This window comes from Streptomyces sp. TRD_SC_5 (assembly GCF_056836825.1).
In genome coordinates, this window is sequence record NZ_JBWZZS010000001.1 from 2,663,413 (window position 1) to 2,775,083 (window position 111,671).

Below are 111,671 nucleotides of genomic sequence, written 5' to 3' on the forward strand. Positions count from 1 at the left end.
GCTGACGGTGACCTTGGTTCCGCGGTTGATGCTGACGTTGTCGGCGCCGCCCTTGGGCGTGATCGCTATTCGGGCCTTGGAGGTGTCCTTGGCCGCCGCCTCGTCCACCTCGGCCTGCGACTTCTTCGAGCTCTGGGCGCTGTTGCCGCCCTTGTCGCCGCCGTCGCTGCAGCCCGAAAGGACCAGAACGCCGCCGAGCAGTGCGGACGCGGCCATAAGACCCTTGCGCCGCTTGCTGTCCGTCATCACACGCTTCTCCATCGTTGCCGATTCCCCACAAAATCCCCGGGCAGAGCCGCTGGGCAGCATCACCCTGCCAATGTCCTAAACACCTGTACCGATTCGTCCGTTCCACATCTGGGGGAAATGTGGGGAACACCACTGATCACAGAGACCGACGCAGCCACGCCGCCGCCGGTTGCGGCAGCGGCGGGCTTTTGTGCGCCGGGTTCACGCAAGAAGCTAGGCCGGGCCCTCCTCGTCGTCCTCATCCAGGTCCCACTCCACGGCGTCGGGGTTGTAGTCGATCCGCTCACTGCTCCACGAGGCCTGCGCGAGCTCCACCCCGGGGACGTCGCTGATCAGATCGAACGGGTCCACAAGGTGAGCGAGGGCCTCCGCGACGTCTTCCCTGACGGCGGCCTGGGCATGCGTGCGTTCGACGTCCGCTGCGTGGGCGTCTTCTGTTACGTGGCTGAGAGCGGCGTCGGTGAGCGTCTCGGGGTCGGAAATCTCCAGCACCAATTCGACCTGGAGCCGGACAAAACGTGACGTGTCAGTTGCGTTCATGCCTCGGAGCGTAGGCCTCCGGGCTCTCACGACTTTCCTGCGACCCGCTGTTTTCATTAGCATCGGCGTACACGGCCCTCGGCCAATTCCCGGTTGTCTCAAGGGGGATCGATTACGTGTCCGCACGCCGACCGCTGTTGACCGCCACCGCTGCGGGCACACTGCTGTGTGCTCTGTGGTTCGTCCCGTCCGCCAACGCCACGGCGGACAAGGAGGCGCAGCCGCAGCCCGCGTCCCAGGCAGAGCATTCGCAGGCCAGGCCCTCGCAAGATCTCGCGCTCGCCGACACGGGCAGCGTGGACACGACCCCGTATCTGATCGGTGGCACGGCGTTTCTCGGCGTGGGCGCCGGTTTCCTGGCGTTCTCGATGAGAAGGGCCGCGCGCCCGGTGATCTGACGCACGGCCCTTGACTCTCACTGCTCTCAGGCGAGCGGCCCGGTCACCGGCTCGACGGCCTCGACCAGCCTGCCCGCCCGTACGAAGGCATCGGCGGCGGCGAGGTCCGGCGCGAGGTAGCGGTCGGGCCCCGGTCCCTCGACTCCCGCTTCCCGCACGGCCTTGATGACCGCCCGGGAGGCGGGCGCGGGCGTGAGGCCGTCGCGCAGCTCGATGCCGCGCGTGGCGGCGTACAGCTCGACGGCGACGATCCGGGTGAGGTTGTCGATCGTGGTCCGCAGCTTGCGCGCCGCCGACCAGCCCATGGAGACGTGGTCCTCCTGCATGGCGGAGGACGGAATCGAGTCGACGGAGGCCGGGACCGCGAGCCGCTTCATCTCACTCACCAGGGCAGCCTGCGTGTACTGGGCGATCATCAGGCCCGAGTCGACGCCGGCGTCGTCGGCGAGGAAGGGCGGCAGCCCGTGCGACCGGTTCTTGTCGAGGAGCCGGTCGGTGCGGCGCTCGCAGATGGAACCGAGGTCGGCGGCGGCGATGGCGAGGAAGTCGAGTACGTACGCGACGGGCGCCCCGTGGAAGTTGCCGTTGGACTCGACGCGGCCGTCGGGCAGGACGACGGGGTTGTCGACGGCGGAGGCCAGCTCCCGCTCGGCGACGGTGAGCGCGTACGCGATGGTGTCGCGCCCGGCGCCGGCGACCTGGGGCGCGCAGCGCACGGAGTAGGCGTCCTGGACGCGCGGGGCGTCGTCCTGGTGGTGCCCGGTGAGGCCGGAGCCGGCGAGGACCCGCAGCATGTTGTCGGCGGATGCACCCTGGCCGGGGTGGGGGCGTATGGCGTGCAGCTCGGGCGCGAGGACCTTGTCGGTGCCGAGGAGGGCTTCGAGGCTGAGGGCGGCGGTGATGTCGGCGGAGGTGTAGAGCCGCTGGAGGTCCCCGATGGCCATGATCAGCATGCCGAGCATGCCGTCGGTGCCGTTGAGGAGGGCCAGGCCTTCCTTCTCGCGCAGCTCGACGGGAACGATGCCGTGCGCGGCGAGCAGTTCACCGGCGGGCCGGACGACCCCGTCGGGCCCTTCCGCGTCGCCTTCGCCCATCAGCGCGAGGGCGCAGTGGCTGAGGGGGGCGAGGTCGCCGGAGCAGCCGAGCGAACCGTACTCGTGGACGACGGGCGTGATCCCGGCGTTGAGGAGGTCCGCCATGGTCTGGGCGACGTGCGGGCGTACGCCGGTGTGGCCGGAGGCGACGGTCTTGAGCCGCAGGAACATCAGCGCGCGTACGACTTCGCGCTCGACGTGCGGGCCCATGCCGGCGGCGTGCGACCGGACGATGTTGCGCTGCAGCTGTGCGCGCAGGTCCTGGCTGATGTGCCGGGAGGCGAGGGCGCCGAATCCGGTCGAGACGCCGTAGACGGGCTCCGGCTTGGCGGCCAGTGCTTCGACGATCTCGCGCGAGGCGGCGAGGGCGGCGACGGCCTCCTGGGAGAGCTCGACCCTGGCGTTGTCCCGGGCGACGGCGATGACGTCCGCTGCGGTCGTCCCGGACGTCCCGAGCACGACTGTGTGCATATCCATATTCAGAACCCTACGGACTGAATCCGCCTCTGTCACTAGTGGAAGGGGTGCGGGCCCCTTACCGGGGCGGGTGGGGCTTGCGGGTGCCGTGCGCCGGTGCGGGGCCCCGGACGCCCTACGGGCGTGTCCTCAAACGCCGGACGGGCTGGATGGTTGCCGCAACGAAGCAGCGCCCCCGGAAGCGCCGCAGGCTCACTCCGGTCGCCGCCCCCGGAAATGCCGCCGGTCGTGCGGTGCGGCCGGCGGTGCGTCGGCCAGGCGGACCACCGCTCCGTCCCGGCCCGCCACCACCGGCTGGGCGGAGCGCGCCGCCTTCGCCCGGTACTGCGCCGCGTCCGCCAGGCGGAAGAGCCGGCGCGCGGTGCGGACCGGCCCGATCGGGTCCCCCGTCGAAGCGACCCCGCACGCGACCCCTTCCCCCAGGTCCATCTCCGCCGCCCGTACGCACAGATCCTCCGCCACCTTCACCACCGCGTCCGACGACGGCCCGACCGCCAACAGGCAGAACTCGTCACCCCCGAGCCGCGCCGCCAGCGCCCCCGGCAGCATCGCGCCGCACACCGACAGCACCGAGCCGAAACGTTCTAGCAGCCGGTCGCCCACCGCATGACCGAGCGAGTCGTTGACCCGCTTCAGACCGTTCAGGTCGCAGACGACCAAACTGACGACCGTCCCCGAACTCCGGTGCCGCTCCACCGCCTCGTCCAGTCCCATGTCGACCGCCCGCCGGTTCGCCAGCCCGGTCAGCGGGTCCGTGAACGCGAGCTTGCGGACCTCCTCCAGCAGCTCCGTCTGGGCGATGCCCGCCGCCACCACCGACGCGAGCACCGTCGCGAAGTCCGCGTCCGGCCGGCCGAAGACCGGAGCCCCGGCCGGCCGCGCCACGTACAGCTCCCCCCATGCCTGCCCTCGCAGCACGATCGGCGCGACCACGCACGACCCGCGCCCGCGCCGCCGCAGCGCCACCACCCGCTGGTGGCAGAATCCGGCGGGACCGGCACCACCAGCAGCACCGGCGGCCCCCTCCGCCGTCTCGACCCACGCGTCGGGCTCGCCCCCGCCCGCCCACTTCTCGTGCAGGAACTCCGCGATCTCCGGAAACTGATGCACGGGATAGGTCTCGCCCTCGGGGAACTCCTCCTCGCCCTCCGCCCGCACCCCGGCGTTCACCAGCACCCGCAGCCGCCCCAGCTCGCGTTCCCACACCGAAACCGCCGCGAAGCTGCCCCCCAGCGCCTCCTTCGCCCCCAGCGCGGCCGCCCGCCAGGACTCGCGCGGGGTGTGCGCCGCCGCCATCGCCTGCGCCAGCGTCACGACGGCCCGCAGCCGCACATCCTCACCCATCTCCCCAGCTTAGGGAGTCTGTGGAGATTTGTGGCGATTTGATACCTACTCGCCCGGCCACTGGGGGGTGCGCTTCTCGTTGAACGCCGCCACGCCCTCCGCCCGGTCGCCCGAGAAGGCCACCGACCGCCACGCCGCGTCCTCGACCTCGAGGCCCGCCCGCAGATCGAGGCCGTGACCGAGCCGCATCGCCCGCTTCGCCGCCCGCAGCCCCACCGGCGAGTTCCCGGCGATCCGCGCCGCCAGCGCCAGTGCTTCCGCCCGGTCCTGCCCCGCGTCCACCAGCTGGTCGACCAGGCCGAGCCCGGCCGCCTCCGCCGCTTCCACCCGCCGCGCCGTGAACACCAGCTCCGCCGCCCGCGCCGCCCCCACCCGCCGGGGCAGCAGCTGCGTACCGCCGCCGCCGGGGATGACGCCCACCGACACCTCGGGCAGCCCGACCACCGCCGTACGGTCGGCCACGATCAGATCGCAGGCCAGCGCCAGCTCGAAGCCGCCGCCCAGCGCGAAGCCGTGCACGGCGGCGATCGTCGGCATGGGCAGTTCCAGTACGCCGGTGTACGCGCCCCGGGCGACCGGCCGCTGACGTACCAGCTCGGCGTCCGTGAAGGAGTTCCGCTCCTTGAGGTCGGCGCCGACGCAGAACGCCCGCTCGTGGCTGGACGTCACCACCGTCACGCGCACCTGCGGATCCGCGCCCAGCGCGTCGCACGCCGCCGCGATGGAGCGGGCCATGTCCGTGGACACCGCGTTCATCGCCTTGGGCCGGTCGAGGACCAGCTCGGCGACGTACCCGTGCCGCTGTACGCCGACGAACTCCCCGAACCGCTGCTGTTCCCCACTCATGCCGCACACCCTCCCGGTTAACGATCGTTACCGGGAGGATCCTAGGTGGGCCGCCTGGTCAGAAGCCATGGCTCGACCGTGCCGAGCCCGCGCACCGGCCGCTGCCACATCGGCTGGAGCGCGAAGCGGTACGAAGGCGGGGCGACGCCCTCCTTCTCCGCCTTCTCCGCCTCGGCCGCCGCCTCCGCCTCGGACACCGGCGCGTCGCCGGTCCGCGACAGCTCCTCGGCGAGCGCCCCGTCCACCAGCAGCGCGTCCTTCGGCGCTATCGAGGTGAGCCTGCTGGCCAGGTTCACGGTCGTACCGAAGACATCGCCCATACGCGTGGTCACCGTGCCGAAGGCGATGCCGACGCGCAGGGCCGGCATCGTCTGGTCGGCGGCCATCGTCTCGATGAGCCGCAGCGCGATCTCCGCCGCCGTGGCCGGTTCGTCCGCCGCGTACAGGACTTCGTCGCCGAGGGTCTTGATGAGCCGGCCGCCGTGGGCCGCGACGAGGTCCGCGCAGGTCGTCTCGAAGGCCTCGACCAGCTCGCCCAGTTCCTCTTCCTCCAGGCGGCGCGTCAGCCGGGTGAACCCGACCAGGTCCGCGAAGCCGACCGCGAGCCGCCGGTCGACCATTTCCTCGTCGTCGGCTGCCTGGACGACCCGGCCGGTGGCGGCGGCGAGCTGGCGCCGCCAGACGTAACGCAGGAATTCCTCCAGCTCGGGGAGGAGCAGCTCGACCAGCGGATACGTGACTTCGGTACGGGTCATGCCGGGCTCGGGCGGCTCGGTCAGCCCCTCCAGGAAAGAATCGATCTGCCATTCCGCCAGCCGGGCGGTGGTCTGCCCGGTGGACCGGGCGACCTGCACCGCCATCGGCTCGCTCAGCAGCCCGGCCTCGACAAGACCGGCGAGCCGCCGCAGGGCGAGGACGTCGGCCTCGGTCAGGGCCTTGGCCTGCCCGATGTCGGCGAAGCCCATGGCCCGCCAGAACCGGGAGGCGAGATCCATGGAGACGCCTGCGGTACGGGCGGCCTGAAAGGGGGTGTAGCGGCGCTCGGCGCCGAGGATCAGCTGCTCGAGGCGGATGGCGAGCGGATCGTCGGTCGGCTCGGCGGTGTGGTCGACGGCGTGGTGCGGTGTGGGGTACGGCGAAGGCTCCACGGCGGCGGGCACCCCGTCCTCGGTCCCGTCCGCCCTCAGCACGCCGTGCCCGGGGCCCGCGCCGGCCTTCGGGCGGGACCGCGCGGCCGCGTCGGTGGGATCGGGGTCCCCGGCCCCGGCGGCGGACGCGTCCGCATCCGCGCCTGACGGCCCTGCCGCATCCACAGAGGACTCCTCACCCGCACCGGAACCGGACGGCGCAGCCGCACCCGGCTCCGGCTCCGGACCCTTACCCGGGTCCCGGCGCGCACCAGCAGAGGACCCCGCGTCGTCGACGGTCACCTACCGCCTCCTGCCCGTTCCCTGCGCACTGCCTTGTGTCCTGCCGATCGTCTGTCCCGCCGATCCGTCGCGGATCGCCTCAACGATACGACAGGTGTGCCCTAGCTCACTCCCCTGTACCGTGCGTCTCCTCTGTACTCACCCCCGGCCTGAGGTGTACGACGTCACCCGCTCCCACCGGCTGCTGAACCCCCTCGGCCGTCGCCAGCACCAGCCGTCCGTGGCCGTCGATCGCCACCGCCTCGCCGGTCACCGACCGCCCGCCGGGCAGCTCCGCCCGCACCGTACGGCCGAGCGTGGCGCATCCCGCGGCGTACGCCTCCTGGAGGCGGCAGGCCGCCGGATCGCCGCCGGCCGCACGCCACTCGCCGTACCACTGGCCGAGCGAACGCAGCACCGATCGCAGCAGCGGATCGCGGTCCGTCGACACGGCTCCCGCGAGCGCCAGCGATCCCGCGCCGGGGATCGGCAGCTCCTTCTCGGTCAGCGTGACGTTGATGCCGATGCCGACGACGACGCCGTCCGCCGCCCGCTCGGCGAGGATGCCGCCGGCCTTGCGTTCCTCGCCTCCGACGGTGACCAGCAGGTCGTTGGGCCACTTGAGTGCCGTGTCGACCCCGGCGGACCGGGACAGCGCGCTCGCCACGGAGACTCCGGCGAGCAGCGGCAGCCAGCCCCACTTGTCGACCGGCACCTCGGTGGGCTTCAGCAGCACGGAGAAGAAGAGCCCGGAGCGCGCGGGCGCCGACCAGCGGCGGTCGAGGCGTCCGCGGCCCTCGGTCTGCTCCTCGGCGACGAGTACCGCGCCCTCCGGCAGGTCTTCCGCGCGCCCGGCGAGGTCGGTATTGGTGGATCCGACCGAGGGCACGACGTCCAGGGACGTCCACAGGCCGCCCTCGCGCACCAGTGCGCGGCGCAGAGCGGTCGCGCTGAGCGGCGGCCGGTCGAGGTCGGACCAGCGGTCGTCTGAAGCATCGGGAGGCGTCATGCAACCCAGCGTAGGTGTGGCAAACGACGCACTGCCGAGCGGCACACGCGCCGCTACGCTACGTGCCAGTAGCCGTCCGCTGACCAGGCAGGGAGCCGCATCCCGATGTCCGAGCCCGAGACAGACATTCACACCACCGCGGGCAAGATCGCGGATTTGCAGCGACGTATCGACGAAGCCACGCACGCGGGCTCCGAGCGCGCGGTCGAAAAGCAGCACGCCAAGGGCAAGCTGACGGCCCGTGAGCGGATCGACCTGCTCATGGACGAGGGGTCGTTCGTCGAGCTCGACGAGTTCGCCCGGCACCGCTCGACGAACTTCGGCATCGAGAAGAACCGCCCGTACGGCGACGGCGTCGTGACGGGGTACGGAACCGTCGACGGGCGCCCCGTCTGCGTGTACTCGCAGGACTTCACCATCTTCGGCGGGTCGCTCGGCGAGGTCTACGGCGAGAAGATCGTCAAGGTCATGGACTTCGCGCTGAAGACCGGCTGCCCGGTCGTCGGCATCAACGACGGCGGCGGCGCGCGCATCCAGGAGGGTGTCGTCGCGCTCGGCCTGTTCGCCGAGATCTTCCGCCGCAACGTCCACGCGTCGGGCGTCGTACCGCAGATCTCGCTGATCGTCGGCCCGTGCGCGGGCGGCGCGGTGTACTCGCCCGCGATCACCGACTTCACGGTGATGGTCGACCAGACCTCGCACATGTTCATCACGGGCCCCGACGTCATCAAGACGGTCACCGGCGAGGACGTCGGCTTCGAGGAGCTCGGCGGCGCGCGCACGCACAACACCACCTCGGGTGTCGCACACCACATGGCGGGCGACGAGAAGGACGCGATCGAGTACGTCAAGTCGCTGCTCTCGTACCTCCCTTCGAACAACCTCAGCGAGCCGCCGGCCTTCCCCGAGGAGGCGGACCTGGAGACGTCCGACGAGGACCGCGAGCTGGACGTCCTGATCCCGGACAGCGCCAATCAGCCGTACGACATGCACACCGCCATCGAGCACGTGCTGGACGACGGCGAGTTCCTGGAGACACAGGCGCTCTTCGCGCCGAACATCGTCACCGGCTTCGGGCGCGTCGAGGGCCACCCGGTCGGCATCGTCGCCAACCAGCCGATGCAGTTCGCGGGCTGTCTGGACATCAACGCCTCCGAGAAGGCGGCGCGTTTCGTCCGCACGTGTGACGCCTTCAACGTGCCGGTGCTGACGTTCGTGGACGTGCCGGGCTTCCTGCCGGGCGTGGACCAGGAGTACGGCGGCATCATCCGGCGCGGCGCCAAGCTGATCTACGCGTACGCGGAGGCGACGGTCCCGCTGATCACCGTCATCACGCGCAAGGCCTTCGGCGGTGCGTACGACGTCATGGGCTCGAAGCACCTGGGCGCGGACCTCAACCTGGCGTGGCCGACCGCGCAGATCGCGGTGATGGGCGCGCAGGGCGCGGTGAACATCCTGCACCGCCGCACGATCGCGGCCGCCGAGGACCCGGAGGCGACCCGCGCCGAGCTGATCGCGGACTATGAGGACGCGCTGCTGAATCCTTACGTCGCCGCCGAGCGCGGGTACGTGGACGCCGTGATCATGCCGTCGGAGACGCGCCGCCACATCGTGCGCGGGCTGCGTCAGCTGCGTACGAAGCGGGAATCTCTCCCCCCGAAGAAGCACGGCAACATCCCGCTCTAGGAAGGCCGCTGACGATGATCAAGGTCGTACGGGGCAACCCGACACCTGAGGAGCTGGCCGCCGCACTCGCGGTGGTCCAGGCACGCGCCGCGGCGGCGGCCGGCTCGCCGTCCGGCGCGGAGGAACCGCCGACCGGCTGGTCGGACCCGGCCAGGGTGGCGCGGCACCGGCTGCCGCGACCGGGGCCGACGGCCTGGGGCCGGACGTACTGGCCCGGCTGACCGGAGAAAAGTGAAGGCCGGACCCGCTCGGGTCCGGCCTTCACTGCTGTCACTCAGAGGACTGCGGCGACGGTCTTCGCCATCAGCCGGTAGCCGGCGTCGTTGGGGTGCAGCGCGTCCCCGTAGTCGTACGCCGGGTTGAGGCGGTCGGCGTCGGTCGGGTCGGCGAGCGCCTTGTCGAAGTCGGCGTACGCGTCGAACTCGCCCGATGTACGGATCCAGTGGTTGACCTCGTCGCTGGCCCGAGCCGCGTGCTCGCCCCAGTGGTCGGAGCCCTTGAGCGGCAGGAGGGTCGAACCGACGATCCGCAGGCCCTTGGCGTGCGCGGTGCGGATCAGCTTGCGGTAGCCGGCGATGAGTTCGGCGGAGGAGACGACGGGGGACGGCTTGTAGGTGGGCTGGTCCTTCGCCTCGCTGAAGCCGATGTCGTTGAGTCCTTCGAGTACGACGACGGTGGAGACGCCGGGCTGGCCGAGGGCGTCGCGGCCGAAGCGGGCGGTGGCGCGTTCCCCGTACCAGGCGGAGTCGTTGAGGACGAGGTTGCCGCCGATGCCCTGGTTGACGACGGGGCGGCCGGTGCGCTCGGCGAGGGCGTCGGAGTAGCGGCGGTCGGCGTTCGGGGTCGAGCCGAAGCTGTCGGTGATGGAGTCGCCGAAGAGGACGATGCCGTCCTTCTTGCGGGGCTTCGCGGGCTCGTCCCCGCCGACCTCGACGCCGGAGAGGTAGTACCAGGACTGGGTCTTGTCGGTGAACGCGGCACCGGACGCGTCGGCGCGGTGGTCGCCGTGGGCGCGGTACGTGTCCGCCCAGGCCTGGGAGTGGAAGGTGGCGGGCCCGGTGGTGCCGGCGAGGTAGAGGGTGACTGTGACGGATTCCAGCCGGTCCAGGGGCAGCGGGGCGGCGTCACTGCGCAGCTCGCCGCGTGCGGGGATCTCGACGGACCGCTTGCCGGAGAAGGTGAGGTGGCGGATGCTGCCGGGCTCGACGGCGGCGCCCTTCCCCTTGGCCGTACGGGCGATCGTGGCGCCTGTGATGCTGAGCGGTGAGGTTCCGTACGCGTTGGAGAGGCGGATACGGGCCTGCTCGCCGGCGCCGGTGACCCGGACCACCTGGCGAACGGTCTGGCGGGAGAAGCCCTCCTGGGACCAGTTGGGAGTGAAGCCGGTGCTGGGGAGCTGCGGGGAGGCGCCCCAGGCGGCGGTCCAGCGGCCGGCGGGCTGCGCCGAGGACGACGGCTGCGCGGCGCCGAGGAGCCCGAGAGCGAGTGCGGAGGCGACGACGGGGGCGGCGATGCGGCGGACGAACTTGAAGTTCATGACACAGCCCTTTCCCTAATGGGAAGTGAGTTCCGTTAAGATGCGAGGACCGTACCAGACTCGGAGCGCCTAATGGAACAGAATTCCCGTTTGGAAGCCGCCTCGCTCACGCCGGGGTCCGTGCGCCCCGGCGGACGGACCGCCAAGGTCCGCGCCGCTGTGCTCGGAGCGACGCAAGAGGCGCTGGTGGAGGGGGGCTTCCACGGGCTGAACATGGACCGGGTCGCGGCGCGCGCGGGCGTCGGCAAGACGACGGTCTACCGCCGCTGGGGCTCGGCGGCCGGTCTCGTCGCCGACCTGCTGCGCGACATGGCCGAGCAGTCGGTGCCCGCCGCGGACACCGGCTCGCTGGAGGAGGACCTGCTGGCCAACGCCCGTCTCGTACGCCAGGCCCTCACCGACCCCCGCATGGGCCCGGTGTTCCAGGCGGTCATCGCGGCGGCGGCGTGCGACGAGGAGTGCGCGACGGCGCTGCACGGCTTCTACGCGACGCGCATCCAGGAGTGGGCGCCGTGCGTGGCGCGGGCGGCGGACCGGGGCGAGGTCCCGGCCGGGACGGACGCGGGTGAGGTGGTCCGGGCGGTGTCCGCCCCGCTCTACTACCGCTTCGCGGTGAGCCGGGAGCCGCTGGGCGAGGCGGACGCGGTGCGGGCGGCGGTGGTGGCGGTGACCGCCGCGAAGGCCGGATCGTTCACCCGGAATTAGTCCATTGGTACTGGCACGCCTGAGTACACGTACTCAGGCGCCGGAGCCATTTCGGTCGCAGGATCGAAGGCATGCTGTGGTCCGACCCGGAGAACGAACCTCCGAAAGAGCTGCGCGAGACGCAGGCGATGCTCCGGCGCATGGGCGTACTGCTCGCGCTCGCGATGGTGCTGGCGATGTTCGTACTGGGCGTCCACTGACCGGCCAGGACGAGCCTCCACCCATGCAGGTGGCACGCTGCGCCCATGAAGAAGACGACGGTGTAACTCCCCGAGGATCTGAAGCTTCGGCTGGACGCAGAATCGGCAACGGTCGGCTGCTCACCCCTGAGGCGATGGACGGCGTTGACCACTGCCACCGATCGCGGCATCAACTGACGAGGCGGGACCACCGAAGCCCCCAACCCGCTCCTCCCGCCAGCGGGGCGGGTGGGTAACCGCGCGCCGCGGCGGGCCCACCGCCCAGGCGAAGCCGGCCCCCGCCGCCTCGTACGATGAACCGCATGACTGATCCGCGCCGCCGCCTCGTCCTCGCCTCCGCCTCGCCCGCCCGCCTCGGGCTCCTGCGCCAGGCCGGGCTCGCTCCCGAGGTGGTCGTCAGTGGCGTCGACGAGGACGCGATCACCGCGCCCACACCGGGCGAGCTGGCGCTCGTACTCGCCGAGGCCAAGGCCGCCTCCGTCGCCGCCCGCCCCGAGGCCGCCGACGCCCTCGTCATCGGCTGCGACTCCGTACTGGAGCTGGACGGCCAGGCGCTCGGCAAGCCCGCCGACGCCGAGGACGCCACCGCCCGCTGGAAGTCCATGCGGGGCCGCTCCGGCATCCTCCAGACCGGGCACTGCGTGATCGACACCGCCACCGGCCGCCGCGCCTCCGCGACCGCGTCCACCACGGTCCGCTTCGGCGAACCGACCGACGCCGAGATCGCCGCGTACGTCGCGACCGGCGAACCCCTCCACGTCGCCGGCGCCTTCACCCTCGACGGCCGCTCGGCCCCGTTCATCGAGGGCATCGACGGCGACCCCGGCAACGTCATCGGCCTCTCGCTGCCGCTGCTGCGCCGCCTCCTCGCCGACCTCGGTACGCCGATCACCGCCCTCTGGGCCTGACCTCCCCCACGACCTCGCCCAGCGCCGCGACGCCCTCGCCGATCCCGCCCGGCGGCGTCGCGGCGTAACCGAGCACAAGACCGGGGCTTCCGGCGCGCTGTCTGTGCCACGACAGCGGCTGTACCTTCACGCCGCGCGCGAGCGCCGCCGCCGCCACGTCGGTGTCGGCGAACCGCGCGCCGGCGAAGGTGATCATCAGGTGCAGCCCCGCCGCCGCACCGTGCACCACCGCTCCCGGCAGATGCTCCCCGATCGCCGCGATCATCGCGTCCCGGCGCCGCCGGTGCCGCCTGCGCAGAAGCCGCAAGTGGCGTTCCATCTCGCCCGATTCCATCAGCCGCGCAAGCACCAGCTGCGACAGCACCGCGTTGCCGAGGTCGGCGAACCGCTTGGCGTCCACCAACGCGTCCCGGTACTTCGGCGGCGCCAGCATCCACCCCACCCTCAGCGCGGGCGCGAGCAGCTTGGACACGCTCCCGGCGTAACAGACGTGTTCCGCGAGCACCGACCGCAGCGCGGGCACCGGAGGCCGGTCGTAGCGGTGCTCGGCGTCGTAGTCGTCCTCGACGATCAGCCCGCCCTCGCCCGCCCACCGCATCAGCTCCCTCCGTCGTACGCCGCCGAGCACCACCCCGGTCGGAAACTGATGCGCCGGGGTGAGCAGAACCGCCCTGGCACCGGTGGCGCGCAGTTCGTCGACCCGTACCCCCTCGGCGTCCACCGCGACCGGTGGCGTCTCCAACTGCCGGTTGTGCAAGTGCTGGCGGGCCCCGAGCGACCCCGGGTCCTCCACCGCGATCGCGGAGATCCCGTCGTCCCGGAGCACCTGCGCCAGCAGCCCGAGTCCCTGGGCAGTGCCCGATGTGATGAGGACCTCGCCCGCGTCCACCCTGATCCCCCGGTTGCGAGCGAGCCAGTTCGCCACCGCGAGACGCAACTCCCGCGCGCCGCGCGGATCTCCGTACCCGAGATCGGACGCCGACAGATCTTTCAGTACGGCGCGCTCCGCGCGCAGCCACGCCGCTCGCGGGAACGCGGCCAGATCGGGCACACCGGGCGACAGATCGATGCGCGCCGGTACCGCACGCAGCGCGTCGAAGACGTCCGCCCCGGGCGGCGTTACGCCGAACACCGCCCCGGCGGGCAAACGCACAGCCGGAACAGGCGCGGGAACAGGCTCGGCGGCGACCGGCGCCGCCACGACCACCGTCCCGCCCCTCCCCCGCCCCGCGACATGCCCGTCCTCGGTCAGGCGCTGGTAGGCCTCCGTCACCACACCACGCGACACCCGCAGTTCGGCCGCGAGCACCCGAGTGGCCGGCAAGCGGCTCCCCACCGGGAGGCTGCCGTCCGATATCGCCGCCCTGAGGCGGCGCGCCAGCCAGTCCGACAGCCCGCCGACCGGCGCCTCGTCCGGGTTCAGCTGAAGGAAGTCCGACCCTGAGGAGACCGTTATGGACCGGTCGCAGGCGCGGTCAATGGACCTGTTCATCAGGCCATTGTGACGCCAGGGTGAGGGCATGAGCACCGAGTTCTTACTGACATCGCTGATTGTCGTCGCCACACCCGGCACCGGCGTGCTTTACACCATGGCGGCCGGCCTTTCGCGCGGCGCCCGCGCGAGTTTCGTCGCCGCCGTCGGATGCACGCTCGGCATCATTCCGCACATGGTGGCGGCGATCACGGGTCTCGCGGCGCTGCTCAACACCAGCGCGACGGCGTTCCAGATTCTCAAGTACCTGGGCGTCGCCTATCTCCTCTATATGGCGTGGAGCACGCTGCGGGACAAGAACGCCCTCATGGCGGAGAAGGACGCCGAACCCCGGTCGGCGACGAAAGTCATCACATCCGGAATCCTCATCAATATCCTCAACCCGAAACTCACGATTTTCTTCTTCGCGTTCCTGCCCCAGTTCGTGAGCGCGGGTGAGCCGAACGCGCTGCTGCACATGGCCGAGTTGAGCGCCGTATTCATGCTGCTCACGTTCCTGGTCTTCGCCGCGTACGGAAGGTTCGCCGCCGCGATGCGGCGTCATGTCCTCTCACGCCCCCGTGTCCTGACCTGGACGCGCAGGGTCTTCGCGGGCGCGTTCGCCACCCTCGGCGCCCGGCTCGCGTTCCTCTGATTCCTGAACCACGAAAGCAGACTTGATGTTTTTCCAGCACGCGAGCGACATCTGGCACGACTTCCCCGAGCTGGTCCCCGGGGTCGTCCGCGCCGAAGGAATCACCAAGGACGCCGTCGTCGACCGTACGCTCGCGAAGTACAACGCGATCGCCGGTTCCCGGCTCGCTCTCGCCACGGAAGGAGAGCTGCCCGAGATCCGGGCATGGCGGCGCGCCTTTTCGAGGATGGGGCACAAGCCGACCCAGTACCGCTGCGCCTCGGAATCGCTCCTGCGGCGGTTCAGGAAGGAGAGTTCGCTCCCCCGCATTCATCCGTTGATCGATGTCTGCAATGCCGTCTCACTCGCGTTCGCGATCCCGGTGGGCGTATTCGACGTTTCCGAGATCTCCGGAGATCTGGAAGTGCGTTACGCGACCGGAGACGAGAAGTACGTGACGTTCTCCGGCGAGACGGAGAATCCCGCCCCCGGTGAGGTGATCTTCGCGGACGTCGCCGGCCAGGCGCACGCCCGGCGCTGGACCAACCGGCAGAGCGGCGCTTCCGCCGTCCGCGACACGACGAGCAGCGTCCTGATCATCGCGGAGGCGATGCACGAGTCCGCTCCGGAAGACATGCGCCGCCTCACCGCCGCACTCGCCGAAGAGCTGAGCGGCCTGTGGTCCGTGACCTCGGCGTCGTCCGCGATCCTGAGCCCGGCCTCACCGCGCTTCGCGTGCTGAAACGACGGCACCCGCCCCGTCAGGCCGGCGCCGGAGTCCCGTTCTCCGGCGGTCCGGCCGGCGGAGCGTCCACGGGGCCGGGAAGGCCGCCCCGCTCTTCCCGCTTCCCGTACGCGATGATCGACAGCACGATCAGGCCGAACGCGGCCATCAGCACCACGAACGCGGCCCAGCCGACCAGCCCGACGCACAGCGCCCCGAGCACCCCGTGCACCACCGCGCACGCGATCAGCAGGATCCGGCCGATGCGGCCCGGCGCCAGGTCCGACAGTGCGGCGCGCAGCAGGATGACGCCGCACACCACCAGGTAGAGACCGAAGCCGCCGCCCATCAGATACGTCGACGTGGACATCAGGCCGGAGTCGAGACCCGCGAGGGACATCGACTGGCTGTTGACGACCTTGCCGAGGATCCAGTGGATGAACACGATCCCGACGGCTTCGACGAACAGCACGGCCGCGGCCGCGGCTGCTATCGGTCTGCGCGCCACGGCGCCCACCCTCTTCCGGCTGTTACCCCTAGTACGTACGCGTCGCCCCAAACGCTACTAACGGGTAATCCTCCGTACAAGGGGTCGGGCGCGGCCGGTCCCAGGGCAAAGAATGATTCGGCCGTTCGTAGGGACTCGACAAAGAAAGCTGCCGCGCGGCTGACCGCCCGGACAGAGACCTGCGCCACACCTGAGGGCTACTGTGCGGTGAGGGAACCCGTCGTACCGTGGTGCGACAAGGGAATTCGCGACTCGCGCGAGCCTCGCATCACGCTCCGTGTGGGCAAGCTCACCATTGGGGATGGGTCGTAGGTCCGTGTCGGCAGTCCCTAAACTCAGCTTGTTTCAAGGAGGGAGCCAATCGTGCGCAAGGTGCTCATCGCCAACCGAGGCGAAATCGCTGTCCGCGTTGCTCGGGCCTGCCGGGATGCCGGAATCGCGAGCGTAGCCGTCTACGCCGATCCGGACCGGGACGCATTGCACGTCCGCGCGGCCGACGAGGCGTTCGCTCTGGGCGGTGACACCCCGGCCGCCAGTTACCTGGACATGGCCAAGGTGCTCCAGGCCGCCAAGGATTCGGGGGCGGATGCCGTTCACCCCGGCTACGGCTTCCTTTCCGAGAACGCCGAGTTCGCCCAGGCCGTACTCGACGCGGACCTGACCTGGATCGGCCCGCCGCCGCAGGCCATCCGTGACCTCGGCGACAAGGTGGCCGCCCGGCACATCGCGCAGCGCGCGGGTGCCCCGCTCGTCGCCGGTACGCCGGACCCGGTCTCGGGCGCCGACGAGGTCGTCGCGTTCGCCGAGCAGAACGGTCTGCCGATCGCCATCAAGGCGGCGTTCGGCGGTGGCGGCCGCGGTCTGAAGGTCGCTCGTACGCTCGAAGAGGTCCCGGAGCTGTACGACTCCGCCGTCCGCGAGGCCGTCGCGGCCTTCGGTCGCGGCGAGTGCTTCGTCGAGCGCTACCTCGACAAGCCGCGTCACGTCGAGACGCAGTGCCTGGCCGACGCCCACGGCAATGTCGTGGTCGTCTCCACTCGTGACTGCTCGCTGCAGCGCCGCCACCAGAAGCTGGTGGAGGAGGCCCCGGCGCCGTTCCTGAGCGAGGCCCAGAACGCGGAGCTGTACCGCGCGTCGAAGGCCATCCTCAAGGAGGCCGGTTACGTCGGTGCCGGCACCGTCGAGTTCCTCGTCGGCGTCGACGGCACGATCTCCTTCCTGGAGGTCAACACCCGTCTCCAGGTCGAGCACCCGGTCTCCGAAGAGGTCACCGGCATCGACCTGGTCCGCGAGATGTTCCGCATCGCCGACGGCGAGGAGCTGGGGTACGACGACCCGGCCGTGCGCGGCCACTCCATCGAGTTCCGCATCAACGGCGAGGACCCGGGCCGCGGCTTCCTCCCGGCCCCCGGCACGGTGACCGCGTTCGCACCGCCGTCCGGCCCCGGTGTCCGCCTCGACGCGGGCGTCGAGACCGGGTCGGTCATCGGCCCGGCGTGGGACTCCCTGCTCGCCAAGCTGATCGTCACGGGCGCCTCGCGTGAGCAGGCGCTGCAGCGTGCCGCGCGTGCGCTCGCGGAGTTCAACGTCGAGGGCATGGCCACGGCCATCCCCTTCCACCGCGCGGTCGTCGCGGACCCGGCGTTCACGTCCGACCCCTTCAGGGTCCACACGCGCTGGATCGAGACGGAATTCGTCAACGAGATCCCGGCCTTCACCGTGCCGGGCGCGGAGGCGGACGAGGACGAGTCCGGTCGGGAGACCATCGTCGTCGAGGTCGGCGGCAAGCGCCTGGAGGTCTCGCTGCCCTCCTCGCTGGGCATGTCCCTGGCCCGCACCGGCCTGGCCGCGGGCGCCAAGCCCAAGCGCCGTGCCGCGAAGAAGTCCGGCCCGGCCGCCTCCGGCGACACTCTGGCCTCGCCCATGCAGGGCACGATCGTCAAGGTCGCGGTCGAGGAGGGCCAGGAGGTCAAGGAGGGCGACCTCGTCGTCGTCCTGGAAGCCATGAAGATGGAGCAGCCGCTGAACGCGCACCGCTCCGGCACCGTCAAGGGCCTGGCCGCCGAAGTCGGCGCGTCCGTCACCTCCGGCGCCGTCATCTGCGAGATCAAGGACTGACGTCCGGCCGCGGACAAGCCGTACCCGAGCTGAGGGGCCCCGCCGAAACCGGCGGGGCCCCTCAGCTCGCAATGGCATCCTGGAGACTGGAGCAGCAGAAGGGCGACCCCATGGCGACGACCGGACCACAGATGCCGAAGGCGTCGGCGGCCGCGTCGGCGGCTGTACGGCCCATGCGTGCCGACGCCCGGCGCAATTACGAGCGCGTGCTGGCCGAGGCCCGTACCGCCTTCGCCCAGCACGGCACCGATGCCTCACTCGAAGACGTCGCGCGCCGCGCCGGGGTGGGCATCGGCACGCTCTACCGGCACTTCCCCACCCGGCACGCCCTGATGAGCGCCGTCTTCGAGGGCGCCGTCGACGAACTCCTCGCGCACTCACGCGAACTGGCCGACAGCGACGCGCCCTGCTCGGCGCTCGTCACCTGGCTGCGCGACATCGTCACTCATGCGGGTGAGTACCGGGGGCTCGCCCGCGAGCTCATGTCGGCCTCGCGCGACAAGAGTTCGGCCCTTGCGCGATGCAGTACGCCGATGAACGCGGCGGGCGAGCTGCTGCTCGTACGGGCTCAGGAGAGCGGTTCCGTCCGGCCGGACGTGTCGATCGGCGACCTGATGCAGCTGACGAACGCCATCGCGCTGGCCGCCGAACAGGCGCCGGACGACCCGGAGTTGGCCGACCGTCTGCTGACGCTGACGCTGAAGGGCCTGCGGGCCGAGACAGCGGCGTAACGGCCGGCCTCAGCGGCGGCGCAGATCGGCGACGCGCGCCCGTTCACGCTCTGCGGGGCCCGACTGCTGTTCCGCCAGAGATCCGGCGCTGCGCAATTGTGCACCGGGTCCGCCCGGGTGCGTACGCCGCTGGCCGGGCAGGGGCATGTCCCGACGGGGCTGGCGCCCCGGCGGGACGCCGTCGCCCCCGGAGCCCGCCGCACCGGGCCCCGCGACGGCGATCTGCACGCCCTGGTCCGCCAGGGCCTGCAGCTCGGTCGCCGCACGGTCGTCGTGCTGCGGCGGCTCGTCGGTGACCAGGCGCGTGATCACGTCCGTCGGCACCGTCTGGAACATGGTGTCGGTGCCGAGCTTGGTGTGGTCCGCGAGGACCACCACCTCGGCGGCGGCCTGCACCAACGCCCTGTCGACGCTCGCCGACAGCATGTTGGACGTGGACAGGCCGCGCTCCGCGGTCAGTCCGCTGCCGGAGAGGAACGCCCGCGAGACCCGCAGCCCTTGGAGCGACTGCTCGGCCCCGCTGCCGACCAGCGCGTAGTTCGACCCACGCAGCGTGCCGCCGGTCATGACGACCTCGACGCGGTTGGCGTGCGCCAACGCCTGGGCCACCAGCAGGGAGTTGGTGACGACGGTCAGCCCGGGCACCCGGGCGAGCCGTCTGGCCAGCTCCTGTGTGGTCGTCCCGGCGCCGACGACGATGGCTTCGCCCTCTTCGACGAGTCCCGCGGCGAGATCGGCGATGGCCGTCTTCTCCGCGGTCGCGAGATGGGATTTCTGCGGAAAGCCGGACTCCCGCGTGAAACCGCCCGGCAGTACCGCACCGCCGTGCCGGCGGTCGAGGAGTCCTTCTGCCTCCAGTGCCCGCACGTCCCGCCGTACGGTCACTTCGGAGGTCTGGACGACGCGGGCGAGCTCACGGAGCGATACAGCCCCGTTGGCGCGCACCATTTCGAGGATCAATTGACGACGTTCTGCAGCGAACACGAAACTGACAGTAACCCCAGCGGCCGATACTTTTCAGCAGTTTGCGCCGAATAAGAGAAGTTGTGCCCAAACTGGGGCGCGGAGTGGTATAGGCCCCGCCAGGCCCCCGCCTACGCCTCGGCGGACGTCTTGCGGGTGTGCAGTTGCCGTGCGACCTCGGCGATCGATCCCGACAGGGACGGGTACACCGTGAAGGCGTTCGCGATCTGTTCCACGGTCAGGTTGTTGTCGACCGCGATCGAGATCGGGTGGATCAGCTCGCTCGCGCGGGGCGCCACAACACAGCCGCCGACCACGATGCCCGTACCGGGACGGCAGAAGATCTTGACGAAACCGTCGCGGATGCCCTGCATCTTGGCGCGCGGGTTGCGCAGCAGCGGCAGCTTCACGGAGCGCGCGTCGATCTTGCCCGCGTCCACGTCCGCCTGGGTGTAACCGACCGTCGCGATCTCGGGGTCGGTGAAGACGTTCGACGAGACGGTCTTGAGGTTCAGCGGGGTCACCGCGTCGCCGAGGAAGTGGTACATCGCGATCCGGCCCTGCATGGCCGCGACCGACGCGAGCGCGAAGACGCCGGTGACGTCACCCGCCGCGTACACGCCGGGAGCGCTCGTACGCGAGACCTTGTCGGTCCAGATGTGGCCCGAGTCCTTCAGCCGGACGCCGGACTCCTCCAGGCCCATGTCGGCGGAGTTCGGGATGGCGCCGACGGCCATCAGGCAGTGCGTACCGCTGATGACACGCCCGTCGGACAGGGTCACTTCCACGCGGTCGCCGACCCGCTTGGCGGACTCGGCGCGCGAGCGCGCCATGACGTTCATGCCGCGCCGGCGGAAGACGTCCTCCAGGACGGCGGCGGCGTCCGGGTCCTCACCCGGCAGCACGCGATCGCGCGACGACACGAGAGTGACGCGCGAGCCGAGTGCCTGGTAGGCGCCGGCGAACTCCGCGCCCGTGACACCGGAGCCGACCACGATGAGCTCTTCCGGGAGCTCGTCCAGGTCGTACACCTGCGTCCAGTTCAGGATCCGCTCGCCGTCGGGGAGCGCGTCGGGGATCTCGCGCGGGTGCCCGCCCGTCGCGATCAGTACGGCGTCGGCGGTGAGGCGCTCCTCGTTGCCGTCGCTGTACGTCACGACGACCGTGCGGGAGCCGTCGGCGTCCTGCTGGCCCTCCAGGCGGCCGCGGCCGCGCACCACGCGCGCGCCCGCACGCGTGACGGAGGCGGTGATGTCGTGGGACTGCGCGAGCGCGAGGCGCTTCACACGGCGGTTGACCTTGCCCAGGTCCACGCCGACCACGCGGGCCGCCTGCTCGATGTGCGGCGTGTCGTCGGCGACGATGATGCCCAACTCCTCGTACGAAGAGTCGAAGGTCGTCATCACCTCGGCCGTGGCGATCAGAGTCTTGGACGGTACGCAGTCGGTGAGCACCGACGCCCCGCCCAGACCGTCGCTGTCGACTACCGTTACCTCCGCGCCGAGCTGGGCGCCCACCAGGGCCGCCTCGTATCCGCCGGGTCCGCCACCGATGATCACGATCCGGGTCACGAAAAAGTCCGCCTCGCATTGTCAATCCCGGCCCGCCTGCCCGCTCGGCCGGGGATCCGGGGATCGCCCGGGGGGAATGCAGTACGTACTCCATTGTCCCGCACGCTTCAAGGTGCTTCGCCCCGGGGCCTCCATCCGGCCGCAGCGCTCGTCGGCCCCCGCCGCTCCACCCCCTCCCGTACCCTCGATCACATGTCGCTCTACGCCGCGTACGCCGGCAACCTCGACGCGCGGCTGATGACGCGCCGCGCACCGCACTCACCGCTGCGCGGGACCGGCTGGCTCAACGGCTGGCGGCTGACCTTCGGCGGGGAGTCGATGGGCTGGGAGGGCGCGCTCGCCACCATCGTGGAGGCCCCGCGCTCACAGGTCTTCGTCGCGCTCTACGACATCGCTCCGATGGACGAGGACTCCATGGACCGCTGGGAAGGTGTCGGACTCGACATCTACCGCCGGATGCGGGTCCGCGTACACACGCTGGAGGGCGAGGAGCCGACCTGGCTGTACGTCCTGAACGGGTATGAGGGCGGCCTCCCCTCCGCCCGCTACCTGGGGGAGCTCGCCGACGCGGCGGAGTCCGCGGGCGCGCCGCACGACTACGTCATGGAGCTGCGCAAGCGCCCCTGCTGAGGGTGTGAGCCTGCCTTCGTCCGATCCGACAAGGCAACGATCGCAACACCGTCGGCAGTGACATCTACGCGCGTAGGGATTCACCGGTTACCCTCGTCGGCGTGAACGCATCTGTTACCCCCGCCCCCACCGACGGCTTCGCCGACCCCCACGCGACAGCCGACGCCGCCGCCGCCCGCCTGCGCGAGCTGACCGGCGCCGAGACCCACGACGTCGCCCTCGTGATGGGGTCTGGCTGGGTGCCGGCCGCCGAAGCGCTGGGCGCGCCCGAGCACGAGTTCGCCGTCACCGAGCTGCCCGGCTTCCCGCCGCCGGCCGTCGCCGGACACGCGGGCACGGTCCGCTCGTACAAGATCGGCGACAAGCGCGCGCTGGTCTTCCTCGGCCGTACGCACTACTACGAGGGCCGCGGTGTCGCCGCCGTCTCGCACGGTGTGCGTACCGCCGTCGCCGCCGGCTGCAAGACCATCGTCCTGACGAACGGCTGCGGCGGCCTGCGCCCCGGCATGCGCCCCGGCCAGCCGGTGCTGATCAGCGACCACATCAACCTGACGGCCACCTCGCCGATCATCGGGGCGAACTTCGTGGACCTGACGGACCTGTACTCGCCTCGGCTGCGCGCGCTGTGCAAGGAGGTGGACGCGACGCTCGAGGAGGGCGTGTACGTCCAGTTCCCCGGCCCGCACTACGAGACGCCGGCCGAGATCAACATGGTCCGTGTGATGGGCGGCGACCTCGTCGGCATGTCCACGGTGCTGGAGGCCATCGCCGCGCGTGAGGCGGGTGCGGAGGTGCTCGGCATCTCGCTGGTCACCAACCTGGCCGCGGGTCTGACGGGCGAGCCCCTGAACCACGAGGAAGTGCTCCAGGCCGGCCGCGACTCGGCCACCCGCATGGGCGCACTCCTGGCCCAGGTCCTCGAGCGCATCTGACCGCGCCCCTTCCCGCTCTGGGGCGCTGCCCCGGACCCCGGTGGTCCTCAACGCCGGACGGGCTCAAGAGAGCCGGGGGGCTGGAGTGTGCCGGGAGTGGACGGCTGAGCGCGCAAGCTCAGGCCCGTCCGCGAGAGGTGCGGCACGCGAAATGCCCGTGCGGCGACTTTCGGCCCGTCCGCCGAAGGTCGCCGCACGCGGCAGAACGATCCGCGCCAGAATCCAGCCCGTCCGGCGTTTGAGGACACGCCCGTAGGGCGTACGGGGCCTGGGGCGGAGCCCCGGTTCGGGAAAGGGCGGGCCGGGGAACAAGCTCGCCGCAGGCGAATCGTCATGCACCACACACGAGAGGTGGACCACACCGTGCAGCAGGAGCAGGAGCAGGCGCTCATCGCCCGGGCGCAGGCCTGGCTGGCCGAGGACCCGGACAGCGAGACCCGCGACGAGCTCGGCAAGCTCATCGACGCCGAGGCCCTGGACGAGCTCGCCGCGCGCTTCGCCGGCACCCTCCAGTTCGGCACGGCGGGACTGCGCGGAGAACTCGGCGCAGGCCCCATGCGCATGAACCGCGCCGTCGTCATCCGCGCCGCCGCCGGCCTCGCCGCGTACCTGAAGGCCAAGGGCCAGACCGACGGCCTCGTCGTCATCGGCTACGACGCCCGCCACAAGAGCGCCGACTTCGCCCGCGACACCGCCGCCGTGATGACCGGCGCCGGACTGCGCGCGGCCCTCCTGCCCCGCCCGCTGCCCACCCCCGTCCTGGCCTTCGCCATAAGGCACCTGGGCGCCGTCGCCGGCGTCGAGGTCACCGCGAGCCACAACCCGCCCCGCGACAACGGCTACAAGGTCTACCTCGGCGACGGCTCGCAGATCGTGCCGCCCGCCGACGCCGAAATCGCCGCCGAGATCCAGGCGGTACACGCACTCGCAGACGTACCGCGCCCCGACACCGGCTGGTTCACCCTCAACGAGGAGGTCCTGGAGGCCTATCTCGCCCGTACGGACGAGGTCCTCACCGCCGGGTCGCCCCGCACCGCCCGCGTCGTCTACACCGCCATGCACGGCGTCGGCAAGGAGGTCCTGACGGCCGCGTTCGCCCGCGCCGGGTTCCCCGAGCCGGTGCTCGTCGCCGAGCAGGCCGAGCCCGACCCGGACTTCCCCACGGTCGCCTTCCCCAACCCGGAGGAGCCGGGGGCCATGGACCTGGCCTTCGCCACCGCCCGCCGCGCGCAGCCCGACCTGATCGTCGCGAACGACCCGGACGCGGACCGCTGCGCCGTCGCCGTGCCCGGGCCCGGTACGGACGAGTGGCGGATGCTGCGCGGCGACGAGGTCGGCGCGCTGCTCGCCGCGCACCTGGTCCGCAACGGCGCGCGCGGCACGTTCGCCGAGTCCATCGTGTCGTCGTCCCTCCTCGGCCGGATCGCCGCCGCCGCCGGTCTGCCGTACGAGGAGACCCTGACCGGCTTCAAGTGGATCGCCCGCGTCGACGGCCTGCGCTACGGCTACGAAGAGGCTCTCGGCTACTGCGTGGACCCCGAGGGCGTACGCGACAAGGACGGCATCACGGCGGCGCTCCTCATCACCGAGCTCGCCTCCGTCCTGAAGTCCGAGAACCGCACCCTCCTCGACCTCCTCGACGACCTCGCCGTCGAGCACGGCCTGCACGCCACCGACCAGCTGTCGGTCCGCGTCGAGGACCTGACAGTGATCGCCGACGCGATGGCCCGGCTGCGAGCCCAGCCGCCCGCCTCCCTCGCGGGACTGACCGTCACCAGCGCCGAGGACCTGACGCGCGGCACCGACAAGCTGCCGCCGACCGACGGCCTGCGCTACTACCTGGAGGGTGAGGTGAAGGCCCGCGTGATCGTCCGGCCGAGCGGCACCGAGCCGAAGCTCAAGTGCTACCTGGAGGCCGTGGTCCCGGTGGCCGACGCAGGCGAGCTGGCGACGGCCAAGGAACGGGCCGAGGGCATCCTCGCCGCGATCAAGCGCGACCTGTCGGCGGCCGCCGGCATCTGATGACCGCGTCCGGGCGGCCGGTTCCCTGCCCGGGACCGACCGCCCGGACGAGTGGTTTCCGTACGGCAGGTGACGCAGCGCTCCGTGCCCTCTCCCGACCGGGCGAGGAAGGGTGACCCGGTATCCCACGCCGAGCCCCAGGAGCTGCCGCAGTGCCCCCGACCGCACCCCCGGCGACCGCCGCCCGGCCCCGCAGGGCCGTCCCAGCCGCCAGGCGCCCGTACGAAGGAACGCGGGACCGGCTGACGAAGTCGCTGCGGCGGGCCGCCCCGGCCCTGGCCGGCTACGTCGCCGTACGCGGCCTGGGCGTCCTGGTGCTCGCGCACTGGGCGCACCTGAGGGGCCACGGCCTGTGGCCCGCCCTCGCCACCTCCTGGGACTCCCGCTGGTACCTGGAGATCGCCGACAGCGGTTACGACTCCGCCCTCGGCACCGCGCGCAACAGCAACAACCTGGCCTTCTTCCCGCTCTACCCGGTGCTGATCAAGGCCGTCGCAGCCGTCACACCGGGCTCACGCGCCAGCGTCGGCGTACTGCTAGCCGTCGCCTTCTCCCTCCTGGCCGCCTGGGGGATCTTCGCCGTGGGCGACCGGCTGTACGGGCGCCGCGTCGGCACCCTGCTGGCCGTCCTCTGGGGCTGCATGCCGGTCGCGGTCGTCCAGTGGATGGGCTATACGGAGTCGCTGTTCACGGCGCTGACGGCCTGGGCGCTGTACGCCGTCCTCACCGGCCGCTGGCTGTGGGCCGGCTCCCTGGCCGCGCTCGCCGGCCTGACCCGCCCCACCGGCGTCGCGGTCGCCGCCGCGGTCTCGGTGGCGGCGACCGCGACGCTGTGGCGCGCGTGGCGGACCGGAAGAGGACCACGTCCCACCGTGCCGGCCGCCGCGCTGATCGCACCGCTGGGATGGTCCGGTTACGTCGCCTGGGTGGGCCTGCGGCTCGGCCGCTGGGACGGCTACCTCGCCGTACAGAAGCTGTGGCTCAACGAATGGGACGGCGGGGCCGACACGCTGCGCGAGATGCGGCGCTTCCTGCTCTACCAGTCCAGGCCGCACCTGTTCCTGGTAGTGGTGACGCTGGTCCTGTTCCTCGCCGTAGCCCTGTTCCTGCTGTGCGCAGCCGAGCGCCAGCCACTGCCGCTGCTGGTCTTCACCGGCGTACTGCTGCTGGTCGTCCTGGGCAGCGGCGGCGTCTACTTCCCCCGCGCCCGCTTCCTGGTCCCGGGCTTCCCGCTGCTGCTGCCGATCGCACTGGCGGTGGCGCGGGCCCGGCGGATGACCGGGGTGCTCATGGTGGGCGGCATGGTGCTCGCCTCCCTGTGGTTCGGGGCGTACATGCAACTGATCTGGCCGGGCCCGCCGTAAGCCACCCAAGCCAAGGCCGGGAGCCGACAACCGTGCCCACCGCACCCCCGGCATCGCACGCACGGTGCGGGACGGTGGACACCCACAGGGCCCCGGTCTCGCATGCGCGGTGCCAGGAGGGGACGTGCAGGGGCGCTCCCCGCAGGGCGTCGAACGCAACCACCCCAACGAAACCCGACGTACCCGAACGTTCGACGCCCGAGGAGACGCCCCGGCGCGGCACCGACCCCGAAGCCACTGCCCCCGGCGCCCCCGCAAAAGGCACCGACCCCGAAGCCCCCGAAAAGACGACCCCCGCGTCACCCAGTGGCGAAAAGCACCACAAGCGCGACCGCTCCCACCAAGCAAGGCGCGATGATCTCGTAGGCCCAGCGAACGGCCGGCTCGCCCTGCGCCGTCGGCCGCGACGCGCACCGCTCCGACTGCTCGCGCAGCTCGTCGACGCTCTGGTCGGCGGCCGCCCGCCGCGCCCGCGCGTCGGTGACGTCGGCGGTCGCGGACGTCCTGCCGTACGGGTCGTCCGTCGCGTGCCGGGCCTGCTGGCGGGCGACGCGCTTGCGCTGACGCAGCGATACGGGAACCGCCCACAGCTGGTACTTCTTGCCGCCCGCGAACACCTCGCTGGAGTAGCCGGCCCGGACACTCTCGACCGCCCCCCAGGGCAGCGTGATCGTACGGAACGGATTGCGGATCCGGAGCCGGTCGTCGCCGGCGAAGACGGCGGGCCGCAGCGTGAACGCCACGACCAGCGGCACGGCGAACAGCAGCCCCGCCACGGCCGCCCACGGCGTACGGCCCTCTCCGCGCACCAGCGCGTCGCCGCCCACCCACCCGGCCAGCAGAAGCACCAGGACTCCGCCGATCAGTGCGGAGGGCGACCGGAAGACCCGGTCGGCGTACGTCGGCTCGGCGGGCGGACCGGGGTTGCCCGGGCCGCCGGGGCTGCTAGTCATGCGGCCGATTCTGCCTCACGTCACACCGGCTCGTCCGGGCCCGGGGGTGTACAGGTCGCTACGCGCGTAGATATGCTGCAGTAGTGACCATGCCCACCACTGCACCCGCATCCGCGTTCGCCGACGCAACCGCGTCCGACGCCGCGCTGCGCCGCTTCCTGCACGGGCTCCCCGGCGTAGACACCGTCGGCCTCGAAGCGCGCGCCGCGTCCCTCGGTACCCGTTCGATCAAGACCACGTCCAAGGCGTACGCCATCGACCTGGCCATCTCCATGATCGACCTGACCACGCTCGAAGGCGCGGACACCCCGGGCAAGGTCCGGGCGCTCTGCGCCAAGGGCGCCAATCCCGACCCGACCGACCGCACGACGCCGCGCGTCGCCGCGATCTGCGTCTATCCGGACATGGCGGCGACCGCCAAGGAAGCCCTGGCCGGCACCGGCATCAAGGTCGCCTCGGTCGCCACCGCCTTCCCGGCCGGCCGCGCCGCGCTCCCGGTGAAGCTCGCGGACGTACGCGACGCCGTGGCCGCCGGCGCCGACGAGATCGACATGGTGATCGACCGAGGAGCCTTCCTCTCCGGTCACTACCTGAAGGTCTACGAAGAGATCGTGGCCGTGAAGGCGGAGTGCGGCGACAAGGCCCGCCTCAAGGTCATCTTCGAGACCGGCGAGCTGTCGACGTACGACAACATCCGCCGCGCGTCGTGGCTCGGGATGCTGGCGGGCGCGGACTTCATCAAGACCTCCACCGGCAAGGTCGGCGTGAACGCCACGCCACCGAACACCCTGCTCATGCTTGAGGCCGTACGCGACTTCAAGGCGCAGACTGGAATCCAGATCGGCGTGAAGCCGGCCGGCGGCATCCGCACCACCAAGGACGCGATCAAGTTCCTGGTGCTGGTCAACGAGACGGTCGGCGAGGACTGGCTCACCAACGAATGGTTCCGCTTCGGCGCCTCCTCGCTGCTGAACGACCTGCTGATGCAGCGGCAGAAGCTGAGCACCGGCCGTTACTCCGGTCCCGACTACGTGACGGTGGACTGATCACCATGGCATCCGCATTCGAGTACGCACCGGCTCCCGAGTCCCGCTCGGTGGTCGACATCGCTCCCTCCTACGGCCTGTTCATCGACGGCGAGTTCACCGAAGCCGCCGACGGCAAGGTCTTCAAGACGATCTCGCCGTCCACCGAGGAAGTCCTCTCCGAGGTCGCCCGTGCGGGCACCGAGGACGTGGACCGCGCCGTGAAGGCCGCACGCAAGGCTTTCGAGAAGTGGTCCGCGCTGCCGGGCTCCGAGCGCGCGAAGTACCTCTTCCGCATCGCGCGGATCATCCAGGAGCGCTCGCGCGAGCTGGCCGTCCTGGAGACCCTCGACAACGGCAAGCCGATCAAGGAGACCCGCGACGCGGACCTCCCCCTGGTCGCCGCGCACTTCTTCTACTACGCGGGCTGGGCCGACAAGCTCGACCACGCCGGCTACGGCGCGAACCCGCGCCCCCTGGGCGTGGCCGGCCAGGTCATCCCCTGGAACTTCCCCCTCCTCATGCTGGCGTGGAAGATCGCCCCGGCGCTCGCGACCGGCAACACGGTCGTCCTGAAGCCCGCCGAGACGACCCCGCTCTCCGCCCTCTTCTTCGCGGACATCTGCCGCCAGGCGGGCCTGCCCAAGGGCGTCGTCAACATCCTCCCCGGTTACGGAGAGGCGGGCGCCGCGCTCGTGGAGCACCCGGACGTCAACAAGGTCGCCTTCACGGGCTCCACAGCCGTAGGCAAGGCGATCGCCCGCCAGGTCGCGGGTACGTCGAAGAAGGTCACCCTCGAACTCGGCGGCAAGGGCGCGAACATCGTCTTCGACGACGCCCCCATCGACCAGGCCGTCGAGGGCATCGTCACCGGCATCTTCTTCAACCAGGGCCAGGTCTGCTGCGCGGGCTCGCGCCTCCTGGTCCAGGAGTCGATCCAGGACGAACTGCTCGACGCCCTCAAGCGCAGGCTCACCACGCTCCGGCTGGGCGACCCGCTCGACAAGAACACCGACATCGGCGCCATCAACTCCGCCGAACAGCTCGCCCGTATCACCGCACTCGCCGAGACCGGCGAGGCGGAGGGCGCCGAGCGCTGGTCCGCGCCCTGCGACCTGCCCTCCTCCGGCTACTGGTTCGCGCCGACGCTGTTCACGGGCGTCACCCAGGCGCACACCGTCGCGCGCGACGAGATCTTCGGCCCGGTGCTCTCGGTGCTGTCGTTCCGTACGCCCGACGAGGCCGTCGCCAAGGCCAACAACAGCCAGTACGGGCTGTCGGCAGGCATCTGGACGGAGAAGGGCTCGCGGATCCTCGCAGTCGCGAACAAGCTCCGCGCGGGTGTGGTCTGGGCCAACACGTTCAACAAGTTCGACCCGACCTCGCCCTTCGGCGGCTACAAGGAGTCGGGCTTCGGCCGTGAAGGCGGCCGTCACGGCCTGGAGGCGTACCTCGCCCCGTCGAACCCGAAGGGTGAGCGCTGATGAGCGCAGTTGACCGATTGACTGTCCTCAAGACCTACAAGCTGTACGTCGGGGGCAAGTTCCCCCGGAGCGAGAGCGGCCGGGTGTACGAAGTGACCGACTCAAAGGGCAAGTGGCTGGCCAACGCCCCCCTCGCGTCCCGCAAGGACGCCCGTGACGCGGTCGTCGCGGCGCGCAAGGCGTTCGGCGCGTGGTCGGGTGCGACGGCGTACAACCGCGGTCAGATCCTCTACCGCGTCGCCGAGATGCTGGAGGGCCGCAAGAGCCAGTTCGTGCACGAGGTGGCGCACGCGGAGGGCCTTTCCAAGTCCAAGGCGGCGGAGGTCGTCGAAGCGGCGATCGACCGCTGGGTCTGGTACGCGGGCTGGACCGACAAGATCGCCCAGATCGTCGGCGGCGCGAACCCGGTCGCGGGCCCCTTCTTCAACCTCTCCACCCCCGAGCCCACCGGCGTCGTCACCGTCGTCGCCCCCCAGGAGTCGTCCTTCCTGGGCCTGGTCTCGGTGATCGCCCCGGTGATCGCGACGGGCAACACGGCCGTCGTCATCGCCTCGGAGAAGTCCCCGCTGCCCGCGCTCTCCCTCGGCGAGGTCCTTGCCACGTCCGACCTGCCGGGCGGTGTGGTCAACATCCTGACCGGGCGTACGCAGGAGATCGCGGCGCCGCTCGCCGCGCACCAGGACGTCAACGCGATCGATCTCTCGGGCGCGGACGCCGACCTGGCCCGCGAGCTGGAGATCGCCGCGGCGGACAACCTCAAGCGGGTTCTGCGTCCACAGCCTGTGGACGGCGACTGGTCCGCCGACCAGGGCACGCACCGGCTGACGGCCTTCCTCGAAATGAAGACGGTCTGGCACCCGACGGGCTCCTTGGGCGCGTCGGGCTCCGCCTACTGACCTGACCCCATGCGGATGGGCCCCGTACCGCTCTGCGGTGGTACGGGGCCCATCCGCATGCCCGGAGAGGGCCGGATCAGCCGGGAAGCAGCCCCGTCGCCCGACCCGCCAGCGGCAGTTCCCGGAGCGCGTTGCCCTGCGTGAGCGGGGCGGTGACCGTCTCCGTGCTGAGCGGCTGGAAGTCGGCGACCTGTGTGCCCAGTCCGTTGTCCAGGGGGTCGACACCCGTCCCCGCGAGGGGATTCAGACGGAAGTCCTTGACGGGGGCGACCGCACCGACGGTCGCGGCTCCGAGCGCGCCGGGCAGGCCCCGGCCCATGGCCGCCGGATCGAGGTTCTCCAGCGGTACGTCGATCCCGGCCTCCTTCGGCACCGGCGCGGCCTGCGCGACACCACCGCCCGCAGCGAGGGCCGCACCGGCCGCGGTGATGGCCAGACCTGCGCGCAGCAGCGCGCTCCGCTGTGACTTCGGACCTGAGTGACGTGCCATGGGGTTCCCGCCTGAGTGAGTAATCATGAGCGCACGCAGCGTAGTTGAGGTGTGACGCTCGATACCAACACCTACGGGGTGGGGTCCCCCGACCGGGTCAATGCCGCAGAATGGTTCCCCGTGAGTTCATCCCCCATCCCCACGCGCGTCGTCCTGCTGACGGGCCCCTCCGGTTCCGGAAAGTCGTCGCTGGCCGCCCGCACGGGTCTCCCCGTACTGCGCCTCGACGACTTCTACAAAGAGGCCGACGATCCCACGCTTCCGCAGGTGGAGGGGAGTACGGACATCGACTGGGACTCCCCGCTGTCGTGGGACGCGGACGCCGCCGTCGCGGCGATCGAGGAGCTGTGCCGTACGGGGCGTACGACGGTCCCGGTGTACTCCATCGCCACCAGCTCCATCGTGGACGAGGAAGCCCTCGACATCGAGCGCACACCCCTGTTCGTCGCGGAGGGGATCTTCGCGGCGGACATCGTGGCGCGCTGCCAGGAGCTGGGCGTACTCGCCGACGCGCTCTGCCTGCGCGGGCGTCCGGCGACGACGTTCCGCCGACGGCTGCTGCGGGATCTGCGGGAGGGACGCAAGTCGGTGCCGTTCCTGCTGCGCAGGGGGTGGCGGCTGATGCGGGCCGAGCGGGCGATCGTGGGGCGCCAGACCGCCCTGGGGGCGTACCCGTGCGCGAAGGCCGAGGCGCTGGGCCGCCTCGCCGCCGCGGCGGCCGGCCGCCACCGCGCCCCGGCGACGCGCTAGCCGCTGCGCGGGGCTCGACTGTGGCTCCGCCCCGGACCCCGCTCCTCGAACGCCGGAGGGGCTGGATGGCCCCCGGCGCGACAGAGCGCGGCGGGGCCGTACAGGCATCCCCCGCCCGTACGACCCCGCCGCGTTTTCCCCCGTACGTTCCGCCGTCTCCCCCGAAACAGCGGCCCCCGTACCCCCCCGTACCCCTCAGGCCACCAGCTCGCCGAAGGACTCTTCCTCGTCACGGCCGAAGCTGAGGACCTCGTCCTCGCGCATCCGGCGCAGGGAGCGCCAGATACTGCTCTTGACCGTGCCGACACTGATGTCGAGGATGTCCGCGATCTCCGGGTCGGTGCGGCCCTCGTAGTACCGCAGGACCAGCATCGTGCGCTGGAGTTCGGGCAGCCGGGCGAGCGCCTGCCACAGGACGGCGCGCAGTTCGGTGCCGCGCATCGCGTCCGTGTCGTTCGCCGTCTCCGGCAGTTCCTCGGTCGGGTACTCGTTCAGCTTGCGCCTGCGCCACGCGCTGATGTGCAGGTTCGTCATGGTGCGGCGCAGATAGCCGCCGACCGCCGCCTTGTCGCTGATCCGGTCCCAGGCGCGGTACGTCGAGAAGAGGGCGCTCTGGAGCAGGTCCTCGGCCTCGTAACGGTCGCCGGTCAGGTGGTAGGCGGTCGCGTACAGGGAGGCGCGGCGCTCCTGGACGTAGGTGGTGAACTCCACCTCCGACACCGAAGCGCCTTCCCCCGTGGCCTCCCGGTACGCCGCTCCCCCGTATCCCCCGTCGCCCCCCACGGAAGCGTCCGGCACCGCGGCCACGTGCAAAGGCTGCGTGCGCTGACGCCCGATGCCGCGAGCGCACCCCCGCTGGCTCACGGCACCGGACTTCTCGGTGCTCCGCGTGACGTCGTGGAGACGCGTGACAACTGCGCTGGAGGTGGTGCTGTGCAGTGCGTTCATCTTGCGCCCCCCGTCGGTGGAGTCCGTTGCTGTCCGTGTGCCATTGAGCTTGCCCGGGCAGTTTCATCGGGGTGTCCGCCGACTGTCACAGACCTGTCACAGCGACGGGAGCGCTCCGACTGTCGAACTAGTCCTTCTCCATGGGCCAGAATGACCTCTGTGCCTTTCCTGTTGCTGATCGAGGACGACGACGCCATCCGCACGGCCCTCGAACTCTCACTGTCACGCCAGGGCCACCGAGTGGCCACCGCGGCGACGGGAGAGGACGGCCTGAAACTGCTGCGCGAGCAGCGGCCGGATCTGATCGTGCTGGACGTGATGCTGCCCGGCATCGACGGATTCGAGGTGTGCCGGCGCATCAGGCGCACGGACCAACTGCCCATCATTTTGCTGACCGCGCGCAGCGACGACATCGACGTGGTGGTCGGCCTCGAGTCGGGCGCCGACGACTACGTCGTCAAGCCGGTGCAGGGCCGGGTCCTCGACGCCCGTATCCGCGCGGTGCTGCGGCGGGGCGAGCGGGAGGCCAACGACGCCGCCGTCTTCGGCAATGTGACCATCGACCGGTCCGCGATGACCGTCACCAAGAACGGTGAGGACCTGCAACTCACGCCGACCGAGCTGCGGCTGCTCCTGGAGCTGAGCCGCCGCCCCGGACAGGCCCTGTCGCGGCAGCAGTTGCTGCGGCTGGTGTGGGAGCACGACTACCTCGGTGACTCGCGGCTGGTCGACGCGTGCGTACAGCGGCTGCGGGCCAAGGTCGAGGACGTACCGTCGTCTCCGACGCTCATCCGTACGGTCCGTGGCGTCGGCTACCGGCTGGACTCGCCTTCGTGAGCGCTGCCCCCGCGAAGTCCTCGCAGGCCGGGCCGCGCTGGACCAGTCTGCGCCTGCGGCTCGTCGTCGTCTTCGCCCTGGTGGCGCTGACGGCCGCCGTCTCCGCTTCGGGCATCGCGTACTGGCTCAACCGCGAGGCCGTGCTGACCCGCACCCAGGACGCGGCGCTGAACAACTTCCGCCAGGAGATGCAGAACCGCGCGGCCACGCTGCCGATGCGGCCGACGCAGGCCGAACTCCAGGCCGCGGCGGCGCAGATGGCGGCCGGCGGGAACCCCGGCTACAGCGTGCTGCTCGTGGACGAGCGGGAGCCGGGCAAGCCGATCGCGGGCACCTCGGACATCGATGTCCTGACGCTCGACGACGTACCGCAAGAGCTTCAGGACGCGGTGAACAGGCGGCAGAAGGTGACGGAGGCCAACGAGTTTCCGTACCACCTCTACTGGGTGCGCGTCAGCCCGAAGGACAAGCCGTCCCTCGTCGCGGGCACGAAGGTGATCGGCGGCGGGCCCACCGGTTACATGCTGACGTCGCTGGAGCAGGAGCGCGACGACCTCAACTCGCTGGCCTGGTCCCTCGCGATCGCCACCGCGCTCGCCCTGCTCGGCTCCGCGCTGCTCGCGCAGGCGGCTGCGACGACCGTGCTCAAGCCCGTGCAGCGGCTCGGGGACGCGGCGCGGCGGCTCGGTGAGGGCAAGCTCGACACCCGGCTGCGGGTGTCGGGGACGGACGAACTGGCCGAGCTGTCACGGACGTTCAACAGAACCGCCGAGTCGCTGGAGAAGAAGGTCGCGGACATGAGCGCGCGGGAGGAGTCGAGCCGCCGCTTCGTCGCCGACATGTCGCACGAGCTGCGGACGCCGCTGACCGCGATCACGGCGGTTGCGGAGGTCCTGGAGGACGAGGCGGACAGCCTCGACCCGATGATCGCGCCCGCCGTACACCTGGTGGTGAGCGAGACGAGGCGGCTGAACGACCTGGTGGAGAACCTGATGGAGGTGACCCGCTTCGACGCGGGTACGGCCCGTCTCGTCCTCGACGACGTGGACGTGGCCGACCAGGTGACCGCCTGCATCGACGCCCGCGCGTGGCTGGACGCGGTGGATCTCGACGCCGAGCGCGGCATCATGGCGCTCCTCGACCCGCGCCGGCTCGACGTCATCCTGGCGAACCTGATCGGCAACGCGCTCAAGCACGGCGGCTCCCCGGTGCGGGTGTCGGTGCGGCCCGTCGACCACGAGCTGCTGATCGAGGTACGGGACCACGGCCCGGGCATCCCCGAGGACGTACTGCCGCATGTCTTCGACCGCTTCTACAAGGCGAGCGCGTCACGGCCGCGCTCCGAGGGCAGCGGGCTCGGCCTGTCCATCGCCATGGAGAACGCGCACATTCACGGCGGGGACATCACCGCGTCGAATTCGCCGGAAGGCGGTGCGGTCTTCGTGCTGCGGCTGCCGCTCGACGTGTCGCGGACCGCGGACGGCGACGACGACGAAGGGGACGACGGTGTGCGGGGCGGGCAGGGGGGCGACGACCAGTGAAGTCCAGGCTGACCCGTCTCACGGCCCTCGCCGCGCTCTGCGCCGCGCTCGCCGGGTGCGGGATCCGGACCACTTCGGTGCCGGTCGACGCGGGCGCCGCGCCGTCGCGGGTGCCCTGCGAGCTGTCGGCGCAGGACTCCCCCGGCGAGGCGGCGCCCGGCGTACCGCTTCAGGTGTATCTGGTCTGCGGCGCGCAGCTGATCTCGGTGGACCGGGCGGCGCGGATCCCCGAGGAGAGGCTGTCCGACCGGGTGCGGGTCGCGCAGACGCTCCTCGAAGAGCTGAAGGAAGAGCCCTCGGACGAGGAGAAGCAGGCAGGTTTCACGACGGATGTACGGGAGGCACTCGTCGTTTCCGGGCCGCGCAAGGGCGATCCCCGGCACGCGCTGCGCCTGAGCAGCCAGCCGGAGGACCTGCCCACGCACGCGCTGGCGCAGATCGTCTGTACGTACGCGGACAGTGCGGCGGCGGGCCCCGAACGGTCGGTGGTGCTCGGCGGGCCTTCCGACGACCCGGCGCGCGGTTACCAGTGCACTGCGACGCTCAAGGCGCGGCCCGAATCGGTGCTGCCGACGCTGGGTGAGATCCGTCGTACGCGCTGACCCCGCGGACGGGCGTGTCTGCCCGGCGCGTCACACTGTCGCTCCGGGCGGAACCGATCCTGCCGGTGCCCGCGTCTTGGGGGGCGTGCGTCATGGCTCGGACGGCAATGCCGTCATCAACCGCTTCCGCGCGACGGGAGGTTTACTCCTCGTCGCGCATCTGCTGGTCGTCGCGTCGCTGACGCTGCGCCCCCTGGACGTCCCCTGGGTGACCGCACCGAACTTCCAGCCGCTGGCCGGCATCGAGGCGGACCTGGCGCTCGGTCCCGCCCGGGCGGCGCGGCGGATCTGCGAGGGGCTTCTGCTGCTGGCGCCGCTGGGCGTACTGCTGCCGATGGCGGGGGGCCGGCTGTACGTGTCGCCGGTGGCCTCGCTGGCCCGTACGGCGCTGGCGGGGGCACTGTTCTCGCTGGGGATCGAGCTGCTGCAGACCGGGGTGCCCGGCCGGGTCGTCGACGTGGACTCGCTGTTGCTGAACACGGCCGGGGTGGCGCTGGCGCACCTGGCGGTCGTACCGCTGGGGCGGGCACGGCTGCGCCGCCGGCAGCGGCGTGGGCCTGGGCCGGGCGGGGTCCTGCGCCGGGACGAGGTGTCTCAGGGGGCTACCCCGACGATTCCCAGGGTCGGGATCGCCCCGTAGAGCGACGCTTTGGACCGGTCTCGGCGAGCAGTATGGAGGTATCGGGAGGCACACCGGAAGTGACCCCCGGACCAGCTCGCGAGGAGCCCGCCATGACCGCCCTTGTCCGCCCCCGTAACGGCCGAATGATCGGCGGAGTGTGCGCTGCGCTGGCACGGCGCTTCGGTACGTCGGCAACCACGATGCGAGTGATCTTCGTGGTCTCGTGTCTGCTGCCCGGGCCGCAGTTCCTGCTGTACCTGGCGCTGTGGGTGTTCCTGCCCGGCGAGAAGACCGCGGACACCGCCTGGTAGTCCGCCGTACTCGTACGCACGCCAAGGGGCGCGCACCGGATTCGTTCCGGTGCGCGCCTCTGTCGCGTACTGCGGGTACGTCAGCCTCCGAGGCCGGGCAGCGCGCCGGGCTGCACGCCGCCGAGCAGGCCCTTGAGCGGGTCGGCGCTGCGGGGTCCGCTCTTGCCGTCGGACGGCTGGGCCGTGGACAGGGCCTCGCCGGCGGTCGCCGGCAGCGTCGTGGCGCTGCCGGTGAGGGCGCTCACCCCGCCGGTCAGGGCGTCGGGGGCGCCGACGGGGAGCTTTCCGGCCAGGTCCTGCACGGGCAGCGTCGTGGTCGCGGAGCCCAGCACGCCGGTCAGGTCGGGTACGCCCGGGGCGGCCGGGGCCGCGGAGGCGCTGCCGGCGGCGGCAGCGGCGAAGGCGGCACCGAGAACGGCGGCACCGAGGGTCTTGGCAGCAGACTGCTTCATGAAGGGAACGTCCTCGCAAACGGGGGATGGGGAGCGGCTCTGCAAGCTAGCCACGCCCGGACTCCGCCGCAAACACGCGAAGGCGGCCGGGAATTGACGTTCCCGGCCGCCTCAGGTGCGGTGTGCTCAGCCTCCGAGGGAGGAAGAACCGCTGGTCGTGGCGGTCTGGCGGAACAGCCATTCGGATTTCAGCTCGGCGTAACCGGGCTTGATCACGTCATTGATCATGGCAAGGCGTTCGTCGAAAGGAATGAATGCTGATTTCATCGCATTGACTGTGAACCACTGCATGTCGTCGAGCGTGTAACCGAATGCCTCGACCAGGTGCTCGAACTCGCGGCTCATGCTGGTGCCGCTCATCAGCCGGTTGTCGGTGTTGACCGTGGTACGGAAGTGCAGCTTGCGCAGCAGCCCGATGGGGTGTGCGGCGTACGAGTCGGCCGCGCCCGTCTGGAGGTTGGACGTCGGGCACATCTCCAGCGGGATGCGCTTGTCACGCACGTACGCGGCGAGCCGGCCCAGCTTGACGCTGCCGTCGGCCGCGACCTCGATGTCGTCGATGATCCGTACGCCGTGGCCGAGCCGGTCGGCGCCGCACCACTGGAGCGCCTGCCAGATGGAGGGGAGCCCGAACGCTTCACCGGCATGGATGGTGAAGTGGTTGTTCTCGCGCTTGAGGAACTCGAAGGCGTCGAGGTGGCGGGTGGGCGGGAAGCCCGCCTCGGCGCCCGCGATGTCGAAGCCGACGACGCCGTTGCCGCGGTAGCGGTTGGCGAGTTCGGCGATCTCCAGGGCGCGGGCGGCGTGCCGCATCGCGGTCAGCAGGGCGCCGACGCGGATCCGGTGGCCGTTCGCCTTCGCGCGGCGCTCGCCCTCGCGGAAGCCGTCGGTGACGGCCTCGACGACCTCTTCGAGGGTCAGGCCGTTCTCGAGGTGCTGCTCGGGGGCGTACCGGATTTCGGCGTATACGACGCCGTCCTCGGCGAGGTCCTCGGCGCATTCGGCGGCGACGCGGAAGAGCGCGTCACGCGTCTGCATGACGGCGCAGGTGTGCGCGAAGGTTTCCAGGTATCGCTCGAGCGATCCGGAGTCGGCGGCCTCGCGGAACCAGATGCCGAGCTTGTCGGCGTCGGTCTCCGGGAGTGCCTGGTAACCCGCCTCGCGGGCGAGATCGATGATCGTGCCGGGCCGCAGACCACCGTCGAGGTGGTCGTGGAGCAGCACCTTCGGGGCGCGGCGGATCTGGTCCGCGGTGGGCGTGTTGAGGGTCTCGCTCGTCATCTGCGCACTCTAGCGCCTACGCGCGTAGATCGCTCCTGTCGATACGTAACAGTGACCGTGCGGACGGGTGGAGTACATCTGCGCTTCTGAGACTGTTCTGTCATGGCACAGCAAGCAATCCCGGTTTCCGGGCCCGCCCGGTTGGGCCGGACGGTCGGAGCGGCCCGAGCGGCCGGGGGCGGCGACCGCACGGTCTGCGGTGTGGTCCTGCTGCTTCCCGCCGGCGAACCGCTGTCGGCGCGCAGACCCTCCCCGCTGGCGTACGCCGGTGTACGGCCGCTGGCGCGGAGCCTGGCGGCGGCGGGACGGGCGGAGGGGCTCGTCGCGCACGTCGTCCGCTACCGGGGCCGCGGCTGGAACGGCTCGGACGCGCGGCTCGCGGCCGATGCGACGTGGGCGGCGGACGAGGTCGTACGGCGCTACGGCGACGTACCGGTGTGCCTCGCGGGGATAGACATGGGCGGGCGGGCGGCGCTGCACGCGGCGGACCACCCGGCCGTCAACTCCGTGCTCGCGATCGCGCCGTGGCTGCCGGACGACGATGTCGCGGCGGCGGAGGAGCCGGTGAAGCAGCTGGCCGGGCGGCATGTGCTGATCGTGCACGGCACGAATGACGAACGTACCGATCCGGAGCTGTCGTACCGGCTGGCGGAGCGGGCGAAGAAGGTCAACCGCGACACGTGCCGCTTCGAGGTCCACTCGGACGGCCACTCACTGCGCCAGCACCGCCCGGAAGTGCTGGCCCTCGCGGCGGATTTCGTACTGGGCGCGCTCTTCGGCCGCGGATACGCCCGCCCGGTGGCCGACGCGCTGGCCGCACCGCCACCGCTGGGCCTGCGCATGCCACTCGCTTCCGGCTTCGGCCACTCCCTACGGCGGTAGCACCCCCGGCCCGGCCTCACGCCTCCGGCGGGGACACTTCGGCCACCCAGCCGTACGGGAGCTCCCCGCCGTCCAGGGTGATCGCCTCCACCGCGCCCGAGCGGGGATCGATGTCGGCCGCGACGCCGTCGCCCTCGTAGCGGGGGTAGCCCGAAGCCCCCGTGCCACCGGTGGCTTCCACGACCGCCGTCCGGAGCGTGGACCCGTGGTCGGGATGGCCGTCGGCATCGGCCGCCCGGGGCTTGATCTCCACCGTGAAGCGGGCGGGCTGCGGCTGCGGAGTGGTGGGAGTCGGCATGCCTCGACGCTAGCGCCGCCACCGCCGTCCGCGCCGCACGACGCGCGCCCGGCCCCGCCCTCTGTCAGGGTCGAAAGCATGATCCGTCTGGTCCGCGCCCGCGCCGCGCACTGGTCGACGGCCGTGCCCGTACTGGCCGTCGTACTGCTGGTCCTCACCTGGGGCCGCGACCTGCCGGGGGCCGTCGTCGCGCTGCTGGCCTGCTTCCTGGCGGGCGCGGTGCTCGCCGCCGTACATCACGCCGAGGTGGTCGCCCATCGGGTGGGCGAGCCGTTCGGATCGCTCGTCCTCGCCGTGGCGGTCACGATCATCGAGGTCGCCCTGATCGTCACCCTCATGGCTGACGGCGGCGACAAGACCAGCTCGCTGGCCAGGGACACCGTCTTCGCCGCGGTGATGATCACCTGCAACGGCATCGTCGGGCTGTCTCTCCTCGTCGGCTCGCTGAAGCGGAAGGTGGCGGTGTTCAACGCCGAGGGCACGGGCGCGGCCTTCGCCACCGTCACGACGCTGGCGGGGCTGAGCCTGGCGCTGCCGACGTTCACCACCAGTGCTCCGGGGCCGGAGTTCAGCCCCGGCCAGCTCGTCTTCGCGGCGTTCTCGGCCGTAGTGCTCTACGGGCTGTTCGTGATGACACAGACCTGGCGGCACCGGGACTACTTCCTGCCCGTGACCAGCCAGGGGAAGGTGATCGACGTGGAGGAGCACGCCGATCCCCCGGCGCAGCGGACCGCGCTCATCAGTCTCGGGCTGCTGGCCGTGTCGCTCATCGCCGTGGTCGGGCTGGCGAAGGGCGTGTCCCCGACGATCGAGTCGGGTGTGGCGGCGGCCGGTCTGCCGGCCTCCGTCGTCGGTGTCGTGATCGCGCTGCTCGTGCTGCTGCCCGAGTCGATCGCCGCCGTACGGGCCGCCAGGCGCGACCGGGTGCAGACCAGTCTGAACCTGGCGCTCGGGTCGGCCATGGCGAGCATCGGGCTGACCATTCCGGCGGTCGCGATCGCCTCCGTCTGGATGGCGGGGCCGCTGCTGCTGGGGCTCGGCGCCTCGCACATGGTGCTGCTCGCGCTCACGGTGGCCGTCGGCACGCTGACCATCGTGCCGGGCCGCGCGACCCCCCTCCAGGGCGGCGTACATCTGGCGTTGCTGGCGGCCTACATGGTGCTCGCCATCAGTCCGTAGGGCGCTACTCAGGGAGCAAGTGGCCCCTGCGGGACAGCAGGAAGCGCTTGAAGGCCGCCACCGGAGGTGTGTCCGGGTGGCCGTCCAGCCATGCGACGCCGATCTCCCGTACGGCGCGAGGAGCCGTCACCGTCAGTTCCCGCACCCCGGGCCGGGCCACCGCCGGCGGCGGCAGCAGGGCGACACCCAGACCGGCCGCCACCAGCCCGCGCAGCGTCTCCGCCTCCTCCCCCTCGAACGCGACGCGCGGCTTGAAGCCCGCCTCGGCGCACAGGTCGTCGGTGATACGGCGCAGTCCGTAGCCGGGTTCGAGGGTTACGAAGGCCTCGTCGGCAGCCTCCGCGAGCCGCACCCGCTTTCGCGTGGCGAGGCGGTGGTCGTCCGGCACGACCAGGCGCAGCCGCTGCTCGTCGAGGCGGCGGGCGACCAGGTCGGGGGCGTCCGGGACGGGTGAGGTCAGGCAGAGGTCGAGGTCACCGGCGCGCAGCCGCTCGATCATGGCCTCTCCGTAGTTCTGGACGAGTTGGAAGCGGACCCGCGGATGGTCGGCGCGGAAGGCGCGGATCAGGCCCGGGACGGTCTCCGAGCCCATGGTGTGCAGGAAGCCGAAGGCGACCTTGCCGGTCGCGGGGTCGGCGTCGGCCCGTACCGAGTCCGCCGCCCGCTCGACCTCGGCCAGCGCGCGGTCGACGGTGGTGAGGAAGGTGCGGCCGGCGGGGGTGAGGGAGACCGTGCGGCCCTTGCGGGCGAAGAGGGCGACGCCCAGGTCCTCCTCCAGCCTGACCATGGCGCGCGAGAGCGTCGACTGCGGGACGGCCAACTCGTGGGCGGCGCGGGTGACGTGCTCGTGGCGGGCGACCGCCGCGAAGTAGGCGAGGCGCGGGGCGAGTACCTGCTGGATGTCTTCTTCGTAACTGCTGGGTGACAGCCGGGTCCGTGAGCTGGGGTTATGCACCATGGGATTGATTATCCCTGCTTTGTGCATTGGACGCATGAACCTGCTGTGTCTACGTTCGATGCATGCCTCCTGCCAGTACCAAGGCGTCCACCACCCATGTGGACGCCGACGCCGTTGTTGTTGACACCGACTCCCGTCTCGCCCCCTCCTCGCCCGGCTACCGCCGCATGAGTTTCGCGCTCTTCGCCGCCGGGGTGGCGACCTTCGCCCTCCTCTACTCCACCCAGGCGCTGCTGCCGCTGATCTCCGCCGACTTCGGCGCGAGCGCGAGCGCCGCGAGCTGGACCGTCTCGGCCGCCACGGGTGCGCTGGCCCTGTTCGTACTGCCGATGAGCGCCCTCTCGGAGCGCTTCGGGCGCAGCCGCCTGATGACCGTCTCGCTGACGGTCGCCGTCGCGGTCGGCCTGCTGATTCCGTTCGCGCCGTCGCTGGAGTGGCTGGTGGCGCTGCGCGCCGTTCAGGGCGCCGCGCTGGCCGGTGTGCCGGCTTCCGCGATGGCGTATCTCGCGGAGGAGGTACGGCCGAAGGCGCTGATCGCGGCGATCGGCCTGTTCGTGGCGGGCAACTCCATCGGCGGGATGAGCGGCCGCATCGTCACCGGCTGGGCGGCCCAGCTGTGGGACTGGCGCGCGGCGCTCGCCGCGGTCGGCCTGATGGCCTTGGTGTGCGTGGTGGTGTACCGGCTGATGCTGCCGAAGGCCCACCACTTCGTGCCCGGTTCGCTGAACCCGAAGGCGCTGGCGAAGACGGTGCGCGGTCATCTGGCCGATCCGCTGCTGCTGCGGCTGTACGCGATCGGCGCGCTCTTCATGACGGTCTTCGGCGCGGTCTACACGGTGATCGGCTACCGGCTGGTCGAGGCGCCCTTCAGCCTTCCGCAGGGCGTCGTCGGGTCCGTCTTCCTGGTGTATCTCGTCGGTACGGTCTCCTCGGCCGCCGCCGGAAAGCTGGTGGCCCGCCTGGGCCGCCGGGGCGCGCTGTACCTGGCTGTCTCGACGACAGCGGCCGGTCTGCTGCTCTCGGTGGCCGAAGCGCTGCCGGCCGTCCTGGCGGGCCTGGTCCTGATCACCGCCGGATTCTTCGCGGGGCACGCGGTGGCGTCGTCCTCGGTCAGCCGTACGGCGAAGACGGGGCGGGCGCAGGCTTCCGCGCTCTACCAGTCGGCGTACTACCTGGGCAGCAGCGTCGGCGGCACGCTCGGCGCGGTGGCCTTCCACGCCGGTGGCTGGGCGGGGACCGTGCTCCTCGGGCTGGTCGCGGTGCTCGGCGTCGTATCGATCACGCTGTACGGGACCCGGGTCGCCAGGGTCGAGCACCGCCAGCTCGTGGCGCTGCGCACGGGTGGCGCGGCGCGGGCCTGAGTCGTCGCTGCCGTACCGGTTTTCGCGGCTGGGCCATCATTGTCAGTGGGGTCCGGTAACTTCCCAAGGGCTGGTGCCAAAGGCGGCGAGTGGGGTGGACCGATGAGTGATGTCGTGACGACGCAGGACCTGGATTCCCGGCTGGAGAAGCACCGGACGGAGCTGACCGGGTACTGCTACCGGATGCTGGGGTCCGCCTTCGAGGCGGACGACGCCGTCCAGGACACGATGGTCCGGGCCTGGCGGAACTTCGACAAGTTCGAGGGCCGGTCGTCGCTGCGCTCGTGGCTCTACCGCATCGCGACGAACGTATGCCTCGACATGCTCAACGCGGGCAACCGCAGGGCCCGCCCGATGGACCTCACGGCGGCGACCCCGGTGGCGCAGGCCGCGCTCAATTCCCGTCCGGAGATCACCTGGCTCGAGCCGGTGCCGGACGGTCGGGTGCTGCCCTCGGTGGCCGACCCGGCGGAGACCGCCGTCTCGCGCGAGAGCGTGCGCCTCGCGTTCGTCGCCGCCCTCCAGCACCTGCCGCCGAAGCAGCGGGCGGTGCTGATCCTGCGCGAGGTGCTGGCCTGGAAGGCGAGCGAGGTCGCGGAGCTCCTGGAGACCACGGTCGCTTCGGTGAACAGCGCGCTCCAGCGGGCCCGCGCGACGATCGCCGAGCACGGCTCCAAGGAGACGGACACCGCCGATCCGCTGGACGAGGAACAGCGAAAGCTTCTGGAGCGGTACGTCGCGGCCTTCGAGGGGTACGACATGGTCGCCCTGACCGCGCTGCTCCATGAGGACGCCACACTGTCCATGCCGCCGTACGACCTGTGGCTCCAGGGCCACGACGACATCGTCGGCTGGATGCTGGGCGTCGGCGAGGTCTGCCGGGGCTCGAAGCTGCTCCCGGTCGTGGCCAACGGCACGCCCTCCTTCGCCCACTACCACCCGAGCCCGTCGGGCGACGGCAGCTTCGAGCCGTGGGCGCTCATGGTCATCGAGATCGTGGACGGCAGGGTCAGCGGGATCACGTCCTTCCTGGACACCAAGCGCTGGTTCCCGCTCTTCGATCTGCCCGCGCGTCTCGAGAAATGACGGAATTCCTTTCCGTTAATCGTTCGATCCAAGGGAGAAATCGCTTCGGAGTACCGGCGATGCGACGATTTTTCTTTTGATCCGTTACTGCCCTCCTATTGCGGCGTTGAAGAAGCGTGAAGGCCGCAAGCCCTGCGGTCGACCTCTTCATCTCGCAAGGAGAACTGATGTCGCATATCGCGAAGGCAGCCGCCGTCATCGCCGGCACCGGTGCCATCCTGGCCGGCGGGGCCGGCGTGGCCACCGCCGACGCCACAGCGCACGGTCACACCGTCGGGAACCCCGGTGTCATCTCGGGCAACGCGATCCAGGTGCCGATCCACATTCCGATCAACCTCTGCGGCAACAGCGTGAACATCGTCGGCCTGCTCAACCCGGCCTTCGGCAACGTCTGCGTGAACGAATCGAAGCACGACGCCTACGGCCACTGATTCCCCGCTTCACGCCACCGCGGCCTCCCCTGCAGGTATGGGGAGGCCGCGGTCGTGTGTCCGGCGTCAGACGTCAGACGTAGCGGTAGACGCGCCTGTGGTCGAGGAGCTGCGCGGGGGCCACATTCCACGGTGGCATCGGCTCGTCGAGACTGAAGACCCGCCCGCGCTGCGGATCGGACGCGGACAGCTTCTTGCGCGGCAGATAGCCGGAGCCGGGGTGCGCCTTCTGCCAGCGGTCCCAGAGCAGATCCATGAAGGCGTGGTGGAGCCAGAAGACGGGGTCGTTGGGCGAGGTGGCGCCCAGCATCACCCCGCCGACCCAGCGGTGCACGCGGTTGTGGTTGAACGTCGTGGTCGTGCCGCTGGGCCCCCACCCCTCGATCTTGTTCCGGAAGCCCCTGGTCACGGTGGAGTTCCACGGCGCGGCGTCGTACAGCGGATCGCTCAGCGCCTTGGCGACCTCCCGCCCGGTGGGCAGCGAGACGGGATCGGAGGGCCGGCCCAGGTTACGGGTGAGGAAGGAGCCGTCGCCGACCCGCCCGCTGATGTTCCAGTTCCCGCCGGCGTGGGCGAACGCCCCGGTCATGACCTTTCCGTCACCGGCCCGTCCCGTGCCCCCGAGGAAATCCTCCGCCCACAGCGACGAGGCGGGAGTGTTGTCCTTCGTCCAGTCCCAGTACGGAATCGACACCCCCGGATCGACGGCCCGCAAGGCGCGCTCGAACTCCAGGAGGAAGCGGCGGTGCCACGGGAAGAAGGAGGGCGTCATGTGACTCGCCCGTGGTGCTTCCTCGTCGTCGGTGACGTAGTGCAGGCCGTGCAGAGTCACGAACTCGTCGTAACGCCCCGAGCGCTTGAGCTCCAGGAACGCGCTGACCAGTCGCCTCTTCTCCGTACGGGTGAGATCGCGCTGGTTCTTTCGGGTGTACACCATGTCGGCTCTCCCGGCTCAGAGGCTGTGCAGGGGGGACGCCGACAGCTGGGCGTCGCCCAGCTCGTCGACAGCGGCACGTGCCGCGTCGAGCAGCGTCGGGAACGACTCGTAGTGGTTCACCAGGCTCAGATAGCTGCCGTCGGCACGCCGCATGACATGCAGCCGCCGGCCGTCGATGCGTACTTCGACGTCCCGTACGGCGGCAACGGTCATGGCGTCGCCGGCCGCCCCGGCGCGGGCAGCTCCGGCCGCCGCTCTCGCGGGCAGCGCGCCCCTCGCGGTCCCCTGGATGTGCCGGCCGCGGTAGGTCTCGGCGAACCGCTCGGCGAACCGCTCCTGCGCCGCGTCAGCCGTCTCCGTCGCCCCGGTCGCCCTTGTCGCCTCGGCCGGTTCAGGGCCGGTCGGGGCGCGAGTCCCTGCTCCGGGCCGCTTGGCGAGGATCGGGGCGAGTGCCCCGGCGGTACCCGCGATCACGCCCATCGCGAAGGCACCGCGCAGCAGAATGCGGCGCGTCAGGGAACCCCCTCGCACGGTCGTCGCGCTCCTGCTGCGCGTGATCAGGCCCATGCCGAACACCCCTTGCCCCTCACGTTGGTCCACTCTTCCGATGCGCACATGCCCCGGTGCTGACAACGACCCTCCGGCGAAACAGTTCGTGGGTGGCCGGCGCCAGTGCGGGACGCCGGCCACCGGATACGGAGCCTCAGTCCATGAGCAGGGCGGCGGCAGGAGTGCCCTGCAGCACCGGAGTGACCAGCCCGAGCTGCGGCAGGACCGGCTCGGGCCGCCCCCCGAGGTCGGCGCGCGGCGCGGTCACCGGCGCGCCCAGCGAGGCGCCCGGCGTCGTCAGCATCAGGCCCGAGGCTTCGGAGACGGCACGCAGCGCGCCCAGGCTGCCCTCCCCGAGCGGGTCCTTCACCGGGAGTTCCAACGTGGTCTCCGGCAACTCACTCGTGAACGGGACGGCGGGCACGGTCTTCTCCGGCAGCAGGCGGCCGGCGGCGTAACGCGGCCCGTCGGGAACGCCGGCCACGGGCACCGGCACCCCGGTGCTCAACTCCGGGGCCTCGACCGGCAGGACCCTCTCCAGGCTCTCCAGCGGAAGGTCGACAGGCACCGACGTGCCGGCGGCGGCGGGAGAGACCACCGCCGCGGTCGCCATGCATGCCATCAATGCCGCCGCGACGGAACCTCGGGTGGTCAACTTCATTGGTACGTACGTCCCCTCTGATTCGCAGACACGCTGTTGCTTGCAAGAACGAGCCAAACGCCCGAACCAGTGCATAGTTCCCCCGTCCGCAGCAACCGGCTCGGGGCAAAACGGCCACCCGAGCTCCTGAAAGGTGTGGTTTTGAAGATCCCGACGCAGACGTCCACGCAGCACATGCTGCGGGCGCACAACGCCGATCTCGCCGATCCGCTGTTCTGGCGACTGCCGCGCTCCGAACGGCTGAAAGCCTTCGCGCTGCTGCGCGGACTCGACGCCCCGGTGCTATTCGGGGAGGCCCCGGGCTCCTCCCGCAAGTCCGGCCGGCCCGGCAAAGGTTTCTACGCGCTGGTGAAGCACGCGGACGTGCTGGAGGCGAGCCGGCAGCCGCAGCGGTTCGCGAGCGCTCCGGGCGTCACCACTCCGGAACCGGCCGCATGGGCGAAAGCCGTGTTCGGAAATTCCATGGTCAACATGGACGGCACCGAGCACGCCACGATGCGCAAGATCGTCTCCCGCGCCTTCACGCCCCGCCTGCTCGCCGCCGCCGAGGAGGACATCCGCGCCGTCGCCAGGCGCGTGGTGGACGAGATGATCGCCGAGCGGCCGCGCGACTTCGTCCCGTCGGTGGCTTCCCGTATGCCGTTCGAGGTCATCTGCAACCTGATGGGTATCCCGGAGCGCTACCGGCCGGAGATCGCCGACCGCGTCAACCACGCGTCCGAGAACGTCGGCGTGCAGCGCGGTGTACGGGCCAGGCTGCGGGTGCCGGGACGCGGTCTGCGCGCCCTGGCCCATATGCAGCTCGTCATGGCGAAACTCGCCCGTGAGCGCCGCCGCCACCCCACCGACGACCTGATCTCGGCGCTGGTACGCGCGGACATCGACGGGGCCGGCCAGTCGCTCACCTCCCGCCAGCTCGGTGCCTTCTTCTCCCTGCTGCTGGTCGCAGGGGTGGAAACCACGCGCAACGCGATCGCCCACGGGCTGGCGCTGCTGACCGAACACCCGGAGCAGCACGCTCTGCTGGTGTCCGACTTCGAGAGGTACGCCGACGGGGCGGTGGACGAGATCGTCCGCCACTCGACCCCGATCATCCAGTTCCGCCGGACGGTCACGACCGAATGCGCGCTGGGCGGCCGGGAGTTCCGGCCCGGCGAGAAAGTGGTGCTCTTCTACGCTTCGGCCAATCGCGACGAGGCGGTGTTCACGGATCCCGATGTCTTCGACATCACCCGCGACCCGAATCCGCATCTCGGGTACGGCGGCGGCGGGCCGCACTACTGCCTGGGGGCACATCTGGCCCGGCAGGAGATGAAGGCCCTTTTCCATGAACTGCTCACCAGGCCGCGGGATCTGCGGGCGGTGGGAATTCCGGATCTCGTCGACTCGAACTTCGACAACCGCGTACGCGCACTGCCTTTTGCTTTCGAGCCGTCCTGATCCTGAATTCACCCGAGTGGGCGAGTTCAAAGAGTTCCGTATCGCCAATGGCCTACTGACGAGCATTCAGACAGCCCATTAGTACGACTTTCTGCCTACTGTCGAACACGTCGGCAAGCACGACGATCGTAGGAGGAGTCATGGCCAAGAGGCGCCGTCTTACCGGCACCTGTATCGGGACGGTTGCCATAAGTCTCGTCGTCGCCGGTGGTGTTCTGGGAGCAGGGGCGGCGGCAGCGCCCCACGGGACGCCTCCCCCGGTTCCGGGACCCACCGCGGACCCGGAGCCGGGTTCCACCGTGGACCCGGAGCCGGACCCGGAGCAGGGTCCGGACCCGGGGCCCGGGCCGTCCGAAAGGCCTCCGCCCGCCATCGGCGCGTACCTCGACTACGGCCCTGACGGCGTGACACGAATGGCCGAGCTGTCGGAGTGGCTGGGCGGCGCGGACCTGAAGGTCGGGCACACCTACCTGCCGGGCGACCGCTGGGAGAACATCGAAGGCCGCCCCGGGTTCCTGCGCTCCTGGGCAGAGTGGCGGCGCGGCGCGGAGGACCGGATGTTCGTCCTCAATGTGCCCATGATGGAGCGCAACGAGGAGCGTCTGGACGACGACGAGGTCCGCGACCTGCTCCAGGAGGGCGCCGCGGGCAGCTTTGACCACCATTACCGGAAACTGGCCACGCGCCTGGTGGGGCTGGGCGTGCCGGACACGGTGGTCGTCCTCGGCTGGGAGATGAACGGCACCACGTACTCGCACCGCTGCGGGCCCGATCCCGAGTCCTGGAAGCGGTACTGGAACCGCATCGTCACGGCGATGCGTTCCGTTCCCGGCCAGAAGTTCCGCTTCGACTTCGCCCCGAACCGCGGCATCGACGCGATTCCGTGGACCGAGTGCTACCCCGGCGACGACGTCGTGGACATCATCGGCATGGACTCGTACGACCAGCCGCCCGGCGACACCTTCGACCAGCAGGTGTCGGACCCGTACGGGCTGCAGAAGCAGGTCGACTTCGCCGCCGAGCACAACAAGGCGATCTCCTACCCGGAGTGGGGGCTCTTCCGCAACGGCGACAACCCCGAGTACATGAGCCGGATGCTCGACTGGATGGCCCGGCACAAGCCGCTGTACCAGACCATCACCGACTACTGCCCGCACGGCGTCTGGCAGTGCGACGAGAACCCCCGGTCGTCGGAGGTCTTCCGCTCGAAGCTGTTCGGCTGGCAGACGCCCGTGACGCAGAAGCCGCCGTCCACGCCCCCGTCCGCGCCACCGGTCTCGACGCCCCCGCAGGCGCCCGCGCCCTCCCCGACGAAGCCCGCGGAGATCAAGCCGGTCAAGCCCACGCCGACCGAGCCGCCGGGGAAGCCGGGCTCGGAGGACTGGTGCGTGCCGATGGAGCTGGGCGAGTGGATCAACCAGTGGGTGCGGGACTTCACGGTCTGTGTGAAGCCCGACTTCCCGAAGCGCTGGGAGTCCTGACGGCGCCCGAAGTCCGCACAGCGCCGTCCGCCCGCCAGCTGTTCACCCGGTCACGCCAGTCACGCGCCGCGGGAAAGCGCGTGTTCACGGTCTCGGCGGCCCGGTCCCGCATGGTCACCTGCGACTCGCGCACGCGCAGCAGGGGTTCCAGGCCGGGCCGGGCCAGCAGCAGTCGCTGGTTGGTGACTGCCTGCGGCTGCCAGTGGTTCTTGTACGGTTCCGAGCCGCGCAGCAGGCTCAGCACGCCGCGGCCCGAGCCCGAGGCCATGCGGGCGGCCAGGTGCGCCTCCTGGCGCAGCAGCATCGTCGTCACGTCCACCTTCTTGTCCCGCAGCCCCGGATCGGCGCCGTACAGGTAGCCGCCGGACAGGAGGCCGGACTGGAGGGTCATGCTCACCGCCACCACCTCGCCGCCCAGCAGGAATTCGGTGAGCGCGGCGTCGCCGTCCTTCCCCATCCGCTGCCCGGCGCGCACCAGATGCTCGGCGAAGCGCGGCCTGAGGTGCTCGACGTTGACGCCGCGGCCCCGCCACTGGAGTTCGTGCAGGCGCAGCAGACGGCCGACCGCGCCGGGCACCTCGTGCTCGGACACCACGCGGCTCTCGATGTCGAGTGCGTCGATCTTGCGCAGTTTGGCGCGTACGCGCTGGGCGCGGCTGCTCTGCATCCGCTTGACGAGGTCGTCGATCGGCTCGGCGGGCAGCTCCATGCAGGTCGAGTCCATGAGCCGGGCCCGGGCGCCGGTCCATCTGTCGTACAGCAGCTCGGCCGCCGCCCCCGGCCGGACCTCCCGGAGGTCGATCACCGCCTGGCGGGCGGCGCGGACGAGACCTCTTTCGAGTGCGGTGACGGCGCTCATGGCCTCGTCGTCGTCGACGAGTACGTCGGAGAAGTCGGAGATCGCGCCGCCGATGGGCACGAGCAGCGGCATCGGGCGGTGCACGAGCATCAGCGGCGCGGCGCCGATCAGCCGGCCGTCGCGGCGGGCCAGTACGACGCGGAGCCGGCCGTTCGTTCCGTACGAGAGCCACCACGAGTGGAGCCAGGCGTGGCTCTGGAACGGCGTGGACGAGGCGCAGCGGCGACGGAGCGCGTCCCATTCCTGCCGGAGATCGGCGAACCGCCGGGGGTCGCGGCACAGCGTTACGGTGAGGCCCCGGTGCTGGTGCTGGTGCTGGTCCTGGGCCTGGTGCTGGTGCTGGTGCTGGTGCTGGTTCCCGGCCATCAGACCAGCTCCCGCTCGGCGTTGGCGTGGGCGGTGGAAGGGGCGGGCACGGACGCCGACGCCGCCCTGTGGGCGCGCTTCGGCCTCACGAGCAGGGCCAGTCCGCCGAGGAGGCCGCCCGTGCATCCGCCCACCGCCGCGCTGATCGGGACGGACGGAGAGGCCTGCTCGGTCGGCGTGATCGCCTGGGAGAAGACGAGCAGCTTGACTCCGGTGTTCTTGGAGACGTGATTGCTGCTGACGAACACAGCGTCCGCGACGGCGTTGGCGATGTCCGCGGCCGCCGCCGGCTTGGCGGCGGTGCCGGTGATCGCGATCATCGGCGAGTCGGGGGACGTCTCCGTGCTGACCTGGGTACGGAGAGCCTTCGGCGGGACGCCCGCCGCCACGCGCGCGTACGCGAGCGTGGAGTCGCTGGTGGTGATCCGGCCGTACGCCTGGGCGTAGCCGAGCGCCGCGCTCGGCTCGGTGCCCTTGGCGGGGACTGCCACGACATAGCTGGTGGCGGCGTACTCCGGGGTCTTCAGGGCGCCGTAGGAGACTCCGCACACCGTGCCGAGCAGGGCGCACACGGGGACGGGCCACCATGCGGGGAGAGGAACGGCTTTGATCCTGGGCTTGGTCCTGGGCTTGATCTGTTTGATCCGTGCGAGCAGTCGGCTGATCCGTCCGGGGGCGGCGGACTGCTGCTGCTGCTCGGGCGACTCGGTCATTGGCGTGCTTCTCTCCTGGTCGAGGGAGCGGAGGCTGGGGCGAGGGCGTGTGCGTACACGTCCATGAGGCGTGCGCTGCTGCGCGCGATGTCGTAGTGGCTGACCGCGGGTGGCGGCACCAGGCGGCGCACTCCGCCCTCCATCTGCTGCCGCAGAGCCGCCGTCAGCTCACCGACGCTGCCGCTGATGCGCCGGGCGCCGGGCGAGTGGCCACGGGGCAGGTCGTCGATGGCGGGGCAGGTGCGGTGGAGTACGGGCAGGCCTGCGGCCAGCGCTTCCACCACGGCCAGGCCGAAGGCTTCCTCGCGTGACGTCGACACGAAGACGTCCATGGCGGAGAGCAGCGCGGGGATCGCGGGGATGGGGGGGCGGGTGTTGGTGTTGGTGCCGGTGTCGGTGCTGTCGCATTCGCCCAGGAAGCGGATGCGGTCCGTGGCTCCCAGGCGCGCGGTCAGCGTGCGCAGTGCGTCTGTCTCGGGGCCGTCACCGGCCAGCAGGAGCCATGCGCCGGGCAGGGCCGCCACCGCGCGGACCAGCACGTCGAAACGTTTTCCGGGGACGATCCTGCCCACGCCGCCGACCACGAACGCGTCGGCCGGTACCCCCAGTTGCGCACGGGTGGCGAGCCGGCGCGTGGCGTCGAAGCGGAAGCGCGCGGCGTCGATTCCGTTCGGTACTACGTGGATTCGCGCCGCCGGTACGCCCCAGTCGCGCAGCCGCCCGGCCACGGTCGCGGAGACGGCGACGGTGGCCGCGCCCAGGCGTTCCGTCCCCAGGTACAGCGCGCGGGCGCCGCGGGTGAGCGGGCGGCCTTCGATCTCCGTCCGGCCCAGCGAGTGCTCCGTGGCGACCGTGGCCCTGACCCCGGCCAGCCGTGCGGCGATCCGCCCGTACACGCAGGCGCGGTACAGGTGCGTGTGGACCAGGTCGTACTTGCCCCGGCGGACCAGTCGGGTCAGGGCGGGCAGGGCCTTGAGGTCCCGGTTGCCCTGTATCCCCAGGTGCAGGACCCGGACGCCGTCCGCGCGCAGGCCTTGGGCCACCGGGCCCGGGTTCGTCAGCGTAACGACGTCGCAGGGCACGGGCAGGTGACGCAGCAGCAGCCGCAGCTGCTGCTCGGCGCCTCCGATGCCGAGTCCGGTGATGATGTGCAGCGCCTTCATCGGACGGCCCCGGGCAGGGTGAAGCGGTGCCGCAGGCGCTTCGCCGACAGGCGCAGGCCGCGGTCGGCGTGGCTGATGTGCGTGCGCGCCAGGGCGTACGGGCCGTGGAGCGGACCGGGGGTGATCGCGAAGCCGTGGGTGTAGCCGGCGGCGCGTACCGCTTCGATCGACCTGCGGTCGGCCTTGCCGTACGGGTAGCAGAAGCTGTCCGGGGCCGTGCCGGTGATCTCCCGGATCAACTCGCGGCTGTGGAGGGTCTCCTGGCGCAGTACGTCGGCGGGAAGGCCCGGCAGGCCTTGGTGGTACAGGCCGTGGGAGCCGATGTGCATGCCCGCCGCCGCCACCTCGCGGATTTCCGCTTCCGTCAGCAGGCGCTTGCGCGGGCCCAGCGGGTCCCACTCGTTGGTTCCGCCGCAGCGGCCGGGCAGCACGAACACCGTCGCCGTGCACTCGTGCCGGCGCAGCACCGGCAGTGCCTCGTGCAGGAAGTCGGCGTATCCGTCGTCGAAGGTCAGGCCGACCAGGCGGGCGGCGCGGCCCGCCGCGTGGGCGCGCAGCAGCGTGCCGGCGTCGACGCCGGTGAGTCTGCGGCGACGCAGCCAGGCCAGCTGCCGGTCCAGCCGGTCGCGGGCGACGGTGATGCCGTACGGGTCGTCCGCCGGGTCGGCCACCGAGTGGTACATCAGGACCCACGGGTGGGCGGAGCGCGGGGGGTGGGGTGCGGGGCGTACGGCGCGGCGGGTCGCCGTTTCAGCGGCCATTACGGAACCTCTGTCGGGTGAGGGCCAGCAGGTGAACGACCTCCGGAGCTCTTACCGCGAGTCCGGAGAGGACGAATACGGTCGGGACGAGTACGCAGCCGGTCGCCACGCTCAGGACGGGAGCGGCGACCACGGGGGCGGCCAGCCAGCCCGCTGCGGCGGCCACCGCCGCGGCGGCCGTCAGGCGGCCCAGGGACGCGGTGACGGCTCGCACCCGGATCGGGACCACGCGCGAGCCGAGGCCGCCGAGGAGGAGCAGCGCCGTCGTACTGATGCCGATGGCGTTGGCGGCCGCGATGCCGTGGACGCCGAAGGGGCCTGCCGCGGCCGCGCCGGCCACGGTGGTGACGGCCAGGCCTGCGGCCATCGCGGCGGCCGGGTACCAGGTGGGGCGGCCCGCGGAGAAGAACGGTCTGCTGAGGGCGCCCACCAGGCAGTGGCCCAGGAGGCCTGCCGCGTACACGCGCATGACGGTTGACGTGGTGGCTGTGTCCTGGGCGTCGAACGCGCCGCGTTCGAAGAGGACTTGGATGAGTTGCGGCGCGTAACCCAGGACGAGTGCCGTGCCGAGGAGTACGACCATCGCGGCCAGGGCCAGGTCCCTTTCGACCCTGCGGCGGGCGCCCTCGTGGTCTCCCTCGGCCATGGCTCGGGCGACCACCGGGTACGTCACCGTGCAGATCATGAGGGACAGCACCATCGGCATCTGCGCGACCTTCTGCGCGTAGTTCAGGTGCGAGATGGCGCCGCCGGGGAGGGACGAGGCGAGGAAGCGCTCGACCAGGACCTGGGCCTGGCGGCTTACCGCGAAGAGGACTACGGGGGCCAGCACTGCCGTGACGAGGAGTGGGGCGGTGGATGTGGTGGTGGCTGTGGCAGGGGTGGGGTGGGGGCGCGGGCGGCGCGTCAGCGTCAGGAACGTGGGGAGCTGGGTCAGGACCATCAGGAGGCTGCCCACGGCCACGCCGGCCGCGGCGGCTCGTACGCCCCAGAAGGAGTGCAGGGTCAGCATCGTGGCGATGATGCCGAGGTTGTACGCCGCGTAGACGCCGGCCGGGTGCAGGAACCTGCCGTGGGCGCGCAGGGCGGCGCTGAAGTATCCGGTGATGCCGAAGGTCAGCACGGTGACGGCCGTCAGGCGGGTGCACTGGGTCGCCAGTTGGGGGTCGCTGAAGCCCGGGGCGAGGATCTGCACGATCCAGGGTGCGAGGAGGAAGAGGAGGCCGGTTACGCAGGCCAGGAGTGCCAAGAGCTTTGGAAGTGTTGACCGGACCAGGGCTCTTACTGCGTGCGGGGCGGTCTGCTTGCGCTGCAGGGCGTAACTGAAGGCGGGGACCAGGAGGAGCGCCATCGCGTCCTCGATCAGGAGGGTCGAGGCCATTTCCGGCACGGTCCAGGCGATCAGGAAGGCGTCGCTGTCCACGCTCGCGCCGAAGAGGTGGGCGATCGCCTGGTCCCGTACGAGGCCCAGAAGTGCGCCTGCCGCGGTCAGGGCCGCGGTGACGGCGGCGGCCCGCGCCAGAAAGCCGCCCAGCTTCGGTGGGGCGGTGCGGCCGGGGGCGGCGGGCGTTGCGGCCGGGCGGGGCGGTCGCGGGGGCTCCGGGGCCGGTGCCGCGCCGGGGCGGCCGTTCTCGGACACCGCGCTCGCGACGCTCGGCCCGCGGGGGCCTCCCTGGCTTCGTGCGGCTGCGCCGGACTCCGTCCGTCGGGCAGGGGCGGCCCCCTGGTCCGGGGCGCCGGCGCCCGGGGCCCCTGGGGGCGCGGGCTTCGGTGTCGGTGCCGCGCCGGGGCGTCTCCTCGGGCGCCGAACGTTCGGGGAGGCGCCGCCTCGTTCGGGCTCGTTGCGTTCGACGCCCTGCGGGGAGCGCCCCGGCACGTCCCCTCCTGGCACCGTGGGACGTTCGGCGGGGCGAGGCTCGTCGAGGGCCGGCGTCGGGTGGGCGGGGGCGTCGGTCATTCCGTCACCTCGGACGGGGCCAGGGCCCACCAGGCCGCGAGGCCCAGGATGATTCCGGTGAGGACGGTCGAGGGGCCGCCGATGTCGGCGTAGAGGAAGTCGACCGTCTGCCAGAGGGTGAGGCCTACTGCCGCCAGGCCGCAGTCCGCGGCTCTGGGCTTTTTGGTCAGGCGCGTGATGCCTGTTGTCAGGATCGCTGCCCAGGCGCCCACGAATGCCGTCAGGCCGATCAGGCCCTGTTCGCTGAGGATGAGGAGGTACATGTTGTGGGGGGAGAGGAGGGGTTGTTTGTGGAATTCCTGGCCCGCCCCTGCGGTGTCGCTGCCCGCGGAGAGGCCGATCGAGGCGTGGGCGTCCCGGTGGGCCGGGAAGGCTTTGAGGCCCACGCCGGTGGCCGGGTTGTCCTGCCACATGCTCGCCGCGGCGGCCCACATCGTGTAGCGGTCGGTTACCGAGCGGTCGGGCGCTTCGGTCACCTCGGTGATGGTGGTGAGGCGTTGGGAGATCATTTCCGAGCCGATGCCGAAGCCGCCGATGAGAATGACCGCGACCGCGGTGAGGGTGGTCAGGGCTTTTACTGCCTGGCGTCGGCCCGTCAGGAGGATCATGGCGAACGCCGCGACCGCTGTGGCGATCCAGGCTCCTCGGCTGAAGGAGAGGGTCAGGGGGACTACGAGTGCCGCTGCTGTGGCGGTCGCGCACGGGCGCAGCCAGCGGGGAGCGTTCTGGGGGGTGCGCAGTGCCAGGGCCAGGGCTGCCAGGAGGCCGTAGGAGACCACTGTGGCCATTCCCATGACGTCGGTGGGGCCGAAGGTGCCCACCGCTCGGATGTCCTCGCCCATGTACGACGCGCCTGTGGCGGTGGCGTACTGGTATACGCCGGTGGCCCCTTGTACCAGGGCGAGGACGACCAGGGCGCCTGTGATGGTGCGGAAGTGGGTCGGGGTGCGGAGGACGATCACTACCGCTGCGGGGACCAGGACGAAGACCTGGAGGTAGCGGACGAATCCGGTGACGGCGGCTGTGGGGTCCGTGGCGGTCGCCGTTGCCACGGCGATCGCTACTGCGGGGATGCCGAGGACCAGCGCGGCCGGGAGCGTGAGCGGGCGTCGGCGATGGTGCAGGACTGCGGCCACGGAACAGATCACCAGGGCGCACGATGCGATGTCCGCCGGGGTGACGTTGGCGGATGTGCCTGCTCCTGCGGACTGGATGGGTACCGCCAGGAGGAGAACTGTGGCGATGAGGGGCAGTAGCGGGACGCGCGGGCGCGGTACCGGTGTGGTCCACAGGACGGTCATGCTCAGCTGCCTCCGAGCCGGAACAGGGAAGCGGCGGTGCGCGTGAGGATGCACACGTCCTGCCAGAGCGACCAGGTCTCGATGTAGTGGTTGTCGAAGCGGGCGCGGTCCTCGATGGAGGTGTCGCCGCGCAGTCCGTTCACCTGGGCCAGGCCGGTGATGCCCACGGGCATCCGGTGGCGGGCCTGGTAGCCGGGGTATGCGTGGCTGAACTTCTTGACGAAGTACGGGCGTTCGGGGCGGGGGCCCACCAGACTCATGTCGCCGCGCAGGACGTTCCAGAGCTGGGGCAGCTCGTCGAGGGACGTGCGGCGCAGGATGCTGCCCGTGACGCTCATGCGGTGGTCGAGGGCGACGCTCCAGCGGGTGGCGGACTCGTGCTCGTCGGCGCGGAGCGTACGGAACTTCAGCAGGGTGAAGGAACGGCCGTCGCGGCCGATGCGCTCCTGGCGGAAGATGACGCCGGGGCCGTCGGACAGGCGTACGGCGAGGGCGCAGACGGCCATGACCGGCGCTGCGGCGAGCAGGGCCACGGCGGCTACGAAGGCGTCCATGGCTCGCTTTGCCGCGCGTGACAGTGGTCTGGTGGGGCGGGTGGGGACTGGTCGTACGGCGAAGCCCCAGAGGTGGTCCTGGGGTGAGGTCGTGGCGGCTGCGCGGCCCTCGAGCTGCCACAGCCGGCAGTCGTGCTCGGCCAGGAGCGCTACGAGCGCGTCGGGGGTCTGATCGGGTGCGTGGGTGATGACCGCGTGGCGTACGGAGTTCTGGATCACCGCGCGGCTGACGTCCTCCAGGGTGGCCAGGACCGGCAGTGGTTCCGCGCCGGTGCCGTCGGTGGGCGTCTGGTCGACTCTGCCGACCGGGCGCATTCCGTACTCGGGCCTGGCGTGCAGGGCCGCTGTGACCTGGTTCGCGACCGGGCCGCGGCCCACGATCAGAGCCGACTGCGGGCGGCGGGCGGCCTTGCGGCGGCGGGCCCGGTAGACGAGGTCGCGGCCGGCGCCGCTCAGGAGTGTCTGTGTCGCCACGGCGAGGGTGAGGGTGCTCCAGGGGACGGCGTGTTCCGGGGCGTACGCCGTGAGGGCCTCTGCCGTGGCGTACCACTGGATCAGGGCGAGGAGGAGGAGTGCGGGGAGCTCGGTGAGTGCGGAGGGGGACAGGCGTCCGCGGTAGAGGCCGCGGTAGGTGTGCAGCGCCAGCATGAGCGCCGCGAGGGGGGCGAAGACCGCTGTCGGCCACGGCATCAGGGCCAGCGTGAGGGCCACCGCGAGCGTATCTGCGGCGATCAGTCCCGCCACGGGGCCGCGTCGGCGGATGCTGCGCGGGGCGCGGGGCGCGGGGCGGCGGCCGGTGGCGCTCCTTGGCGGGTGGACCGACGGCGCGAGGGGTACGGCCGTGGCCTGGGCGGTGTTGGGCGCGAACGCACTCTCCGTCGTCATCGCTCGGTCCTCGTCGTGGGTCGGTGCAGGCTGAGAAGTTCCCGGTAGAGGCGGGAGACGGCTTCGGCCGTCCGGCGTACGTCGCAGGACGACCGGGTGTGGGTCTGGGCGGCGTGGCCGAGGGACTCGCGGAGTCCGGGGTCGGTCAGCAGTGTGGTGAGCGCCGCCACCAGAGCCGCCGGGTCCTCGGGCGGTACGAGGCAGTGGGTTTCGTGGCCGGGCGGCAGGCTCTCTCTGGCGCCGCTCACGTCGGTCAGCACGACGGGCCTGCCGCAGGCCATGGCTTCGAGCGGGGCAAGGGCCATGCCCTCCCAGCGGGACGGGAGCACGACGATGTCGGCCGCGTGGAACCAGGGGCGGGTGTCCCGGCTCGCGCCCGCGAACAGCACGCCGGGCGGGGCGTCCGCCGTCAGCCGGTCGCGGTCCGGGCCGTCGCCGACGAGGACGAGCCGGGCGCCGGGCACCGCCGAGGCCACCTGGTGCCAGGCCCGCAGCAGGATGTCCTGGCCCTTCTGGTGGCACAGGCGGCCGACGCAGACGACCAGCGGGGTTTCGGCCGGCATCCCGGACAGGAGGGGCAGTGCGGCGCGGGCGGGGGCGCGGCTCGCGCCCTCGTCGGGGCGGAAGTGGCCAAGGTCGATGCCGTTGCGGATCACCGACCAGCGGGCGGCGATGCCGGCCTCCTCGCCTGTTCTGCGTTCGGTCTCGCTGACGCAGAGAGTCCTGGCCGTCCACCGGGTTCCGTACTGCTCCCATTTGCGGGCCAGTGCGGCCTCCCGTCCCCGTACGGCTTCGAAGGACCAGGCGTGGGGCTGGAAGACCGTCGCGACCCTGCCGCGTACGGCGAGCCTGCCCGCGAGGCCGGCCTTGGCGCTGTGGGCGTGGACGACATGGGGGCGGCTCCGGCGGATCAGCCGGGCGGCGGTCATGACTTCGCCGGGCAGGGCGGGGCCGGGAGCGCGTTCGGCGTTCCAGGTGTGTACGTGGGCTCCGGCCGCCGCGGCCTCCGAGGCCAGCGCGCCGCCCGGGGGGCACGCCACAACGGTTCGCAGACCTTCGCTCGTCTGCGCTCTGACGAGATCGGTGACAACGCGCGCGACTCCCCCCTCCACCGGCTGAACCAGGTGAAAAACCGTCAGTTGGCCCTGCTCAGTCCAACTTCGTTGCAGCACGTGCGGCTCTCTTCGTACGTGGACCGTAGAAACTGACCGAGAAAGCAACCGCGTATTTCGGCTTTGAAACAAGACGACAAAAGCAGGAGTGAACTTTGTCAGAAAGCCGGTTGGAGAATCACGCTTGGACTCGCCTATGCCGCCATTTGGAGCCTCGGACCGGAAAGGCCGGATCCCGGCATTGACATGCGCCTTCAGCCGTTTACCACCTGTGCGGAAATCACCCATCGGGTGATCGCGTCGCCGGGATTACTCACCCAGGCCGACGAGACGCAGCAGCGCCAGCAGCTCCTGGCGGGCGCCGCGCAGCCGCAGGCGGCAGCCGGCTCTGCGGGCGGTGAGCCGCAGGCGGGCCAGGGCGTCGACGGCGGTGAGGTCCGGGTCGGTCAGTCCGGTGACGTCACAGATGACCTCGGTGGCCGCTCGGTCGCCCAGCAGGTCGTCGAGTTCACAGCACAGGCGAGGTACGTCGGCAGGGGTCACCCGGCCGACGACGACGAGAACGTTCGGCATCGTGGCATCCACATGAGGGAGACCCTGGCCATGGGCGTAACTCATCGGTGGTCGCGGGCAGACGCGAGCGGGGCCGGTGGAATCCACCGGCCCCGCTCGTTCGTACACGGTCTTACGCGATACGGCCCAGCACGATCGGGTTCGGGGTGAACTCCGTGCCCTCGGGGGCCGTCAGGACCCCACCGTTCAGGGCTTCGAGGGCGTACTCGAACCTCGCGGGGGTGTCCGTGTGCAGGGTCATCAGGCGCTGGCCCGCACTGATCTTGTCGCCCGGCTTGGCGTGGAGTTCGATGCCCGCGCCCGCCTGGACCTGGTCCTCCTTGCGCGCGCGGCCCGCGCCGAGGCGCCAGGCGGCGACACCGACGGCGTACGCGTCGAGGGTGGTGAGGACGCCGCTTTCCGACGCGTGGACCACGTGCTGCTCCCGGGCGACCGGGAGGGCCGCGTCCGGGTCGCCGCCCTGGGCCGCGATCATGCGGCGCCAGACATCCATGGCCGAGCCGTCGGCGAGCGCCTTGGCCGGGTCGGCGTCCTTCAGGCCGGCCGCGTCGAGCATCTCGCGGGCGAGCGCGAGGGTGAGGTCGATGACGTCCTGGGGGCCGCCGCCTGCCAGGACCTCTACCGATTCACGGACTTCGAGGGCGTTGCCCGCCGTGAGGCCGAGAGGGGTTGTCATGTCGGTGAGGAGCGCCACCGTGCGTACGCCGTGGTCCGTGCCCAGGCCCACCATCGTGGCGGCCAGCTCGCGGGCGTCCTCGATGTTCTTCATGAAGGCGCCGGAGCCGACCTTGACGTCCAGGACGAGCGAGCCCGTACCCTCGGCGATCTTCTTCGACATGATGGAGGAGGCGATCAGGGGGATCGCTTCCACCGTGCCGGTGACGTCTCGGAGCGCGTACAGCTTCTTGTCCGCAGGGGCCAGGCCGTCGCCCGCCGCGCAGATGACCGCGCCGGTCGAGTCGAGGACGCTCAGCATCTCCTCGTTGGACAGCAGCGCGCGCCAGCCGGGGATCGACTCCAGCTTGTCGAGCGTTCCGCCGGTGTGGCCGAGGCCCCGGCCCGAGAGCTGGGGAACGGCCGCGCCGCAGGCGGCGACCAGGGGCGCGAGGGGCAGCGTGATCTTGTCGCCCACGCCGCCGGTGGAGTGCTTGTCGGCGGTGGGGCGGGAGAGCTGGGAGAAGTTCATGCGCTCGCCCGAGTTGATCATCGCGGCGGTCCAGCGGGCGATCTCGACCCGGTTCATGCCGTTGAGCAGAATCGCCATCGCGAGGGCCGACATCTGCTCGTCGGCGACCTCACCGCGCGTGTAGGCGTCGATGACCCAGTCGATCTGCTCGGGGCTCAGTTCGCCCTTGTCGCGCTTGGTCCGGATTACGGAGATGACGTCCATGGGATTTATCGGGTTCCTTCCGGGGTGCCGGGCGCCAGGTGCTGGGGGCCGAAGGCGTCGGGGAGCATGTCGGCGAGAGTGCGGATGCCGGCCGATGTGTCGAGCAGGAGCGTGGGGCCGCCGAATTCGTAGAGCAGCTGCCGGCAGCGGCCGCACGGCATCAGGGTCCCGCCCCGGCCGTCGACGCACGTGAAGTGCGTCAGGCGGCCGCCGCCGGTGGCGTTGAGCTGCGATACGAGGCCGCACTCGGCGCACAGGGAGAGGCCGTAGGAGGCGTTCTCCACGTTGCAGCCGGTGACGGTGCGGCCGTCGTCGACGAGGGCCGCGGCGCCGACCGGGAAGCCCGAATACGGGGCGTACGCGTGGGACATGGCCGCACGCGCCGCCTCCCGCAGGGCTTCCCAGTCGGCTGTCACCGCGGCGTCCGTCACTTGCCCTGGCCCTTGCGGTAGGGCATTCCGTTGGCCTTCGGCATGCGCAGCCGTTGGGCGGAGAGCGCCAGGACGAGCAGCGTGGTGATGTACGGCGCGGCGTCCACGAACTGGCTCGGGACCTCGCTGGTGAGGGAGTACCAGACGAAGAGGAGCACCGCCGCCACGGCGGAGATCGCCGCGGGCACGTACTTCTTCTTGTACAGCTGCCAGAACACGACGAGCACCAGCAGGATCGCCAGCAGGAGCAGCATCGCGTGGACGTTCTCGGCGCCACCGCGCAGCTTGAGGCTGTCGGTGAAGCCGAACAGGCCCGCACCGAGCGCCATTCCGCCCGGCATCCAGTTGCCGAAGATCATCGCGGCGAGACCGATGTAGCCGCGGCCGCCGGTCTGGCCCTCCTGGTAGATGCCGGTCGCGACGATGGCCAGGAACGCGCCCGCGAGGCCGGCCAGGCCGCCGGAGACGGTGACGGCGATGTACTTGTACTTGTAGACGTTGACGCCGAGGGACTCGGCCGCCACCGGGTTCTCACCGCAGGAGCGCAGCCGCAGGCCGAAGGCCGTGTGCCACAGGATCCAGATGGTGGCCGGGATCAGCAGCAGCGCGACGACGGTCAGCAGGGAGAGGTTCGTGACCAGGCCGCCGAGGACGCCCGCGAGGTCGGAGACGAAGAACCAGTGTTTGCCCTGGATGTCCCGTAGCCAGTCGGAGAGTCCCGGGATGGTGATCTTGGTGATCTCGTCGATGCGCGGGGACTGCTTGGAGGAGCCGCCCTCCGCCTTGTCGAACGTGAAGTTGGACAGGTAGCGGGTGGCGCCCACGGCCAGGATGTTGATGGCCACACCGGAGACGATGTGGTTCACGCCGAAGGTGACGGTGATGACCGCGTGCAGCAGACCGCCGAGCGCGCCGCCCAGGATGCCGAGGGCGACACCGGTCCACGGACCCCACTGGTAGCCGGCGTACGCGCCGAACCAGGTGCCGAGGATCATCATGCCTTCGAGGCCGATGTTGACGACGCCCGCGCGCTCGGCCCACAGGCCGCCGAGGCCCGCGAGGCCGATCGGGATGGCGAGCTGGAGCGCGCCGGAGACCTGGCCGACCGAGGTCAGGTCGTTGGCGCCGCTGATGAGGCGGACCAGCGAGACCAGGGCCAGCGCACCCGCGATGATCAGCAGGATGACGGGTACGGACAGCTTGCGGCGGGCGCTCTTCTTGGGCGCCGCGCTCACGGCGGAGACAGTGCTTGTACTCATTACGCCGCCACCTCCTCACGGTTCTTGCGGGCGGCTGCGGCGAGCTCCTCGCCCACCTTCTGCTGCTGGCGGCGGAGCCCGTAGCGGCGGACGAGTTCGTAACTGACGACGACCGCGATCACGATCAGGCCCTGCATGATCGTGGCGATTTCTTTTTCGTAGCCGTACTGGTCGAGCGCGGCGGACGCCTTGTCCAGGAACGCGATCAGCAGTGCGCTGAAGAGGATGCCGACCGGGTTGTTGCGGCCGAGCAGGGCGATGGTGATGCCCGTGAAGCCGATTCCGGTCGGGAAGCTGAGGCTGTACGTGTGGGTGTCGCCCAGCAGGGTCGGCATACCGGCCAGACCGGCGACACCGCCCGAGATCAGCATTGCGGTGAGGACCATCTTCTTGGCGTCGACACCGGAGGCCGCGGCAGCGGTCGGACTGGCGCCGGTGGCGCGCAGGTCGAAGCCGAAGCGGGTGCGGTTGAGGATGAACCAGTAGACGATGCCGAGCGCGAAGGCGACGAACGTGAAGCCGTAGATCTCGCCCCCGTCGCCCATGCTGACGCTCGGGAACCAGCCGGACTCCGCGATCTCACCCGTGGTCAGGTCGTTGGAACCCTCAAGCTGCACACCGAAGTTGTCGGTGAGGATCAGCCAGGCGATCAGGCTGGTGGCGATCGCGTTGAGCATGATCGTGGAGACGACCTCGCTCACCCCGCGCAGGGTCTTGAGGACACCCGCGATACCGGCCCAGAAGGCGCCGGTGAGCATGGCGACGAGCACGATCAGCGCGATGTGCAGCGGACCGGGCAGCTCGACGGCCGCGCCGACGAGCGCCGCCATCATCGCCGCGAGCCGGTACTGGCCGTCGACACCGATGTTGAACAGGTTCATCCGGAAGCCGACGGCGACGGCGAGCGCCGCCAGGTAGTACGTGCCGGCCTGGTTCAGGATGAGCACCTGGATGTCGGCGTACTGCGCGCTCTCGACCATCAGCGTGTACGGCTCGAACGGGTCGCGACCCGAGGCGAGCAGCACCACCGAGGTGAGCGCGATGGCGACGACCAGCGCGAGCACTGGGCCGGCGAGGCCCAGAATCAGCCGGTCCTTGTCGAATTTCTTCATCAGGCCTCGTCCTCCGGGGCGTGCTCCAGATGACCGCTGGCGGCGCCGGTCATGGCCGAGCCCAGCTCCTCCGGGGTGATGGTCGCCGGGTCGGCGTCCGCGACCAGGCGGCCGCGGTACATGACCCGCAGGGTGTCGGAGAGCCCGATGAGCTCGTCCAGGTCGGCGGAGATCAGCAGTACGGCCAGTCCCTCGCGGCGCGCCTCGCGGATCTGGTCCCAGATCTGCGCCTGCGCGCCGACGTCCACGCCGCGCGTGGGGTGCGCGGCGATGAGCAGCTTGGGTGCGTGGCTCATCTCGCGGCCGACGATCAGCTTCTGCTGGTTGCCGCCGGACAGCGAGGCCGCGGTGACCTCGATGCCGGGCGTACGGACGTCGTACTCGCGCACGATCCGCTCGGTGTCGGTGCGGGCGGCCTTCAGGTCGAGCAGCCCGCGCTTGGAGTTGGGCTTCTCGGTGACGTGGCCGAGGATGCGGTTCTCCCACAGCGGGGCTTCGAGCAGCAGCCCGTGCCGGTGGCGGTCTTCGGGGATGTAGCCGATGCCGCCCTCGCGGCGCTTGCGGGTGGGCGCGTGCGAGATGTCGGCGGTGTCGAGCGTGATGACGCCGCCGTCCGGGTTGCGCAGGCCCATGATCGCCTCGACGAGCTCGGCCTGGCCGTTGCCCTCGACGCCCGCGATGCCGAGGACTTCACCCTTGTGGATGGTGAGGTCGATCCCGGCCAGCACCTCGCGTACGGCGCCGTCCGGGTCGACGGCGTTCAGCTGGAGGTTCTCGATGCGGAGCATCGGTACGTCGGTGACCGTCGACTCGCGGGTCTCGGGCGACGGGAGTTCACTGCCGACCATCAGCTCGGCGAGCTGCTTGGTGGTGGTGTTCGCCGGGTCGGCGGTGCCCACGGTCGTACCGCGCCGGATGACGGTGATGTCGTCGGCGACCGACAGGACCTCGCCCAGCTTGTGCGAGATGAAGATGACCGTCAGGCCCTCGGACTTGAGCTCGCGGAGGTTGGCGAAGAGCGCGTCGACCTCCTGCGGGACGAGCACGGCGGTCGGCTCGTCGAGGATGAGGATGCGGGCGCCGCGGTAGAGGACCTTGAGGATCTCGACGCGCTGGCGGTCGGCCACACCGAGGTTCTCGACCAGGGCGTCGGGGCGCACGTTCAGTCCGTACGCCTGCGAGATCTCCTTGATCTTCGCGCGGGCCTTGTTGCCGATGCCGTACAGCTTCTCGCCGCCGAGAACGACGTTCTCCAGGACGGTGAGGTTGTCGGCGAGCATGAAGTGCTGGTGCACCATGCCGATGCCGCGTGCGATGGCGTCGGCGGGGCTGTGGAAAGAGGCCTGCTCCCCGTCGATGGTGATGGTGCCCTCGTCCGGCTTCTGCATGCCGTAGAGGATCTTCATCAGGGTCGACTTTCCGGCACCGTTCTCACCGACGAGGGCGTGCACGGTGCCCTTGCGGATGGTGATGTCGATGTCGTGGTTGGCGACGACGCCGGGGAAGCGCTTGGTGATGCCGTGCAGTTCTACGGCGGGGGGCGGGCTGGACGCGTTGATGACGCACTCTCCTTGGCGGAAAGGAGCGGGAGGGCGGGCGGGCAGGGGAAGGAGGGCGAGGCAGAGGGCAGGGCGCGGCGAAACTATCGTGCTGCGGGAGCGTCTACGCGCGTAGCTCTGCCGAACGACAAAAAGAGCTGGCCAGGATGCGGCCCGGGGGCCGGAGAGGCGACGGAATCCGCCTCCCCGGTCCCCCGGGTGTCACGTCGTGGCCGGTGGCCCTACGGCGCGGTCTTGACGTTGATCTTGCCGGCGGCGATGTCGGCCTTCGCCTTGTCGACGGCGGCGACGAGGTCCGTCATCTTCTTGTACTCCGGGTTGGAGTCGGACAGGGCGACGCCGCCCTCCTCGAGGCCGTAGCGCACCTCGCCGGACTGCGGCTTGCCGTCCTTCACGGACTTGATCAGGTTGTAGACCGCGTCATCGACGTCCTTGGTCACCGAGGTCAGGATCTTGTCCTTGTACTTCGCCAGACCGGCCTGGTTGTACTGGTCCGAGTCGACGCCGATGGCCCACTTGCCCTTGGTGGCGGCCGCCTCGATCGAGCCGGAACCGGCGAGGCCCGCGGCGTGGTAGATCACGTCGGCGCCCTTGTCGAGCTGGCCCTGGGCGGCGGCCTTGCCGAGGTCGGGCTTGGAGAAGCCGTCGAAGTTCGGCGGCTGCGTCAGGTACTGCTTGAGCACCTCGACCTTGGGGTTGGTGTCCTTGACGCCCTGGGCGAAGCCCGCCTCGAACTTCTTGATCAGCGGGACCTCGACACCACCGATGAAGCCGACCTTGTTGGTCTTGGTGGCCTTGGCGGCGGCGACGCCGGCGAGGTACGAGCCCTGCTCCTCGTTGAAGACCATGTTCGCGACGTTCTTACCGGTCACCGAGGTGTCGTCGATGATGCCGAAGGTGGTCTTCGGGAACTTCGGCGCGACCTTCTTGATGGCCGGGGCGTAGGCGAAACCGACGCCGATCACCGGGTTGTTGCCGGAGCGGGCCAGCTCGGTGAGGCGCTGGACCTTGTCGGCGTCCGACTCGCCCTCGGAGGGCTCCTGGTCGTTGCCCTTGATGTCGAGGTCCTTCTCGGCCTTCGACAGACCGGCGTAGGCCGCGTCGTTGAAGGACTGGTCGCCCCGGCCGCCGATGTCGTACGCGATGGCGGCGCTGGGCTCCTCCGAGCCGGAACCGGAGTCGGACGTCTTGCCACACGCGGTGGCGGAAAGTGCGAGAGCTGTGGACGCGATGGCCACAGTGGCGATCCTGGTTACGCGGCGCAAGGGAGGGCTCCTTCAACCTGACCGAAGCGCCTCTGCCGGCGCTGGTTTCGCGGCGATCGTAACGCGCGTAGATGCCGGATAAGCGACCGTACGACAGCTGTTATCGGATCGTCGTGAACGAAAGGTGCCGTGGCTGATTACGAACGGTGTCCATCGAGCAGCGCGGCGGCGGTGAAGAGTTCGACACCGGCCTCGATGGCCGCCTCATCCACGTCGAAATCACCACGATGCAGGTCACGCCGGGCGGTGTCACCCGGAGTGCGTACGCCCAGACGGGCCATCGCGCCGGGAACCTGCTCCAGGTACCAGGAGAAGTCCTCGCCGCCGAGGCTCTGCTCGGTGTCCTCGACCGCGTGCAGTCCGCGCCTGGCGGCCATGGCGTCGGTGAGCAGCTCGGTGACGGCGTGCTCGTTCACGACCGGCGGGACGCCCCGGACGTAGTTGATCTCCGACTTGGCGCCGTGCAGGGTCGCGATCTCGTCGATCGCGGCATGGATCAGGTCCGGCGCCTCGTGCCAGGCGTCGAGGTCCAGGCAGCGGACGGTACCGGCGAGCTCGGCGCGCTGCGGGATGACGTTGCACGCGTGGCCGGACTCGATGCGGCCCCAGGTCACCGCGAGGCCGGCGCGCGCGTCGACGCGGCGGGCGACCAGCGCGGGGACGTCGGTGGCGACCCTGGCGACGGCCGTGACCAGGTCGGTGGTGAGATGCGGGCGGGCGGTGTGGCCGCCGGGGCCGCCCAGCGAGATCTCGATGCGGTCGCAGGCCGAGGTGATGGGGCCCGTACGCAGACCGATGCGGCCCGCGTCGACCTTGGGGTCGCAGTGCACCGCGATGATCTTGCCGACGCCGCTCAGGCCGCCCGCCTCGATCACGCCGAGCGCGCCGCCGGGCATCATCTCCTCGGCGGGCTGGAAGATCAGCCGTACCGGCTGCGGCAGCAGGCCCTGGCGGTCCAGCTCGGCGAGCACCAGACCCGCGCCGAGGGCCACCGTGGTGTGTACGTCGTGGCCGCAGGCGTGCGCGCGGTCGGGGACGGTGGAGCGGTACGGGACGCCCGCCTTGGTGTCCGGGATGGGCAGCGCGTCGATGTCCGCGCGGATGGCCAGCATCGGGCGTACGCCGCCCGGGCCGGGACGGTTCGTGCCGATGTCGCAGATGAGTCCGGTGCCCGTGGGCAGCACGCGCGGCGCGAGGCCTGCCCGCTCGAGGCGGGCCTTGATCGCGGCGGTGGTGCGGAATTCCTGGTTCCCGAGCTCCGGGTGCATGTGCAGGTCGCGACGGAAGGCGATCAGCTCGAGACGCAGGAGCTCGGGCAGCGTGCCGGGGAGCTGGACCATCCCTGACAGTGCTGCTTCTTCGGACTCGGAGATCAGCTGGCTCATCCCTGAAAGGGTAGGCGCCTTTGGGGGGTGACAAACCAGCGATCAACTAAATTTCAGCCGCATAGGGGAAAGAAAACGGGTCGCGGGGCGCATGAGCGCCGATGACGGTGGGTAAGCTGCGCCGGCTCTGTTCCGGTGGCGGCCTGGCGTTTTCCCCCTTCGCGAGTCGGTTCAGGGGCACGCCCTTCCGTCCACCGGACACACTGTCCCCGTGGGCAAGGTCACATAGGTGACGAAGTAGACATTCAGCCCAGTGCGGGCAGGCGCTGCACATCCCGTGCCGTGGTCGTGACGCCCGACAGGAAGCCCTGGGCGCGGGGCGAGGCCGTGTCGCGCAGCCACAGCGGGTTCACGTCGCAGACCGCGACCCGCACGCCCGTGCCGGCCAGGGCCAGCGGGAGCGTGTGGACCACGGTGGACGGGAAGCTCAGGATCAGCCGGCCGATCGGGCCGCGCCGGGCGATCAGCTCCAGCGGCAGGTCGGGGCGGACGATCTCCAGGCCCGTCTCGACGGCCAGCCGGTGCAGCTTGTCGGCGCTCTCGCGGCGGTGGGCGAAGTAGCGGGTGGCCCCGTGGGCGCGGGCCAGGGCGGTGACCGCCTCGACGTACCGGTCGGGGTCGACGACGCCCGTCTCGACCAGCGAGGTCCCCACGAGGTCGGCCCCTCGCGAGATGCGCGGCGGCCCGAAGCGGGCGCGCGTCCAGCCGAAGTCGTTGGCGGTGACGGTCACCCCCGGGGCGTCCGCCACGGGCATCGAGGTGAAGACCTCGACGCTGCGGGTCCGGGACGGGGTGAGCCGGCGGCGCGCGGCCGCCGAGACCGGCCCGAAGACCAGGTCGCGCGGTCCCCGGCGGCCGCCGCGCCGGTGCCAGCGCACCAGGCGCTCGCCGCCGGTGAGCTGCGCGATGAACTCCATGGTGGCCGTGCCGTCGTCGACGACGACCAGGTCACGGGCGCGGGTGATCGTCAGCAGCAGCTGTACGTACCGCGAGAACGGGTCGCCGATCACTATGCGCCGCGCCCTGCGCAGGGCGGACGCCAGCCCGCCGATGGTCTGGAACGGCGCCCCCGCCCCGCCACGGGCCTCCTCCCACCGCACCCGCATGCCTTCGTGGCGTGCGAGCTCCGCCATGCGCCGCAGCTGGCCGCGGGTCATGGGGTCGGTCGGCGACAGGACGACGACCGTGAGGTCGTTCGCCTTGGAATCCGCCTTCGCGTGAACCCACTCCAGGACGTTCAGGAGCTGGACCGGGCTCTCGACGAAGGCGAGGGTGCCGGAGGCCTCGGTGGCCTCCGTGGCGGGGATGCCGGGGGTGCCGTTCACGGCGACTTCGACCGTCTCTCCGGTCAGACCGCGACGGGCTCGCGGTCGGCGCCCTCGGCGACGACGCCCGCGACGCGGCGCAGCTTCTTCATCGGGCCGAGCTCGGACTCGTACACCTTCTTGACGCCGTCACCGAGGGAGGCCTCGATGGTGCGGATGTCGCGGACCAGGCGGGTCAGGCCGCCCGGCTCGACGGAGGCGGCCTGGTCGGAGCCCCACATGGCGCGGTCGAGGGTGATGTGGCGCTCGACGAACGCGGCGCCGAGGGCGACGGCGGCGAGCGTCGTCTGCAGGCCGGTCTCGTGGCCGCTGTAGCCGATCGGGACGTTGGGGTACTCGGCCTGGAGTGTGTTGATCACGCGCAGGTTGAGCTCCTCGGCCTTCGCCGGGTACGTCGAAGTGGCGTGGCAGAGCAGGATGTTGCTGCTGCCCAGCACCTCGACGGCGTGGCGGATCTGCTGCGGCGTCGACATGCCGGTGGAGAGGATGACCGTGCGGCCGGTCGCGCGCAGCGAGCGCAGCAGCTCGTCGTCCGTGAGGGACGCGGAGGCGACCTTGTGGGCCGGTACGTCGAACTTCTCCAGGAAGGCGACGGCCTCGGTGTCCCACGGGGAGGCGAACCAGTCGATGCCGCGCTTCTTGCAGTACTCGTCGATGGCGCGGTACTCGTCCTCGCCGAACTCGACGCGGTGACGGTAGTCGATGTACGTCATGCGGCCCCACGGGGTGTCGCGCTCGATGTCCCACTGGTCGCGCGGGGTGCAGATCTCCGGGGTGCGCTTCTGGAACTTGACCGCGTCGCAGCCGGCGTCGGCGGCGGCGTCGATGAGCGCGAAGGCGTTCTCGATGTCGCCGTTGTGGTTGATGCCGATCTCGCCGGTGACGTAGACGGGGTGGCCGGGGCCCGCGGTCTTGGAACCGAGGGTACGCAGGCGCGAGTTGGTGCTCATGTGGTTCTTTTCCTAACGGGAGGTGAGTTACGGGGTGGGGGCGAGGGACGGGGTGGGGCTGAGGGACGGGCCGAGGGACGGGCCGAGGATCCAGGTGGCGATCTCGCGGATCGCGCCTTCGCCGCCCGGGACGGCCGTGACGGCACGGGCTGCGCCGCGGACCGTGTCGTGGGCGTTGGCGACCGCGACCGGCCAGCCCACGAGGGCCAGGCAGGACAGGTCGTTGACGTCGTTGCCGGCGTAGAGCACGCGCTCGGGCGCGACGCCCTGCTCCTCGCACCACTGCTTGAGGGCGAGGTCCTTGCGGTCGATGCCGTGGAGCACGGGGATGCGCAGCTTGCGGGCCCGTGCGGCGACGACCGCGTTCTGTTCCGTGGACAGGATCAGCAGCTTGAGCCCCGAGTTGCGCAGGGCCGCGATGCCGAGCCCGTCGCCGCGGTGCACGGCGACGAGTTCGCGTCCTTCGGAGTCGATCAGCACCCGGTCGTCGGTCTGGGTGCCGTCGAAGTCGATGACCACCGCGTCGATGTCGTCGCGGGTGGGGAGGTCGGTGCCCGGTGCGTCGAGCAGCGGCGCCAGGGCGCGGGCGCGGGCCAGGTCGTGGGGGTCGTCGATCTCCAGGACGCGGGCCGGGTCCGTGACGACGAGCGCGGTCCGCCCGAAGAAGCGGTGCCCGGCCTTCCGGAATCCGGCCGCGTCCATGGCGTACGCCGCACCGGTCTCCAGGAAGTCCTGCGGACGGTCCTGGCGACGGGGGCGGAAGCTCTTGTCGTGGTTGACGCCGGTGCCGCCTGCGGCGGCGGTGGGGTGGCCTCCAGTGGCGCCCGGGCCGCCCTCCGCGCCGGCAGTCGCGGAGTGGCCCACCATGGCGCCCGGGCCGCCACCCGCGCCAGAGAGTGCCTCGGCGGCCGTGGCCGCCGCATGGGCTGCCGTGTCGGCGCCCGTCGGGCTCTCCTCGGCCTCGCGCCACACGAAGCCGTGGAACGGGGCCACCGTGTGGGCCGTGTCCGAGCCGTCCTCGACGACCGCCACGCAGACGCCGTCGACGTCCTCGCTGGTCAGGAACGGGCTTGTGCACTGCACCAGCAGCACCACGTCCACCACCGCGCCGTGCGTCGCCTCGTGGGTGTCCATGGCGTGCAGTACGGCCGCCTCGCTGGTCGCCGTGTCCCCCGCGATGTCCGCCGGGCGCAGCGCCACTTCGGCGCCGGCGCCCCGCGCCGCCGCCGCGATGGCGGGGTCGTCGGTGGAGACCACGACGTCCGTGACGTGGCCGGCGCCCAGGCACGCCCGGACGGCGCGCGCCACGAGCGGCACGCCCCCGACCGGGGCGAGGTTCTTCGCCGGTACTCCCTTGGATCCGCCGCGAGCGGGGATCACGGCCAGTACGCGGCGTACGGGCTCGGTGTCGGTCTGCGGCCGGCTGCTCATAGTTCTCCCATGCGGCGGATTACGGGCGCCACGCGCTGCACCCCGTGGCGGTACGCCCCCCGCGCCGCCTCCCGTACGGCGTCGCGCAGGACGCGGCGTACGCCGGTGACGTCGGTGGTGGTCCGCGTGCCGTCGAGGCGGTGGCGGGCGAGGATGCCGGGGAGGTAGCCCGGCGCGGTGGCGGAGGTGTAGTAGGGGGCGATCGGCGGGAGGCCGGGGCGCTCCAGGAGTGCGGTGACCCGCTTGCGAACGGCGTCGAAGGCGGTCTCGTACGAGCCGTCCGCGGCCACTCCCTGCGCCGCGAGCCACTCCTCGTCGGCCCGCGGCCGGTGACCGGCGTCCAGCTGGTCCCAGGAGGCCAGGCATCCGGAGCCCAGGAAGTGGTGGTTGCCGAGGACCTCGCGCACGCCCAGGTCGGTGAGGACGGCGGTCGGGATGCGGCGGTGCAGGGACTCCAGCGCGGCGGTCGAGCTGACCGTGACCAGGAGGTCGGTGCGGTCCAGGACCTCGCCCATGTGCCCGTACACGAGGCGGAAGTTGGGCGGAACTCCGCCTTCGGTCCGGGCCACCAGCTTCTGGTAGGGCAGTTCCTCGATGTGCGTGGTGTGCTCGCCCGGCTTGCTGCGGAGCTTGAGCAGCACCTCGCGGCCGGGGTGCAGCCGGGCGTGCTGGACGAGCCTGCGCAGCAGGTAGGCGCGGTCGGCGCGGGACTGCGGAACGGAGGGCTGGGCGGCGAAGACGACGGTGCGCGTGTCCGTACCCGTGTAGCTGTCACCGCCGAGGAACGGCAGCGCGGCCTCCGTCACGGCCGAGGCGTCGGCGCCCACTCCTTCGTACACCGCGCGGAAACGTTCCGCGTCATGGCGCGAGTTGGCGATGACGATGTCCGCGCCGTGGCGCAGCAGCAGCCCGTCCGCCAGCTTCTCGTAGACGACGCCGACGTAGCCGGTGCCGATGACGGGCCGGCGCTCGGTGCCCGGCCACAGCGGCGCGAGGCCGTGCAGCATCGCCTGTACGGCTCCCCCGACGAGGGCGAGCAGGACGACGTCGTACGGCTCGTGCTCGACCTCCCCGATGAATTCGGCGGCGGTCACTTCCCGCACACCGTCGACCGGCACGCCGACCTCGGCGAGCTGGCGCGGTGTGGGGGTGGCCCGGCCGCGCAGCAGGAATCCGTCGATCCGGGATTCCGGCGCGATACGGCGGGCGGTGAGGGCGCCCCATTTCCATCGCGTATCGGAATCGGCGATGACGGCGATCCGCAGGGCTTTGCTGGTACTTGCTGGCACACCGAAGAAACTAGGGACGCATTCCGATTGACGGCCCAACTCAGCCGCAACAAACGGTTAACAGCACATCGACGATCGGCGTCGGCGCCCGGAAAGCAGGCAGGTTAACCATTCCGCCATTCTTCGTTCACCCGCCATCTCTCCGGGGGTCGCAACGAATGCCGTGGCACGCCCTAGCGTCGCCGAGGTGGTCAAGCTCTCTGTCGTCGTGCCGTTCTTCAACGTGCAGACATACGCCCCGGACACCCTTCGAAGCCTGCGCGCGAACGCCCGCGAGGACTTCGAGTTCATCCTCGTCGACGATTGTTCGACCGACGGAACGCCGGAGATCCTCCAGCGCGCCGAGCGCGAGCTCCCGGGGGCGGTCCTGGTCAGACACGAGACCAACGGTGGCCTGGCCACCGCCCGCAACACCGGACTCGACGCGGCGCGCGGCGAGTACCTGACCTTCCTCGACGGCGACGACTGGCTGGCCCCCGGCCATTACGCGCGTCTCCTCGCCGCCATGGAGGAGCTGGGCTGCGACTTCGTGCGTACGGACCATGTGCAGTGCACCGGGCGTACGCGCACGGTCCACCGTGTCCCGCACGGCAGGCGCGGCGTCGTCATGTCGCCCCGCGACGCGATCCTGCCCGCCAGCCGCTCCACGTCCGTCGACTACGCGTTCGCGTGGGCCGGCATGTACCACCGCAGGCTCGCCGACCGGGGGCTGCTGCACTTCACCGACGGCCTGCGCACGGCCGAGGACCGGCCGTGGATCTGGCGGCTGCACCGTGAGGCCGAGAGCTTCGCGGCGCTCGGCACGCTGGGCGTCTTCTACCGGCGGGGCGTCTCGTCCTCGCTGACGCAGATCGGCGACGTACGGCAGCTCGATTTCATCCGGGCCTTCGACCAGGTCATCGAGGAAACGGCGAAGGACCCGGACGCGGACCGGCTGCTCCCCAAAGCCGTACGCACGTACTGCGCCATCATTTCCCACCACCTGGGAAGCATCGAAAGGTTCGAACCGGCCGTGGCACGGAAATTGCGGACGATGAGTACGGCGGCGCTCAAGCGGATGCCGCAGGATTTCCTCAAGGACGCGCTGGATTCCATGGACATGGAGCGTTCGGGGCGACTGCGCCGTCTGCGCCGCCGTCCCGCGCCCGCCGGCTCGGCCGCCGCGCCGGAGGTCGCTGCCTGATGCCCACCACGCAGATCTTCTTCGCCTCCACGCTGTACGGCGCCGCCACGCTCGCCGCCGCGATCGACAGCGACTGCTTCGGTCCGGCCGGGCGGCGGCTGCTCCTCGTCAGCAACAACGCCACGACACCCGAGACGACGCCCGCCCTCGACGAGATGCCGGGCTTCGAGCGGCTGCGGGGCCGCTTCGACGACGTACTGTCCTGGAACGAGACCATCGCCCCCTTCCACCCCGGCGCCTGGTCCCCGCGCACGGACGACATCCCGCTGTGGGAACGCCACTTGCGGCTGCTGTGGGGGCTCGGCGACGACACCGTGGAGCTGTTCGTCGAGTCCATCCAGGTCAACCCGGCGCTGGCACTCGCCCAGCTGTTCACCGACGCGCCGGTCGAGGTGTACGCCGACGGGCTGATGAGCTACGGCCCGACCCGCAACAAGATCGACCCGCTGGTCGGCACGCGCGTACGCCGTCTGCTTCACCTGGACCTGGTGCCGGGCCTGACTCCGCTGCTGCTGGGGGAATTCGACGTACCGCCGGAGCTCGTACCGACGGAGGCCTTCCTCAAGGTCCTGACCGAACTGACGGGCGACGAGAGCGACTTGGACCTGCCGGCCGACTCGGCTCTCCTCCTCGGCCAGTATCTTTCCGCGCTGTCGATCCTCACCGCCGAGGAGGAGGAGAACCTCCATGTCACGATGTTGCGCGGGGCGGTCGCCCGTGGCCACCGGCAGATCGTCTTCAAGCCGCACCCCACCGCCCCGGCCCGCTGGTCGCGGCTGCTGGAGCGCGAGGCACGGACGCTCGGTGTCGAACTCACCGTCCTGGACAGCCCGGTACTGGCCGAGGTGCTCTACCAGCGGTTCCGTCCCGCGCTGGTGGTCGGGTGCTTCTCGACGGCGCTGATGACGGCAAGCACGTTCTACGAGATCCCGGTGGCCCGGACCGGGACCGACGTACTGCTGGAACGCCTCTCGCCGTACCAGAACAGCAACCGCGTACCGGTCACGATCGTCGACGCGCTCGTCCCCGACCTGGCGGAAGGCGCCTCGCAGCCCGCTCCGGACGACCTGGCCGGACTCCTGCGGGCGGTCGGCTTCGCGATGCAGCCGCAGATCCGCGCCGACCTGCGGCCGGCGGCCGAACGCTTCCTCGCCCAGCACCTCAAGGGCGGCACCTGGCGGTATTTCAAGCGCCGCCGGCTGACGACGCTGGCGCTGCCGGGCGCGATCCCGAGGAAGTTCGCCTTCATCCCGCGCAGCCCGGGGCTGCGGCGGGTGGTGCGCAGGGCGCGGTCCCTGAAGAAGGCGGCGCTGCGGAGGGCGGCGACCAGCTGAGGCAAACCGGCGGAGGGCGGGCCACTGGTCAGTGGCCCGCCCTCCGTTCGTACTCAGGCAGCCGGGCGGCGCCCGAGGATCACCCTCAGATCCGCCGCGTTCGCCTCGGTCACCTTCCACAGCTCCTGCTGCCGGCCGTGCACGTCGGCCACCGACGCCGCGTGGTCGTCCAGCAACCCCAGCGCGCGCTCGGTCAGTACCGCGCCGAGGTTCTTGTCGTGTACGGAGATGCCCCACTCGGGCCGGTCGATGTCGGACAGGAAGTACGCCATCTTCGGGTGCGAGATGAGGCTGATGATCGGCGTACCGCAGCCGAACGGGATCATCCCCGCGTGGCCGCGCATCCCGATGACCAGCTTGGTGCGGGCGTACGTGTCCCTGATCGCGTCGTTGTCGAAGTCGTACATCGGGATGACCGGCAGCGAGACGCCGTGCTCGCGCCGCAGGTCGAACGCGATCTTCTCGTCGTCCAGCGAGTGCGCCACGCACTTCACCTCGGCGTGCGCGCCGAGCACCCGCACCGCCTTCGCCATCTCGGCGAGGAAGTGGCCGTAGTCGTGCCCGAAGCGCAGGCCCGCCCGGTCGTACGCCGCGTTGATCAGCACGGTGTTCTCACGGTCGAGCGGGTCGGTCCAGCCGTCGACCAGCTGCCGGGTGACAGTGGTCGGGCAGGGCTGGAAGCGCACCTTGTCGTGCAGCTCGGCGGGGAGCAGCGCGCGTACCTTCTCGATCGAGCCGTGGTTTCGCAGCCCGAAGAAGGAGGCGCGCTCGACGAGGGCGCGCAGGGCGGTGTTGAAGCGCCCGGCGCGGTAGGACTGGCCGTCGAATGCGTTGAAGCCGACGGCGTACACCATGACGGGTACGTCGATACGGTTCAGCAGCCCGTCCGGGACGTTCCACTGCCAGGCGCTGTTGCCGTTGGGCGCGGTGTCGGGGATGAACAGTCCGCCGCCGCCGATGACCAGGCCGCGCCGGGCGTTGACCCGCTCCAGGGCCGCCTCGTCGAAGAGCCGGTGGGCGTGGACCGAGTGCCAGGCGCGCGGGCCGGTGTCGGCGTCGAAGGCCAGCCGTACGCTCTCCGGCAGCAGCTTGTCACCCGCGTTGCCCTGCCGCTCCATGTAGAAGGCGACGTGCGCGAGCTGCTCGGCCGCCACCCCCTCCTGCGGAGCCTGCGGGCTCTGAGTACGCCGCTGCATCAGCCGGCTCGCGCGGTGGGTCGGGTCGACCCGCAGCCCGTCGAGCGCGTGCTGCTGCGCCGCTTCGTCGTCGCCGTGGATCCAGGCGATCTGGGCGAGCCGGCCGAAGGCGGTGGCGGCCCGGTTCGGGGCGGCGGTGGCCAGCAGCAGCTGCGCCCGGGCCTCGTCGTAACGCGAGACGCTCATCAGCGCGTGGCCCAGCACCTCGTGCGGCCAGGCCGAGTCCAGCGGGATGCGTACGCGCCCGAGCAGGTCCACCGCTTCCTGGTACTCGCCCGCCGCGATGTGGGCGGCGGCGACTCTGCGGGCGCTTTCGACATCACTCGTACGCTCGACGTGCGGGGTGCCGAAGTGCACGAGCAGGTCGTGGTGCAAGCCCTTGCCCAGCGCCAGGTAGGCGGCGTGGAACTGCGCGTCGGAAAACTCGAACTCGCGCCAGCGTTCCTCGGCCTTGGCGTATCCCGACTCGCCGCCCTGCCAGGGCTTGTGCCGCCCGGTGAAGTGCAGGATCGCGGTGTCGTCCGGCACGGGCAGGTCGCCGGACAGCCGCCGCTTGACGAAGTTGTAGCGGGCGTCGAGCTGGACGAAGTCCCCGTCGAGTACGGCGTTGAGGATGCCCTGGTCGTGCTTGTCGAGCTCGTAGTCCCCGCTGCGGCCGACCTGGTCGATGCGAGCGCAGAACTCATCACTCAGATACTCGCGCTGAATCACCAGCAGCCCGCTGTTGAGCTTGTGCTGCCCGTAGAAGAACTGCGGTACGGCGGCCAGCCCTTCGCGCAGCTTCAGCAGTTCACCCAAATCCCCCAGCACCACCATGTCGGTGTCCAGGGTGATCACGGTGTCGTAGTCGCGGATGCGGAAGACGTCGAGGATGAAGTAGGCCTTGCGGACCAGGTAGTTGTCCTGGTCCCCCTTGGCGTACGAGTCGTAGCGCGCCGCATCGACGCGGCGCAGCTCGATGCGCGGGTGCAGGGCCCGTATTCGGGCGACGGACGAGGGCTTCAGATCGTCGTGCAGGACGATGAAGTCCTCGCACAGCCCGGGATTCGACAGTGCGAGACTACGCAGGAGCACGAGGAAGCCGGGCAGGTAGTTCTCGTCGACGAAGCCGGCGAAGGCGATGCGGCGCTTGCCGGTGAGGGCACTGGTGGTGGATGTCATCGCAGGGAGATCCTCATGTCACTGACGCTCTGGGCGCGTTCCATGACCCACGCCTTTTCGCTGGTGTATTCGTGCACGGAGGTGATGGGCATGCGCATCGCCTCCTGGAGGCGGTAGGCGCCGCTCTCGTAGAAGTCGAAGCCGATGAGGTCGAGCGTCGGGCTGACATCCAGGAAATCCAGCAGCCACAGCATGTTGAAACCGCTGGTGGGGATGGACGACCACACATCCGTCCCGACCTTGCCGACATTGCGCAGCGGCCAGCGCAGCGACTCGTCGCCGAGGTACTTCTGGGCGCCCGGCACCAGCCGGTTGCGCAGCGAGTGCTTCCAGTCGCCGGAGACGCCGCCGAACACCAGCCGCGTCATCACCGGCTGGTCCCAGTTGAAGCCGTGCTTGTGGATGGTGGCGTGGATGTCCGTACGCCGGCCGGTCGCCGCCGCGTCGATTTTGTACGAGTTGAAGCGGACGACGAGGTCGTAGGCGTCGATCTCACTTCCCAGCGAGCTGCGCCCCACCCGCTGAGAGTTGGCTATGAGGCAGATGGCCTTGCCGGCGATCTGGTTCCGGAACTCCCCCAGGCTGATCCACTCCACCCCGCCGAAGGTCGGGTCGGCGACCGGCCCCCGCATGCGGTTCCTGCGCTGCTCGGCGTAGAGCGTGATGAGCTCCCGCAGTCCGGAGGCCTCACCCCCATTGGCCCCGATCCGCAGGTCGAGATACTGACCGACAGCCGCCTGGATCTCCTGCCCAGGGCTTTTGCCCCGCTCCATGGCAAGCAGCGCACCGACGAGCCGCGCCTCGCCCTGTTCCCACTCCCCACGCCCGTGCAGCGCGAGCCCTTCGGCCCAGACATCGGTGGCGGGCCCGGCGGAGTACTTCCCGGCCCTCGGGCACTCGCGCTCCAGCAGCCGCAGCAGCTCGTCCTGCCGCCGCCCGCCGACCCGCATACCGGCGATCTTGGGTGCGACCCCGAACCCGTCGTCGTCCGTGAGGCTGAGGTAGCGCTCGTACGCCTCGACGGTGGCGGCCTCGTCCCCGATGGCCTCCAGCGTCCGCGCGCGCAGCCGCCACCCGGCCCGCGAGTTCTGCCGCCGGGTCAGCACGGTGTCGCTGATGACCATGGCCAGCCTCAGCTCGTCGTCGTAACCGCACTCCAGAGCCTTGCTTCCGACGGCCAGCAGCGCGTCGAGCAGCTCACCGCTCAGCGCGTCGGCGGGACCGGCGGCCGTGCCTTTGGCGGCACGCCGGATGAGGGCGGTGGCACCGGAGGCGGCGGGGCCGGGCGCCGTCTCCTGTGCCATGGCCTGGACGGCCAGCAACTGCCGCAACCTCTCGGCCAGTTCCGTACGCCGACGATCCAGCCCGGCGACCAGCTTGCCGCTGTGCACGGCGCACGCGCGCAGGCATTCGTCGAGCCCGATCGGCTTGATCCCGGCAGATGACTCATGCGGTGACTGGCCGTCCGGCGCGCCGGTGGGGTTCTCCCCGTCGCGCGGTCTCGGCCATCGGTTGCGGGCCTTCGTCATGATGCTCCAAGGTCTTTCGCCCCGCTGACAGGTTGCGGGTCCGCGTCACCCTAGGAACCCCGCACGACCCCCGGGTGAACTCTCCTCGTCGGCCGGGAAAACTGCTTGCCCCGCCCGGGCGGCCCTTGGCCGCAGCACCCCGGCGCCCCGGCGGTGAGCCGCAGTGCGGCGACCTCGCGGGCGTGCCCAGCACGGAACGTAACCCGTCACTGATCGGCACCTGTATCGACATGATCGCCAGGGTAGGACTCGGCGCGGCACAACACCGTTGACCTCAAGCGCTCTTGAGGTCCTACGGTCGTCCTCATCAGCCGGGCAAGGGAGATGAGGACCAGCCATGGAGTACTCGCACGACGACGCGGGACTCGCGCGCCAGCCGATCGGTTACTGGAGCTGGGCGGCCCACAAGGCGGTCGTCACCCACATCCGGGCCGCCCTCGCGGAACTCGGCCTCAACCAGCCTCAGTGGTGGGTCCTCAGCCGGCTCGTCGGCCATTCGGAAGGAGGCAGGCCGCGCGCGGAGGTGGTGGCCTTCCTGGAGGGCTACCTGGACGTGGGCGTCGCCCTGGAGGACGAGATCGACGCCCTCGCGGCCAGAGCCCTGATCACCCAGGACGACGACAAGCGCCTGCGCGTCACCGATGCGGGCCGGGCGCTCCAGGCAACCACCGCCGCGCGCCAGCAGGTCCTGCGCACGGAGATCCACGCCGACATCACGGACGAGGAGTACGTACGTACTCTCAAAGTCCTCCAGCGCATGATCCACAACGCGGGCGGCCAGGCCTGGCACCACTGAGTGGTCAGACGCTGCTGACCGACAGCTTGGCCGCGAAGCCCAGGAACAGGGCCCCCGCCGCCGAGGTCGCGCCCGCCGACAAGCGCTTGCGGCGGCGGAAGGCGGCGGCCAGGCGGGTGCCGCCGAAGATCAGGGCCGAGAGGTAGAGGACGCTCGCGAGCTGGGCGAGGCTGCCCAGTACGACGAAAGACAGCGCGGGGTGTGCGTACGCCGGGTCGACGAACTGAACGAAGAAGGAGATGAAGAAGAGGATCGCCTTCGGGTTGAGCAGGCTGATCACGAACGCGCGGCGGTACGGACGCTCGGCGGCCGGAGCCACGTCCGCGCCCTCCGTACCGGTGTCCGTGCGCTCGTGGCGGCTGCGCCACATCGACCAGGCCGCGCGCAGCATCCCGATCGCCAGCCAGGTCAGATAGCCGGCGCCCGCGTACTTCACGATCCCGAACAGCAGCGGGTTCGCCTGAAGCAGCGAGGCCACACCGGCGGCGGACAGCACCATCAGCACGGCGTCACCGCACCACACGCCCGCGGCGGCCGTATAGCCCGTGCGTATGCCGCGTCGCGCCGCGACGGACAGGACGTAGAGGGAATTAGGACCCGGCAGAAGAATGATCAGGACGAGCCCGACGAGGTAGGTCGGCAGATCGGTGACACCCAGCATGGGCGGAGTGTCGCATGTACGTACGACACTCCGCCTCTGTGTTTCACATGCCAGGCGGGCGGGCGGCGGCTGTCAGTCCTGGTCGCCGTCGAGAAGGCGGTCCGCCGATAGCTCCAGGGTCACGCCGACGGAACGCGGCAGAGGGACCGACTGGCCGCGCTTGTACGTCGCGACCGTGCCGTACTTGTCGCCCTCGGGGTCGGTGTGCACCAAGACCTGGTCATGCTTGCGGTCCACGACGATGTACACGGGAATGCGTGTCTCGGCGTAGATCTCGGGCTTTGCCCTCGGGTCAGTACCCCAATTCGCGGAGGTGACCTCCATGACCAGGCGGAATACGTGGGGCGCATAGCAGTTTTTCTCGACGAGCGCGTCCTGGAAGTCGGCATCGACGATGGACAAGTCCGGGATCGCGTAGTCACCGGGCCCTGTCGGCAGCCATAGACCGATCCCAGGGCCCATCCGGAGACCGGCTTCATTGCCTCCGGCCCGCCGGAACTCGTAAATCACGTCGGCCAGCGTCAGCTGATGCGGACCGTCCGGCGGTGGCGTCACAAGAATGCTCCCCTTGAGGATCTCCACGCGGTGTCCGGGCAGCCAGCTGGAGAGACGGTCAGCAGCCTCGGCAGTCGTCATCTCACGCTCTATTACAGCCACGGGACCTCCTTCTTCAGGGATCACTGTCTACGAGCGTAGCCGCTGGCACCGGAATACCGCCCGGCGTCACCCGATGGGGTAGCCCTCAGAACGCGTTCGTCGGCACGTACGTCCCCCACACCTCCCGCAGCGCGTTGCACACCTCGCCGACCGTCGCCCGCGCCCGCAGTGCGTCCTTCATCGGGTACAGCACGTTGTCCGTGCCCTCCGCCGCCTTCTTCAGCTCCACCAGCGCCGTGTCCACCGCCGCCTGGTCGCGCTCCGCGCGCAGCTTCGCCAGGCGGGCCGCCTGCTGGGCCTCGATCGCGGGGTCGACGCGCAGCGGCTCGTACGGCTCCTCCGTCTCCAGCTGGAAACGGTTCACGCCGACCACGACACGCTCGCCGCTGTCCGTCTCCAGGGCGATGCGGTACGCGCTGCGCTCGATCTCGTTCTTCTGGAAGCCGCGCTCGATCGCGTTGACCGCGCCGCCCATGTCCTCGACCTTCTCCATCAGCTCCAGCGCGGCGGCCTCGACCTCGTCCGTCATCTTCTCGACGACGTACGAGCCTGCGAACGGGTCGACGGTGGCCGTGACGTCCGTCTCGTACGCGAGAACCTGCTGCGTGCGCAGCGCGAGGCGGGCGCTCTTGTCGGTCGGGAGCGCGATCGCCTCGTCGAAGGAGTTGGTGTGCAGCGACTGCGTGCCGCCGAGGACGGCCGCCAGTCCCTGGACGGCGACGCGCACCAGGTTGACCTCCGGCTGCTGCGCGGTCAGCTGCACGCCGGCCGTCTGCGTGTGGAAGCGCAGCATCAGCGACTTGGGGTTCTTCGCGCCGAACTCGTCACGCATGACCTTCGCCCAAATGCGGCGTGCGGCACGGAACTTGGCGACCTCTTCGAGGATCGTCGTACGCGAGACGAAGAAGAAGGACAGGCGCGGCGCGAAGTCGTCGACGTCCATGCCCGCCGCGACGGCCGTACGGACGTACTCGATGCCGTCGGCGAGCGTGAACGCGATCTCCTGCGCGGGCGAGGCACCGGCCTCGGCCATGTGGTAGCCGGAGATCGAGATCGTGTTCCACTTCGGGATCTCGGCCTTGCAGTACTTGAAGATGTCCGCGATCAGGCGCAGGGAGGGCTTGGGCGGGAAGATGTACGTCCCGCGCGCGATGTACTCCTTGAGCACGTCGTTCTGGATCGTGCCGGTGATCTTGTCGGCCGGTACGCCCTGCTCCTCGCCCACCAGCTGGTACATCAGCAGCAGGAGCGCGGCCGGCGCGTTGATCGTCATCGACGTCGAGACCTTGTCCAGCGGGATGCCGCCGAACAGGACGCGCATGTCGTCGATCGAGTCGATCGCGACCCCGACCTTGCCGACCTCGCCGCTCGCGATCGCCGCGTCGCTGTCGTGGCCCATCTGGGTCGGCAGGTCGAAGGCGACCGACAGGCCCATCGTGCCGTTTGCGATCAGCTGCTTGTAGCGGGCGTTGGACTCGGTGGCGGTACCGAAACCGGCGTACTGGCGCATGGTCCATGGTCGGCCCGTGTACATGGACGGGTACACGCCGCGGGTGAAGGGGTACGAGCCGGGCTCGCCCAGCTTCTCCCGGGCGTCCCAGCCCTCCAGGGCGTCCGGCCCGTACACCGGCTCAATAGGCAGTCCCGACTCCGACTCGCGCGCCATCTGCTGTGCCTCCCGCTGAACGTACTGGCTGGTAATTAACCGACCCTCGCGACGGACTGTAGCGGCGGGCGTGCGGCGGGTGGAGAGCCGCAGGCTGGGACCTTGCTCACAACGTCGCTCTTCCCATCATGCGGGGGCTTTCGCAACCGGGCAGAGCGGGAAAACAGTCTCCAGGGAGATACGAGACACCGGGGGCGGGGATGGACAAGAAGCAGCGGTACGGCGGCCCCATACGCAGAGGGGTGGCGGTGGCCGCCGTCATGGCCGTGACGGCGGGGTGCACGGCGCAGGCGACCGGGCCGGGAACGGCGCCGGGCGGACCGAAGCCGGCGGCGGCTGCGGCCCACGGGCCGGCGAAGTCGTCGCCCGGCGCAGCTCCGGCGGCGAGCACCTCGAAGGCACCCCACGAGCCACCCACACCACCACCAGCACCACCAGCACCACCAGCACCACCAGCACCACCAGCACCACCAGCACCACCAGCACCGAAGATCCTGCTGACGCACGGAGCCGATGGAGCTCAAGTACGCGAACTCCAGGCCAGGCTCCGCCAGATCGCCCACTTCAACCGCACCCCCACCGGCCACTACGCCACTGTCACCGCTGCCGCCGTGTCGTCCTTCCAGGCCAAGCGCGACCTGCCCCGTACGGGCACGACCGACACCGTCACCTGGGACAAGCTCCTCGGGATGACCAGGAAGCCGACGCGCGCCGAACTGCACCCGACGACCGCCAACCCGGTCGCCGAGCCCGACCCGCGCTGCATGACGGGCCGGGTGCTGTGCATCAGCAAGACGAGCCGCACGCTGTCGTGGATGGTGGAGGGGCGGGTGGTGTCGGCGATGGACGTGCGGTTCGGATCCCAGTACACGCCCACCCGCGAGGGGACGTTCAGCGTGTACTGGAAGTCCCGGCACCACGTTTCGACGCTGTACGACAGCCCCATGCCGTACGCCCTGTTCTTCAGCGGCGGGCAGGCCGTCCACTACTCGTCCGACTTCGCGGCCCGCGGCTACAGCGGCGCGTCGCACGGCTGTGTCAACGTCCGGGACGAGGGAAAGATCGCGAGCCTGTTCGCGCAGGTGCGCAACGGCGACAAGGTCGTCATCTACTGGTAGACGGCGAAAGAGAAGAATTAAGTGGCGCGGGCGGGACCGGGGGAACGTGTCCCGCCCGCGCCTGTTGCGCGGAGCCGAAGGTACGGGGGGAACCCCCGGCTCGTCGCGCTGCCGATGACCAGTCGGCTCACTCTGTACTGCGTCACCCACTCGAAAAACGTCACACCACCGCCGACACGAAACCGAAAGCGCTGGTCAGGACTCCGGGCTCCCCGACCCCGCCTCGCGTTCCACGGTGCCGGGAGGGGACGTGCAGGGGCACGCCCGCAGGCCCCCGGTCTCGCATGCGCGGTGCCGGGAGGGGACGTGCAGGGGCGCTCCCCGCAGGGCGTCGAACGCAACCACCCCAACGAAACCCGACGTACCCGAACGTTCGACGCCCGAGGAGACGCCCCGGCGCGGCACCGACCCCGAAGCCCCCGAAAAAGCGCAACGCCCAGAACCGACGCAGCCCCCGCAGGCAGTGCGGCGGGGTCAGCCGGGCTGGGGCGAGGTGCCGACCGTGGCTGACGGTTCGGCCGTCGAAGTGGGCGGCACGGTGTACGAGATGGGCGGCACGGCGCGGTGGATGCCGTGGGGTGCTCCTTGGCTCCCGTCACGCCCGTCCGACCCGCCGCCGTTCTTCCCGCCGTTCTTGCCGTCGTCGTCGCGGCCTTCGCCGTCCCCGTCGCCGCCTTCGTAATTCGGGTCCCGGTCCCGGTCCCCCTCCCCCGCGCCCTCACCGGAGCCGTCCAGCACACGGTCGCAGAACCGCTCCACCCGGCCGGCGCCCTTGGCCGCCGCCTCCAGGCGTCGTTGGCGGTCGGGGGCGAGGCTGCCGGCGCGGTAGTCCTGGCAGGCCTTGACCGTCTTGCCGTACCAGTCACGGGCCCCGGAGCCGTCGCCCGTTCCCGGTGTGGCGGCGCCGGTCCAGTCCGGGAGAGCGGGTGATGCGCCGGTGTCCGACCCCGGCGAGGACTCGTGCGTACCGCCGGTTTCGCCGTTTCCGTCGCCGCTGCCGCTGCCCGGCGTCTCGTGCGCTCCGCCGGGGGTGCCGGTGCTGTCCGGTGTGGGGCCGCCGGGGCCGCCCGGTTCCGGGGTGGTGGCCCCCGGGGTGGCAGGCGGTGGTGTGGCGGCGGCGGACACGGAGGACGCGGGCGCGGGCGCGGGGTCGCCGCTGCGGCCGAACGGGCTCGGCAGTACGCCGGTGCCCGCCGCGACCGCGACGCCGCCGAGCGCGACACCGGCGAGTGCCCCGGCCAGCCCGAGGCGTACGGGGCGTGCCCAGCGCACGGGCACGGGCACGGGCGCCTTGCGTCCGATACGGATCGTGGAACAGACCTCGGGGGATGCGGCTCTGGCCTTGCGGAACGCCGCCAGCGCGGCCGCCTCGCCAGGGAGTTCGCCCGCCTCGTGGCCGCCGGCCCGGGCCACGCCGTCCAGCGCGGTGGTCAGACGCTCGGCCTGGGCGCGCGCGCGTTCGCCGACAGGCCCGACAGGTTCTCCGCGCAGCAGGCGCTCCGCCGCGTCCTTGTCGAGCCACTCGTAACGCTCGTCGGCCATCACATGTCCTTCTGCGTCCGCACGCGCGAATGCGTCACACCGGCGGACGTCACCCGGCCCGGGCGCGGACCTCGCTGGGGCGGTACGCCGCCGAGCTCCGGCCTCCCACCGGCCGGGCCCGCAACCGTACCGCTGCCACTGCCGTCACTGCCCTCGGGGCTGCCGGCGTCCGCCGCGTTCAGCAGCTCGGCCAGCCGCTTCAGGCCTCGGTGCGCGGCGGTCCGTACGGCGCCGGGGCGCTTGCCCAGGGTCTGGGCCGCGCTCTTCGCGTCGAGCCCGACGACGACGCGCAGGACGACGGCCTCGGCCTGGTCCTGCGGGAGCTGGGCGATGAGGGCGAGGGTGTCACCGGTCGCAAGGGCTTCCATCGCCTCGCCCGCGGTGTCGGAGGCGCCGGGCTTCGTGGCGAGTTCCGTCTCGTCGCCGCCGACGACGGGGCGCCTGCCCCGCATCCGGATGTGGTCGAGCGCGCGGTTGCGCGCTATGCGCGCCGCCCAGCCCCGGAACCGGTCGGCGTCCCCGCTGAACCTTTCGAGATCGCGGGCTATCTGGAGCCACGACTCGGAGGCGACGTCCTCGGCCTCCGGGTCGCCTACCAGCGTTCGTATGTAGCCCAACAGCCGCGGGTGCACGGCGCGGTACACAGTACGGAAGGCGTTCTCGTCCCCGTCCTGTGCCGCGAGCACCGCGGCGGTCAGCTCCGCGTCGTCCCCCAGCACTCCCTCAACCTGTCCCAAGTCGCAGCTGGTCACCACTGCCGCGCAGCCCAGCGCGAGTCAGCACGCTACGACGTTGGAAGGGGTCGCGTCCACGGCTTGTACAACGTGCAACTGTCTGCTGACAGAGAGCGCTGTGACAGAAAACGCATCCCCGGCGCTGAGAGTAGTACGGGCCGCCGCACGGTCCGCGGACGGCGACCGGGGCCTCTCCTGTGGGGGGTGGCGGCCCCGGTCGTCCTTCCACGGCCGGCGGCGGCCCCACTCAGCCCTGACGCGCCCCTCCCCTCGGGCCCTCCCGACGTCCTTTCCGGCGTCGACGGCGTGGCTTCACCGTGTGCGGGATTCGCCATCGCCGTGGCCCTGGGTGCCGTTCCCGCCCGACCGGTCGGCGGTGCCGGCTTCTTCCTTGCCGGCTTCTTCCTTGCCGGCTTCTTCCTTGCCGGCTTCTTCCTTGCCGGCGGGCTTGCCCGGACCGGCGGGCTTGCCCGGACCGGCGGGATTCCCCGCATCGCCGGGGTTCCCGGGAACCCCGGCGCCGTCGCCGTCCGGCTTCGCCGGGGGCTGCGGCGCCCCGGAAGCCGCGCCCGGCTTGGGGGCCCTGGAGTCGAACGGTGCCTTCGTGGAGCCGGGGCCCTTGTCGCCGGTGCCCGGACCCGGCTGCCGATTCTCCGCCGCCAGCAGGCCCTCGCAGTACGCCTCCACCGTCAGCCCGGCGTCGGCGGCGTCGGCCGTCAGCCGCTCGGAAGCCGTACCGCGGCCGGAGGCGGAGCGCCCGTGGGACATGAGGTACGCGACGCAGTGCGCCACGTCGTCCTGGGCCCGGGCCGGGCGCGCGGGGCCCGAGCGGGTGACGCCCGCCGAAGGGAGGCGCTCCGCGCCTTCCTCCACCGGGCCCCCTGCGCTCGCCCCGGCCGCCCCCGCCGCGCCGGGCGTCGCCGGGGTACTGCTGCGGGTGGTGGCCGTCCCCGGACCGGCCCCGCTGCCGCCCGAGCCGCCGTCGCCGATCGCGAACGGCGACGGGATCACCCCCGTGCCGCCCGCCAGCGCCACCCCGCCCAGCGTCACCGTCGCCGCGGCCGAGGCGAACGCGGCCCTGACCGGCAGTGCGCCGCGCCACCGCCGCGAGGGCCGCCAGTCGTCGCGCCTGCGCGCCTGCCACCAGCGCCCCGAAAAAGCGTACGCACCGGAGTCGCGCGCCTCCCGGTACGCGGCGAGCGCCGCTTCCTCGGCGCCCGGCACCGCACCCCACTCCGCACCCGGCTCGGCGCCCGACACCGCGCCCGACACCGCGTTCGCCCCGCCGGGGCGGGTCGCGTACCGGCGTACGGCGGCCAGCAACGCCTCAACTTCCGGCGTGGCCGGCGCCTCACCCACCGCTGCCCGTCTCCGTGCCCGTGCCCGTTCCCATACCCGTCTCATGTCTCATCTTTCAGCGTGCGCGGCGCCGCAGACGTCACAGCTCCCACCCGGCCGCCACCGGCCAGCTGCTCCGCCAGCCGCTTGAGTCCGCGGTACGCCGAGGTCCGCACCGATCCGCTGCGCTTGCCCAGCACCCGGGCCGCCGCGGGCCCGTCGAGCCCGACGACCACACGCAGCAGCACCGCCTCCGCCTGTTCGCGCGGCAGCGTGGCGATCATTTCCAGCGCCTGCCCGGTCGACAGCGCTTCGAGCGCGTCGTCGGCGGTGTTCTGCCGGCCGGGAAGGTCCAGTACGTCCTGCTCGATCAGTGACGTACGGGGTCTTCGCTTCTGCTTGCGCAGGTGATCCAGCGCGCGGTGACGGGCGATCGTCGCCGTCCAGCCGCGGAATCCCGCCCCGTCACCGCGGAACCGCCCCAGATCCCGCGCGATCTCCAGCCACGCCTCGGATGTCACGTCCTCGGCGTCCTCCCCCACCAGTCCCCGCACGTATCCGAGCAGGCCCGGATGCACAAACCGGTACGCCGAAGCGAACCCGCTCTCGTCCCCCTGCTGGGCCCGCTCGACGGCAGCACCCAGTTCCGCGTCGTACGCCTGTGTACGACGCCGCTCCCCGCCCCTGACCACACGTCCCTCTTCGTGCCGACTCGGCACTGGTCACCGTGCCCATGCCCCCTGGGGAGCCAAGCCCCCCATTGCTCTGCGCCGGGAGGCACAGAAACGTCACAGCTTCTTCTCCCGGCCCGGCGCAGACTTCCATGAGAAGGCCACCGCCAAGCTCGACGGCGTCGGCCGGCGAGAGCCTCGTAACCCGCTTCAGGCCTGGCAGACGGCCTTACGGGTCCGACCGTGAAGCAGCAGATAGAACCGCTGCACCGACTCCTCCGAACCGGCTTCGAACCGGTTGACGACCTTCCCGAGCGGGTTCCACACCCGCCCGTCGGGCATCCGCACTCCGACCGACTGCCGGAACAGGTCACGCTGTTCGTCCCCGAAGTCGACCCAACGCCCGCCCGCCCGGCGGACGATGACCTCACCGGTGTACGCCCCGAGCCCCCGTAGCACCGCGTCGATCCGCGCACGGTCGGGCGCGTTGCGCCGCAGCCCGTCGACGACGAGGTCCACGAGCCGGAGGCTGGCCACCGAGTAGTCGAGCGGCAGCCGGTTGCGCAAGGTGAGCTGCTCGACGAACTCGGCGGCGTACCCGCGCATACCGGATGCACCGGGCAGCTCCAACTCCCCCTCCCCCACGGGCTCAACCATGTACCCACGCTCCTCCGGCTCAGCCGATCAACGCCTTCCACTGACCAAGCGACGGGAGCCTCAGGAACATCACGCACAACACCATGTGTTCGTTGTCACGGCCTCAACCCCGAAGAATCCACGTTCTCCGTACAACCATCACCAGGGTCCGAGCGTCTGGCGGCGCACCGTACGGTAGGCAGCCATCGGCGTACGCTCCGGCCGCCACCTCCAGCGACACCCCCGGGTCCTGCTCTGCGGCAGCGCCATGTCGTTCATGGGCGGTCTGTTGTCCGGAACGTCGCCGTTGTACGGCCGGGCCGCACTCGATCTGGTCGTGCACTCGCTCGGCTACCGCCAGGCGGCCGATTTCTGGGGCATCCAGGACCGGCGCCTGGCCGTCCTCACGCACGCGATCGTGGGCGGAACCCCTGCCTACCGCCGCGAGTTCGTTGACGACGACGTTCCGTCCGGGCCGGACGACTTCGCCCACTGGGTATGCCGGACCGTGCTCAATCCGGCCCGCCCCATCCACGCCGAGGCCTCCTTCCTGCTGGCGGCCGAACCCGATCTGCGTGACCGCTCGCTGTACCACTCGGTACTCGCGGCCGTCGCGGCCGGCAACACCACCAACGGCGGCATCGCGAGCGCGGTCGGCCGCAAGGCCACGGACATCTCGCTCCCGCTCACCGTGCTGAAGCGGTGCGGGCTCCTCACAGCCGAACCGGACGCGTTCCGCAAGAACCGCACCATGTACCGCGTCGCCGAGCCGCTGATCGCCTTCCACCACGCGGTCGTACGCCCCGAATCCGCCCTGCTCGCACGTAGGCGCGACACGGCCGGGGTCTGGGAGCGCAGCCAGGCCACCTTCCTGAGCCAGGTCGTCGGTCCGCACTTCGAGCGTCTGTGCCGCGAGTGGGTCGAATGGCACGCCGACCCCGAAACGTTCGGCGGCATGCCGATCGACGTCGCCGCCGGGACCGTCCCCGACCCGGCGGCCCACGTGAGCCACGAAGTCGACGTTGTCGTGCACGGCGCGGTGGGGCAGGACCGGGACATCCTGCTCTCCGTCGGCGAGGCGAAGTGGCACAAGGTGATGGACGTACGCCATCTCGAACGCCTGCGCCACATGCTGCACTTGCTCGCGGCCCGGGGCGTGGACACGACCCGCGCCAAACCGGCCTGCTACAGCGGCGTGGGTTTCGCTCCGGAACTTCGGGCGGCGGGTGAGCGTGGCGAGGTGGTGCTGGTGGATCTGGAACGGCTGTACGACGGCCAGTAGAGGGTCACCAATGGGTCACCCACCCATGTGGGACTTGATGTGCCCGATCACCTCGTTGAACTCCTCGGTCGGCGAGAAGTCGATGTACTCGCAGTCCTCGAGGGCCTCCGGCACGTGGCCGGGCGCCCAGTAGAAAGCCTGCCCCGCCTCGTAGATCTCTTCGCCGCCCTTGGTGCGCATCTTCAGCCGGCCCTTGAAGAGGTATCCCCAATGAGGGCACTGACACAGGTCATCGGGCAGGCCCTTGGCCAGCGGCCCCATGTCCGTGCCCTTGGGAAACCGCGCGAAAGCGACGGTCATGTCGCCCCCGACCTCCTGCATACGCAGCTCTACTCCGCCGCCTTCGATCGCGACAGGAGCGTCATTCCGGGTCGTTGCCTGCATGACTCCTCCACGGCGGGACCGTAGCGGGCTCGCAATCTCCGCCTCCTCCCAGTCTGTCCCCGACCGCACGACCGTGCGACACGGAGAAGAGCGCCGCACACCCAGTCACAGGCTCGTCTCCCCCGCGACCTCCCCCTCGTAGCGCCCCCGCAACTCCTGCGACGACGCCGGAGCGCCGCCGGTGCAGGCGTGCAAGCCGGGGTCGCAAAGTACGCGGCCATCTACCCACTCGACACGGAGCCCGCACTTCCGGGTGTCCAAAGCCGTCTCCTCCTCGCCCGCAACGAGGCCGGGGGTGCGACCGTTATGTCCGGTGTGAAACTGCCGTGGAAGAAGTCCGTACAGGTGCCGGTCGGTCAGGCGCCCACCGTCTACATCACCCTGGACCAGAGGGGCGGGCCGCGCCACCTGCACCGGTGCGCTGCCCGAGGGCGACGGGAGTATCGGCTGATGCACGTCGCCGTCTCCCGCACCGCCGTGCTGCTCGCCGCGACCTCCCTTGTCGCCGGCTCACTCGGCCTCGTCGGTCCCGCCGCGTCCGCGGCCCCGTCGGCCACCGCCCCCGCGAAGTCCGGCACCCTGCGCACCCTCGCCGTCCCGGCCGGCAGCGACCCGGCGGTCCGCGCGCTCGCGGCGCGCACCACCCACCCGTTCAGCCTCCTCGGCCTCACCTGGGACGACCCGTACGCCCAGCTCGGCGGTACGGCCGAGGTCCGCACCCGGGACAGCCGCACCGGCAACTGGTCCGGCTGGCGCGCACTGGACACGGATGTACGTACGCCGGAGAGCGGGCCCGAGCACGCCAAGCCCGGCCTGCGCGCCGGGACTCAGCCCCTGTGGGCGGGTCCCTCGGACGGCGTACAACTGCGGGTGGCCGCAAAGCAGGCAAAGCCGGGAAGGCAGGGAAGGCACAGCCTGCCGGACGGGCTGCGGGTGGAACTGGTCGACCCCGAGGGCGCCGCCACGGCGACCACCACCGCTACCGCCCCCACCGCCTCGGCATCCGCCACCGCCACCGCCGCCCCGCAGCCGCCCGTCACCTCACGGGCCGGCTGGGGCGCCGACGAGTCGATCGTCGGCGGCGCACCGACGCTCACGACCGACACCAAGGCCCTCTTCGTCCACCACACGGCGGGGACGAACAACTACACCTGCGCCGAGTCCGCCGCGCTCATCCGGGGCATCTTCACCTACCACGTGAAGAGCCAGGGCTGGAACGACATCGGCTACCACTTCCTCGTCGACAAGTGCGGCACCGTCTTCGAGGGCCGCGCGGGCGGCATCGACAAGCCCGTCCAGGGCGCGCACACCTACGGCTTCAACACCGACACCAGCAGCATCTCGGTCCTCGGCGACTACAACACCGCCACCACCGCACCCGCCGTCCGCGAGTCCGTCGCCAAGGTCGCCGCCTGGAAGCTCGGACTGTACGGGCACAACCCCACCAGCACCGTGACGCTGACCGCCGGCGCGGACAACGGCAAGTACACGACGGGCCAGAAGGTCGTCATGGACCGGATCTCCGGTCACCGCGACGGCTACCCGACCGAGTGCCCCGGCAGCAACCTCTACGCCGACCTCCCCGCCATCCGCACGGCCGCCTCCGCCGCCGGCACACCTGCCGCGCACGGCGACTTCAACCGCGAAGGACACGCCGACCTCGCCGTCGGCCTCCCCCGCGCGAGCGCCGGGCCCCTGAGCGGAGCGGGCCAGGTGACCGTCGTCCCCGGCGGGCGCAGCGGTGCCCAGACGGCGTACAAGGTCGTGGTCGACCAGGAGACGACCGGTGTGCCCGGCGGCTCGGAGACCGGTGACGCGTTCGGCGGGGCCACGGCGTACGGGGACGTGGACCGCGACGGTTTCGCGGATCTCGTCGTCGCCGCGCCGGGCGAGGAGATCACGGCCGGGGCCACCGACGAAGGCGCACTGACCGTGCTGCGCGGCACCGCGAACGGGTTCGCCTCCCAGCCGTCGATGATCGGCGTCGCGGCCGGCTCGCGGCAGAGCGGCGACCGCTTCGGCGAGGCGCTCGCCACCGGCGACTTCGACCACGACGGCGGCGACGACATCCTCGCCGTCGCGCCCGGCAGCGGCCGGGCCTGGGCCGTCGACGGCGCCGAACGCACCTTCTCCGCCGCCCTGGCTCTCGCTTCCGGCCCCGTCCAGGACGCCGACGTCACCACAGGCGACTTCGACCACGACGGTTACGACGACGCCGCCCTCACCTTCCGTACGCCCGAAGGCGCGACGCCCCTGGTCGTGGTTTCCGGTTCCGCGACCGGCCTGCGCACCGACGCGCCCGCCGTCCTGCACGGCGCCGGCGGCCGGTCGCTGGCCTCCGGCGACCTCAACGGTGACGGGTACGCCGACCTGGCCGTCGGCCGCCCCGGCGCACCGAACGGCGGCCAGATCGCCACCTTCCACGGCTCCGCCACCGGTCTCACCAGCACCGGGGCCGCCGTCCTCGACCAGGCCACCGAAGGCGTTCCCGGTGAGCCGGCCGACGGCGACGCACTCGGCACCTCGGTCGAGGCCGCCGACACCGACGCGGACGGGTACGCCGACGTACTGGCCGGCATCCCCGGCAAGGACGTCACCGCGGCGGCCACCGACGCGGGCGCGGTACTGCGCGTACCCGGCTCCGCGGGCGGGCTGAACGCGGCAGGCTCGGCGGCGTACGACGTGGACCAGCCCGGCATGCCGGGCGCCGCCGAGGCGGGCGACCGCCTGGGATCGACGGTGGCCCTCGCCGACCTCACCGGCGACGGCTACACCGACCTCGGCGTCGGAGCCGACGGCGAGAACACCGGCGACGGCACCGTGCTCGCGCTCGCCGCCGGCGCGGCCGGGCTCGCACCGGCCAGCGGCCTGTACGCCGGCCCGGTGACGCTCGGCGCGTCCGCGGGCTCCCGCGTCGGCGAGGTACTGGCCCCGTAACGGAGCCGGCAGGAGGACGGGCGGAGAGGGGCGGGCGCGGCTCGGCGCGCGGAAATGCGGACATCAGCGGCGAGTCATCGACACCGGCCGCGACGCCGCAGTGATCTGCGCCACAACCCCGCCGACTGGCGTGACGTTTACACGTCAAGGCTCGCTGGGTAAAGCAGGTGACCTCTGCGAGAGGTGCGCCGCAAGTGAACTCTCATGAGGGGTAAGGGATTTGAGCCCGCGCAAGTCGCATGCCTACAGACCGCTGAGCATGAAACGCCGAGCATGGCTGACCGTCGGCGCGGTCGTACTCGGCGGTGCGGGGGCGATAACCGTCGCCATCGCCAATCCCGACACGGGCCCGGCGCAGGACGGATTGAAGCCGCGCAAGGCGGAAGTGCACTCCCTCACCTTCAAGGGCGCCGGAAGTGAGAAGCGCGACCTGCCGCGCACCGGCACGGAGCCGTTCTCACTGGTCGGTGTCACCTGGGCCAACCCGGACGCGGAGATCGACGGCGAGGCGGAGGTGCGTACGCGCAACCGTGAGACCGGCGAGTGGGGCAAGTGGCTGGAGGTGCATCTCGACCAGCACCTCGCCGAGAAGCGCGACGCCAAGGCAAATCTGCCCGGCATGTCCGAGCCGTTGTGGGTCGGGCCCTCCGACGCCGTCGAGGCGCGCATCCTGCGCGCCGACGGCACCGCGACCGCCGGTCTGCCCAAGGGGCTCGAACTGACCCTGGTCGACCCGGGCGTGACGCCCAAGGAGGCCAAGGCGCCCGGCGCGGACGCACAGAGCGCGGCGTACGCCGTCGAGGAGACACTGCCCCCGGCACCGACGGACGCGGCGACCGACACGCCGACCGGCGCGGCCACGGAGACCGGCCCCGCCTCCCCGGAGCCGTCGGACGCCGCGACGGAGACCGGGGCCGCGAGCCCCACGCCGTCCGACACCGCCACCGCGACGGACACACCGGTCCCCACGGGCACGCCGACGGACACCGCCACCCCGTCTCCGACGCCGACCGTCCCGACCGCGCCGCCGTCCACCGTGACGCGGCCGCCGATGACACTGCGTGCGGGCTGGGGCCCGGACAAGTCGCTCGCCACGAACTACAGCGACCCCGAGTACATCGACAAGATCCAGGCCGTCTTCGTCCACCACACGGTCGACTCGAACAATTACAGCTGCGCCGAGTCCCCTGCCATGGTCCGGGCGATCTACGCGTACCACGTGACGCCGCGTCCCAGCGCCGCCTACGACGGCTGGAAGGACATCGGCTACAACTTCCTCGTCGACAAGTGCGGCCAGATCTTCGAGGGCCGTGAGGGCGGCGCCGACCTGCCCGTTCTCGGCGCGCACACGTACGGCTTCAACTCCTACTCCACCGGCATCGCGCTGCTCGGCAACTTCGAGACGGGCAAGCCCACCCAGGCCGCCCTCGACTCGGCCGCCCGCGTCGCCGCCTGGAAGCTCGGCCAGTACGGCGTCAGCCCGACCGGCACGGTCACGCTGGAAGCGGCCGCCGACACCGGTAAGTACAACAAGGGCCAGATGGCCACGCTCAACACCATCTCCGGTCACCGCGACGGCTTCGCCACCGCGTGCCCCGGCGCCAACCTGTACGCCAAGCTGCCGGTGATCGTGAAGTTCGCGTCCGGCGCGGGACGCAACTCCGCGATCCCGACGACCGACTTCAACCGCGACGGCATCACCGACCTCGCCATCGGTACGCCGAAGGTCGCGAGCGGCGACGGCACCATCACCGTGCTGCCCGGCGGCGCGGACGGCCCGGTCGCCGACGCCGAGTCCCGCCGCACCCTTAACCAGAACAGCCCCGGCGTCCCCGGCAGCTCCGAGGGCGACGACCGCTTCGGTTCCTCGTCGGCGTACGGCGATGTGAACGGAGACGGCTTCGCCGACCTGGTCGTCGGCGCGCCCGGCGAGAACGGCACGTCGACGCAGACCAACACCGGCTCCGTCACCGTCATGTACGGCCCCGGGCTCACCTCCGGCAAGTCGTACTGGACCAACTCGGCCACCCCCACCGCGGGCGAGGCCCTCGGCGCGACCGTCACCACCGGCGACTTCAACGCCGACGGCAAGTCGGACGTCTTCTCCGTCGCACCGGGCAAGCCGGGCCGCTGGTGGGCCTGGGATTCCAAGACCGGGGCCGCGAAGAACGGTTACCTCAACACGGCGGCGTACACCGGGTCCGTCGCCTACGCCTCCGCCGCGAGCGGCGACTTCAACCGCGACGGCTACGCCGACGTGGCGGTCTCCTACCGCGACCCGGCGGGCGCGGGACGCCTGCTGTGGCTGAAGGGCTCGTCGTCGGGTCTCCAGCGGGTCGGCATCCTGTCCACGCGCGGCGGCCGTTCGCTCGCCTCCGGCGACATCAACGGCGACGGCTACACCGACCTCGCCGTCGGCAAGCCGTCCGCCACCGAGTCGGGTCACACCGCCAAGGGCGGTGCGGTCAGCGCCGTGTTCGGTTCGTCGACCGGCCTCACCTCCACCGGCGTCAAGACCGTCCACCAGGACACGACGAGCGTCCCGGGCGGCGGCGAGAGCGGTGACGACCTCGGTGCGTCGGTCTCCATCGGCGACGTCAACCTCGACGGGTACGGCGACATCCTCGCCGGTCTGCCGGGCGAGGACCTGACCCGCAGCGGCGTCTCGTACGCCAACGCCGGCCAGACCCTCCTGGTGCTCGGTACGTCCACCGGTCCGACCGGCACGGGCTCCGTCGCCTACTCCCAGGACACCTCGGGTGTCCCGGGCGCGGCCGAGGCCAACGACCGCTTCGGCTCGGCGGTCTCGCTGACCGACCTGTCCGGGTACACCCGGGCGGACGTGGCGATCGGCGCTGACGGCGAGGACGCCGGCAACGGCGCCGTCCTGCAGCTGGACAACAGCAGCACCTCGGGCATCGTCACCGGCTCCGGCGTCTACTACGGCCGCACGGCGCTCGGCGCCCCGGCGGGCGTCAACATCGGCAAGGTCCTCAACCCGTAACACCCGCCCTGCCGCACGCACCCGCACACGACCGGGGCCCCTCCGACCAGGAGGGGCCCCGGTCTTTTGTCCGTCGTCCGCCGTCCGCCTGCTGACGGAGCACGCCGGCAAGGGCGGGAGCCGGTCAGATGCTGCTGCGGGCCCGGCGCGATGCTGCGGCCCGCAGGACCCGCTTGCCCTCGTTGGAGAGCTGGAGGGCGTGGTTCAGGCCGCCGCCCGAGTCTTCGGAGAGCATGTCGAGGAGCTGGCACTGGCGGCGCAGTTCGCCGGCCGTGAGCGGGCTGATGCCGTCCGTGTCGCCGTTCCGGTAGGCCTTCACCCGCGCCGCGTGGTCACCCGGCGCCGCCCCGTCCAGCCGCAGATGGACTTCGAGCACCGCGGCCGAGCAGTGCTCGGCCCATTCGCGCAGCGCGGGCCCGTCGTAGGCGGCGGGAACGGCGGCGGCCATGCGGATGGCGAAGCCGGCCAGTTCGCCGGGCGCCGCACCCGCGACGCGCTCCACCACGGCGGCGACCCTGCGCAGCCGGCCGAGCCACGCGTCGCCGCCCTCCACCGCGACCCACAGCGGCCTGAGCGCCTCGTCCGTGTCGAGACCGATGCGCTCGGCGCCTTCGACGTACTCCAGCAGGGGCAGGCAGCGGTCCAGGCAGGCCACCGCGCTCGCCGCCAGGGTCCGTTCGTCGGCGCGGCCGATCAGTTCCACCAGGGTCACGGTGCCTCCCTCGGCACTGCAGGGCCCGCTCGGTGCGGACCTTCTCCTTCCGACTGCGTACCGCGCCGTGATTACGTCACAGTGCGCTCAGCCCTGCTCACAGCCCGAGCCGGTCCAGGAAGCGCGCGAACAGCTCTTCGGCTACCGGATCCGCCTCTTCGCGCAGTACGTCGAGCAGCGCGCCCGGGGCCACGGTCCGCCCGGTCGCGGCCGCCCACTCCACCGCTTCCGCGGCGGCCTTCTCGGGGGACAGGAACAGGTCCTCCAGGACCAGCCCGTCGGCGCTCAGGTAGCCCGCCATCGCCTCGCGCCCCAGACAGCCGAACCAGGACCCGGCCGCCGTCGCGGAGGTGGCGGCCTCCACGACCACACAGGCGCTGTCCATGACGAACGCGAACAGCGCCGGCGTCCCCGTCTCCCCGCACACGCCCCGGGCGAGCGCGCCCATGTCGCCGACCTGCGGCTCACTGGGCCGCGCCCACACCTGCCATCCGTCGCCCCGTGTCTCGTGGAGCGTCAGCCCTTCCCGTACGTCCGCGAGAGCGGCCAGCTCCGCGAGCGGCCGCGCGCTGCGCCCCACCACGAAGTAACCCCAGAAACCCATGCCCCGCTCCCCCCACGGCCCCCGACAGTTCTGTCACATTCTGCCCACGCCAGGGCGTCCTGTGGCCGGGTCGGCGGAATCGGCGGGTTCGGCGGGTCCGGTCGTGGCCTTCTGGTGCTGCATGCGCGTCAGGGCGCGCACGAAGAGGATCGCGAGCACGGCGGCCGCGATGTCGAGCAGGTCGGCGACGATCAGCCGGTCGAGGGCGTCGCGGATGTCGGCCGGCCTCTCGGCCCGGTCGTAGCGGTCGACGGCGTACCTGCCGTACAGCAGCGACGCGACCCACGCCGTCCACCACAGGTCGAGGACGAGCTTCGGCTCCCTCTTCGCGGTCTCCAGCCCGTACGGATCACGCCTGCTGGCCGCCCAGACGTCGACGGCGACTCCGCGCGGCATCCACAGGTTGGCGAACGGTATGAACCAGGTGCCGATCGCCCAGCCCGGCCCTCTGCGCTGGAGGTCCGGCGCGAAGACGTCGGCGTTGCGCCGCACCCGGAAGAACCAGACGAGGAAGACGACGGCCGTCACCGCGACCACCGGGGCGTACAGCTGGGCCGACCAGAGGAGCAGGGTGTCGCTCTGCTCCAGTTCACCGGCGGGGATGGCGAAGAAGCCCTCGGACGCCAGGTCGCCCCACTGGCTCCGGGCACGGAAGGAGGCGAACAGCGCGAAGCAGTCGACCGCGACGACGGCGCCCAGCAGCGCCGTCACGGCGTGCGAGAGTCCGACCGGCGAGCGGAGCACCGCCACGGGCCCGGACAGCGACACCGCGGGCGCACGCGGAGGCGGCGCGGCGTTGGCGGCGGCGATCACGCAGCCGCTGCACAGCCCTTCACCGGTTGTGGCCTTCTCCGTACCGCAGTTGGTGCACAGCATGGCTGGGCAGCCCCCCAAGAGCTCCGGGACGCCCCTCCCCAGAGGCGTGATGAACATGCCGGCGCCGGTCGGCGGCTGCGTGCGGAACATACGCTGCCGCCGACCGGGCCGTCCATCATGAATCCGCAGCTCAGCCCGTGCGCTCGGCCAGCGCCTTGAAGCCCTCCCAGTCCAGGGCGGGCTTGCCCGAGTCCCAGGTCTTCTGGGCGAGGGCGCGCATCGGGAGGTGGATGCCGCGCGCGACCTGCTCCTGCGTCTGCGCGTTCGAGAGGTCGGCCCAGACGGCCAGGCGGCCGCCCAGGATCTGGTCCGCATAGCGCGCGGGCACCGGGGTGGTGCCGCGCAGGACCAGCGGGGTCCAGGACTCGTAGATGCGGCGGCCCGTCGGGTACGTGAAGGTGTTGGGCTCGCCCAGTACGTAGTAGAGGTACTCGTCGTTGGCGTTGACCACCTTGCGGCCCTCGCGCAGATACTCCTCGGGCTCCCGGGCGCCGATCTCCTTGCCGGTCCAGTACTCGACCTCGCGGTCCTGGTCGGCCTTGACGACGCCGCCGGCGTGCAGGCCGTCGTTCCAGGCCTTGAGCCGCTTGTCGTGCGGGCGCAGGGTCGCGGCGCGGTCGTTGAGCCAGCCGGTGGCCAGGTCCTGGATCTTCGCGTTCGGACCGTACTTGCGGACGGCCTCACGGGCGAGCCCCGGGTACGAGGCCTCCGGGTTCCGCTTCATCAGCGCCTGGTACTCGTCACCGCCGAGGTGCATGTACCCGCCGGGGAAGACGTCGGCGTACTCCTTCAGCAGGTCGTCCACGATCCGCGCCGACTTGGGATTGGCGATGTCCACCGCGCCGGGCGCCGGCACCCCCCGCACGTCGCGCAGCTGGAGCTCGGGGTGCTCGCGGATCACCGCGCCGAGGTGGCCCGGCGAGTCGATCTCCGGGATCACCGTGATGTGGCGGCTCTCGGCCAGCTTCACGATCCGCCGGACCTCGGCCTTGGTGAGGTGCTGCTCGGAAACGACCTCGGGGTGGCTGTCCGACTCGATGCGGAAGCCCTGGTCGTCGGAGAAGTGCAGGCCGAGCTGGTTGAGCTTGAGGTCGCCCATCTCGCGGACGGTGTCCTCGATCCAGTCGGCGCTGAAGTGCTTGCGCGCGGTGTCGATCATGACTCCGCGCTGCGGCTTGGCAGGCTTGTCGCGTACGACGCCCTCGGACAGGCGGCCGTCGGCGGCCAGGGCCTGCTTGACGGTGCGGGTCCCGTAGAAGACGCCGGCCTCGTCGGCGCCCGTGACGCGCACCCGTCCGTCACGCACGGTGAGGGTGTACGACTCGGGCGCACCGCCGGGCTTCAGCGCCAGCTCGATGTCGCCCGCGCGGCCGGACCCGGCAGCCGAGAAGCCGCGCTCGAGTTCCTGGGCCAGGAGCTTGCCCTCGTCACCGAGTGCCCGGCTGTTGTCCGGCGCCACGACGACGCGGGTGGAGCTCTGGGGCTTCCACCCGGGGCCCTTGGCCGCGTCGTACTCCGCGACCGAGGGGACGGCGCTGGGCGCCTTGGTCGGTCCTGCCTTCGGGGACGGAGCCGCCGGCTTCGACGGTGCCGCTGAGGCTGCTGGTGCTGGTGCTGCCTGCTTCGACGGTGCTGCCGGTGTGGCCGACGACGCCGAGGGCGCGGAGGGCGCCGACTGCGCGACGGTGGCGATGAGCGGGACGGTCAGGGAGACGGCGGCCACGGCCAGCGGCACCCGGAATTGCGACATCATTGGACGAACGATGCCCAATCAGCCCCCCAATCGTCCACCAATCGGCCAGTATGTGTGGCCAACCTCTCCCGTTCGGGTGAGATTCGCGCATCCGTCGGACAGCCCTCACGAAGCGTCGATAGCGTGGCGTCTCAGCCACCCCACCCTTCTCGCCGGTCCCATTCCGAGGAGCTCACGCTGTCCAGCGAATCGCCGGGACGAATGGCCATACCCGCGCAGAGCCGCGGACCGGTCACCGCCGACTCCGCCGCCGTCGAAGCCGGTCTCGCCCGGTTCAACGCCGCGCCCGCCGACGCCGCCGAGGCCGCCCTGCTCGCCTGCTGCGCCAGCCCGCACTGGGCCCGGCGCATCGCGGGCCACCGCCCGTACCCCGACCTCGACGCGCTGCTCGCCGCGGCCGACGAGGCGGCGTACGACCTCTCCCACCAGGAAATCGCCGACGCGCTGAGCGGCGAATCCTCCGCGGGCCTGGGAGAGAGCGCCCCCGCCGTCGCGCACACCGCACTGCGCGCGGCCCATGCGGCGTACGAGAGCAGCTTCGGCCACGCCTTCGTGATCTGCCTGGACGGCTTCCGGCCCGAGGAGCGCCTCGACCAGGTGCTGGCGGGCATCCGGTCACGACTGGGCAACGAACGGGACGAGGAGCGCGCGGTCGCCGCCGACGAGCTGCGCAGGCTGGCGAGGGGACGGCTCGCCCGTATCGTTTGTGATCCGCAGAAAGCGAACGTTCTTACGACAAATGCTGGTCTTGCAGGTCACACCGGCCGCGCGGACCGGCCCGATAGCCCGTCCGTGGCTGTTTGATTGCCTCTTTGATCACACCAGTGGACCCCGCGCGAACGAACCGACAACTCGTCGCTACGATGGCCGGGGCCGGTGGACCGTACCCGGCCGGGCCAGACCGACACTGAAGCCGGCATGGCCCCTATCCCCGCTCCCGGAGGGTTTTTCCGTGCCGGCTGGAACGCTGTATCGCGGCCGGGAAGGTATGTGGTCCTGGGTGGCTCATCGAGTCACCGGCGTCCTCATTTTCTTCTTCCTGTTCGTACACGTCCTCGACACCGCTCTCGTCCGCGTCTCTCCCGAGGCGTATGACGATGTCGTGGCCACCTACAAGACCCCTCTCGTAGCGCTGCTCGAGTACGGCCTTGTCGCCGCCATCCTTTTCCACGCGCTGAACGGCCTCAGGGTCATCGCCGTGGACTTCTGGTCCAAGGGCACGCGCTACCAGAAGCAGATGCTCTGGACTGTGATGGGCATCTGGATCGTGCTGATGGCAGGCGCGCTCTACCCCGTGCTCGGCCACGCCGTACGCGAAGTCTTCGGGAGCTGACGCAGAGATGTCTGAGACCACTACTTCCGCAGTCGGTCCCGTCGAGGGCGAGAGCCTCTACGACGTGGACAACCCGGCTCCCCTCATCGAGGCCCCCCGCGCTCGTACCAAGAAGACGCCCAAGACGACCCGTGGCAACTTCGAGCTGTACGGCTGGCTGTTCATGCGGCTGTCCGGCATCGTGCTGGTCGTCCTGGTCCTCGGCCACCTGCTGATCCAGCTGGTGCTGGACGGCGGCGTGTCCAAGATCGGCTTCGCCTTCGTGGCCGGCCGCTGGGCCTCGCCGTTCTGGCAGACCTGGGACCTGCTCATGCTGTGGCTGGCGATGCTGCACGGCGCCAACGGCCTGCGTACCGTCATCAACGACTACGCGGAGCGGCCCAACACCCGCTTCTGGCTGAAGAACCTGCTGTACACCGCCACGGTGTTCACCGTCCTTCTGGGCACGCTGGTGATCTTCACCTTCGACCCGAACATCCGCTAGGCGCGGGGCTGAGGCAACCACCATGAAGATTCACAAGTACGACACCGTCATCGTCGGCGCCGGTGGCGCGGGCATGCGCGCGGCCATCGAGTCGACCAAGCGCAGCCGCACCGCCGTGCTGACGAAGCTCTACCCCACCCGGTCCCACACGGGCGCCGCGCAGGGCGGCATGGCCGCCGCGCTGGCGAACGTGGAGGAGGACAACTGGGAGTGGCACACCTTCGACACGATCAAGGGCGGCGACTACCTGGTCGACCAGGACGCCGCCGAGATCCTGGCGAAGGAGGCCATCGACTCCGTTCTCGACCTGGAGAAGATGGGCCTGCCGTTCAACCGCACGCCGGACGGCACCATCGACCAGCGCCGCTTCGGCGGTCACAGCCGTAACCACGGCGAGGCCCCGGTCCGCCGGTCCTGCTACGCGTCGGACCGCACCGGCCACATGATCCTCCAGACGCTGTACCAGAACTGCGTCAAGGAGGGTGTGGAGTTCTTCAACGAGTTCTACGTCCTCGACCTGCTGATGCAGGAGGTCGACGGGGTCCGCAAGTCAGCGGGCGTCGTCGCCTACGAGCTGGCGACCGGCGAGATCCACGTCTTCCAGGCGAAGGCCGTCATCTTCGCCTCCGGCGGCACCGGCAAGTTCTTCAAGGTGACGTCGAACGCGCACACCCTGACCGGTGACGGCCAGGCCGCGGCGTACCGCCGTGGGCTGCCGCTGGAGGACATGGAGTTCTTCCAGTTCCACCCGACGGGCATCTGGCGCATGGGCATCCTGCTGACGGAGGGCGCCCGTGGTGAGGGCGGCATCCTCCGCAACAAGGACGGCGAGCGCTTCATGGAGAAGTACGCGCCGGTCATGAAGGACCTCGCGTCCCGTGACGTCGTCTCGCGCTCCATCTACACCGAGATCCGCGAAGGCCGTGGCTGCGGTCCCGAGGGCGATCACGTCTTCCTCGACCTCACGCACCTGCCGCCGGAGCAGCTCGACGCGAAGCTCCCGGACATCACGGAGTTCGCGCGTACGTACCTGGGCATCGAGCCGTACACGGACCCGATCCCGATCCAGCCGACCGCGCACTACGCCATGGGCGGCATCCCGACGAACGTCAGGGGTGAGGTCCTCGCGGACAACACCACGGTCGTTCCGGGTCTGTACGCCGCCGGTGAGGTCGCCTGCGTCTCGGTGCACGGCGCGAACCGTCTGGGCACCAACTCGCTGCTCGACATCAACGTCTTCGGCAAGCGCGCCGGCATCGCCGCCGCCGAGTACTCGGCCGGGAACGACTACGTCGACCTCCCCGAGGACCCGGCGTCGCTCGTCGTCGCGCAGGTCGAGCGCCTGCGCAGCAACACCGGCACCGAGCGGGTCCACGACATCCGCCGGGAGCTGCAGGAGACGATGGACGCCAACGTGATGGTGTTCCGTACCGAGCAGACGATCAAGACGGCGGTCGAGAAGATCGGCGAGCTGCGCGAGCGGTACCTCAACGTCTCGATCCAGGACAAGGGCAAGCGGTTCAACACCGACCTGCTGGAGGCCGTCGAGCTGGGCAACCTGCTCGACCTGGCCGAGGTCATGGCCGTGTCCGCCCTGGCGCGCAAGGAGTCCCGCGGCGGTCACTACCGCGAGGACTTCCCGAACCGCGACGACGTCAACTTCATGCGCCACACCATGGCGTACCGCGAGGTCGGCGACGACGGCCGCGAGTCGATCCGTCTCGACTACAAGCCGGTCGTCCAGACCCGCTACCAGCCGATGGAGCGTAAGTACTGATGGCTACCCCGACTCTGGACAAGGTCGACGACGCGAAGCCCGCGGCCGTCCCCTCGCCGTACATCACGGTCACGTTCCGGATCCGCCGCTTCAACCCGGAGATCTCCGCCGAGGCCGAGTGGCAGGACTTCCCGATCGAGATCGACCCGAAGGAGCGCGTGCTCGACGGTCTCCACAAGATCAAGTGGGAGACCGACGGCACGCTGACCTTCCGTCGCTCGTGCGCACACGGCATCTGCGGCTCCGACGCGATGCGGATCAACGGCAAGAACAGGCTCGCCTGCAAGACGCTGATCAAGGACATCAACCCGGAGAAGCCGATCACGATCGAGGCCATAAAGGGCCTCACGGTCCTGAAGGACCTCGTGGTCGACATGGACCCGTTCTTCCAGGCGTACCGCGATGTCATGCCCTTCCTCATCACGAAGGGCAACGAGCCGACGCGTGAGCGTCTGCAGTCCGCCGAGGACCGCGAGCGCTTCGACGACACCACCAAGTGCATCCTGTGCGCCGCGTGCACGTCCTCGTGCCCGGTGTTCTGGAACGACGGCCAGTACTTCGGCCCCGCGGCGATCGTCAACGCGCACCGCTTCATCTTCGACTCGCGCGACGAGGGCGGCGAGCAGCGGCTGGAGATCCTGAACGACAAGGACGGCGTGTGGCGTTGCCGTACGACGTTCAACTGCACGGACGCCTGCCCGCGCGGTATCGAGGTCACGAAGGCCATCCAGGAAGTGAAGCGCGCGCTGATCACGCGTCGCTTCTGACCCTGGTCGCTTCTGATCCGTACGTGCACGACGGCCCCGTCTCCCGGTTCTTCCGGGCGGCGGGGCCGTTCTGTGTCAGGATCGGGGCGAATGGGCAGCAGGCCGAGGGGAGCACGGAACCATGAGTGATCCGAATCCGTACGCGGCGGACGGTGACCCGAACGGTGCCTACCAGTGGGGTCCGGTCCCGGGCTACGGCTACCCCAACTCCGCCCCGGGCTACGGCTACCCGCAGCATCCGGTCCCGTACGCCGGACCGCCGCCGGGTTTCGCGGGCGCGCCGCTCATGTCGGTCGGTGACATCACCGTCATGCCCGACTCGATCGTCACCCCGTCCGGCACGATGCCGCTCAAGGGCGCGGTGTGGACGGTCACCGACATGTCCCGGACGGAGGAGAGGATGCCGACGGCCGCGGTCGTACTGGCTGTCGTCTTCTTCGTCTTCTGCCTGCTCGGGCTCCTCTTCCTCCTCATGAAGGAGAAGGTGACGACCGGCTACATCCAGATCACGGTGACCAGCGGCGGCCGCCACCACTCCACGGTGGTCCCGGCCCTCGGCCCGCACACCTTCCACATGGTCATGGGGCAGATCAACTACGCCCGCTCGCTGAGCGCCTGAGGCTCGCACTGGTTCCTCAGTCCTGGGCGGGGATGTCCAGGGCGGTCCCGTACAGGCGGGAGACCCGGATCAGGATCACCACGCGCCGGTCGGGCAGCGGCCGGTACGCCGAACTGCTGGCGGCGCAACAGCTGGGAGAGCTCCTGGTCGGTGAGCACCCGGGGGGCCGGGCCGTCGTTCTTGGTGGTGCCGGTGGGGGTCTCGGTGGCGGTGTTCTCGCTCATGGGGATCAGCCCTTCGGCGGTCGGGGCGGGGGTGGGGTGAGAGGGCGGATCAGACGGCTGCGGCGTGGGCGGGAGCCGGTGTGTCGGCGGCCGGTTCCCGGGCGGCAGGCCGCTCGGGGCGGCGCAGCATCGTGAAGGCGACGGCGAAGGCGGTGACCAGGAGTCCCGCGCCCACCGCGAAGGCGAGCCGGTAGCCGCCGGTCAGTGCCTCGGCCGCGGTCCCGCCGTCCGCCGCGAGGCTCTCGGTGCGGGAGGCGGCCAGGGTGGACAGGACCGCGACGCCCAGTGCCATGCCTATCTGCTGGGTGGTGTTGAACAGGCCGGACGCGAGACCGGCGTCCTCCTCGCTCGCGCCGGACATACCGAGCGTGGTCAGCGCCGGCAGCGCGAGGCCGAAGCCCGCGGCGAGCAGCATGACCGGGAGGAGGTCGACGGCGTAATTGGCCTGGACGGGTACGCGGGTGAGGAGGCCGAGGACGCCGACGAGGAGCACGAGGCCCGCCAGCAGGACGTTGCGCTCACCGAAGCGGGCGTTGAGGCGTGCGGAGACGCCCAGGGAGACCGCACCGATGACGACGGCTGCCGGGAGCATCGCGAGGCCGGTCTCGGCGGCGCCGTAACCGAGCACTTTCTGGAGGTACAGGGCGACGAGGACCTGGAAGGAGAAGAGCGCGGCGACCATCAGGATCTGGACCAGGTTGGCGCCGGAGACGCTGCGCGAGCGGAAGATCCGCAGCGGCATCAGCGGGTTCTTCGCGGTGGCCTGGCGGACGAGGAACGCGGCGAGCAGTACGGCGGCGAGGGCGCCGAAGCCGAGGGTGCGCACCGAGGTCCAGCCGTACTCCTCGACCTTGACGACGGTGTAGATGCCGAGCATCAGGCCGGCGGTGACCAGGACGGCGCCGACGACGTCCGCGCCCGCCTTGAGGCCGAGGCCGCGGTCACCGGGCAGGACGGATACGGCGATCGCGAGGGCGGCGATGCCGATCGGCAGGTTGATGAAGAAGATCCAGTGCCAGTTGAGCGCGTCGGTGAGTACACCGCCGAGGACCTGGCCGAGGGACGCGCCCGCCGCTCCGGTGAAGCTGAAGACGGCGATGGCCTTGGCGCGCTCCCTGGGCTCGGTGAACAGCGTCACGAGGATGCCGAGGCTGACGGCGGAGGCCATCGCGCTGCCGATGCCCTGGAGGAAGCGGGCGGCGATCAGTACGGCGGGCGAGGTGGCCACGCCGGCCAGTAGCGAGGCGGCGGTGAAGACGGCGGTGCCGGCCAGGAACATGCGCTTGCGGCCGATCAGGTCGCCGAGCCGGCCGGCCAGCAGGAGCAGGCTGCCGAACGCGATGAGGTAGGCGTTGACGACCCAGCTGAGGCCGGCGGGGGTGAAGCCCAGGTCGTTCTGGATGGCCGGCATCGCCACGGTCACGATGGAGCCGTCGAGGATGATCATCAGCATCCCGGTGGCGATGACTCCGAGGGCGAGGCGGCGTGAGCGCGGGGCGGGAGAAGCGGGCGACGGCGCGGATTTTGATGCGGCAAACATGCGGTCTCTCCTGTCGGTTGGGGCGACAGGAAAGACCGTAGCAGATAGTTTCGTTGCATACTATTTTTTTCGGTCTCACTTTCGGGGCTGCCGCGCCCGGCGGGCGGTGCGCGGGGCCTCGACAGGAGTCGCCAGACCGTCGTCGACCAGGCGATTCAGGGCCCGCAGGAGCGCCTCCCGGTCCCCATCGGGGAGCGCGGCCAGGGCTTCGCGATGCACGCGGTCGACGATCTTCTGACTCTGCCCGGCGACGCGGGCACCCTCCTCGGTGACGGCGATGATCCGGGCCCGCCGGTCCGTACTGGAGGGGCGGCGCTCGGCCAGGCCCGCCTTCTCCAGGGCGTCCACCGTCACCACCATCGTGGTCTTGTCCATGTCACCGATCTCGGCGAGCTGGATCTGGGTGCGCTCCTCCTCCAGCGCGTGGACGAGCACACAGTGCATCCGGGCGGTCAGGCCGATCCCGGCGAGGGCGGCGGACATCTTGCTCCGCAGCACGTGACTGGTGTGGTCGAGGAGGAACGACAGGTCCGGTTCGGTGCGCGCGGGCGTCATGGCGGTCATACCAGCCAGCGTAGAGCAATTCGATCCGAGGCGGATTATCCACAAGAGACTCCAATGAGCCCGTCCATCGACTTGAACATGTTCAAAAAGAGGCCTAGATTCATTCCTGCCAGCCTTTTGAACACGTTCAAGAAGGGGTGGGGTATGGACCTCACTGTTGTCGCCTACGCCGTCTACCTGCTGATCAGCGTCGCCCTCACCATGTGGGTCGCGCGAACCCTGAGCCGTAACGGGCGCATCTTCATCGCGAGCGTCCTGCGCGGGGACGAGAAGCTCGCGGACGCGGTCAACCACCTGCTGGTGGTCGGCTTCTACCTCGTCAACCTCGGCTTCGTCGCCCTGTACCTCAAGGCCGCGGACGCAGTCGAAAACGCCCGCGGGCTCTTCGAGGCGCTCTCGGTGAAGCTCGGCGTCGTCCTGCTCGTCCTCGGCATCATGCACCTCGGCAACGTCTGGGTCCTGAACAAGATCCGGCGGCGTTCGATCATGGAGCGCGAGCAGCTCCCCCCGGTTCCGCCGCAGGGCTGGACCGCCGCTCCCACCGGAGTATGAGCGCGATGAGCCGCATTCCGGTCAGCAGGCTCACGGTCCTGTACGACGCCCAGTGCTCCCTCTGCGTCCACCTGCGGAGCTGGCTGCTGCGCCAGCGTCAGCTCGTACCGCTGGACCTGGTCCCGGCCGGCTCCGCCGAGGCGAGGCGCAGGTACCCGCGCCTCGACCACGACCGCACCATGCGGGAGATCACCGTCATCGGCGACAAGGGCCAGGTGTACGCCGGGCCCGCCGCCTTCGTGGTCTGTCTCTGGGCCCTGGCCGAGTACCGGCCCAAGGCCCACTGGCTCGCCACCCCGGCGGGCGCCCCCTTCGTACGGGTGACGATGCTCGCGGCGGCCAAGTACCGCGAGGCGGCGGCCGCCGGGGCTCCGGCGGGCTCGGCGCCGCCCTGCGGCGACCGGTGCTCCGTACCCGGTTAGGCTCGGGCACCGTGACAGAAGACAAGGCCCCCAAGAGCGAGCAGACCCGCACGCTCATCCTCGAAACCGCCCTCCAGCTCTTCCAGGACCGCGGTTACGACAAGACGACCATGCGGGCCATCGCCAAGGAGGCGGGGGTCTCCGTAGGGAACGCGTACTACTACTTCGGCTCCAAGGAACACCTCGTCCAGGGCTTCTACGACCGGATCGCCGCCGAACACCAGGCGGCGGTCCGTCCCGTACTGGACAAGGAGACCGATCTGGAGGCGCGGCTGGCCGGGGTGCTGAAGGCATGGCTGGACATCGCCGCGCCGTACCACGAGTTCGCCGCCCAGTTCTTCAAGAACGCGGCGGACCCCGAGAGCCCGCTGAGCCCCTTCTCCCCCGAGTCGGAGCACGCCCGCGAGGCGGCCATCGCCGTACACCGGGAGGTCCTCGCCGGTTCCAAGGCCAAGGTCGCCGAGGAACTGCGGGGCATCCTCCCCGAGTTGATGTGGCTCTCCCAGATGGGACTCGTCCTGTACTGGGTCTTCGACCGCTCCGAGGACCGGGAGCGCAGCCGCCACCTCGCCGAACGCGGCGCCCGGCTCACCGCCCGCGGGGTCGCGCTCGCCCGCTTCCGGGTGCTGCGTCCGCTCGTACGCGAAGTGCACGAGCTGTTCACGGACTTCCTGCCGGGAATGGCCCAGGCGGCGGCAGCGCGCAAGACGGGCTGAGCGCTCTACAGCCAGTCCAGCGCCCACAGACGCCACACGCCCGTGCCGTCCGACAGGTACTGCCCGCCGGAGACGTCCTTGCCGCTCAGTACGTAGTCCTTCCTCTGCCACAGCGGCACCAGCGGCACGTCCTGCGCCACGATCAGCTGGAGCTTCTTGAAGTCGTCCGCCGTACGGCCGCGCTCGCTCGACCGCTGGGTGTCCAGGATCAGCCGGTCGATCTCGGGGTTCGCGTAGCCGTTGCTGAGGCTGTTCCCGCTGCCGACGAGCGGCTGACTGAAGTTGTCCGGGTCGGGGAAGTCCATGACCCAGCCGACGGTGTACGCGTCGAACCTGCCTGCCGTGTAGTCGGCCTGGAAGTCCGGCCACTCGGCCTTCTCCACCACCTGCACCTCGAAAAGGCCGTCGGCTTCGAGCTGCCGCTTCAGCTCGGCCGCCTCCTGCCTGGCCGCACCGCCCAGCGCGTACCCCAGCCTGATCCTGACCGGGGGCTGCACTCCGGCGTCCAGCAGCAGCTGCCTGGCGCGCGCCGCGTCGTGCGTGGAGTACCTGTCGAAGAAGGGCGTGCTGTGTCCGGTGATGCCCTGCGGGATCAGCGAGTACAGCGGCTCGACGGTGCCGTAGTAGACCGACGAGGCGATGCCGGAGCGGTCGACGAGCCCGGCGGCGGCCTGCCGCACGGCGCGCTCGGCCAGCGGTGAGCCCTTGCGGACGTTGAAGACGAGGTTGCGGATCTCCGAACCGCCGGCCTCGCTGATCCGCTGGTCCGGGTCGCCGGGAGCCAGCCGGGCGACGACCGCGGGCGGCATCTGCCGGTGCGTGACGTCGACCTTCTTGACCTTCCAGGCCTTCTCCAGCTCCTCGGACTCCTTGAAGTACCGGATGCTGATCGCGTTGCCGACGTGTCCGACTGCGCCCCGGTACTTGGCGTTGGGTTCGAGGCGGGCGCCCACGCCCTTCTCGTACGCCTTGAGCACGTACGGTCCCGAGCCGTCCACCGCGTTGCCCTCACGCAGCTTCCCCGCCGGGTACTTGGTGCGGTCGACGATGGCTCCCGCGCCCGTGGCGACCTTGTACGCGAAGGTGGCGTCGCGGGTCGAGAGGTCGAAGGTGACCGTCAGGCCCTGGGCCCTCACGGACTTCAGCGACGCGAAGAGGGACTTGGGGCCGACGTCGGCCTTGATGTTCATGACCCGGTCGAAGGAGTACTTGACGTCCTCGGCGGTGATCGGACGGCCGCTGGAGAAGGTCAGGTCGTCGCGTAATTCGCACCTGTACGTCCGGAGCTCGCTGCCGACGAAGCCGCAGCTGCTCGCGGCGTCGGGTACCGGCGAGGCGGAGCCGGGGCCGAAGGTCATCAGGGACTGGTACAGGTTGCTGTAGAGCGCCCACGAGCCGGCGTCGTACGCCCCGGCGGGGTCGAGTCCGGTGACGGCGTCGGTCGTGCCGACCTTGATCGGGGCCTTGCTCCCGTCGCCCGGAGACAACAGCTGCCAGCTACCGACACCGGCTGCGAGCAGTACCGTACAGGTCGCGAGAATCCGTAATCGGACCGACCGCATCGCCGCGCTCTCCTCATCGCCTCACCTGCCGGCATGCGGACGATCCGCACTCCCCCCGGAGATCCGACTCAGCCAATCACACGAACTACCCCTGGGGAAGGGGTGGTTGAATGGCTCGGTCATCCTTTCGAGGCATGAGATCGAGGAGGTACTACGCCTGGCGCGAGGCCAG

108 protein-coding genes (2 of these 108 only partly in view) are annotated in these 111,671 nt (G+C 70.9%); 46 read left to right on the top strand and 62 right to left on the bottom strand.

What is annotated here, in order from left to right; all coding sequences use genetic code 11:
• On the bottom strand, positions 1-261 hold the start of the coding sequence (locus AC1P0E_RS12215) for a L,D-transpeptidase (protein WP_482742204.1). 1,008 nt of this gene lie to the left of the window's left edge; the window shows 261 of its 1,269 coding nt (coding positions 1-261); its start codon is at positions 259-261; its stop codon lies off the left edge, out of view.
• A 201-nt stretch (positions 262-462) separates the two neighbouring features.
• Positions 463-789, bottom strand: coding sequence for a hypothetical protein (locus tag AC1P0E_RS12220; protein ID WP_482742205.1), 327 nt, complete (start codon positions 787-789; stop codon positions 463-465).
• A gap of 116 nt (positions 790-905) precedes the next feature.
• On the opposite strand from AC1P0E_RS12220, the gene AC1P0E_RS12225 reads away from it, so the two are divergent.
• Positions 906-1,187 (top strand): hypothetical protein, encoded by a 282-nt coding sequence (locus tag AC1P0E_RS12225; protein WP_482742206.1) that lies wholly within the window; start codon positions 906-908, stop codon positions 1,185-1,187.
• 26 nt (positions 1,188-1,213) lie between these two features.
• On the opposite strand, the gene hutH is transcribed toward AC1P0E_RS12225, so the two are convergent.
• The 5 genes from hutH to AC1P0E_RS12250 form a co-directional block, all read right to left on the bottom strand.
• The gene (hutH, locus tag AC1P0E_RS12230; protein WP_482742207.1) at positions 1,214-2,758 is read right to left on the bottom strand and encodes a histidine ammonia-lyase; all 1,545 of its coding nucleotides are present in this window, start codon (positions 2,756-2,758) and stop codon (positions 1,214-1,216) included.
• 192 nt (positions 2,759-2,950) lie between these two features.
• A complete protein-coding gene (locus AC1P0E_RS12235; protein WP_482742208.1) occupies positions 2,951-4,102 on the bottom strand; it encodes a GGDEF domain-containing protein in 1,152 nt (383 codons plus the stop codon).
• 45 nt (positions 4,103-4,147) lie between these two features.
• Entirely contained in the window at positions 4,148-4,948 is an 801-nt protein-coding gene (locus AC1P0E_RS12240) for an enoyl-CoA hydratase/isomerase family protein (protein ID WP_482742209.1), read from the bottom strand.
• A gap of 41 nt (positions 4,949-4,989) precedes the next feature.
• Entirely contained in the window at positions 4,990-6,135 is a 1,146-nt protein-coding gene (locus AC1P0E_RS12245) for an adenylate/guanylate cyclase domain-containing protein (protein WP_482745732.1), read from the bottom strand.
• Between the two features lie 349 nt (positions 6,136-6,484).
• Positions 6,485-7,366, bottom strand: coding sequence for a biotin--[acetyl-CoA-carboxylase] ligase (locus AC1P0E_RS12250; protein WP_482742210.1), 882 nt, complete (start codon positions 7,364-7,366; stop codon positions 6,485-6,487).
• Between the two features lie 105 nt (positions 7,367-7,471).
• Here AC1P0E_RS12250 and AC1P0E_RS12255 point away from each other — a divergent pair, with 105 nt between their 5' ends.
• Both AC1P0E_RS12255 and AC1P0E_RS12260 read left to right on the top strand, forming a co-directional pair.
• The gene (locus AC1P0E_RS12255) at positions 7,472-9,052 is read left to right on the top strand and encodes an acyl-CoA carboxylase subunit beta (RefSeq protein WP_482742211.1); all 1,581 of its coding nucleotides are present in this window, start codon (positions 7,472-7,474) and stop codon (positions 9,050-9,052) included.
• Between the two features lie 14 nt (positions 9,053-9,066).
• Positions 9,067-9,273 (top strand): acyl-CoA carboxylase epsilon subunit, encoded by a 207-nt coding sequence (locus tag AC1P0E_RS12260; protein ID WP_482742212.1) that lies wholly within the window; start codon positions 9,067-9,069, stop codon positions 9,271-9,273.
• A gap of 53 nt (positions 9,274-9,326) precedes the next feature.
• Here the strand turns inward: AC1P0E_RS12260 and AC1P0E_RS12265 are convergent, their stop codons facing one another.
• Positions 9,327-10,589, bottom strand: a complete 1,263-nt coding sequence (locus AC1P0E_RS12265; protein WP_482742213.1) for an SGNH/GDSL hydrolase family protein — start codon at positions 10,587-10,589, stop codon at positions 9,327-9,329.
• A gap of 72 nt (positions 10,590-10,661) precedes the next feature.
• Between AC1P0E_RS12265 and AC1P0E_RS12270 the strand changes: the two genes are divergently transcribed.
• The 3 genes from AC1P0E_RS12270 (at position 10,662) to AC1P0E_RS12280 (ending at position 12,402) form a co-directional block, all read left to right on the top strand.
• Positions 10,662-11,294: a TetR/AcrR family transcriptional regulator gene (locus tag AC1P0E_RS12270; protein ID WP_482742214.1), complete on the top strand. Its 633-nt coding sequence runs from the start codon at positions 10,662-10,664 to the stop codon at positions 11,292-11,294.
• Positions 11,295-11,365: 71 nt separating this feature from the next.
• Positions 11,366-11,494: a morphogenic membrane protein MmpB gene (gene mmpB / locus AC1P0E_RS12275; protein ID WP_279637882.1), complete on the top strand. Its 129-nt coding sequence runs from the start codon at positions 11,366-11,368 to the stop codon at positions 11,492-11,494.
• A gap of 302 nt (positions 11,495-11,796) precedes the next feature.
• Positions 11,797-12,402 (top strand): Maf family protein, encoded by a 606-nt coding sequence (locus AC1P0E_RS12280; protein ID WP_482742215.1) that lies wholly within the window; start codon positions 11,797-11,799, stop codon positions 12,400-12,402.
• Here AC1P0E_RS12280 and pdxR read toward each other — a convergent pair.
• The gene (gene pdxR, locus AC1P0E_RS12285) at positions 12,383-13,894 is read right to left on the bottom strand and encodes a MocR-like pyridoxine biosynthesis transcription factor PdxR (protein ID WP_482742216.1); all 1,512 of its coding nucleotides are present in this window, start codon (positions 13,892-13,894) and stop codon (positions 12,383-12,385) included. The genes AC1P0E_RS12280 and pdxR overlap by 20 nt on opposite strands.
• Before the next feature lie 28 nt (positions 13,895-13,922).
• Between pdxR and AC1P0E_RS12290 the strand changes: the two genes are divergently transcribed.
• Complete coding sequence (locus AC1P0E_RS12290) at positions 13,923-14,528, top strand: LysE family translocator (protein WP_482742217.1); 606 nt, start codon at positions 13,923-13,925, stop codon at positions 14,526-14,528.
• A 25-nt stretch (positions 14,529-14,553) separates the two neighbouring features.
• Positions 14,554-15,249 carry a B3/B4 domain-containing protein gene (locus AC1P0E_RS12295; protein WP_482742218.1) on the top strand — a complete coding sequence of 232 codons (696 nt, stop codon included), beginning with the start codon at positions 14,554-14,556 and terminating at the stop codon, positions 15,247-15,249.
• 19 nt (positions 15,250-15,268) lie between these two features.
• Here the strand turns inward: AC1P0E_RS12295 and AC1P0E_RS12300 are convergent, their stop codons facing one another.
• A complete protein-coding gene (locus AC1P0E_RS12300) occupies positions 15,269-15,739 on the bottom strand; it encodes a hypothetical protein (protein WP_482742219.1) in 471 nt (156 codons plus the stop codon).
• A gap of 363 nt (positions 15,740-16,102) precedes the next feature.
• On the opposite strand from AC1P0E_RS12300, the gene AC1P0E_RS12305 reads away from it, so the two are divergent.
• Positions 16,103-17,857 carry an acetyl/propionyl/methylcrotonyl-CoA carboxylase subunit alpha gene (locus AC1P0E_RS12305; RefSeq protein ID WP_482742220.1) on the top strand — a complete coding sequence of 585 codons (1,755 nt, stop codon included), beginning with the start codon at positions 16,103-16,105 and terminating at the stop codon, positions 17,855-17,857.
• A 173-nt stretch (positions 17,858-18,030) separates the two neighbouring features.
• Positions 18,031-18,588: a TetR/AcrR family transcriptional regulator gene (locus AC1P0E_RS12310; protein WP_482745733.1), complete on the top strand. Its 558-nt coding sequence runs from the start codon at positions 18,031-18,033 to the stop codon at positions 18,586-18,588.
• Positions 18,589-18,597: 9 nt separating this feature from the next.
• Here the strand turns inward: AC1P0E_RS12310 and AC1P0E_RS12315 are convergent, their stop codons facing one another.
• Both AC1P0E_RS12315 and AC1P0E_RS12320 read right to left on the bottom strand, forming a co-directional pair.
• Positions 18,598-19,572 carry a DeoR/GlpR family DNA-binding transcription regulator gene (locus AC1P0E_RS12315; RefSeq protein WP_482742221.1) on the bottom strand — a complete coding sequence of 325 codons (975 nt, stop codon included), beginning with the start codon at positions 19,570-19,572 and terminating at the stop codon, positions 18,598-18,600.
• Positions 19,573-19,682: 110 nt separating this feature from the next.
• Positions 19,683-21,122, bottom strand: a complete 1,440-nt coding sequence (locus AC1P0E_RS12320; protein ID WP_482742222.1) for an NAD(P)H-quinone dehydrogenase — start codon at positions 21,120-21,122, stop codon at positions 19,683-19,685.
• Positions 21,123-21,314: 192 nt separating this feature from the next.
• On the opposite strand from AC1P0E_RS12320, the gene AC1P0E_RS12325 reads away from it, so the two are divergent.
• The 4 genes from AC1P0E_RS12325 to AC1P0E_RS12340 all read left to right on the top strand — a co-directional run bounded on the left by AC1P0E_RS12325 (position 21,315) and on the right by AC1P0E_RS12340 (position 26,070).
• Complete coding sequence (locus AC1P0E_RS12325) at positions 21,315-21,752, top strand: gamma-glutamylcyclotransferase family protein (protein WP_214970098.1); 438 nt, start codon at positions 21,315-21,317, stop codon at positions 21,750-21,752.
• 101 nt (positions 21,753-21,853) lie between these two features.
• The gene (locus AC1P0E_RS12330; protein ID WP_482742223.1) at positions 21,854-22,684 is read left to right on the top strand and encodes a purine-nucleoside phosphorylase; all 831 of its coding nucleotides are present in this window, start codon (positions 21,854-21,856) and stop codon (positions 22,682-22,684) included.
• A gap of 333 nt (positions 22,685-23,017) precedes the next feature.
• The gene (locus AC1P0E_RS12335; RefSeq protein WP_482742224.1) at positions 23,018-24,706 is read left to right on the top strand and encodes a phospho-sugar mutase; all 1,689 of its coding nucleotides are present in this window, start codon (positions 23,018-23,020) and stop codon (positions 24,704-24,706) included.
• A gap of 152 nt (positions 24,707-24,858) precedes the next feature.
• Positions 24,859-26,070, top strand: a complete 1,212-nt coding sequence (locus AC1P0E_RS12340) for a glycosyltransferase family 39 protein (RefSeq protein WP_482742225.1) — start codon at positions 24,859-24,861, stop codon at positions 26,068-26,070.
• A gap of 299 nt (positions 26,071-26,369) precedes the next feature.
• Here the strand turns inward: AC1P0E_RS12340 and AC1P0E_RS12345 are convergent, their stop codons facing one another.
• The gene (locus tag AC1P0E_RS12345; RefSeq protein ID WP_482742226.1) at positions 26,370-27,023 is read right to left on the bottom strand and encodes a PH domain-containing protein; all 654 of its coding nucleotides are present in this window, start codon (positions 27,021-27,023) and stop codon (positions 26,370-26,372) included.
• An 89-nt stretch (positions 27,024-27,112) separates the two neighbouring features.
• On the opposite strand from AC1P0E_RS12345, the gene deoC reads away from it, so the two are divergent.
• Genes deoC through AC1P0E_RS12360 form a run of 3 tightly spaced genes read left to right on the top strand, consistent with a single transcriptional unit; the run spans position 27,113 to position 30,428 of the window.
• Complete coding sequence (gene deoC / locus AC1P0E_RS12350) at positions 27,113-28,069, top strand: deoxyribose-phosphate aldolase (RefSeq protein ID WP_482742227.1); 957 nt, start codon at positions 27,113-27,115, stop codon at positions 28,067-28,069.
• Between the two features lie 5 nt (positions 28,070-28,074).
• A complete protein-coding gene (locus AC1P0E_RS12355; protein ID WP_482742228.1) occupies positions 28,075-29,532 on the top strand; it encodes an aldehyde dehydrogenase family protein in 1,458 nt (485 codons plus the stop codon).
• The gene (locus AC1P0E_RS12360; RefSeq protein WP_482742229.1) at positions 29,532-30,428 is read left to right on the top strand and encodes an aldehyde dehydrogenase family protein; all 897 of its coding nucleotides are present in this window, start codon (positions 29,532-29,534) and stop codon (positions 30,426-30,428) included. The genes AC1P0E_RS12355 and AC1P0E_RS12360 overlap by 1 nt, the downstream gene beginning before the upstream one ends.
• 76 nt (positions 30,429-30,504) lie before the next feature.
• On the opposite strand, the gene AC1P0E_RS12365 is transcribed toward AC1P0E_RS12360, so the two are convergent.
• Positions 30,505-30,918 (bottom strand): hypothetical protein, encoded by a 414-nt coding sequence (locus tag AC1P0E_RS12365; RefSeq protein WP_482742230.1) that lies wholly within the window; start codon positions 30,916-30,918, stop codon positions 30,505-30,507.
• A gap of 120 nt (positions 30,919-31,038) precedes the next feature.
• On the opposite strand from AC1P0E_RS12365, the gene AC1P0E_RS12370 reads away from it, so the two are divergent.
• Positions 31,039-31,668, top strand: coding sequence for a uridine kinase family protein (locus AC1P0E_RS12370; RefSeq protein ID WP_482742231.1), 630 nt, complete (start codon positions 31,039-31,041; stop codon positions 31,666-31,668).
• A gap of 195 nt (positions 31,669-31,863) precedes the next feature.
• On the opposite strand, the gene AC1P0E_RS12375 is transcribed toward AC1P0E_RS12370, so the two are convergent.
• A complete protein-coding gene (locus tag AC1P0E_RS12375; protein ID WP_482742232.1) occupies positions 31,864-32,616 on the bottom strand; it encodes a SigE family RNA polymerase sigma factor in 753 nt (250 codons plus the stop codon).
• Between the two features lie 159 nt (positions 32,617-32,775).
• On the opposite strand from AC1P0E_RS12375, the gene afsQ1 reads away from it, so the two are divergent.
• From afsQ1 to AC1P0E_RS12400, 5 genes are all read left to right on the top strand, one after another.
• Positions 32,776-33,453, top strand: coding sequence for a two-component system response regulator AfsQ1 (gene afsQ1 / locus AC1P0E_RS12380; protein WP_176733210.1), 678 nt, complete (start codon positions 32,776-32,778; stop codon positions 33,451-33,453).
• The gene (locus AC1P0E_RS12385; RefSeq protein WP_482742233.1) at positions 33,450-34,994 is read left to right on the top strand and encodes a sensor histidine kinase; all 1,545 of its coding nucleotides are present in this window, start codon (positions 33,450-33,452) and stop codon (positions 34,992-34,994) included. The genes afsQ1 and AC1P0E_RS12385 overlap by 4 nt, the downstream gene beginning before the upstream one ends.
• Positions 34,991-35,596 carry a hypothetical protein gene (locus AC1P0E_RS12390; RefSeq protein WP_482742234.1) on the top strand — a complete coding sequence of 202 codons (606 nt, stop codon included), beginning with the start codon at positions 34,991-34,993 and terminating at the stop codon, positions 35,594-35,596. Before AC1P0E_RS12385 ends, AC1P0E_RS12390 begins: the two co-directional genes overlap by 4 nt.
• An 85-nt stretch (positions 35,597-35,681) precedes the next feature.
• A complete protein-coding gene (locus AC1P0E_RS12395; RefSeq protein WP_482742235.1) occupies positions 35,682-36,236 on the top strand; it encodes a VanZ family protein in 555 nt (184 codons plus the stop codon).
• A 92-nt stretch (positions 36,237-36,328) separates the two neighbouring features.
• On the top strand, positions 36,329-36,529 hold the full coding sequence (locus tag AC1P0E_RS12400) for a PspC domain-containing protein (RefSeq protein WP_482742236.1): 201 nt from the start codon (positions 36,329-36,331) through the stop codon (positions 36,527-36,529).
• An 80-nt stretch (positions 36,530-36,609) separates the two neighbouring features.
• Here AC1P0E_RS12400 and AC1P0E_RS12405 read toward each other — a convergent pair whose 3' ends face one another.
• Positions 36,610-36,981: an ATP-binding protein gene (locus AC1P0E_RS12405; protein ID WP_482742237.1), complete on the bottom strand. Its 372-nt coding sequence runs from the start codon at positions 36,979-36,981 to the stop codon at positions 36,610-36,612.
• A 126-nt stretch (positions 36,982-37,107) separates the two neighbouring features.
• Positions 37,108-38,262, bottom strand: a complete 1,155-nt coding sequence (locus tag AC1P0E_RS12410; RefSeq protein WP_482742238.1) for an adenosine deaminase — start codon at positions 38,260-38,262, stop codon at positions 37,108-37,110.
• Positions 38,263-38,364: 102 nt separating this feature from the next.
• Here AC1P0E_RS12410 and AC1P0E_RS12415 point away from each other — a divergent pair, with 102 nt between their 5' ends.
• Complete coding sequence (locus tag AC1P0E_RS12415) at positions 38,365-39,144, top strand: alpha/beta hydrolase family protein (RefSeq protein ID WP_482742239.1); 780 nt, start codon at positions 38,365-38,367, stop codon at positions 39,142-39,144.
• A 16-nt stretch (positions 39,145-39,160) separates the two neighbouring features.
• Here the strand turns inward: AC1P0E_RS12415 and AC1P0E_RS12420 are convergent, their stop codons facing one another.
• Complete coding sequence (locus AC1P0E_RS12420; protein ID WP_482742240.1) at positions 39,161-39,442, bottom strand: hypothetical protein; 282 nt, start codon at positions 39,440-39,442, stop codon at positions 39,161-39,163.
• Positions 39,443-39,520: 78 nt separating this feature from the next.
• Between AC1P0E_RS12420 and AC1P0E_RS12425 the strand changes: the two genes are divergently transcribed.
• On the top strand, positions 39,521-40,621 hold the full coding sequence (locus AC1P0E_RS12425) for a calcium:cation antiporter (RefSeq protein WP_482742241.1): 1,101 nt from the start codon (positions 39,521-39,523) through the stop codon (positions 40,619-40,621).
• A 4-nt stretch (positions 40,622-40,625) separates the two neighbouring features.
• Here the strand turns inward: AC1P0E_RS12425 and AC1P0E_RS12430 are convergent, their stop codons facing one another.
• Positions 40,626-41,579, bottom strand: coding sequence for a LysR family transcriptional regulator (locus tag AC1P0E_RS12430; RefSeq protein ID WP_482742242.1), 954 nt, complete (start codon positions 41,577-41,579; stop codon positions 40,626-40,628).
• Between the two features lie 62 nt (positions 41,580-41,641).
• On the opposite strand from AC1P0E_RS12430, the gene AC1P0E_RS12435 reads away from it, so the two are divergent.
• The 3 genes from AC1P0E_RS12435 (at position 41,642) to AC1P0E_RS12445 (ending at position 44,457) form a co-directional block, all read left to right on the top strand.
• A complete protein-coding gene (locus AC1P0E_RS12435; RefSeq protein WP_482742243.1) occupies positions 41,642-42,940 on the top strand; it encodes an MFS transporter in 1,299 nt (432 codons plus the stop codon).
• A gap of 102 nt (positions 42,941-43,042) precedes the next feature.
• Entirely contained in the window at positions 43,043-44,026 is a 984-nt protein-coding gene (locus AC1P0E_RS12440) for a sigma-70 family RNA polymerase sigma factor (protein ID WP_482742244.1), read from the top strand.
• 167 nt (positions 44,027-44,193) lie between these two features.
• Positions 44,194-44,457 carry a chaplin gene (locus AC1P0E_RS12445; RefSeq protein WP_482742245.1) on the top strand — a complete coding sequence of 88 codons (264 nt, stop codon included), beginning with the start codon at positions 44,194-44,196 and terminating at the stop codon, positions 44,455-44,457.
• 73 nt (positions 44,458-44,530) lie between these two features.
• Here the strand turns inward: AC1P0E_RS12445 and AC1P0E_RS12450 are convergent, their stop codons facing one another.
• From AC1P0E_RS12450 to AC1P0E_RS12460, 3 genes are all read right to left on the bottom strand, one after another.
• A complete protein-coding gene (locus AC1P0E_RS12450; protein WP_482745734.1) occupies positions 44,531-45,391 on the bottom strand; it encodes a tyrosinase family protein in 861 nt (286 codons plus the stop codon).
• An 18-nt stretch (positions 45,392-45,409) separates the two neighbouring features.
• Positions 45,410-45,961, bottom strand: a complete 552-nt coding sequence (locus AC1P0E_RS12455; RefSeq protein WP_482742246.1) for a tyrosinase family oxidase copper chaperone — start codon at positions 45,959-45,961, stop codon at positions 45,410-45,412.
• Positions 45,962-46,097: 136 nt separating this feature from the next.
• On the bottom strand, positions 46,098-46,556 hold the full coding sequence (locus AC1P0E_RS12460; RefSeq protein WP_482742247.1) for a hypothetical protein: 459 nt from the start codon (positions 46,554-46,556) through the stop codon (positions 46,098-46,100).
• 222 nt (positions 46,557-46,778) lie between these two features.
• On the opposite strand from AC1P0E_RS12460, the gene AC1P0E_RS12465 reads away from it, so the two are divergent.
• On the top strand, positions 46,779-48,044 hold the full coding sequence (locus AC1P0E_RS12465) for a cytochrome P450 (RefSeq protein WP_482745735.1): 1,266 nt from the start codon (positions 46,779-46,781) through the stop codon (positions 48,042-48,044).
• A 140-nt stretch (positions 48,045-48,184) separates the two neighbouring features.
• Positions 48,185-49,525, top strand: a complete 1,341-nt coding sequence (locus AC1P0E_RS12470) for a glycoside hydrolase family 26 protein (RefSeq protein WP_482742248.1) — start codon at positions 48,185-48,187, stop codon at positions 49,523-49,525.
• On the opposite strand, the gene AC1P0E_RS12475 is transcribed toward AC1P0E_RS12470, so the two are convergent.
• The 20 genes from AC1P0E_RS12475 to AC1P0E_RS12570 all read right to left on the bottom strand — a co-directional run bounded on the left by AC1P0E_RS12475 (position 49,479) and on the right by AC1P0E_RS12570 (position 73,165).
• Positions 49,479-50,750, bottom strand: coding sequence for a GNAT family N-acetyltransferase (locus tag AC1P0E_RS12475; protein ID WP_482742249.1), 1,272 nt, complete (start codon positions 50,748-50,750; stop codon positions 49,479-49,481). The genes AC1P0E_RS12470 and AC1P0E_RS12475 overlap by 47 nt on opposite strands.
• Positions 50,750-51,463, bottom strand: coding sequence for a YveK family protein (locus tag AC1P0E_RS12480; RefSeq protein WP_482742250.1), 714 nt, complete (start codon positions 51,461-51,463; stop codon positions 50,750-50,752). The genes AC1P0E_RS12475 and AC1P0E_RS12480 overlap by 1 nt, the downstream gene beginning before the upstream one ends.
• Entirely contained in the window at positions 51,460-52,626 is a 1,167-nt protein-coding gene (locus AC1P0E_RS12485; RefSeq protein ID WP_482742251.1) for a glycosyltransferase, read from the bottom strand. Before AC1P0E_RS12485 ends, AC1P0E_RS12480 begins: the two co-directional genes overlap by 4 nt.
• On the bottom strand, positions 52,623-53,387 hold the full coding sequence (locus AC1P0E_RS12490) for a polysaccharide deacetylase family protein (protein WP_482742252.1): 765 nt from the start codon (positions 53,385-53,387) through the stop codon (positions 52,623-52,625). Before AC1P0E_RS12490 ends, AC1P0E_RS12485 begins: the two co-directional genes overlap by 4 nt.
• Entirely contained in the window at positions 53,377-55,026 is a 1,650-nt protein-coding gene (locus AC1P0E_RS12495; RefSeq protein WP_482742253.1) for a lipid II flippase MurJ, read from the bottom strand. The genes AC1P0E_RS12490 and AC1P0E_RS12495 overlap by 11 nt, the downstream gene beginning before the upstream one ends.
• Positions 55,027-55,340: 314 nt before the next feature.
• The gene (locus tag AC1P0E_RS12500) at positions 55,341-56,645 is read right to left on the bottom strand and encodes an O-antigen ligase family protein (RefSeq protein WP_482742254.1); all 1,305 of its coding nucleotides are present in this window, start codon (positions 56,643-56,645) and stop codon (positions 55,341-55,343) included.
• Between the two features lie 2 nt (positions 56,646-56,647).
• A complete protein-coding gene (locus AC1P0E_RS12505; RefSeq protein WP_482742255.1) occupies positions 56,648-58,084 on the bottom strand; it encodes an exopolysaccharide biosynthesis polyprenyl glycosylphosphotransferase in 1,437 nt (478 codons plus the stop codon).
• Positions 58,081-59,256, bottom strand: coding sequence for a glycosyltransferase family 4 protein (locus AC1P0E_RS12510; RefSeq protein WP_482742256.1), 1,176 nt, complete (start codon positions 59,254-59,256; stop codon positions 58,081-58,083). The genes AC1P0E_RS12505 and AC1P0E_RS12510 overlap by 4 nt, the downstream gene beginning before the upstream one ends.
• Before the next feature lie 249 nt (positions 59,257-59,505).
• Positions 59,506-59,769, bottom strand: coding sequence for an STAS domain-containing protein (locus AC1P0E_RS12515; RefSeq protein ID WP_482742257.1), 264 nt, complete (start codon positions 59,767-59,769; stop codon positions 59,506-59,508).
• A 112-nt stretch (positions 59,770-59,881) separates the two neighbouring features.
• Positions 59,882-61,159 (bottom strand): thymidine phosphorylase, encoded by a 1,278-nt coding sequence (locus tag AC1P0E_RS12520; RefSeq protein ID WP_482742258.1) that lies wholly within the window; start codon positions 61,157-61,159, stop codon positions 59,882-59,884.
• 5 nt (positions 61,160-61,164) lie between these two features.
• Positions 61,165-61,590, bottom strand: a complete 426-nt coding sequence (locus tag AC1P0E_RS12525; protein WP_482742259.1) for a cytidine deaminase — start codon at positions 61,588-61,590, stop codon at positions 61,165-61,167.
• Positions 61,587-62,849, bottom strand: a complete 1,263-nt coding sequence (locus AC1P0E_RS12530; protein WP_482742260.1) for an ABC transporter permease — start codon at positions 62,847-62,849, stop codon at positions 61,587-61,589. Before AC1P0E_RS12530 ends, AC1P0E_RS12525 begins: the two co-directional genes overlap by 4 nt.
• Positions 62,849-63,961, bottom strand: a complete 1,113-nt coding sequence (locus AC1P0E_RS12535; RefSeq protein WP_482742261.1) for an ABC transporter permease — start codon at positions 63,959-63,961, stop codon at positions 62,849-62,851. Before AC1P0E_RS12535 ends, AC1P0E_RS12530 begins: the two co-directional genes overlap by 1 nt.
• Positions 63,961-65,487 (bottom strand): ABC transporter ATP-binding protein, encoded by a 1,527-nt coding sequence (locus AC1P0E_RS12540; RefSeq protein ID WP_482745736.1) that lies wholly within the window; start codon positions 65,485-65,487, stop codon positions 63,961-63,963. Before AC1P0E_RS12540 ends, AC1P0E_RS12535 begins: the two co-directional genes overlap by 1 nt.
• A gap of 254 nt (positions 65,488-65,741) precedes the next feature.
• Complete coding sequence (locus AC1P0E_RS12545) at positions 65,742-66,785, bottom strand: BMP family lipoprotein (protein ID WP_482742262.1); 1,044 nt, start codon at positions 66,783-66,785, stop codon at positions 65,742-65,744.
• A 137-nt stretch (positions 66,786-66,922) separates the two neighbouring features.
• Positions 66,923-68,170 carry an amidohydrolase gene (locus tag AC1P0E_RS12550; protein WP_482742263.1) on the bottom strand — a complete coding sequence of 416 codons (1,248 nt, stop codon included), beginning with the start codon at positions 68,168-68,170 and terminating at the stop codon, positions 66,923-66,925.
• A gap of 245 nt (positions 68,171-68,415) precedes the next feature.
• Positions 68,416-69,495, bottom strand: a complete 1,080-nt coding sequence (locus tag AC1P0E_RS12555; protein ID WP_482742264.1) for a hypothetical protein — start codon at positions 69,493-69,495, stop codon at positions 68,416-68,418.
• Between the two features lie 23 nt (positions 69,496-69,518).
• Complete coding sequence (locus tag AC1P0E_RS12560) at positions 69,519-70,445, bottom strand: N-acetylneuraminate synthase family protein (protein ID WP_214972066.1); 927 nt, start codon at positions 70,443-70,445, stop codon at positions 69,519-69,521.
• Between the two features lie 27 nt (positions 70,446-70,472).
• On the bottom strand, positions 70,473-71,876 hold the full coding sequence (locus AC1P0E_RS12565; protein ID WP_482742265.1) for a cytidylyltransferase domain-containing protein: 1,404 nt from the start codon (positions 71,874-71,876) through the stop codon (positions 70,473-70,475).
• Complete coding sequence (locus AC1P0E_RS12570) at positions 71,873-73,165, bottom strand: DUF6716 putative glycosyltransferase (RefSeq protein WP_482742266.1); 1,293 nt, start codon at positions 73,163-73,165, stop codon at positions 71,873-71,875. Before AC1P0E_RS12570 ends, AC1P0E_RS12565 begins: the two co-directional genes overlap by 4 nt.
• Positions 73,166-73,352: 187 nt before the next feature.
• Here AC1P0E_RS12570 and AC1P0E_RS12575 point away from each other — a divergent pair, with 187 nt between their 5' ends.
• Both AC1P0E_RS12575 and AC1P0E_RS12580 read left to right on the top strand, forming a co-directional pair.
• A complete protein-coding gene (locus AC1P0E_RS12575) occupies positions 73,353-74,348 on the top strand; it encodes a glycosyltransferase family 2 protein (RefSeq protein ID WP_482742267.1) in 996 nt (331 codons plus the stop codon).
• Positions 74,348-75,682, top strand: a complete 1,335-nt coding sequence (locus AC1P0E_RS12580) for an alpha-2,8-polysialyltransferase family protein (protein ID WP_482742268.1) — start codon at positions 74,348-74,350, stop codon at positions 75,680-75,682. The genes AC1P0E_RS12575 and AC1P0E_RS12580 overlap by 1 nt, the downstream gene beginning before the upstream one ends.
• Positions 75,683-75,735: 53 nt before the next feature.
• Here the strand turns inward: AC1P0E_RS12580 and AC1P0E_RS12585 are convergent, their stop codons facing one another.
• Both AC1P0E_RS12585 and AC1P0E_RS12590 read right to left on the bottom strand, forming a co-directional pair.
• Positions 75,736-78,039 (bottom strand): glycosyltransferase, encoded by a 2,304-nt coding sequence (locus AC1P0E_RS12585; RefSeq protein ID WP_482742269.1) that lies wholly within the window; start codon positions 78,037-78,039, stop codon positions 75,736-75,738.
• Complete coding sequence (locus tag AC1P0E_RS12590; protein ID WP_482742270.1) at positions 78,036-79,568, bottom strand: glycosyltransferase family 29 protein; 1,533 nt, start codon at positions 79,566-79,568, stop codon at positions 78,036-78,038. Before AC1P0E_RS12590 ends, AC1P0E_RS12585 begins: the two co-directional genes overlap by 4 nt.
• A 337-nt stretch (positions 79,569-79,905) precedes the next feature.
• Between AC1P0E_RS12590 and AC1P0E_RS12595 the strand changes: the two genes are divergently transcribed.
• Positions 79,906-80,364, top strand: coding sequence for a MarR family winged helix-turn-helix transcriptional regulator (locus tag AC1P0E_RS12595; RefSeq protein WP_482742271.1), 459 nt, complete (start codon positions 79,906-79,908; stop codon positions 80,362-80,364).
• Positions 80,365-80,368: 4 nt separating this feature from the next.
• Here AC1P0E_RS12595 and leuE read toward each other — a convergent pair whose 3' ends face one another.
• The 3 genes from leuE to AC1P0E_RS12610 form a co-directional block, all read right to left on the bottom strand.
• Entirely contained in the window at positions 80,369-81,025 is a 657-nt protein-coding gene (leuE, locus tag AC1P0E_RS12600) for a leucine efflux protein LeuE (protein ID WP_482742272.1), read from the bottom strand.
• A 72-nt stretch (positions 81,026-81,097) separates the two neighbouring features.
• Entirely contained in the window at positions 81,098-81,682 is a 585-nt protein-coding gene (locus tag AC1P0E_RS12605) for a Uma2 family endonuclease (RefSeq protein ID WP_482742273.1), read from the bottom strand.
• 85 nt (positions 81,683-81,767) lie between these two features.
• Positions 81,768-83,348, bottom strand: a complete 1,581-nt coding sequence (locus AC1P0E_RS12610) for an acyl-CoA mutase large subunit family protein (protein ID WP_482742274.1) — start codon at positions 83,346-83,348, stop codon at positions 81,768-81,770.
• Positions 83,349-83,548: 200 nt separating this feature from the next.
• On the opposite strand from AC1P0E_RS12610, the gene AC1P0E_RS12615 reads away from it, so the two are divergent.
• The gene (locus AC1P0E_RS12615) at positions 83,549-84,466 is read left to right on the top strand and encodes a L,D-transpeptidase family protein (RefSeq protein ID WP_482742275.1); all 918 of its coding nucleotides are present in this window, start codon (positions 83,549-83,551) and stop codon (positions 84,464-84,466) included.
• Positions 84,467-84,940: 474 nt separating this feature from the next.
• Here AC1P0E_RS12615 and AC1P0E_RS12620 read toward each other — a convergent pair whose 3' ends face one another.
• The 5 genes from AC1P0E_RS12620 to AC1P0E_RS12640 all read right to left on the bottom strand — a co-directional run bounded on the left by AC1P0E_RS12620 (position 84,941) and on the right by AC1P0E_RS12640 (position 89,408).
• Positions 84,941-86,008, bottom strand: a complete 1,068-nt coding sequence (locus AC1P0E_RS12620; protein ID WP_482742276.1) for a hypothetical protein — start codon at positions 86,006-86,008, stop codon at positions 84,941-84,943.
• Complete coding sequence (locus tag AC1P0E_RS12625; RefSeq protein ID WP_482745737.1) at positions 86,008-86,727, bottom strand: RNA polymerase sigma factor; 720 nt, start codon at positions 86,725-86,727, stop codon at positions 86,008-86,010. The genes AC1P0E_RS12620 and AC1P0E_RS12625 overlap by 1 nt, the downstream gene beginning before the upstream one ends.
• A 327-nt stretch (positions 86,728-87,054) precedes the next feature.
• Positions 87,055-88,101, bottom strand: a complete 1,047-nt coding sequence (locus AC1P0E_RS12630; protein ID WP_482742277.1) for a hypothetical protein — start codon at positions 88,099-88,101, stop codon at positions 87,055-87,057.
• Positions 88,102-88,142: 41 nt separating this feature from the next.
• The gene (locus AC1P0E_RS12635; RefSeq protein WP_482742278.1) at positions 88,143-88,772 is read right to left on the bottom strand and encodes an RNA polymerase sigma factor; all 630 of its coding nucleotides are present in this window, start codon (positions 88,770-88,772) and stop codon (positions 88,143-88,145) included.
• Between the two features lie 189 nt (positions 88,773-88,961).
• Positions 88,962-89,408, bottom strand: coding sequence for a hypothetical protein (locus tag AC1P0E_RS12640; RefSeq protein ID WP_482742279.1), 447 nt, complete (start codon positions 89,406-89,408; stop codon positions 88,962-88,964).
• 256 nt (positions 89,409-89,664) lie between these two features.
• Between AC1P0E_RS12640 and AC1P0E_RS12645 the strand changes: the two genes are divergently transcribed.
• On the top strand, positions 89,665-90,669 hold the full coding sequence (locus AC1P0E_RS12645) for an AAA family ATPase (protein ID WP_482742280.1): 1,005 nt from the start codon (positions 89,665-89,667) through the stop codon (positions 90,667-90,669).
• Between the two features lie 15 nt (positions 90,670-90,684).
• On the opposite strand, the gene AC1P0E_RS12650 is transcribed toward AC1P0E_RS12645, so the two are convergent.
• Positions 90,685-91,053, bottom strand: coding sequence for a cupin domain-containing protein (locus AC1P0E_RS12650; protein ID WP_482742281.1), 369 nt, complete (start codon positions 91,051-91,053; stop codon positions 90,685-90,687).
• A 306-nt stretch (positions 91,054-91,359) separates the two neighbouring features.
• Here AC1P0E_RS12650 and AC1P0E_RS12655 point away from each other — a divergent pair, with 306 nt between their 5' ends.
• On the top strand, positions 91,360-93,990 hold the full coding sequence (locus tag AC1P0E_RS12655) for an N-acetylmuramoyl-L-alanine amidase (RefSeq protein ID WP_482742282.1): 2,631 nt from the start codon (positions 91,360-91,362) through the stop codon (positions 93,988-93,990).
• Between the two features lie 259 nt (positions 93,991-94,249).
• The gene (locus AC1P0E_RS12660) at positions 94,250-96,994 is read left to right on the top strand and encodes an FG-GAP-like repeat-containing protein (RefSeq protein ID WP_482742283.1); all 2,745 of its coding nucleotides are present in this window, start codon (positions 94,250-94,252) and stop codon (positions 96,992-96,994) included.
• 124 nt (positions 96,995-97,118) lie between these two features.
• On the opposite strand, the gene AC1P0E_RS12665 is transcribed toward AC1P0E_RS12660, so the two are convergent.
• From AC1P0E_RS12665 to AC1P0E_RS12680, 4 genes are all read right to left on the bottom strand, one after another.
• A complete protein-coding gene (locus tag AC1P0E_RS12665) occupies positions 97,119-97,706 on the bottom strand; it encodes a hypothetical protein (RefSeq protein WP_482742284.1) in 588 nt (195 codons plus the stop codon).
• Positions 97,707-97,803: 97 nt separating this feature from the next.
• Positions 97,804-98,310, bottom strand: a complete 507-nt coding sequence (locus AC1P0E_RS12670) for a hypothetical protein (RefSeq protein WP_482742285.1) — start codon at positions 98,308-98,310, stop codon at positions 97,804-97,806.
• Positions 98,311-98,343: 33 nt separating this feature from the next.
• Entirely contained in the window at positions 98,344-99,186 is an 843-nt protein-coding gene (locus tag AC1P0E_RS12675) for a DUF4328 domain-containing protein (RefSeq protein ID WP_482742286.1), read from the bottom strand.
• Between the two features lie 130 nt (positions 99,187-99,316).
• Positions 99,317-100,936: a beta-N-acetylhexosaminidase gene (locus AC1P0E_RS12680; RefSeq protein WP_482745738.1), complete on the bottom strand. Its 1,620-nt coding sequence runs from the start codon at positions 100,934-100,936 to the stop codon at positions 99,317-99,319.
• 204 nt (positions 100,937-101,140) lie between these two features.
• Between AC1P0E_RS12680 and AC1P0E_RS12685 the strand changes: the two genes are divergently transcribed.
• The 6 genes from AC1P0E_RS12685 (at position 101,141) to AC1P0E_RS12710 (ending at position 105,919) form a co-directional block, all read left to right on the top strand.
• Positions 101,141-101,743, top strand: coding sequence for a 2-oxo-4-hydroxy-4-carboxy-5-ureidoimidazoline decarboxylase (locus tag AC1P0E_RS12685; RefSeq protein ID WP_482742287.1), 603 nt, complete (start codon positions 101,141-101,143; stop codon positions 101,741-101,743).
• Positions 101,744-101,891: 148 nt separating this feature from the next.
• Positions 101,892-102,272: a succinate dehydrogenase, cytochrome b556 subunit gene (sdhC, locus tag AC1P0E_RS12690; RefSeq protein ID WP_078606921.1), complete on the top strand. Its 381-nt coding sequence runs from the start codon at positions 101,892-101,894 to the stop codon at positions 102,270-102,272.
• 7 nt (positions 102,273-102,279) lie between these two features.
• Positions 102,280-102,756: a succinate dehydrogenase hydrophobic membrane anchor subunit gene (locus AC1P0E_RS12695; protein WP_482742288.1), complete on the top strand. Its 477-nt coding sequence runs from the start codon at positions 102,280-102,282 to the stop codon at positions 102,754-102,756.
• Between the two features lie 22 nt (positions 102,757-102,778).
• On the top strand, positions 102,779-104,533 hold the full coding sequence (gene sdhA, locus AC1P0E_RS12700) for a succinate dehydrogenase flavoprotein subunit (RefSeq protein WP_482742289.1): 1,755 nt from the start codon (positions 102,779-102,781) through the stop codon (positions 104,531-104,533).
• Positions 104,533-105,300, top strand: coding sequence for a succinate dehydrogenase iron-sulfur subunit (locus AC1P0E_RS12705; RefSeq protein WP_069927308.1), 768 nt, complete (start codon positions 104,533-104,535; stop codon positions 105,298-105,300). Before sdhA ends, AC1P0E_RS12705 begins: the two co-directional genes overlap by 1 nt.
• 121 nt (positions 105,301-105,421) lie before the next feature.
• Positions 105,422-105,919, top strand: coding sequence for a hypothetical protein (locus AC1P0E_RS12710; protein WP_482742290.1), 498 nt, complete (start codon positions 105,422-105,424; stop codon positions 105,917-105,919).
• Here AC1P0E_RS12710 and AC1P0E_RS12715 read toward each other — a convergent pair.
• The 3 genes from AC1P0E_RS12715 to AC1P0E_RS12725 all read right to left on the bottom strand — a co-directional run bounded on the left by AC1P0E_RS12715 (position 105,895) and on the right by AC1P0E_RS12725 (position 108,247).
• A complete protein-coding gene (locus AC1P0E_RS12715) occupies positions 105,895-106,143 on the bottom strand; it encodes a hypothetical protein (RefSeq protein ID WP_482742291.1) in 249 nt (82 codons plus the stop codon). The genes AC1P0E_RS12710 and AC1P0E_RS12715 overlap by 25 nt on opposite strands.
• 49 nt (positions 106,144-106,192) lie before the next feature.
• A complete protein-coding gene (locus tag AC1P0E_RS12720; protein WP_482742292.1) occupies positions 106,193-107,683 on the bottom strand; it encodes an MFS transporter in 1,491 nt (496 codons plus the stop codon).
• Between the two features lie 75 nt (positions 107,684-107,758).
• The gene (locus AC1P0E_RS12725; protein WP_482742293.1) at positions 107,759-108,247 is read right to left on the bottom strand and encodes a MarR family winged helix-turn-helix transcriptional regulator; all 489 of its coding nucleotides are present in this window, start codon (positions 108,245-108,247) and stop codon (positions 107,759-107,761) included.
• A 144-nt stretch (positions 108,248-108,391) separates the two neighbouring features.
• Here AC1P0E_RS12725 and AC1P0E_RS12730 point away from each other — a divergent pair, with 144 nt between their 5' ends.
• The 3 genes from AC1P0E_RS12730 to AC1P0E_RS12740 are packed head-to-tail and all read left to right on the top strand — an operon-like array spanning position 108,392 to position 109,937.
• Positions 108,392-108,799, top strand: coding sequence for a hypothetical protein (locus AC1P0E_RS12730; protein ID WP_482742294.1), 408 nt, complete (start codon positions 108,392-108,394; stop codon positions 108,797-108,799).
• Positions 108,796-109,221 carry a thiol-disulfide oxidoreductase DCC family protein gene (locus tag AC1P0E_RS12735; protein WP_482742295.1) on the top strand — a complete coding sequence of 142 codons (426 nt, stop codon included), beginning with the start codon at positions 108,796-108,798 and terminating at the stop codon, positions 109,219-109,221. The genes AC1P0E_RS12730 and AC1P0E_RS12735 overlap by 4 nt, the downstream gene beginning before the upstream one ends.
• Before the next feature lie 11 nt (positions 109,222-109,232).
• Positions 109,233-109,937 carry a TetR/AcrR family transcriptional regulator gene (locus AC1P0E_RS12740; RefSeq protein WP_482742296.1) on the top strand — a complete coding sequence of 235 codons (705 nt, stop codon included), beginning with the start codon at positions 109,233-109,235 and terminating at the stop codon, positions 109,935-109,937.
• A 5-nt stretch (positions 109,938-109,942) separates the two neighbouring features.
• On the opposite strand, the gene AC1P0E_RS12745 is transcribed toward AC1P0E_RS12740, so the two are convergent.
• Together AC1P0E_RS12745 and AC1P0E_RS12750 are read right to left on the bottom strand one after the other, a co-directional pair.
• Complete coding sequence (locus AC1P0E_RS12745) at positions 109,943-111,499, bottom strand: ABC transporter substrate-binding protein (RefSeq protein ID WP_482742297.1); 1,557 nt, start codon at positions 111,497-111,499, stop codon at positions 109,943-109,945.
• 151 nt (positions 111,500-111,650) lie between these two features.
• Positions 111,651-111,671: the 3' end of a metallophosphoesterase gene (locus tag AC1P0E_RS12750; protein ID WP_482742298.1), read on the bottom strand. The gene runs 1,353 nt beyond the window's last position; only the last 21 of its 1,374 coding nucleotides appear in the window; its start codon lies off the right edge, out of view; the stop codon is at positions 111,651-111,653.

Bases quoted from the DNA above. Each gene is read 5' to 3' on its own strand.
- AC1P0E_RS12220 (WP_482742205.1), bottom strand. From the start codon at position 789: ATGAACGCAACTGACACGTCACGTTTTGTCCGGCTCCAGGTCGAATTG.
- hutH (WP_482742207.1), bottom strand. From the start codon at position 2,758: ATGGATATGCACACAGTCGTGCTCGGGACGTCCGGGACGACCGCAGCG.
- AC1P0E_RS12235 (WP_482742208.1), bottom strand. From the start codon at position 4,102: ATGGGTGAGGATGTGCGGCTGCGGGCCGTCGTGACGCTGGCGCAGGCG.
- AC1P0E_RS12240 (WP_482742209.1), bottom strand. From the start codon at position 4,948: ATGAGTGGGGAACAGCAGCGGTTCGGGGAGTTCGTCGGCGTACAGCGG.
- AC1P0E_RS12250 (WP_482742210.1), bottom strand. From the start codon at position 7,366: ATGACGCCTCCCGATGCTTCAGACGACCGCTGGTCCGACCTCGACCGG.
- AC1P0E_RS12255 (WP_482742211.1), top strand. From the start codon at position 7,472: ATGTCCGAGCCCGAGACAGACATTCACACCACCGCGGGCAAGATCGCG.
- AC1P0E_RS12260 (WP_482742212.1), top strand. From the start codon at position 9,067: ATGATCAAGGTCGTACGGGGCAACCCGACACCTGAGGAGCTGGCCGCC.
- AC1P0E_RS12265 (WP_482742213.1), bottom strand. From the start codon at position 10,589: ATGAACTTCAAGTTCGTCCGCCGCATCGCCGCCCCCGTCGTCGCCTCC.
- AC1P0E_RS12270 (WP_482742214.1), top strand. From the start codon at position 10,662: ATGGAACAGAATTCCCGTTTGGAAGCCGCCTCGCTCACGCCGGGGTCC.
- mmpB (WP_279637882.1), top strand. From the start codon at position 11,366: ATGCTGTGGTCCGACCCGGAGAACGAACCTCCGAAAGAGCTGCGCGAG.
- AC1P0E_RS12280 (WP_482742215.1), top strand. From the start codon at position 11,797: ATGACTGATCCGCGCCGCCGCCTCGTCCTCGCCTCCGCCTCGCCCGCC.
- pdxR (WP_482742216.1), bottom strand. From the start codon at position 13,894: ATGAACAGGTCCATTGACCGCGCCTGCGACCGGTCCATAACGGTCTCC.
- AC1P0E_RS12290 (WP_482742217.1), top strand. From the start codon at position 13,923: ATGAGCACCGAGTTCTTACTGACATCGCTGATTGTCGTCGCCACACCC.
- AC1P0E_RS12295 (WP_482742218.1), top strand. From the start codon at position 14,554: ATGTTTTTCCAGCACGCGAGCGACATCTGGCACGACTTCCCCGAGCTG.
- AC1P0E_RS12310 (WP_482745733.1), top strand. From the start codon at position 18,031: ATGCGTGCCGACGCCCGGCGCAATTACGAGCGCGTGCTGGCCGAGGCC.
- AC1P0E_RS12325 (WP_214970098.1), top strand. From the start codon at position 21,315: ATGTCGCTCTACGCCGCGTACGCCGGCAACCTCGACGCGCGGCTGATG.
- AC1P0E_RS12335 (WP_482742224.1), top strand. From the start codon at position 23,018: ATGCACCACACACGAGAGGTGGACCACACCGTGCAGCAGGAGCAGGAG.
- AC1P0E_RS12345 (WP_482742226.1), bottom strand. From the start codon at position 27,023: ATGACTAGCAGCCCCGGCGGCCCGGGCAACCCCGGTCCGCCCGCCGAG.
- deoC (WP_482742227.1), top strand. From the start codon at position 27,113: ATGCCCACCACTGCACCCGCATCCGCGTTCGCCGACGCAACCGCGTCC.
- AC1P0E_RS12355 (WP_482742228.1), top strand. From the start codon at position 28,075: ATGGCATCCGCATTCGAGTACGCACCGGCTCCCGAGTCCCGCTCGGTG.
- AC1P0E_RS12360 (WP_482742229.1), top strand. From the start codon at position 29,532: ATGAGCGCAGTTGACCGATTGACTGTCCTCAAGACCTACAAGCTGTAC.
- AC1P0E_RS12365 (WP_482742230.1), bottom strand. From the start codon at position 30,918: ATGGCACGTCACTCAGGTCCGAAGTCACAGCGGAGCGCGCTGCTGCGC.
- AC1P0E_RS12375 (WP_482742232.1), bottom strand. From the start codon at position 32,616: ATGAACGCACTGCACAGCACCACCTCCAGCGCAGTTGTCACGCGTCTC.
- AC1P0E_RS12400 (WP_482742236.1), top strand. From the start codon at position 36,329: ATGACCGCCCTTGTCCGCCCCCGTAACGGCCGAATGATCGGCGGAGTG.
- AC1P0E_RS12405 (WP_482742237.1), bottom strand. From the start codon at position 36,981: ATGAAGCAGTCTGCTGCCAAGACCCTCGGTGCCGCCGTTCTCGGTGCC.
- AC1P0E_RS12410 (WP_482742238.1), bottom strand. From the start codon at position 38,262: ATGACGAGCGAGACCCTCAACACGCCCACCGCGGACCAGATCCGCCGC.
- AC1P0E_RS12415 (WP_482742239.1), top strand. From the start codon at position 38,365: ATGGCACAGCAAGCAATCCCGGTTTCCGGGCCCGCCCGGTTGGGCCGG.
- AC1P0E_RS12420 (WP_482742240.1), bottom strand. From the start codon at position 39,442: ATGCCGACTCCCACCACTCCGCAGCCGCAGCCCGCCCGCTTCACGGTG.
- AC1P0E_RS12425 (WP_482742241.1), top strand. From the start codon at position 39,521: ATGATCCGTCTGGTCCGCGCCCGCGCCGCGCACTGGTCGACGGCCGTG.
- AC1P0E_RS12430 (WP_482742242.1), bottom strand. From the start codon at position 41,579: ATGGTGCATAACCCCAGCTCACGGACCCGGCTGTCACCCAGCAGTTAC.
- AC1P0E_RS12435 (WP_482742243.1), top strand. From the start codon at position 41,642: ATGCCTCCTGCCAGTACCAAGGCGTCCACCACCCATGTGGACGCCGAC.
- AC1P0E_RS12440 (WP_482742244.1), top strand. From the start codon at position 43,043: ATGAGTGATGTCGTGACGACGCAGGACCTGGATTCCCGGCTGGAGAAG.
- AC1P0E_RS12445 (WP_482742245.1), top strand. From the start codon at position 44,194: ATGTCGCATATCGCGAAGGCAGCCGCCGTCATCGCCGGCACCGGTGCC.
- AC1P0E_RS12455 (WP_482742246.1), bottom strand. From the start codon at position 45,961: ATGGGCCTGATCACGCGCAGCAGGAGCGCGACGACCGTGCGAGGGGGT.
- AC1P0E_RS12460 (WP_482742247.1), bottom strand. From the start codon at position 46,556: ATGGCGACCGCGGCGGTGGTCTCTCCCGCCGCCGCCGGCACGTCGGTG.
- AC1P0E_RS12465 (WP_482745735.1), top strand. From the start codon at position 46,779: ATGCTGCGGGCGCACAACGCCGATCTCGCCGATCCGCTGTTCTGGCGA.
- AC1P0E_RS12470 (WP_482742248.1), top strand. From the start codon at position 48,185: ATGGCCAAGAGGCGCCGTCTTACCGGCACCTGTATCGGGACGGTTGCC.
- AC1P0E_RS12475 (WP_482742249.1), bottom strand. From the start codon at position 50,750: ATGGCCGGGAACCAGCACCAGCACCAGCACCAGCACCAGGCCCAGGAC.
- AC1P0E_RS12480 (WP_482742250.1), bottom strand. From the start codon at position 51,463: ATGACCGAGTCGCCCGAGCAGCAGCAGCAGTCCGCCGCCCCCGGACGG.
- AC1P0E_RS12485 (WP_482742251.1), bottom strand. From the start codon at position 52,626: ATGAAGGCGCTGCACATCATCACCGGACTCGGCATCGGAGGCGCCGAG.
- AC1P0E_RS12490 (WP_482742252.1), bottom strand. From the start codon at position 53,387: ATGGCCGCTGAAACGGCGACCCGCCGCGCCGTACGCCCCGCACCCCAC.
- AC1P0E_RS12500 (WP_482742254.1), bottom strand. From the start codon at position 56,645: ATGACCGTCCTGTGGACCACACCGGTACCGCGCCCGCGCGTCCCGCTA.
- AC1P0E_RS12505 (WP_482742255.1), bottom strand. From the start codon at position 58,084: ATGACGACGGAGAGTGCGTTCGCGCCCAACACCGCCCAGGCCACGGCC.
- AC1P0E_RS12515 (WP_482742257.1), bottom strand. From the start codon at position 59,769: ATGCCGAACGTTCTCGTCGTCGTCGGCCGGGTGACCCCTGCCGACGTA.
- AC1P0E_RS12520 (WP_482742258.1), bottom strand. From the start codon at position 61,159: ATGGACGTCATCTCCGTAATCCGGACCAAGCGCGACAAGGGCGAACTG.
- AC1P0E_RS12530 (WP_482742260.1), bottom strand. From the start codon at position 62,849: ATGAGTACAAGCACTGTCTCCGCCGTGAGCGCGGCGCCCAAGAAGAGC.
- AC1P0E_RS12535 (WP_482742261.1), bottom strand. From the start codon at position 63,961: ATGAAGAAATTCGACAAGGACCGGCTGATTCTGGGCCTCGCCGGCCCA.
- AC1P0E_RS12550 (WP_482742263.1), bottom strand. From the start codon at position 68,170: ATGAGCCAGCTGATCTCCGAGTCCGAAGAAGCAGCACTGTCAGGGATG.
- AC1P0E_RS12560 (WP_214972066.1), bottom strand. From the start codon at position 70,445: ATGAGCACCAACTCGCGCCTGCGTACCCTCGGTTCCAAGACCGCGGGC.
- AC1P0E_RS12565 (WP_482742265.1), bottom strand. From the start codon at position 71,876: ATGAGCAGCCGGCCGCAGACCGACACCGAGCCCGTACGCCGCGTACTG.
- AC1P0E_RS12580 (WP_482742268.1), top strand. From the start codon at position 74,348: ATGCCCACCACGCAGATCTTCTTCGCCTCCACGCTGTACGGCGCCGCC.
- AC1P0E_RS12585 (WP_482742269.1), bottom strand. From the start codon at position 78,039: ATGACATCCACCACCAGTGCCCTCACCGGCAAGCGCCGCATCGCCTTC.
- AC1P0E_RS12590 (WP_482742270.1), bottom strand. From the start codon at position 79,568: ATGACGAAGGCCCGCAACCGATGGCCGAGACCGCGCGACGGGGAGAAC.
- AC1P0E_RS12595 (WP_482742271.1), top strand. From the start codon at position 79,906: ATGGAGTACTCGCACGACGACGCGGGACTCGCGCGCCAGCCGATCGGT.
- leuE (WP_482742272.1), bottom strand. From the start codon at position 81,025: ATGCTGGGTGTCACCGATCTGCCGACCTACCTCGTCGGGCTCGTCCTG.
- AC1P0E_RS12610 (WP_482742274.1), bottom strand. From the start codon at position 83,348: ATGGCGCGCGAGTCGGAGTCGGGACTGCCTATTGAGCCGGTGTACGGG.
- AC1P0E_RS12615 (WP_482742275.1), top strand. From the start codon at position 83,549: ATGGACAAGAAGCAGCGGTACGGCGGCCCCATACGCAGAGGGGTGGCG.
- AC1P0E_RS12620 (WP_482742276.1), bottom strand. From the start codon at position 86,008: ATGGCCGACGAGCGTTACGAGTGGCTCGACAAGGACGCGGCGGAGCGC.
- AC1P0E_RS12640 (WP_482742279.1), bottom strand. From the start codon at position 89,408: ATGGTTGAGCCCGTGGGGGAGGGGGAGTTGGAGCTGCCCGGTGCATCC.
- AC1P0E_RS12645 (WP_482742280.1), top strand. From the start codon at position 89,665: ATGGGCGGTCTGTTGTCCGGAACGTCGCCGTTGTACGGCCGGGCCGCA.
- AC1P0E_RS12650 (WP_482742281.1), bottom strand. From the start codon at position 91,053: ATGCAGGCAACGACCCGGAATGACGCTCCTGTCGCGATCGAAGGCGGC.
- AC1P0E_RS12655 (WP_482742282.1), top strand. From the start codon at position 91,360: ATGTCCGGTGTGAAACTGCCGTGGAAGAAGTCCGTACAGGTGCCGGTC.
- AC1P0E_RS12660 (WP_482742283.1), top strand. From the start codon at position 94,250: ATGAAACGCCGAGCATGGCTGACCGTCGGCGCGGTCGTACTCGGCGGT.
- AC1P0E_RS12670 (WP_482742285.1), bottom strand. From the start codon at position 98,310: ATGGGTTTCTGGGGTTACTTCGTGGTGGGGCGCAGCGCGCGGCCGCTC.
- AC1P0E_RS12675 (WP_482742286.1), bottom strand. From the start codon at position 99,186: ATGCTGTGCACCAACTGCGGTACGGAGAAGGCCACAACCGGTGAAGGG.
- AC1P0E_RS12680 (WP_482745738.1), bottom strand. From the start codon at position 100,936: ATGTCGCAATTCCGGGTGCCGCTGGCCGTGGCCGCCGTCTCCCTGACC.
- AC1P0E_RS12685 (WP_482742287.1), top strand. From the start codon at position 101,141: ATGGCCATACCCGCGCAGAGCCGCGGACCGGTCACCGCCGACTCCGCC.
- AC1P0E_RS12695 (WP_482742288.1), top strand. From the start codon at position 102,280: ATGTCTGAGACCACTACTTCCGCAGTCGGTCCCGTCGAGGGCGAGAGC.
- sdhA (WP_482742289.1), top strand. From the start codon at position 102,779: ATGAAGATTCACAAGTACGACACCGTCATCGTCGGCGCCGGTGGCGCG.
- AC1P0E_RS12705 (WP_069927308.1), top strand. From the start codon at position 104,533: ATGGCTACCCCGACTCTGGACAAGGTCGACGACGCGAAGCCCGCGGCC.
- AC1P0E_RS12710 (WP_482742290.1), top strand. From the start codon at position 105,422: ATGAGTGATCCGAATCCGTACGCGGCGGACGGTGACCCGAACGGTGCC.
- AC1P0E_RS12715 (WP_482742291.1), bottom strand. From the start codon at position 106,143: ATGAGCGAGAACACCGCCACCGAGACCCCCACCGGCACCACCAAGAAC.
- AC1P0E_RS12720 (WP_482742292.1), bottom strand. From the start codon at position 107,683: ATGTTTGCCGCATCAAAATCCGCGCCGTCGCCCGCTTCTCCCGCCCCG.
- AC1P0E_RS12725 (WP_482742293.1), bottom strand. From the start codon at position 108,247: ATGACCGCCATGACGCCCGCGCGCACCGAACCGGACCTGTCGTTCCTC.
- AC1P0E_RS12730 (WP_482742294.1), top strand. From the start codon at position 108,392: ATGGACCTCACTGTTGTCGCCTACGCCGTCTACCTGCTGATCAGCGTC.
- AC1P0E_RS12735 (WP_482742295.1), top strand. From the start codon at position 108,796: ATGAGCGCGATGAGCCGCATTCCGGTCAGCAGGCTCACGGTCCTGTAC.
- AC1P0E_RS12745 (WP_482742297.1), bottom strand. From the start codon at position 111,499: ATGCGGTCGGTCCGATTACGGATTCTCGCGACCTGTACGGTACTGCTC.